105 protein-coding genes, 1 other RNA gene and 1 pseudogene (2 of these 107 only partly in view) are annotated in these 112,094 nt (G+C 61.3%); 39 read left to right on the forward strand and 68 right to left on the reverse strand.

What is annotated here, in order from left to right:
* A protein-coding gene (locus tag AC3WP7_RS10650; RefSeq protein WP_092241910.1) for an RNA polymerase sigma factor crosses the window boundary here: on the reverse strand, window positions 1-328 show its 5' portion. It extends 206 nt beyond the left edge of the window; 328 of the gene's 534 nt are visible here — the first part of the coding sequence; the start codon lies at window positions 326-328; its stop codon lies beyond the left edge, outside the window.
* 214 nt (window positions 329-542) lie between these two features.
* The gene (locus tag AC3WP7_RS10655; RefSeq protein ID WP_092241908.1) at window positions 543-1,601 is read right to left on the reverse strand and encodes a phosphorylcholine phosphatase; all 1,059 of its coding nucleotides are present in this window, start codon (window positions 1,599-1,601) and stop codon (window positions 543-545) included.
* Between the two features lie 240 nt (window positions 1,602-1,841).
* On the opposite strand from AC3WP7_RS10655, the gene AC3WP7_RS10660 reads away from it, so the two are divergent.
* The gene (locus AC3WP7_RS10660; protein ID WP_071490396.1) at window positions 1,842-3,233 is read left to right on the forward strand and encodes an L-cystine transporter; all 1,392 of its coding nucleotides are present in this window, start codon (window positions 1,842-1,844) and stop codon (window positions 3,231-3,233) included.
* Between the two features lie 75 nt (window positions 3,234-3,308).
* Here the strand turns inward: AC3WP7_RS10660 and AC3WP7_RS10665 are convergent, their stop codons facing one another.
* Window positions 3,309-3,821 (reverse strand): dihydrofolate reductase, encoded by a 513-nt coding sequence (locus AC3WP7_RS10665; protein ID WP_093514107.1) that lies wholly within the window; start codon window positions 3,819-3,821, stop codon window positions 3,309-3,311.
* A gap of 69 nt (window positions 3,822-3,890) precedes the next feature.
* Between AC3WP7_RS10665 and AC3WP7_RS10670 the strand changes: the two genes are divergently transcribed.
* Window positions 3,891-5,261, forward strand: coding sequence for a DUF2868 domain-containing protein (locus AC3WP7_RS10670; RefSeq protein WP_102591817.1), 1,371 nt, complete (start codon window positions 3,891-3,893; stop codon window positions 5,259-5,261).
* Window positions 5,254-6,621, forward strand: coding sequence for a DUF3482 domain-containing protein (locus tag AC3WP7_RS10675; RefSeq protein ID WP_102591816.1), 1,368 nt, complete (start codon window positions 5,254-5,256; stop codon window positions 6,619-6,621). The genes AC3WP7_RS10670 and AC3WP7_RS10675 overlap by 8 nt, the downstream gene beginning before the upstream one ends.
* On the opposite strand, the gene AC3WP7_RS10680 is transcribed toward AC3WP7_RS10675, so the two are convergent.
* The 7 genes from AC3WP7_RS10680 to AC3WP7_RS10710 form a co-directional block, all read right to left on the reverse strand.
* Window positions 6,618-7,172: a phosphonate degradation HD-domain oxygenase gene (locus tag AC3WP7_RS10680; RefSeq protein ID WP_102591863.1), complete on the reverse strand. Its 555-nt coding sequence runs from the start codon at window positions 7,170-7,172 to the stop codon at window positions 6,618-6,620. The genes AC3WP7_RS10675 and AC3WP7_RS10680 overlap by 4 nt on opposite strands.
* Window positions 7,172-8,305 (reverse strand): TIGR03364 family FAD-dependent oxidoreductase, encoded by a 1,134-nt coding sequence (locus AC3WP7_RS10685; protein ID WP_092241893.1) that lies wholly within the window; start codon window positions 8,303-8,305, stop codon window positions 7,172-7,174. Before AC3WP7_RS10685 ends, AC3WP7_RS10680 begins: the two co-directional genes overlap by 1 nt.
* 112 nt (window positions 8,306-8,417) lie before the next feature.
* Window positions 8,418-9,443, reverse strand: a complete 1,026-nt coding sequence (locus AC3WP7_RS10690; RefSeq protein ID WP_093120574.1) for a putative 2-aminoethylphosphonate ABC transporter substrate-binding protein — start codon at window positions 9,441-9,443, stop codon at window positions 8,418-8,420.
* Between the two features lie 18 nt (window positions 9,444-9,461).
* A complete protein-coding gene (locus AC3WP7_RS10695; protein WP_102591815.1) occupies window positions 9,462-11,168 on the reverse strand; it encodes a putative 2-aminoethylphosphonate ABC transporter permease subunit in 1,707 nt (568 codons plus the stop codon).
* 1 nt (window position 11,169) lies between these two features.
* Entirely contained in the window at window positions 11,170-12,234 is a 1,065-nt protein-coding gene (locus AC3WP7_RS10700; protein ID WP_102591814.1) for a putative 2-aminoethylphosphonate ABC transporter ATP-binding protein, read from the reverse strand.
* Between the two features lie 237 nt (window positions 12,235-12,471).
* The gene (locus tag AC3WP7_RS10705; RefSeq protein WP_071490404.1) at window positions 12,472-13,335 is read right to left on the reverse strand and encodes a LysR family transcriptional regulator; all 864 of its coding nucleotides are present in this window, start codon (window positions 13,333-13,335) and stop codon (window positions 12,472-12,474) included.
* Window positions 13,336-13,351: 16 nt separating this feature from the next.
* Window positions 13,352-15,604, reverse strand: coding sequence for a heavy metal translocating P-type ATPase (locus AC3WP7_RS10710; protein WP_102591813.1), 2,253 nt, complete (start codon window positions 15,602-15,604; stop codon window positions 13,352-13,354).
* 85 nt (window positions 15,605-15,689) lie between these two features.
* Here AC3WP7_RS10710 and cadR point away from each other — a divergent pair, with 85 nt between their 5' ends.
* Entirely contained in the window at window positions 15,690-16,130 is a 441-nt protein-coding gene (gene cadR / locus AC3WP7_RS10715; protein WP_092241870.1) for a Cd(II)/Pb(II)-responsive transcriptional regulator, read from the forward strand.
* A gap of 138 nt (window positions 16,131-16,268) precedes the next feature.
* On the opposite strand, the gene AC3WP7_RS10720 is transcribed toward cadR, so the two are convergent.
* The 3 genes from AC3WP7_RS10720 to AC3WP7_RS10730 form a co-directional block, all read right to left on the reverse strand.
* Window positions 16,269-17,102, reverse strand: coding sequence for a thymidylate synthase (locus AC3WP7_RS10720; RefSeq protein WP_092241868.1), 834 nt, complete (start codon window positions 17,100-17,102; stop codon window positions 16,269-16,271).
* Window positions 17,103-17,156: 54 nt separating this feature from the next.
* The gene (gene lgt, locus AC3WP7_RS10725; RefSeq protein WP_071490408.1) at window positions 17,157-17,969 is read right to left on the reverse strand and encodes a prolipoprotein diacylglyceryl transferase; all 813 of its coding nucleotides are present in this window, start codon (window positions 17,967-17,969) and stop codon (window positions 17,157-17,159) included.
* A 78-nt stretch (window positions 17,970-18,047) separates the two neighbouring features.
* On the reverse strand, window positions 18,048-18,830 hold the full coding sequence (locus AC3WP7_RS10730) for a sulfite exporter TauE/SafE family protein (protein ID WP_071490409.1): 783 nt from the start codon (window positions 18,828-18,830) through the stop codon (window positions 18,048-18,050).
* A gap of 120 nt (window positions 18,831-18,950) precedes the next feature.
* Here AC3WP7_RS10730 and AC3WP7_RS10735 point away from each other — a divergent pair, with 120 nt between their 5' ends.
* Complete coding sequence (locus AC3WP7_RS10735) at window positions 18,951-19,697, forward strand: NRDE family protein (RefSeq protein WP_092241863.1); 747 nt, start codon at window positions 18,951-18,953, stop codon at window positions 19,695-19,697.
* A 125-nt stretch (window positions 19,698-19,822) separates the two neighbouring features.
* On the opposite strand, the gene ptsP is transcribed toward AC3WP7_RS10735, so the two are convergent.
* Both ptsP and AC3WP7_RS10745 read right to left on the reverse strand, forming a co-directional pair.
* A complete protein-coding gene (gene ptsP, locus AC3WP7_RS10740; RefSeq protein WP_092241860.1) occupies window positions 19,823-22,102 on the reverse strand; it encodes a phosphoenolpyruvate--protein phosphotransferase in 2,280 nt (759 codons plus the stop codon).
* 22 nt (window positions 22,103-22,124) lie between these two features.
* On the reverse strand, window positions 22,125-22,604 hold the full coding sequence (locus tag AC3WP7_RS10745) for an RNA pyrophosphohydrolase (protein WP_003176750.1): 480 nt from the start codon (window positions 22,602-22,604) through the stop codon (window positions 22,125-22,127).
* A gap of 143 nt (window positions 22,605-22,747) precedes the next feature.
* On the opposite strand from AC3WP7_RS10745, the gene AC3WP7_RS10750 reads away from it, so the two are divergent.
* Entirely contained in the window at window positions 22,748-23,404 is a 657-nt protein-coding gene (locus AC3WP7_RS10750) for a histidinol-phosphatase (RefSeq protein ID WP_092241857.1), read from the forward strand.
* Between the two features lie 102 nt (window positions 23,405-23,506).
* Here the strand turns inward: AC3WP7_RS10750 and AC3WP7_RS10755 are convergent, their stop codons facing one another.
* Together AC3WP7_RS10755 and ilvA are read right to left on the reverse strand one after the other, a co-directional pair.
* Window positions 23,507-23,920 (reverse strand): DUF2269 family protein, encoded by a 414-nt coding sequence (locus tag AC3WP7_RS10755; protein ID WP_093120559.1) that lies wholly within the window; start codon window positions 23,918-23,920, stop codon window positions 23,507-23,509.
* 40 nt (window positions 23,921-23,960) lie between these two features.
* Window positions 23,961-25,475, reverse strand: a complete 1,515-nt coding sequence (gene ilvA, locus AC3WP7_RS10760) for a threonine ammonia-lyase, biosynthetic (RefSeq protein ID WP_092241852.1) — start codon at window positions 25,473-25,475, stop codon at window positions 23,961-23,963.
* Between the two features lie 137 nt (window positions 25,476-25,612).
* Between ilvA and rpiA the strand changes: the two genes are divergently transcribed.
* The gene (gene rpiA, locus AC3WP7_RS10765; protein WP_016979019.1) at window positions 25,613-26,287 is read left to right on the forward strand and encodes a ribose-5-phosphate isomerase RpiA; all 675 of its coding nucleotides are present in this window, start codon (window positions 25,613-25,615) and stop codon (window positions 26,285-26,287) included.
* Here the strand turns inward: rpiA and AC3WP7_RS10770 are convergent.
* The 4 genes from AC3WP7_RS10770 to AC3WP7_RS10785 form a co-directional block, all read right to left on the reverse strand.
* On the reverse strand, window positions 26,274-27,182 hold the full coding sequence (locus tag AC3WP7_RS10770) for an SdiA-regulated domain-containing protein (protein ID WP_092241850.1): 909 nt from the start codon (window positions 27,180-27,182) through the stop codon (window positions 26,274-26,276). The genes rpiA and AC3WP7_RS10770 overlap by 14 nt on opposite strands.
* A 120-nt stretch (window positions 27,183-27,302) precedes the next feature.
* Window positions 27,303-28,229 (reverse strand): SdiA-regulated domain-containing protein, encoded by a 927-nt coding sequence (locus AC3WP7_RS10775; protein ID WP_093120554.1) that lies wholly within the window; start codon window positions 28,227-28,229, stop codon window positions 27,303-27,305.
* A 227-nt stretch (window positions 28,230-28,456) separates the two neighbouring features.
* Window positions 28,457-29,122, reverse strand: coding sequence for a fumarylacetoacetate hydrolase family protein (locus tag AC3WP7_RS10780; RefSeq protein ID WP_071490417.1), 666 nt, complete (start codon window positions 29,120-29,122; stop codon window positions 28,457-28,459).
* Window positions 29,123-29,143: 21 nt separating this feature from the next.
* A complete protein-coding gene (locus AC3WP7_RS10785; protein WP_102593223.1) occupies window positions 29,144-30,538 on the reverse strand; it encodes an FAD-binding oxidoreductase in 1,395 nt (464 codons plus the stop codon).
* A 205-nt stretch (window positions 30,539-30,743) separates the two neighbouring features.
* On the opposite strand from AC3WP7_RS10785, the gene serA reads away from it, so the two are divergent.
* Window positions 30,744-31,973: a phosphoglycerate dehydrogenase gene (gene serA, locus AC3WP7_RS10790; protein WP_071490418.1), complete on the forward strand. Its 1,230-nt coding sequence runs from the start codon at window positions 30,744-30,746 to the stop codon at window positions 31,971-31,973.
* Between the two features lie 64 nt (window positions 31,974-32,037).
* Here the strand turns inward: serA and AC3WP7_RS10795 are convergent, their stop codons facing one another.
* Window positions 32,038-32,478, reverse strand: a complete 441-nt coding sequence (locus AC3WP7_RS10795) for a DUF4399 domain-containing protein (RefSeq protein ID WP_058426501.1) — start codon at window positions 32,476-32,478, stop codon at window positions 32,038-32,040.
* A 134-nt stretch (window positions 32,479-32,612) separates the two neighbouring features.
* On the opposite strand from AC3WP7_RS10795, the gene AC3WP7_RS10800 reads away from it, so the two are divergent.
* A complete protein-coding gene (locus AC3WP7_RS10800; protein ID WP_093120548.1) occupies window positions 32,613-33,140 on the forward strand; it encodes a transporter substrate-binding domain-containing protein in 528 nt (175 codons plus the stop codon).
* Here AC3WP7_RS10800 and AC3WP7_RS10805 read toward each other — a convergent pair.
* A complete protein-coding gene (locus tag AC3WP7_RS10805; RefSeq protein ID WP_102593222.1) occupies window positions 33,091-33,573 on the reverse strand; it encodes a 2-thiouracil desulfurase family protein in 483 nt (160 codons plus the stop codon). The two genes, AC3WP7_RS10800 and AC3WP7_RS10805, sit on opposite strands and share 50 nt — an antisense overlap.
* Before the next feature lie 2 nt (window positions 33,574-33,575).
* The gene (locus AC3WP7_RS10810) at window positions 33,576-34,208 is read right to left on the reverse strand and encodes a 2OG-Fe(II) oxygenase (protein ID WP_071490421.1); all 633 of its coding nucleotides are present in this window, start codon (window positions 34,206-34,208) and stop codon (window positions 33,576-33,578) included.
* A 131-nt stretch (window positions 34,209-34,339) separates the two neighbouring features.
* Here AC3WP7_RS10810 and AC3WP7_RS10815 point away from each other — a divergent pair, with 131 nt between their 5' ends.
* The gene (locus AC3WP7_RS10815; RefSeq protein ID WP_071490422.1) at window positions 34,340-35,092 is read left to right on the forward strand and encodes a DUF2059 domain-containing protein; all 753 of its coding nucleotides are present in this window, start codon (window positions 34,340-34,342) and stop codon (window positions 35,090-35,092) included.
* 42 nt (window positions 35,093-35,134) lie between these two features.
* On the opposite strand, the gene bipL is transcribed toward AC3WP7_RS10815, so the two are convergent.
* On the reverse strand, window positions 35,135-36,058 hold the full coding sequence (gene bipL / locus AC3WP7_RS10820; protein ID WP_093514188.1) for a phospholipase BipL: 924 nt from the start codon (window positions 36,056-36,058) through the stop codon (window positions 35,135-35,137).
* A 99-nt stretch (window positions 36,059-36,157) separates the two neighbouring features.
* Between bipL and AC3WP7_RS10825 the strand changes: the two genes are divergently transcribed.
* Entirely contained in the window at window positions 36,158-36,733 is a 576-nt protein-coding gene (locus AC3WP7_RS10825; protein ID WP_102593221.1) for a DUF6436 domain-containing protein, read from the forward strand.
* A 28-nt stretch (window positions 36,734-36,761) separates the two neighbouring features.
* Window positions 36,762-39,125, forward strand: coding sequence for a penicillin acylase family protein (locus AC3WP7_RS10830; RefSeq protein ID WP_102593220.1), 2,364 nt, complete (start codon window positions 36,762-36,764; stop codon window positions 39,123-39,125).
* A 7-nt stretch (window positions 39,126-39,132) separates the two neighbouring features.
* Here AC3WP7_RS10830 and AC3WP7_RS10835 read toward each other — a convergent pair whose 3' ends face one another.
* Window positions 39,133-40,098 carry a GlxA family transcriptional regulator gene (locus tag AC3WP7_RS10835; protein WP_093514097.1) on the reverse strand — a complete coding sequence of 322 codons (966 nt, stop codon included), beginning with the start codon at window positions 40,096-40,098 and terminating at the stop codon, window positions 39,133-39,135.
* Window positions 40,099-40,374: 276 nt separating this feature from the next.
* Between AC3WP7_RS10835 and AC3WP7_RS10840 the strand changes: the two genes are divergently transcribed.
* Entirely contained in the window at window positions 40,375-41,013 is a 639-nt protein-coding gene (locus AC3WP7_RS10840) for an HD domain-containing protein (protein WP_071490426.1), read from the forward strand.
* A gap of 102 nt (window positions 41,014-41,115) precedes the next feature.
* Here AC3WP7_RS10840 and AC3WP7_RS10845 read toward each other — a convergent pair whose 3' ends face one another.
* The 7 genes from AC3WP7_RS10845 to AC3WP7_RS10875 form a co-directional block, all read right to left on the reverse strand.
* Complete coding sequence (locus tag AC3WP7_RS10845; protein ID WP_058426490.1) at window positions 41,116-42,000, reverse strand: ABC transporter permease subunit; 885 nt, start codon at window positions 41,998-42,000, stop codon at window positions 41,116-41,118.
* Complete coding sequence (locus AC3WP7_RS10850; protein ID WP_092241816.1) at window positions 41,997-42,917, reverse strand: ABC transporter permease subunit; 921 nt, start codon at window positions 42,915-42,917, stop codon at window positions 41,997-41,999. The genes AC3WP7_RS10845 and AC3WP7_RS10850 overlap by 4 nt, the downstream gene beginning before the upstream one ends.
* Window positions 42,914-44,056 carry an ABC transporter ATP-binding protein gene (locus AC3WP7_RS10855; RefSeq protein WP_010207336.1) on the reverse strand — a complete coding sequence of 381 codons (1,143 nt, stop codon included), beginning with the start codon at window positions 44,054-44,056 and terminating at the stop codon, window positions 42,914-42,916. The genes AC3WP7_RS10850 and AC3WP7_RS10855 overlap by 4 nt, the downstream gene beginning before the upstream one ends.
* A 64-nt stretch (window positions 44,057-44,120) precedes the next feature.
* Window positions 44,121-45,215, reverse strand: coding sequence for a polyamine ABC transporter substrate-binding protein (locus tag AC3WP7_RS10860; protein WP_071490428.1), 1,095 nt, complete (start codon window positions 45,213-45,215; stop codon window positions 44,121-44,123).
* 151 nt (window positions 45,216-45,366) lie between these two features.
* Entirely contained in the window at window positions 45,367-46,461 is a 1,095-nt protein-coding gene (locus tag AC3WP7_RS10865; protein ID WP_102592415.1) for a polyamine ABC transporter substrate-binding protein, read from the reverse strand.
* Between the two features lie 196 nt (window positions 46,462-46,657).
* A complete protein-coding gene (locus AC3WP7_RS10870) occupies window positions 46,658-48,022 on the reverse strand; it encodes an aspartate aminotransferase family protein (protein WP_092241813.1) in 1,365 nt (454 codons plus the stop codon).
* 58 nt (window positions 48,023-48,080) lie between these two features.
* Complete coding sequence (locus tag AC3WP7_RS10875) at window positions 48,081-49,439, reverse strand: glutamine synthetase family protein (protein ID WP_003176780.1); 1,359 nt, start codon at window positions 49,437-49,439, stop codon at window positions 48,081-48,083.
* Between the two features lie 597 nt (window positions 49,440-50,036).
* Here AC3WP7_RS10875 and AC3WP7_RS10880 point away from each other — a divergent pair.
* Window positions 50,037-51,413 carry a glutamine synthetase family protein gene (locus AC3WP7_RS10880; protein WP_003213894.1) on the forward strand — a complete coding sequence of 459 codons (1,377 nt, stop codon included), beginning with the start codon at window positions 50,037-50,039 and terminating at the stop codon, window positions 51,411-51,413.
* 165 nt (window positions 51,414-51,578) lie between these two features.
* The gene (locus AC3WP7_RS10885; protein ID WP_102592412.1) at window positions 51,579-52,208 is read left to right on the forward strand and encodes a TetR/AcrR family transcriptional regulator; all 630 of its coding nucleotides are present in this window, start codon (window positions 51,579-51,581) and stop codon (window positions 52,206-52,208) included.
* Window positions 52,209-52,249: 41 nt separating this feature from the next.
* On the opposite strand, the gene AC3WP7_RS10890 is transcribed toward AC3WP7_RS10885, so the two are convergent.
* From AC3WP7_RS10890 to AC3WP7_RS10925, 8 genes are all read right to left on the reverse strand, one after another.
* Complete coding sequence (locus AC3WP7_RS10890; protein ID WP_003213899.1) at window positions 52,250-52,465, reverse strand: TOBE domain-containing protein; 216 nt, start codon at window positions 52,463-52,465, stop codon at window positions 52,250-52,252.
* A 28-nt stretch (window positions 52,466-52,493) separates the two neighbouring features.
* A complete protein-coding gene (gene ssuB, locus AC3WP7_RS10895) occupies window positions 52,494-53,300 on the reverse strand; it encodes an aliphatic sulfonates ABC transporter ATP-binding protein (protein WP_092241799.1) in 807 nt (268 codons plus the stop codon).
* A complete protein-coding gene (gene ssuC / locus AC3WP7_RS10900) occupies window positions 53,297-54,085 on the reverse strand; it encodes an aliphatic sulfonate ABC transporter permease SsuC (protein WP_071490432.1) in 789 nt (262 codons plus the stop codon). Before ssuC ends, ssuB begins: the two co-directional genes overlap by 4 nt.
* 9 nt (window positions 54,086-54,094) lie before the next feature.
* A complete protein-coding gene (gene ssuD / locus AC3WP7_RS10905) occupies window positions 54,095-55,243 on the reverse strand; it encodes an FMNH2-dependent alkanesulfonate monooxygenase (RefSeq protein WP_102592411.1) in 1,149 nt (382 codons plus the stop codon).
* 25 nt (window positions 55,244-55,268) lie between these two features.
* A complete protein-coding gene (locus tag AC3WP7_RS10910; RefSeq protein ID WP_071490434.1) occupies window positions 55,269-56,237 on the reverse strand; it encodes a sulfonate ABC transporter substrate-binding protein in 969 nt (322 codons plus the stop codon).
* Window positions 56,238-56,332: 95 nt separating this feature from the next.
* Window positions 56,333-56,926 (reverse strand): NADPH-dependent FMN reductase, encoded by a 594-nt coding sequence (ssuE, locus tag AC3WP7_RS10915; protein WP_058426479.1) that lies wholly within the window; start codon window positions 56,924-56,926, stop codon window positions 56,333-56,335.
* 196 nt (window positions 56,927-57,122) lie between these two features.
* Window positions 57,123-57,761 (reverse strand): peroxiredoxin, encoded by a 639-nt coding sequence (locus AC3WP7_RS10920; protein ID WP_071490435.1) that lies wholly within the window; start codon window positions 57,759-57,761, stop codon window positions 57,123-57,125.
* A 271-nt stretch (window positions 57,762-58,032) separates the two neighbouring features.
* Complete coding sequence (locus tag AC3WP7_RS10925; protein ID WP_102592410.1) at window positions 58,033-59,406, reverse strand: OprD family porin; 1,374 nt, start codon at window positions 59,404-59,406, stop codon at window positions 58,033-58,035.
* 370 nt (window positions 59,407-59,776) lie between these two features.
* On the opposite strand from AC3WP7_RS10925, the pseudogene AC3WP7_RS10930 reads away from it, so the two are divergent.
* Window positions 59,777-60,380: pseudogene (locus tag AC3WP7_RS10930) on the forward strand (ABC transporter substrate-binding protein).
* A gap of 32 nt (window positions 60,381-60,412) precedes the next feature.
* Here the strand turns inward: AC3WP7_RS10930 and argA are convergent.
* A complete protein-coding gene (gene argA, locus AC3WP7_RS10935) occupies window positions 60,413-61,714 on the reverse strand; it encodes an amino-acid N-acetyltransferase (protein ID WP_071490437.1) in 1,302 nt (433 codons plus the stop codon).
* Window positions 61,715-61,849: 135 nt separating this feature from the next.
* Window positions 61,850-62,998 carry an acetylornithine deacetylase gene (gene argE / locus AC3WP7_RS10940; protein WP_071490438.1) on the reverse strand — a complete coding sequence of 383 codons (1,149 nt, stop codon included), beginning with the start codon at window positions 62,996-62,998 and terminating at the stop codon, window positions 61,850-61,852.
* A 158-nt stretch (window positions 62,999-63,156) separates the two neighbouring features.
* On the opposite strand from argE, the gene AC3WP7_RS10945 reads away from it, so the two are divergent.
* Complete coding sequence (locus AC3WP7_RS10945; RefSeq protein WP_092241790.1) at window positions 63,157-64,524, forward strand: CYTH domain-containing protein; 1,368 nt, start codon at window positions 63,157-63,159, stop codon at window positions 64,522-64,524.
* 110 nt (window positions 64,525-64,634) lie between these two features.
* Here the strand turns inward: AC3WP7_RS10945 and AC3WP7_RS10950 are convergent, their stop codons facing one another.
* Window positions 64,635-65,105, reverse strand: coding sequence for an Lrp/AsnC family transcriptional regulator (locus AC3WP7_RS10950; RefSeq protein WP_010207358.1), 471 nt, complete (start codon window positions 65,103-65,105; stop codon window positions 64,635-64,637).
* Between the two features lie 127 nt (window positions 65,106-65,232).
* Between AC3WP7_RS10950 and AC3WP7_RS10955 the strand changes: the two genes are divergently transcribed.
* From AC3WP7_RS10955 to AC3WP7_RS10980, 6 genes are all read left to right on the forward strand, one after another.
* Window positions 65,233-65,571, forward strand: coding sequence for an ACT-like domain-containing protein (locus AC3WP7_RS10955; RefSeq protein ID WP_092241787.1), 339 nt, complete (start codon window positions 65,233-65,235; stop codon window positions 65,569-65,571).
* A gap of 83 nt (window positions 65,572-65,654) precedes the next feature.
* Entirely contained in the window at window positions 65,655-67,334 is a 1,680-nt protein-coding gene (locus tag AC3WP7_RS10960) for a GspE/PulE family protein (protein ID WP_092241784.1), read from the forward strand.
* A gap of 76 nt (window positions 67,335-67,410) precedes the next feature.
* Window positions 67,411-68,331: an SPFH domain-containing protein gene (locus tag AC3WP7_RS10965; RefSeq protein WP_010207363.1), complete on the forward strand. Its 921-nt coding sequence runs from the start codon at window positions 67,411-67,413 to the stop codon at window positions 68,329-68,331.
* A gap of 10 nt (window positions 68,332-68,341) precedes the next feature.
* The gene (locus AC3WP7_RS10970; protein WP_071490443.1) at window positions 68,342-68,788 is read left to right on the forward strand and encodes an NfeD family protein; all 447 of its coding nucleotides are present in this window, start codon (window positions 68,342-68,344) and stop codon (window positions 68,786-68,788) included.
* Window positions 68,789-68,857: 69 nt separating this feature from the next.
* Window positions 68,858-69,172, forward strand: coding sequence for a DUF2388 domain-containing protein (locus tag AC3WP7_RS10975; protein WP_003176799.1), 315 nt, complete (start codon window positions 68,858-68,860; stop codon window positions 69,170-69,172).
* A gap of 174 nt (window positions 69,173-69,346) precedes the next feature.
* Window positions 69,347-70,486, forward strand: coding sequence for a DegT/DnrJ/EryC1/StrS family aminotransferase (locus AC3WP7_RS10980; protein ID WP_092241782.1), 1,140 nt, complete (start codon window positions 69,347-69,349; stop codon window positions 70,484-70,486).
* 42 nt (window positions 70,487-70,528) lie between these two features.
* Here the strand turns inward: AC3WP7_RS10980 and gcvH are convergent, their stop codons facing one another.
* From gcvH to AC3WP7_RS11025, 9 genes are all read right to left on the reverse strand, one after another.
* Window positions 70,529-70,912 (reverse strand): glycine cleavage system protein GcvH, encoded by a 384-nt coding sequence (gene gcvH / locus AC3WP7_RS10985; RefSeq protein WP_092241779.1) that lies wholly within the window; start codon window positions 70,910-70,912, stop codon window positions 70,529-70,531.
* A gap of 53 nt (window positions 70,913-70,965) precedes the next feature.
* Complete coding sequence (gcvT, locus tag AC3WP7_RS10990; RefSeq protein WP_071490446.1) at window positions 70,966-72,048, reverse strand: glycine cleavage system aminomethyltransferase GcvT; 1,083 nt, start codon at window positions 72,046-72,048, stop codon at window positions 70,966-70,968.
* Window positions 72,049-72,204: 156 nt separating this feature from the next.
* Window positions 72,205-73,821 carry an ABC transporter permease gene (locus tag AC3WP7_RS10995; protein WP_102592409.1) on the reverse strand — a complete coding sequence of 539 codons (1,617 nt, stop codon included), beginning with the start codon at window positions 73,819-73,821 and terminating at the stop codon, window positions 72,205-72,207.
* Window positions 73,822-73,970: 149 nt separating this feature from the next.
* Entirely contained in the window at window positions 73,971-74,975 is a 1,005-nt protein-coding gene (locus AC3WP7_RS11000; RefSeq protein ID WP_092241775.1) for an extracellular solute-binding protein, read from the reverse strand.
* Window positions 74,976-75,135: 160 nt separating this feature from the next.
* A complete protein-coding gene (locus AC3WP7_RS11005) occupies window positions 75,136-76,353 on the reverse strand; it encodes a 2-octaprenyl-3-methyl-6-methoxy-1,4-benzoquinol hydroxylase (RefSeq protein WP_172963342.1) in 1,218 nt (405 codons plus the stop codon).
* 9 nt (window positions 76,354-76,362) lie between these two features.
* A complete protein-coding gene (locus AC3WP7_RS11010; protein WP_092241773.1) occupies window positions 76,363-76,848 on the reverse strand; it encodes a DUF4442 domain-containing protein in 486 nt (161 codons plus the stop codon).
* Window positions 76,841-78,028, reverse strand: coding sequence for a 2-octaprenyl-6-methoxyphenyl hydroxylase (gene ubiH / locus AC3WP7_RS11015; protein WP_093120501.1), 1,188 nt, complete (start codon window positions 78,026-78,028; stop codon window positions 76,841-76,843). The genes AC3WP7_RS11010 and ubiH overlap by 8 nt, the downstream gene beginning before the upstream one ends.
* A complete protein-coding gene (gene pepP, locus AC3WP7_RS11020) occupies window positions 78,025-79,347 on the reverse strand; it encodes a Xaa-Pro aminopeptidase (RefSeq protein ID WP_071490452.1) in 1,323 nt (440 codons plus the stop codon). The genes ubiH and pepP overlap by 4 nt, the downstream gene beginning before the upstream one ends.
* Window positions 79,348-79,367: 20 nt before the next feature.
* Window positions 79,368-79,925: a YecA/YgfB family protein gene (locus AC3WP7_RS11025; RefSeq protein ID WP_058426458.1), complete on the reverse strand. Its 558-nt coding sequence runs from the start codon at window positions 79,923-79,925 to the stop codon at window positions 79,368-79,370.
* A 138-nt stretch (window positions 79,926-80,063) separates the two neighbouring features.
* Here AC3WP7_RS11025 and AC3WP7_RS11030 point away from each other — a divergent pair, with 138 nt between their 5' ends.
* The 4 genes from AC3WP7_RS11030 to AC3WP7_RS11045 all read left to right on the forward strand — a co-directional run bounded on the left by AC3WP7_RS11030 (window position 80,064) and on the right by AC3WP7_RS11045 (window position 81,482).
* On the forward strand, window positions 80,064-80,273 hold the full coding sequence (locus AC3WP7_RS11030; RefSeq protein WP_007982902.1) for a TIGR02449 family protein: 210 nt from the start codon (window positions 80,064-80,066) through the stop codon (window positions 80,271-80,273).
* Window positions 80,270-80,587, forward strand: a complete 318-nt coding sequence (locus tag AC3WP7_RS11035) for a cell division protein ZapA (protein ID WP_058426457.1) — start codon at window positions 80,270-80,272, stop codon at window positions 80,585-80,587. The genes AC3WP7_RS11030 and AC3WP7_RS11035 overlap by 4 nt, the downstream gene beginning before the upstream one ends.
* 30 nt (window positions 80,588-80,617) lie before the next feature.
* Window positions 80,618-80,796, forward strand: a non-coding RNA gene (ssrS, locus tag AC3WP7_RS11040) — 6S RNA.
* 56 nt (window positions 80,797-80,852) lie between these two features.
* Window positions 80,853-81,482: a 5-formyltetrahydrofolate cyclo-ligase gene (locus AC3WP7_RS11045; RefSeq protein WP_093527200.1), complete on the forward strand. Its 630-nt coding sequence runs from the start codon at window positions 80,853-80,855 to the stop codon at window positions 81,480-81,482.
* A gap of 7 nt (window positions 81,483-81,489) precedes the next feature.
* On the opposite strand, the gene AC3WP7_RS11050 is transcribed toward AC3WP7_RS11045, so the two are convergent.
* Window positions 81,490-81,639: a hypothetical protein gene (locus AC3WP7_RS11050; protein ID WP_010207387.1), complete on the reverse strand. Its 150-nt coding sequence runs from the start codon at window positions 81,637-81,639 to the stop codon at window positions 81,490-81,492.
* 195 nt (window positions 81,640-81,834) lie between these two features.
* Between AC3WP7_RS11050 and AC3WP7_RS11055 the strand changes: the two genes are divergently transcribed.
* The 4 genes from AC3WP7_RS11055 to AC3WP7_RS11070 all read left to right on the forward strand — a co-directional run bounded on the left by AC3WP7_RS11055 (window position 81,835) and on the right by AC3WP7_RS11070 (window position 87,151).
* Window positions 81,835-82,284, forward strand: a complete 450-nt coding sequence (locus AC3WP7_RS11055) for an EVE domain-containing protein (RefSeq protein ID WP_102592407.1) — start codon at window positions 81,835-81,837, stop codon at window positions 82,282-82,284.
* A gap of 69 nt (window positions 82,285-82,353) precedes the next feature.
* The gene (locus AC3WP7_RS11060; protein WP_093120494.1) at window positions 82,354-83,319 is read left to right on the forward strand and encodes an HlyD family secretion protein; all 966 of its coding nucleotides are present in this window, start codon (window positions 82,354-82,356) and stop codon (window positions 83,317-83,319) included.
* Window positions 83,316-86,033, forward strand: a complete 2,718-nt coding sequence (rbbA, locus tag AC3WP7_RS11065; protein ID WP_102592406.1) for a ribosome-associated ATPase/putative transporter RbbA — start codon at window positions 83,316-83,318, stop codon at window positions 86,031-86,033. Before AC3WP7_RS11060 ends, rbbA begins: the two co-directional genes overlap by 4 nt.
* The gene (locus AC3WP7_RS11070) at window positions 86,033-87,151 is read left to right on the forward strand and encodes an ABC transporter permease (protein WP_092241763.1); all 1,119 of its coding nucleotides are present in this window, start codon (window positions 86,033-86,035) and stop codon (window positions 87,149-87,151) included. The genes rbbA and AC3WP7_RS11070 overlap by 1 nt, the downstream gene beginning before the upstream one ends.
* A 97-nt stretch (window positions 87,152-87,248) precedes the next feature.
* Here AC3WP7_RS11070 and AC3WP7_RS11075 read toward each other — a convergent pair whose 3' ends face one another.
* Window positions 87,249-87,656: a flagellar basal body-associated protein FliL gene (locus tag AC3WP7_RS11075; protein ID WP_093120488.1), complete on the reverse strand. Its 408-nt coding sequence runs from the start codon at window positions 87,654-87,656 to the stop codon at window positions 87,249-87,251.
* Window positions 87,657-87,806: 150 nt separating this feature from the next.
* On the opposite strand from AC3WP7_RS11075, the gene AC3WP7_RS11080 reads away from it, so the two are divergent.
* Window positions 87,807-88,784, forward strand: a complete 978-nt coding sequence (locus AC3WP7_RS11080) for an NADPH:quinone oxidoreductase family protein (protein WP_071490458.1) — start codon at window positions 87,807-87,809, stop codon at window positions 88,782-88,784.
* Between the two features lie 187 nt (window positions 88,785-88,971).
* Entirely contained in the window at window positions 88,972-90,309 is a 1,338-nt protein-coding gene (glpT, locus tag AC3WP7_RS11085; RefSeq protein WP_025857408.1) for a glycerol-3-phosphate transporter, read from the forward strand.
* Here glpT and AC3WP7_RS11090 read toward each other — a convergent pair.
* Window positions 90,306-90,959 carry a gamma-glutamylcyclotransferase gene (locus AC3WP7_RS11090; protein ID WP_093514087.1) on the reverse strand — a complete coding sequence of 218 codons (654 nt, stop codon included), beginning with the start codon at window positions 90,957-90,959 and terminating at the stop codon, window positions 90,306-90,308. The genes glpT and AC3WP7_RS11090 overlap by 4 nt on opposite strands.
* 26 nt (window positions 90,960-90,985) lie before the next feature.
* The gene (locus AC3WP7_RS11095) at window positions 90,986-93,373 is read right to left on the reverse strand and encodes a TonB-dependent receptor plug domain-containing protein (RefSeq protein WP_102592405.1); all 2,388 of its coding nucleotides are present in this window, start codon (window positions 93,371-93,373) and stop codon (window positions 90,986-90,988) included.
* A gap of 329 nt (window positions 93,374-93,702) precedes the next feature.
* Here AC3WP7_RS11095 and AC3WP7_RS11100 point away from each other — a divergent pair, with 329 nt between their 5' ends.
* Window positions 93,703-94,185: a sn-glycerol-3-phosphate transporter gene (locus tag AC3WP7_RS11100; protein ID WP_102592404.1), complete on the forward strand. Its 483-nt coding sequence runs from the start codon at window positions 93,703-93,705 to the stop codon at window positions 94,183-94,185.
* On the opposite strand, the gene AC3WP7_RS11105 is transcribed toward AC3WP7_RS11100, so the two are convergent.
* The 6 genes from AC3WP7_RS11105 to AC3WP7_RS11130 form a co-directional block, all read right to left on the reverse strand.
* On the reverse strand, window positions 94,182-95,150 hold the full coding sequence (locus AC3WP7_RS11105; protein WP_092241756.1) for a CDP-6-deoxy-delta-3,4-glucoseen reductase: 969 nt from the start codon (window positions 95,148-95,150) through the stop codon (window positions 94,182-94,184). The genes AC3WP7_RS11100 and AC3WP7_RS11105 overlap by 4 nt on opposite strands.
* A complete protein-coding gene (gene ubiD, locus AC3WP7_RS11110) occupies window positions 95,150-96,616 on the reverse strand; it encodes a 4-hydroxy-3-polyprenylbenzoate decarboxylase (RefSeq protein ID WP_092241754.1) in 1,467 nt (488 codons plus the stop codon). The genes AC3WP7_RS11105 and ubiD overlap by 1 nt, the downstream gene beginning before the upstream one ends.
* Before the next feature lie 59 nt (window positions 96,617-96,675).
* The gene (locus tag AC3WP7_RS11115; RefSeq protein WP_093120476.1) at window positions 96,676-98,658 is read right to left on the reverse strand and encodes an acyltransferase family protein; all 1,983 of its coding nucleotides are present in this window, start codon (window positions 98,656-98,658) and stop codon (window positions 96,676-96,678) included.
* Window positions 98,659-98,811: 153 nt separating this feature from the next.
* On the reverse strand, window positions 98,812-100,071 hold the full coding sequence (rho, locus tag AC3WP7_RS11120; RefSeq protein WP_016973082.1) for a transcription termination factor Rho: 1,260 nt from the start codon (window positions 100,069-100,071) through the stop codon (window positions 98,812-98,814).
* A gap of 235 nt (window positions 100,072-100,306) precedes the next feature.
* Window positions 100,307-100,636, reverse strand: coding sequence for a thioredoxin TrxA (trxA, locus tag AC3WP7_RS11125; RefSeq protein ID WP_003213989.1), 330 nt, complete (start codon window positions 100,634-100,636; stop codon window positions 100,307-100,309).
* A 121-nt stretch (window positions 100,637-100,757) separates the two neighbouring features.
* On the reverse strand, window positions 100,758-101,453 hold the full coding sequence (locus AC3WP7_RS11130) for a FadR/GntR family transcriptional regulator (RefSeq protein WP_102592403.1): 696 nt from the start codon (window positions 101,451-101,453) through the stop codon (window positions 100,758-100,760).
* 255 nt (window positions 101,454-101,708) lie between these two features.
* On the opposite strand from AC3WP7_RS11130, the gene AC3WP7_RS11135 reads away from it, so the two are divergent.
* From AC3WP7_RS11135 to AC3WP7_RS11150, 4 genes are read left to right on the forward strand one after another with little or no spacing between them, the layout of a single operon-like run.
* Window positions 101,709-102,494 carry a transporter substrate-binding domain-containing protein gene (locus tag AC3WP7_RS11135; protein WP_071490465.1) on the forward strand — a complete coding sequence of 262 codons (786 nt, stop codon included), beginning with the start codon at window positions 101,709-101,711 and terminating at the stop codon, window positions 102,492-102,494.
* A 15-nt stretch (window positions 102,495-102,509) separates the two neighbouring features.
* A complete protein-coding gene (locus tag AC3WP7_RS11140; protein ID WP_017736949.1) occupies window positions 102,510-103,178 on the forward strand; it encodes an amino acid ABC transporter permease in 669 nt (222 codons plus the stop codon).
* Window positions 103,175-103,825 (forward strand): amino acid ABC transporter permease, encoded by a 651-nt coding sequence (locus AC3WP7_RS11145; RefSeq protein ID WP_092241748.1) that lies wholly within the window; start codon window positions 103,175-103,177, stop codon window positions 103,823-103,825. Before AC3WP7_RS11140 ends, AC3WP7_RS11145 begins: the two co-directional genes overlap by 4 nt.
* The gene (locus AC3WP7_RS11150; RefSeq protein ID WP_092241746.1) at window positions 103,812-104,549 is read left to right on the forward strand and encodes an amino acid ABC transporter ATP-binding protein; all 738 of its coding nucleotides are present in this window, start codon (window positions 103,812-103,814) and stop codon (window positions 104,547-104,549) included. Before AC3WP7_RS11145 ends, AC3WP7_RS11150 begins: the two co-directional genes overlap by 14 nt.
* Here the strand turns inward: AC3WP7_RS11150 and AC3WP7_RS11155 are convergent.
* The 4 genes from AC3WP7_RS11155 to AC3WP7_RS11170 all read right to left on the reverse strand — a co-directional run bounded on the left by AC3WP7_RS11155 (window position 104,530) and on the right by AC3WP7_RS11170 (window position 109,061).
* The gene (locus tag AC3WP7_RS11155; protein WP_170856041.1) at window positions 104,530-105,060 is read right to left on the reverse strand and encodes a DUF1120 domain-containing protein; all 531 of its coding nucleotides are present in this window, start codon (window positions 105,058-105,060) and stop codon (window positions 104,530-104,532) included. The two genes, AC3WP7_RS11150 and AC3WP7_RS11155, sit on opposite strands and share 20 nt — an antisense overlap.
* Window positions 105,050-107,566 carry a fimbria/pilus outer membrane usher protein gene (locus AC3WP7_RS11160; protein WP_256579906.1) on the reverse strand — a complete coding sequence of 839 codons (2,517 nt, stop codon included), beginning with the start codon at window positions 107,564-107,566 and terminating at the stop codon, window positions 105,050-105,052. The genes AC3WP7_RS11155 and AC3WP7_RS11160 overlap by 11 nt, the downstream gene beginning before the upstream one ends.
* 7 nt (window positions 107,567-107,573) lie before the next feature.
* Complete coding sequence (locus AC3WP7_RS11165) at window positions 107,574-108,221, reverse strand: fimbria/pilus chaperone family protein (protein WP_093514186.1); 648 nt, start codon at window positions 108,219-108,221, stop codon at window positions 107,574-107,576.
* Window positions 108,222-108,407: 186 nt separating this feature from the next.
* The gene (locus AC3WP7_RS11170) at window positions 108,408-109,061 is read right to left on the reverse strand and encodes a DUF1120 domain-containing protein (protein ID WP_092242381.1); all 654 of its coding nucleotides are present in this window, start codon (window positions 109,059-109,061) and stop codon (window positions 108,408-108,410) included.
* A gap of 443 nt (window positions 109,062-109,504) precedes the next feature.
* Here AC3WP7_RS11170 and ppx point away from each other — a divergent pair, with 443 nt between their 5' ends.
* Entirely contained in the window at window positions 109,505-111,007 is a 1,503-nt protein-coding gene (ppx, locus tag AC3WP7_RS11175) for an exopolyphosphatase (RefSeq protein WP_092241744.1), read from the forward strand.
* Between the two features lie 134 nt (window positions 111,008-111,141).
* Here ppx and ppk1 read toward each other — a convergent pair whose 3' ends face one another.
* Window positions 111,142-112,094: the end of a polyphosphate kinase 1 gene (ppk1, locus tag AC3WP7_RS11180; RefSeq protein ID WP_058426437.1), read on the reverse strand. The gene runs 1,270 nt beyond the window's last position; 953 of the gene's 2,223 nt are visible here — the last part of the coding sequence; the start codon falls outside the window, past its right edge; its stop codon occupies window positions 111,142-111,144.

The following is a 112,094-nucleotide window of genomic DNA, read 5'->3' on the forward strand; positions in this document are numbered from 1 at the left end:
TCAGTTGCTCCTGCTGGTAGGCGGCCAGTTGTTCGTCGGCACCGGGGTTGCCGCACGGCAGTTCTTCGCTGGGCTCGCCGGCATCCAGGCGCTCACGGCGGATGGCCTGGCGCTGGTGATCGCGCACCAGGTTGCTGGCGATGGTGAAGAGGAAGGCTGGCAGGTTGTCGATCTTCTCGCCGGAGTCCAGACGTGCCAGGCGCAGGAACGATTCCTGGGTCAGGTCGGCGGCCACCTGGGCGCTGCCGGTGCGGCGGGTGACGAAGGCTTCGAGGGCTTTCTTCTGCTCCGCGAACAGGCGCGCGATCTGCGAATTCCAGGAGGACACAGCACTACCTTGAGAAGAACGGAGGGTTCAGGAAGTGCGCACGCTAGCAGATGATGAGATTGGTTCGCAATTGATATCTATTTTTGCTGTAGCTTTTGGCCTGTCAATCAGATAGCTATCGGGGGCAAGCCCCCTCCCACACTGACTGCATTCTCATGTTGGAACTCGGTCAACTGTGGGAGGGAGCTTGCCCCCGATTAAAGCCACCTCGGACTTACTGGATTTCATCAGGCTTGACGATCACCCAGTTCTTGTCCGCCGTCACCGGCAACCCTTCCTTGGCCTGCGCCGCCGCGTGCTTGGCGATCATGCCGTTCAACTGGGTCATGTATTTGTCCTTGCGGTTGATCCACAGGTGGATACCACCCTTGGCCACGTCCACGTCGTGAAACAGCATGTAGCCATCGCTGGTCGGGGTGTCGCCACCCACCAGTACCGGCTTTTTCCATTCGTCGATGTAGGTGAGGATCGCCGCGTGCTTGCCGGCCATCCAGGTCGCCGGGGTCCACAGGTAGGGCGTGAGTTCCAGGCCCAGGTTGGCCTTTTCGTCATACTTGCCGGCGGTGATCTGTTTGCGCGCGGTGGTCAGCTCGCCGGTCTTGCGGTCCTTGAGCAAGGTGGTCACGCCGATGACGTTCTCGGGCTTGACGTTGTAGCCGTACTTCGGATCGGCGGCGACCATGCGCACCAGCTCTTCGGAAGCGGCGGTCATCACATACACCTCGATGCCGTTTTCCATCAGTTTGTTGTATAGCTCGGCCTGGCCGGTGAAGACTTTCGGCGGTTGCACCTCGGACTTCTTAACGGCGTCGCCTTCGAAATAAGTGACGGGCACGGGCTTGCCGGAGGCCATCAGCTCATCGACCTGCACTTTGAGCTCCTTGAGGGTGAACCCCGAGAACACCTGGGCAACCCACGGGTAACAGACCATGTCGTCCACTTCGCAGAGGCGATAGTAGTAGCTGAACAGACTTTCCTTATGGTCGGCAGTGTCTTTGAACGGCATAAGCTTGAGCGACGGATCAAGGCTGTCGCGGGTAATCAGGCCCTTGTTTTCCATGTAGGGCAGCAGGGACTCTTCGAGGTCGTAGCGGTAGCTGGTGTTGTCCATGTCGAACACCGCGAAATTGCCCTTGTTGGCGTTGGCGGCGATCATTTTGTTCAGTTGCTCGGCGGCCGGGGCCGGCCAGTGTTTCAACTCGGTAGCGGCCATGGTTGGCCCGGCAAGGCCCAAGCACAGTGCGGCGGCAAACAATCTCGAAGCGAGCTTCATATGCGTTTCTCCCTGAGTGAAAAACATCGACGCTAACAAATCCCTGTGACAGTTATCGCCCGAGCACGACCGCTTGCGTCGTGAACGCGCCAAGGACATGTGCCTGAGCGTCAAGGGCTTATTCCAAAAACGACAGTCACCATTCCATATCGGTATTAAATCAATATATTTCAAGCTGTTAGGCTTTCCGGTTCGCAATCGCAGGCTCGCGCGATTGGCTGCCTTCTCAACGGAGCTTCAATGAATCTGCCCCTGATTCTCAACTTACTGGTGTTCGTGGCCCTGCTGCTGGGCCTGGCACAAACCCGTCGCACAAACTGGAGCCTCGCCAAGAAGGTGCTGTTTGCCCTTGTACTCGGCGTGGTGTTCGGCACCGTGCTGCACACGGTCTACGGTGACGGCAACCCGGTACTCAAGGCCTCCATCGGCTGGTTCGACCTAGTCGGCAACGGTTATGTGCAACTGCTGCAAATGATCGTGATCCCGCTGGTATTCGCGTCGATCCTCAGCGCCGTGGCACGCCTGCACAACGCCTCGTCCCTGGGCAAGATCAGCTTCCTGACCATCGGCACACTGCTGTTCACCACCGCGATTGCGGCGCTGATCGGCATCGCCCTGACCAACCTGTTCGGCCTCACCGCCGAAGGCCTGGTGGCCGGCACCCAGGAAATGGCGCGCCTGCAAGTGATCCAGAGCGATTACGCGGGCAAGGTCGCCGACCTGAATATCCCGCAACTGCTGCTGTCGTTCGTGCCGGCCAACCCGTTCGCCGACCTGGCCCGGGCCAAGCCGACCTCGATCATCAGCGTGGTGATTTTCGCCGCATTCCTGGGGGTTGCCGCACTGCAACTGCTCAAGGATGACGTGGAAAAGGGCCAGAAAGTCCTCAACGCCATCGACACCCTGCAAGCCTGGGTGATGCGCCTGGTGCGCCTGGTGATGAAGCTGACGCCGTATGGCGTATTGGCGCTGATGACCAAAGTGGTCGCCGGCTCCAACCTGCAAGACATCATCAAGCTCGGCAGTTTCGTGGTGGTGTCGTACCTGGCCCTGGGCCTGATGTTCGTGGTGCACGGCCTGCTGCTGTCCCTGGCCGGGATCAACCCGCTGCGCTTCTTCCGCAAGGTGTGGCCGGTGCTGACCTTTGCCTTCACCAGCCGCTCCAGCGCGGCGGCGATCCCGCTGAGCATTGAAGCGCAGACCCGTCGCCTGGGCATCCCGCAATCCATCGCTGGGTTTGCCGCCTCGTTCGGCGCGACCATCGGCCAGAACGGTTGCGCCGGCCTCTACCCGGCGATGTTGGCGGTGATGGTCGCGCCGACCGTGGGCATCAACCCGCTGGACCCGCTGTGGATCGCGACCCTGGTGGCGATTGTGACCTTGAGCTCGGCCGGTGTGGCCGGCGTGGGCGGCGGCGCGACCTTCGCCGCCCTGATCGTGCTGCCGGCCATGGGCTTGCCGGTGTCACTGGTGGCGCTGCTGATTTCCGTAGAGCCACTGATCGACATGGGCCGTACGGCGCTGAACGTAAATGGCTCGATGACGGCCGGTGCGATCACCAGCCAGGTCATGGGGCAGACGGATAAGGCGCTGTTGAATGCCGATGAGCATGCGGAATTAGCGCAAGCCTGATAGATAGCAATCGGGGGCAAGCCCCCTCCCACACTTGAAGGTCAAGATGTGGGAGGGGGCTTGCCCCCGATGCTTTTAGGCTTTTTCCCAGACTTCAAAGTTGTAAGCAGGCTTATCACCTTCAGCTGGATTCTCCAGATTGGAAACCAACTTCCACTGGCCCCGATCAAACTCCGGAAACCAGGCATCCCCCTCCGGGCTCAACGCCACCCGCGTCAAATACAGGCGATCCGCCTGCTCCAGCCCCTGCGCATACAACTGCGCGCCGCCGATCAGCATCAGCTCGTCAACGCCTTGCGCCGTTGCCCATTCCTCAGCGCGCTCCACCGCGGCCTCCAGAGACGGAAAAACTTCCGCACCTTCCAGCGCCAGATCGGTCTGACGGCTGACCACGATGTTCAAGCGCCCCGGCAACGGTCGGCCCAGGGAGTCCCAGGTCTTGCGCCCCATGATGATCGGCTTGCCGAGCGTGGTGGCCTTGAAATATTTGAAATCCCCCGGCAAATGCCAGGGCATGCTGTTGTCGACGCCGATCACACGGTTTTCACCGAGGGCTGCGATCAGGCTTAAAGGGAGAGTTTTTTTCATGGCGACGAGAATACCAGAGCCCCGAGCCAGGGGTTATGCTCCAGGCTCACAAACACGACAGGACAACGCGTGACTCCTTTGCACACACTCTGGCTGACAGAAACCGTGCGCCTGCGCGAAGAACACGCCGGCCCTCTGGAAGACCTGGAAGCCAGCCGCCTGGCCCGCACCGCCGGTGGCGACCTGCCGACGCGCATCCAGCACCGCGCCCTGCACCTGGCCGAGCGCGATGGGCTCACGACCGCCCTCACCCGCTGGGTGCAAGGCGCACGTCTGGCGCTGGTGCTGCTGGCGGTCGTCGCGGTGATCAGCGGTGCGGGCCTGGCCTTTGCCGCGCTGGGCAACGGTCTGGTCCCGGTGAATGTGTTCTGGGCCTTGGGCAGCTTGCTCGGCTTGAACCTGATCCTGCTGATCAGTTGGGCCTTGGGCCTGCTGTTTGCCGGTGAACACAGCGCCAGCCTGGGGCGACTGTGGTTATGGCTCAGCGAAAAACTCGCCCGTGACGCGAAGGCTGCGCAGCTGGCGCCCGCACTGCTGCTATTGCTGCAACGCCAGAAACTCAATCGCTGGGCCGTAGGTGTGCTGGTCAATAGCCTGTGGTTGCTGGCGTTGCTCAGCGCCCTGGTGATTCTGCTGACACTACTCGCCACCCGCCGCTACGGCTTCGTGTGGGAAACCACCATTCTCGGCGCCGACACCTTCGTCGCCGTCACCCAGGCCCTCGGCGCCCTGCCCGCCCTGCTGGGCTTCAATGTGCCGACCGTCGAGATGATCCGCGCCAGCGGCGATTCCGCGCTGAATATCGAAAGCGCCCGCCAGGCCTGGGCCGCATGGCTGGTGGGCGTGCTGCTGGTCTATGGCCTGTTGCCCCGCTTGATCCTTGCCCTGCTCTGCCTGTGGCGCTGGAAACGTGGGCGCGCCGCGCTGCGCCTGGACCTCAACCTGCCCGGCTACAGCCAATTGCGCGAACGTCTGATGCCGAGCAGCGAGCGCCTCGGGGTCAACGATGCCGCCCCCGAACAACTGCATCACGTCAGCGGCGGCGTCAGCGAACTGCAAAGCGACGGCGCGCTGCTGGTGGCCATCGAACTGGACGACCAGCGCCCCTGGCCGCCCAAACTGCCGCACAACGTGAAGAACGCCGGGATCCTCGATAGCCGCGAATCGCGCAACAAACTGCTGGAACAACTCACGCGCTTCCCGCCCGCACGCCTGGCCATCGCCTGCGACCCGCGCCGCTCGCCGGATCGCGGCAGCCTGGCGCTGATCGCCGAACTCGCCCGCAGCGCCACCGCCACCCGCGTGTGGCTGCTGCAAGCGCCGCCCGGCCAGGCCCTCGATGCCGAGCGCCTGGGCGACTGGCACACCGCGCTGCAACAGCTTGAATTGCCCTTTGCCGACTGCGCACCGCTGAACTGGCTGGAGACCGGTCATGACTAAGCCCCTGAAACTCGCCGTGGTTGGCCACACCAATGTCGGCAAGACGTCGCTGCTGCGCACCCTTACGCGAGATGTGGGCTTCGGCGAAGTGTCCCATCGTCCCAGTACCACACGGCATGTGGAAGGCGCACGCTTGTCGGTGGACGGCGAAGCCCTGCTGGAGCTGTACGACACCCCCGGCCTGGAAGACGCCATCGCCCTGCTCGATTACCTGGAGCGCCTGGATCGCCCCGGCGAACGCCTCGACGGCCCGGCCCGCCTGGCGCGGTTCCTGGAAGGCAGCGAAGCGCGCCAGCGTTTCGAACAGGAAGCCAAGGTGCTGCGCCAACTGCTGGCCTCCGACGCCGGCCTGTATGTGATCGACGCCCGCGAGCCGGTACTGGCCAAATACCGCGACGAGCTGCAAGTGCTGGCCAGTTGCGGCAAGCCGTTGCTGCCGGTGCTCAACTTTGTCAGCAGCAGCGACCACCGCGAGCCGGACTGGCGCGAAGCCCTGGCTCGGCTTGGCCTGCACGCGCTGGTGCGCTTCGACAGCGTGGCACCGCCGGAAGACGGCGAGCGGCGCCTGTATGAAAGCCTCGCCCTGCTGCTGGAAAACGCACGGCCGCAATTGGAACGGCTGATCCTGGATCAAGGGGCGCAGCGCCAGGCCCGCCAGCAAAGCGCCGCCCGGCTGATCGCCGAACTGCTGATCGACTGCGCCGCCTGCCGCCGTAGCGTGGTCAGCGAAGATGAACAACACGCCATCGGCGACCTGCGCAAAGCCGTGCGCCAACGCGAACAAAAGTGTGTGGAAGCGCTGCTCAAGCTGTTCGGCTTCCGCCCGCAGGATGCCGCCGCCAGTGACTTGCCGCTGCTGGACGGGCGCTGGGGCGACGACCTGTTCAACCCGGAAACTCTAAAGCAACTCGGCGTGCGCGTCGGTGGCGGGATCGCCGCAGGCGCAGCGGCGGGTGCCGGTGTGGATCTGTTGGTCGGCGGCCTGACCTTGGGCGCCGCCGCCCTGGCCGGCGCCATTGCCGGTGGCGCGCTGCAAACCGCACGCAGCTATGGCAGCCGGCTGCTGGGCAAGATCAAAGGCCAGCGCGAGCTGACCGTGGACGACAGCGTATTGCGCCTGCTCGCTCTGCGCCAACGCCAGTTGCTCAAGGCCCTGGACCTGCGCGGCCATGCGGCGATGCACAGCATCAAGGTCGACACGCCCCAGGACAAGACCTGGCGCGAGGGCAAGTTGCCGGATGCATTGCACAAAGCCCGCGCCCACCCGCAGTGGTCGTCGCTCAACCCTCACCCCAGGCTCAGCCAGGCCGAGCGCCAGGAACAGATCGAAGCACTGGCCCGGCGCCTCGACGAAACCTAAGCCGCCAGCACCTGCCGCGCCTTGGCCTTGAGCACCTCGAGGTCGAGCACCGGCACTTGCATTGCCTTGGCCTGCTCGTCCCAATGACGCATGCGCAGGCTGATCTCGCAGAGCGGGTCTTGTTCAAACGCCTGCGCCTCTTCCTGAGTCATTACACCGCCCTGGTACCCGAGCGTACGGCGGCTGGCTTCGCTCAGGCGGGCGTAATAACCCGGCTGGCTGAAGGTCAGGTAGCGCTTGGCTTGCACGTGATACTCCACCAGTTTGGCCATGCGCTCGCTGAAGCCTGCACGACGCAAGTAATCGGCGCCGAGCTGCTCATGACTGACCACGCCATAGCCGCCCATGTTTTCGCCGCCCTCGCCGCACAAGTGCCCGATATCGTGGAAAAACGCCGCCAGCACCACTTCATCATCGAAGCCTTCGGCCATGGCCAACTGTGCGGCCTGGGACATGTGCTCGATCTGCGACACCGGCTCGCCGATGTAATCCGCCGTGCCGTGCTGTTCGTACAAGCCGAAGACTTCGGCGATGGTCTGTTCCGGGTTGATCACGCCGCCCCCCACAAGGTTGTGATATTTCGCTCAGCCATTGCCGGCCCCACGCTCATGCCCACACCGGTGTGCATCAACGCCGCGCTCACACCCGGCGCCGCCCGCAGGAACGAAAACGGCGCCGGCCCGCGTGAGCCGTACACGCCCTGCCAGCGCTCCACGACCTGGATCTTGCAGCCCAGGGTCTGCTCGGCCAGCGCGATCATCCAGTCATCGACCTGCTCGGCATTGAACGGCGATGCATCGCTGCCGTAGTCATGGGAGTCACCGATGATCAGTTCGCCATGGGGCGTCGGGCTGATCAGCAAATGGATACCGTGCTCATGCAGGTGCGGTGCCTCCCGCAGGATTTGCGCCTGCACCGGCGCGGCTTCCGGCAGGTCGGCAAAGGCACCGTAATGCACGCAGCTCAAGCCGGTGAGCAACGCGTGTTGCAGGTTCAGGTTCACCGCTGGCCGCGCGCGCAGCATTTGCAGGCGGCAGATGCTCGGGTTGAGTTCGGCCATCGCTTCGGCCAGCAGGGTCTGGTAGTCGTGGCCGGAGCACACGATGATCTGTTCAGCGCGAAAGCTGCCTGCCGTGCTGTGCAACTGGCCCGGTTCGACGTCGCGCACCAGCGTAGAGAAGTAAAACTGCACCTTCAGCTCTTGCGCCAGGTAGTTGATCAGCGCCGGGATCGCTTCGCGCGAATAGAGTTGCTGATCGTCCTTGCCATGCAACGCAGCGCGGTGATGGCGGAACTGGCCGCCGTACAGGTCCTTCATCGCTGCGCCTTGCAGCAGGTCGACGTTGTAGCCGTGTTCCTGCGCACGGCCAGCGCAGAACGCTTCCAACAGATGCTCTTCGGCTTCGGTGCGGGCGAACAGGTAGGCGCCGTTGCGCTTGAGTTGCAGCCCGGCGACCTGCGCCCAATGGCCCCAGATCTCACGGCTTTCGCGTGCCAGGTCGAGCATCGGCCCCGGTGGTTGGCCGGTCACCAGCGCCTGGCCGAAGTTGCGCACCGAAGCGCCCAAGGGCGTGGCGCTGCGTTCGAACACCTTGACCTTGAGGCCGCGTTTGGCGGCGGCGTAGGCGTGGGACAGGCCGAGGATGCCGGCACCGATGATCAGCAGGTCGCTGTGGTGTGTCATATCGTAATGTCCTGTTTTGCAGACCGCCATCGGGGGCAAGCCCCCTCCCACAGTTCGATTAGTGTGGGAGGGGGCTTGCCCCCGATGAGGCCAGTAGCCCCAACGAAAAACCTTACTGCCCTGCCACTTTCTCCGACTTGCCGTCATAGCGCTTGCGCCACTCGGTCAAGATGCTGTCGCGGTTCTTCGACGCCCAGGCAAAGTCGTTCTTGATCAAACGCTGCTCGTAGTCGGCCGGCAATTCGGTCTGCGGCTTGGCGATACCCGGCTGGGCGAGCACGGCAAAGTTGTCCTTGTACAGCTCCATGGCCGCCGGGCTGGCGGAGAAGTCGGCGAGCTTCTGCGCGGCGTCCTTGTGCGCGGTGCCTTTGATCACCGCGGTGGCTTCGATATCCCAGCCCAGGCCTTCCTTCGGCAGGATGATGTCCAACGGCGCGCCCTGGCGTTTCAGCTGTACCGCCGGGTATTCAAACGAAATGCCGATCGGGAATTCACCGGAAGCCGCCAGCTTGCACGGCTTGGACCCGGAGTGAACGTACTGACCGATGTTCTGGTGCAGGTCGTCCATGTACTGCCAGCCTTGCTTTTCGCCGAAGGTCTGCAGCCAGGCGCTGACGTCAAGGAAACCGGTGCCGGACGAGGCCGGGTTGGGCATGACGATCTTGCCCTTGTACTCAGGCCTGGTCAGGTCCTGCCAGCTCACCGGCTTGGTCAGGCCCTGTTTCTCGGCTTCAACGGTGTTGAAGCAGATGGTCGCCGCCCACACGTCCATGCCGACCCACGCCGGTGGGTTGGCGGCATCGCGATAGTTCTTGCCGATCTTGTCCAGGTCCTTGGGCGCGTAGTTGTCCAGCATGCCTTGCTGGTCGAGGATCGCCAGGCTGGAGGCGGCCAGGCCCCACACTGCGTCGGCTTGCGGGCGGTCTTTCTCGGCCAGCAGCTTGGCGGTGATGATGCCGGTGGAATCACGCACCCATTTGATTTCGACGTCGGGGTTAGCCTGTTCGAAGGCCTTTTTGTAGGTCTTCAATTGCTCGGCTTCGAGGGCCGTGTACACGGTCAACTCGGTTTTTGCGGCAAAGGCATTCACGCTGAATGCCGTGAGTACCGCCGCGACCAGCGCCAGGGGCTTGAACATGGAACACCTCCTTCAGGATTATTGCCCGGGCGCGGTCTGGCGCCAGGCTTGGGAGCGGCGCAACGCGCCACGTGAAGCCCACGCCAGCAGCAGCGAAACGCCGGCCGAAGTGAACAGGATCAGGGTCGACATGGCCGCCGCACCGCCCACGTTGCCGGCGTCGTCCATGTTCAGCACGGCAACAGCGGCGAGGATGGTGTCGGGGCTGTAGAGGAAGATCGCGGCGGACACGGTGGTCATCGCCGACACAAACAGATAGCGCACGATGTCCAGCAGCGCCGGCAGGCAGATCGGCACCGTCACCTTCAAGTAATGCCGGTACAGCGGCGCCTTGAGGGACAGCGCGGCGGCTTCGAACTCGGCGTCGAGCTGGCGCAGTGCGGTGGTCGCGGTCATCTGTGCAGTGGTCAAATAATGCGCAATGGTGCACACCACCAGCAGGGTCATGGTTCCGTAGAACACATGCAGCGGATTGCCGTTGAGGTTGAAAAAGAACACGTAGCCCAGGCCCAGCACCAGGCCCGGCACGGCCATCGGCACGAAGCTGAGCATGCGCAGGGCCAGGTTGAGGCCCTTCTGGCCCTTGGTTTTTTCCATCAGGTAGGCGCCGGTGAAGATCAGCACGCTGCCGATCAACGCGGTGCACAGGGCCAGGGTCAGGCTGTTGCGGTAAGCCAGCCAACCGCCGCCGGCTGTGTCCTCGAACTGGTAATGGTTGAGGGACAGCGACAGGTTGTACGGCCAGAATTTCACCAGCGAGGAATACACCGCCATGCCAAACACCAACAGCAATACCGCGCACATCAGCAGCACGATGGCCAGGTAGCAGGCGTCTCGCAAGGCCGATGGCACCGGTTGAAATACTTGCGCACGGCCGCTCATGGAGTCGCCGTGACGGCGGCGCAGCCAGGCATCCACCCCAAAGCTGAACAACGCCGGCAACAGCAACACCATGCCGATCAGCGCACCGCGCCCGAACTGCTGCTGGCCGACCACCGCCTTGTAGGCCTCCAGGGCCAGCACCTGATAATCGCCACCCACCACCACGGGCACACCGAAGTCGGTGATGGTCAGGGTGAACACCAGGCAAAACGCGGCGAACCCCGCCTGGCGCGTGGCCGGCCAGGTGATGCTGCGAAACGCCCGGGCCGGGCTGGCGCCCATGCTGGAGGCGGCATCGAACAGGCGTGCATCCGCCAGGGACAGCGCCGACAGCAGAATCATCAAGGCATGTGGGAAGGTGTAGATCACCTCCCCCAGCACAATGCCCCAGAAACCGTAGATGTTCTCCGAAAGCAGCCCGCGCAGCATGCCCTGGTTGCCAAACAGATAGACCAGCGCAATGCCCGGCAGCATCGACGGCGCCATCAGCGGCAGCAGTGACATACCGCGCCAGATCGCCTTGCCGGGAATCAAGGTGCGTTGCAGGGCGTAGGCAAACAGGTAGGCCAGCGGTACGACGATGGCCGCCACGCTCAGGGACACTTTCAGGCTATTGCCCAGCAGCCAATGGAAGTTGGCGCTGGTCACCAGCTCCCGCGCCGCCACCAGGCCACCGCCCTGCCCGGCCTCGCTGCTGAAACCGCGCCAGAAGATCGCCAGCAACGGCATCAATACAGCGATACCCAACAGCAACAGCCACAGCAGTTTGCCGCCGACGACGAAAATTCTGTCGCCGGTTTCGGCACGGGAAACCTGGCGTGGCAGTGTCATCACAGCAGCCATCTCAGGCAAACACCTGCAGGCTGCGCGGCGGCAAGGCCACCCAAATGTGCTGTGCCCCCAGGCGCGGCATGGCTTCCGGGGCCAGTTCGGCGAGCAGCGGGTGGCCGGGCAATTGCTCCAGCTCAAAGCTCATGCGGCAGCGGTTGCCAAGGAAGGTGATCTCGCGCACCTTGGCCGGGAACAGGTTTTCTTCATGCACCGACGGGTTGACGCTGATCGCCTCCGGGCGACAGAACAGGCGCCCGGACTTGGCCATGCCGGCATCGTCGGCCAGGCGCATGTTCATCCCGCCGACCTGGGCGTGACTGGCACTGTTGCGGCTGAACGGCAGCCAATTGCCCTGGCCGACAAACTCCGCCACGAACGGCGTGGCCGGACGGTCGTAGATCTCCTGGGGCGTGGCGTATTGCTCGACCTTGCCGTTGTTCATCACGGCGATACGGTCGGCCATCAGCATCGCTTCATCCTGGTTGTGGGTGACCATCAACGTAGTGATGCCCAGGCGCCGTTGCAGTTGGCGCAGCTCGGTGCACAGATGCTCACGCACGCGGGCGTCGAGGGCCGACATCGGTTCATCCAGCAACAACAACGAAGGCGCGGGCGCCAAGGCACGGGCCAAAGCGACGCGTTGCTGCTGCCCGCCGGACAGCTGACCGGGGTATTTCTTTTCGCTACCGACCAGGCCGACCAGTTCGAGCATCTGGCCGACGCGCTGGCGCACTTCATCGCGACCACTGCCGGTGAGGCCGTAGCCGATGTTCGCTTCAACGGTGAGGTTGGGAAACAACGCGTAGGACTGGAACAGGATGCCGTAGTCCCGCGCCTGGGGCGGCAGCAGGGAAACATCGCGGTTGCCCAGGTAAAGCTCGCCGCTGTCCTGGCGTTCCAGGCCGGCGATACAGCGCAGCAAGGTGGTCTTGCCGCAACCGGACGGGCCCAGCAGGCACACCAGCTCGCCAGCGGCGACGTCCAGGGACACGTTGTCCAGCGCGGTAAAGGCGCCGAAGCGTTTCTGGATACCCCGCACCTTCATGGGCGCGCCGGGTTGGGTCAGGGCTGTGTTCATGCAAGGCACCTCATCGAACGGATGAAGGCCATGCTAGGGGGGCAATGCGTCCCTGGTGTGGCAGAAAGGCAAAACCCGATGATAGTGGTATTCGTGGATTTGGGTAGGGCTCTCAGCGGTGAGTTGCCTGGTCTATCGCTATCGGGGGCAAGCCCCCTCCCACATTCCGAGCGTGTGAACCCGAAACGTGTGGGAGGGGGCTTGCCCCCGATTGGCCCTCAAGGCGATCACCACGCTTCAGAGCGGCGACATTTCCTGCGCCAACCCCAGAAAAGCCGCCGGCAGGCGAGCACTTTTCCGTTCTTTGAGGCAGTACAGATACTCCGGAATCTGCGGCGCGTTCTCGATGGTCAGCACGCGCAATTGCGGGTCATGGGGCACTTCCTGGCGGGCAATGATGCTGATGCCGATGTTGCGCAGCACCGCTTCACGAATCGACTCGCGGCTGCCGATTTCCAGCAGCGGTCCGAAGCTCACACCTGCGCTCTGCAACAGTTCTTCGGTCAAACGTCGCGTGGTAGAGCCCGCTTCACGCATCAACAGCGTGTGCCCGGCCAACGCGTTGAGCGGCACATGGTCGAGCTTGGCCAACGGATGGTTGCGGTGCACCGCCAGCACCAGGGGATCGGTGCCCAGAACACGGCGAATCAGGCGTGGGTCTTCCAGCAGTTGCGAGGAGGCCGCAACGTCGACACGGTAATCGTCCAAGGCTTCTAGCACTTGTTGGGAGTTGCCGATTTCCACCGACACTTCCACCTGCGGCAGGCGTTCGCGAAAGGCTTTGACCAGGTCGAGGATGTAGTACGGCGCCGTCGCGGCAATCCTCAGTGCGCCTTGGACCTGGCCGTTGTTGCGCAGGAAAAACTCGATATCCGCTTCCTGCTGCAACAGCGCCTTGACCATCGGCAGCAGCCGCGCGCCCTCGTCGCTGACGGTGAGGCGACGCCCGCCACGGTAGAACAATTCAATGCCGTATTGGCTTTCCAGATTGCGGATCTGGGTGGTGACCGTGGGTTGGCTCAGGCCGAGTTTTTTCGCCGCCTGGGTAATGCTGCCCAGGCGGGCGACCATATAAAACGCCTTCAACTCGGCACTCAGCACACCACCCTCTCATCGTCTATTTGCGCAACAGGCGCAGGCCATTGAACACCACCAGCAAGCTCACGCCCATGTCGGCGAACACCGCCATCCACATCGTGGCCATGCCCAGGAAGGTGACCGCGAGGAAGATCGCCTTGATCACCAGCGCCAGGGCGATGTTCTGCTTGAGGATACTCGACGTTTGCCGCGACAGACGAATGAAAGCCGGAATCTTGCGCAGGTCATCGTCCATCAAGGCCACATCAGCAGTCTCGATAGCCGTGTCGGTACCCGCTGCAGCCATGGCAAAGCCGATCTCGGCGCGGGCCAGGGCCGGGGCGTCGTTGATGCCGTCGCCGACCATGCCCACGCGGTGGCCTTGGCCGTAGAGGGTTTCGATGGCTTGCAGCTTGTCGGTCGGCAACAGGTCGCCCTGGGCCTGGTCGATGCCAACCTGCGCGGCAATCGCCTGGGCGGTGTGGGTGTTGTCACCGGTAAGCATCAAAGTCTTGATGCCCAGTTCGTGCAACTGCTGGATGGCTTCGCGGCTGCTGTCCTTGACCGTGTCGGCCACGGCGAACAGCGCCAGTGGGCCGGACTTGTCGAGCAGCAGCACCACGGACTTACCTTGTTTCTCCAGGGCGAAGAGTTTTTCTTCCAGCGCCGGCGAGCACAGGCCCAGGTCTTCCACCAGGCGGTGGTTGCCCAAATGGTAGGTTTCGCCGTTGATCTCGCCGCGCACGCCGCGACCGGCCAGGGCGGCAAAGTTATCCACAACGTGGGTAGGCAGATTTTTATCCACAGCCGCATTGGCGATCGCCAGCGACACCGGGTGATCGGAACGCCCAGCCAGGCTGGCGGCCAATGCCGGTGCGCTGTCTTCGACGTTGGGGAATAGCGCCAGGTAATCGGTTTGCACCGGTTTACCGTGGGTAATGGTGCCGGTCTTGTCGAGAGCCAGGTAATCGAGCTTGTAACCGCCCTCCAGGTACACGCCGCCCTTGATCAGGATGCCTTTGCGCGCTGCCGCCGCGAGGCCGCTGACGATAGTCACCGGGGTGGAAATCACCAGTGCACACGGGCAGGCGACCACCAGCAGCACCAGGGCGCGGTAGATCCAGTCGAACCAGGCGCCGGCCATGAACAACGGCGGGATCACCGCCACGCCCAGGGCAAACAGGAACACCGCCGGGGTGTAGATTTTCGAGAAGCTGTCGACGAAGCGCTGGGTCGGTGCCCGTGCGCCCTGGGCCTGCTCCACCGCGTGAATGATGCGCGCCAGGGTAGAGTTGTTGGCGGCGGCAGTGACTTTATATTCCAGGGAGCCAGCCTGGTTGATGGTGCCGGCGAAGACTTTGTCGCCCACGGTCTTTTCAATCGGCAGGCTTTCACCGGTGATCGGCGCCTGGTCGATGGTGGATTGGCCAGCGGTGACTTCGCCATCCAGGCCGATGCGCTCGCCAGGCTTTACCCGCACGATGGCGCCAAGATCGATACTCTTGACCTCTTGTTCAGCCCAAGACCCATCAGCCTGCTGCACAGTGGCCTGCTCGGGCGTCATCTGCATCAAGCCGCTGATGGCATTGCGCGCACGGTCCAGGGATTTGGCTTCGATCAACTCGGCCACGGTGAACAGGAACATCACCATCGCCGCTTCCGGCCACTGGCCGATCAGGATCGCACCGGTTACCGCGATGCTCATCAGGGCATTGATGTTCAGGTTGAGGTTTTTCAGGGCAATCCAGCCCTTCTTATAGGTGGTGAGCCCGCCACTGAGGATCGACACCAGCGCGACGATGGCAATCACCCAGGTCGGCGCGGCGCTGGTGAAGTGCAGCACTTCGGCGCCCAACGCGCCGATGCCGGACAACGCCAGCGGCCACCAGTGTTTCTTGGCGGGCGGTTCGGCGGCGGGTGTGCCTTCTTCGATGGGATCGGCCTGCATGCCCAGGGACTTGATGGCGTCAATGATCGGCGCCGTCGTCGGCAGGTCGTGGGTGACACCGAGGATGCGGTTGATCAGGTTGAATTCCAGTTGCTGCACACCCGCAAGCTTGCCCAGTTTGTTCTGGATCAGCGTCTGCTCGGTGGGGCAGTCCATGGCTTCGATGCGAAAGGTGCTCAGCCGCGAGCCGGCGGTGGGCGCTTCGCTCAATTGCACCAACGCCGGGGCCGGGGTGCCGGAACAGCAGGAGCCACCGTGGCCATGGTCATGCACGGGCGTGAGTTTTTTCGGGCCATGATCGTGATCATGCTCGTGTTTATGCGGGGTGTGGATGGAATCGCTCATTCTGTCGCGTCCGTAAAGGTGCCTGTTGCCAAGTAAAGACCCTGTAGCCACTATAGGGTCAAGCACCCATTTGGAGATTGTTGCGATGAAGATCGGCGAACTGGCCAAACTGACCGACTGTCCGGTGGAAACCATCCGTTACTACGAGAAGGAAGGCCTGCTGCCGCCGCCGGCGCGCACCGATGCCAACTACCGCGTATACACCCAGGCACACACCGAGCGGTTAGTGTTTATCCGCAATTGCCGCAGCCTGGACATGACCCTGGAAGAAATCCGCAGCCTGCTGGGGCTACGGGACAGCCCCCAGGACCAGTGCGAAAGCGTGAATGCGCTGATCGACGAGCATATCCACCACGTGAAAGCGCGGATCGATGGGCTGTTGGCGTTGCAGGAGCAATTGCTGGACCTGCGCCAGCGCTGTGGTGGCGGGGATCACTGTGGGATTTTGCAGCAACTGGAGGTCAGCGGAGGTGTTGCCGCCAGCGAGGCCGAGCCCTCACATGTGGGCAGAAGCCACGGCCATTAACTCAAGGCAACACGGTTCCAATGTGGGAGGGGGCTTGCCCCGATGGGGAGTTTCAGCCACCCAATACTTGGCTGATCCACCGCTATCGGGGGCAAGCCCCCTCCCACGCAAGCCCACACTTTAACACCAGGACAGTCGCTAGATGGCGACGTCAGCCTTGATGCTTGGGTCGGCGTCGTAGCCCACGATCTCGAAGTCTTCGAACTTATAGTCGTAGATCGACGCAGGTTTGCGCTTGATCACCAGTTCCGGCAGCTTCTTCGGCGTGCGCGCCAGCTGGGTGCGGATCTGGTCCATGTGGTTGCTGTAGGCGTGGGTGTCGCCGGTGGTGACGATGATCTCATGGGGGATCAGGTCGCACTGCTGGGCCAGCATATGGGTGAGCAAGGCCAGCGCGGCGGTGTTGTACGGCAGGCCGAGGAAGACGTCGGAGCTGCGGATATACAACTGCATCGACAGGTGACCGTCATGCACGAACGCCTGGTACAGCAGGTGGCACGGTGGCAGGGCTTGTTTGCCGTTGCGGGCGTTTTCCTGGGGGCTCTTGGTTTCGTCCGGCAGGTACTCGACGTTCCAGCCGTGGAACAGGATGCGGCGGCTGTTGGGGTTGGTCTTGAGGGTGTGGACCATGTAGTCGATCTGGTTGATCGTGCCGCCGTCCTTGGTTGGCCAGGCGGTCCACTGTTCGCCGTACACCGGGCCCAGATCGCCGTCTTCGGTGGCCCATTCGTCCCAGATGCGCACGCCGTTTTCGTTCAGCCACTTGATGTTGGTGTTGCCGCTCAACATCCAGATCAGTTCATTGGCAATGCTTTTGAAGTGAAGCTTCTTGGTGGTCAGCAGCGGGAAGCCGTCGGCCAGGTTATGCCGATACTGACGGGCAAACACGGCTTTGGTGCCGGTACCGGTGCGATCGCCCTTGGTCAATCCATTGGTCACGACGTCGTTCAGTAGCTCGAGATATTGCTTCATGTTGGTACCCGTATCGTTGAAGCCCAGGCCAGATAAAGACCTGGGCATTCGAATTTAAAGCGCGGTGTTCTTCAGAGGTTGCGGGCGGTTGTACGCCCACCACAGCAGGCCCAGGCCACCGATGATCATCGGCAGGCTGAGGATCTGGCCCATGGTCACCCAACCGAACGCCAGGTAGCCCAGTTGCGCATCCGGCACACGCACGAACTCGACGATAAAGCGGAAGATCCCATAGAACAGCGCGAACATGCCGGAAACCGCCATGGTCGGGCGCGGTTTGCGCGAAAAGATGTACAGGATAAGGAACAGCGCCACGCCTTCCAACGCAAACTGGTAGAGCTGCGACGGGTGGCGCGGCAGTTGCGCCGGATCGCTGAACGGCGGGAACACCATGGCCCACGGCACGTCGGTCGGCTTGCCCCACAACTCGGCGTTGATGAAGTTGCCGATACGCCCGGCGCCCAGGCCGATCGGCACCATCGGCGCGACGAAGTCCATCAGTTGGAAGAACGACTTGCCGTTGCGGCGACCGAACCACCAGGCAGCGATCATCACACCGATAAAGCCGCCGTGGAACGCCATGCCGCCTTTCCATACTTCGAAGATCAATGTCGGGTTGGCGATGTACGCGGACAGATCATAGAACAGCACGTAGCCGAGTCGCCCGCCGACAATCACCCCCATCGACAGCCAGAAGACCATGTCGGAGAGTTTCTCCTTGGTCCAGGTCGGGTCGAACCGGTTCAGGCGTCGGGAGGCCAGAAACCAGGCACCGCCGATGCCGATCAGGTACATCAACCCGTACCAGTGGATTTTCAGCGGACCGATGGCCAGGGCCACCGGGTCGATCTGCGGGTAAGGCAGCATTGCGACTCCTCGTTAAATCATTCGTTAGGCGTGCGGACCATGCCGGGCCGCGATTAAGCCTGCATTACTCAAGTTTTTTCAAAGCAAAAAGTTCAAACCGACACAGAACAGCAACCCGGCGAACAACCGCTTGAGCAAACGCGGCGACAAGCGATGCGCCAGGCGTGCGCCGAAACGGGCGAACACCATGCTGGTCAGGGCAATGCCCAACAGCGCTGGCAAATACACGAACCCTAGACTATGAGCGGGCAACAGCGGGTCATGCCAGCCCAGAATCATGAAACTTAATGCACTGGCCACCGCAATCGGCAAGCCACAGGCCGATGAAGTGGCCACCGCCTGCTGCATCGGCACGCTGCGCCAGGTCAGGAACGGCACGGTCAGCGAACCGCCGCCAATTCCGAAAATCGCCGAGGCCCAGCCGATAAACGTCCCCGCCACGGTCAGGCCAACCTTGCCCGGCACCGTACGGCTGGCCTTGGGCTTGACCTCCAGGGCCAGCTGCACGGCCACCAGCAAGGCAAACACGCCAATGATCTTTTGCAGGTGCGGGCCGGAAATCGCCTCGGCAGTCAGCGCGCCAAAGCCGGCGCCAATCAGGATGCCCACGGTCATCCACACAAAGATCGGCCAACGCACCGCGCCCCGCCGGTGGTGTTCACGCACGGCATTCACCGAGGTAAAGATGATCGTCGCCAGGGAAGTACCCACCGCCAGGTGGGTCAGCACCTGCGGGTCAAACCCCTGCAAGGTGAAGCTGAACACCAGCACCGGCACGATGATGATCCCGCCGCCCACGCCGAACAGCCCGGCGAGCACGCCCGCACAGGCGCCGAGCAGCAAATACAGCAGAAATTCCATGGGAGCCCCCGAACCAAGTCCGGCATGTTAACGGATGGAAGGCATGCGACCCAACTGGATACGATGGAACGCCTCTGCTTGAGTGGGTAGAGTGGTTGAAAACACAAAAGGGATCGCCTGATGTGCCTGATTGTTTTTGCCTGGCGGCCGGGCCACGCCCAGCCGCTGATCGTCGCGGCCAACCGCGATGAGTTCTACGCCCGCCCCAGCCTGCCGCTGGCCCAGTGGCCGGATGCGCCACAGGTGTACGCCGGCCGTGACCAGGAAGCCGGTGGCACTTGGCTGGGCGTGAACGCCGACGGGCGCTTCGCTGCCCTGACCAATATCCGTGATCCTCATCAACCGCCGGCCCGTAAGTCACGGGGGGAATTAGTGGCGCGGTTTCTCAACGGTTCGCTGCCGATTGACGAATATTTAGCCGATGTTAACGGCCGTTCGATTGAATATGCCGGATTCAATCTGCTGGTGGGCACGCGGGATGAGCTGTGGCATTACAACGCCAACCATACCGAGCCCACGCGCCTGAAGGCCGGGGTGTATGGGCTATCCAACGCGGGGCTGGATACGCCGTGGCCCAAGTTGCTCAAGGCCAGGGCGGCGTTGAGCGCGCTGTTGGATGATCCGCAGCCGGAGGCACTGTTGGGGATTTTGAGTGATCCGCAGACAGCGCCGTTTGCCGATCTGCCAGATACAGGGGTGGGGTTGGCGACGGAAAGTTTATTGTCGAGCGTGTTTATCGCCAGCCCAAGTTATGGGACCAGGGCGAGTACGGCGTTGATCGTGAATGCGGATGGGTCGCGGCGGATGGTGGAGCGCAGTTTTGGGCCGCATGGTGGGCGGCTTGGCGAGGTTGAACTCAATATCTAGCCACACCACAAAACCAAATGTGGGAGGGGGCTTGCCCCCGATAGCGGTGTGTCAGCAACACATTTGCTGCTGACACTCCCTCATCGGGGGCAAGCCCCCTCCCACATTTTGATTTGTGTCAGGCCTTACAAGGTTTTGGCCGAGGCCGGGTTGATCATCCGCGTCAGTCCCAGGTTTTTCAAGGCTAACTGCAACGAGCTGTGGATAACCTGCGGGTTGTCGATAGTCATCAACTTCGCCAGCAGCTCCTTGGCCATGCTCAGCTCCACCTGGCGCAGCATCCACTTCACCTTAGGCAAGTTGGTGGCGTTCATCGACAGGCTGTCAAAGCCCATCGCCATCAACAGCACCGCCGCCGCCGGGTCACCAGCCATTTCGCCGCAGATGCTCACCGGCTTGCCTTCGGCATGGGCGTCGCGCACCACATGTTGCAGGGCTTGCAGCACCGCCGGGTGCAGGTAGTCGTAGAGGTCGGCCACCCGTGGGTTGTTACGGTCCACAGCCAGCAGGTATTGAGTCAGGTCGTTGGACCCCACTGACAGGAAGTCCACCTGCCGCGCCAGTTCCTTGGCCTGGTACACCGCCGCCGGGATCTCGATCATCACGCCAATCGGCGGCATCGGTACGTCGGCGCCTTCATCGCGTACTTCGCCCCAGGCGCGGTGGATCAGGTGCAGCGCCTCTTCCAGCTCATGGGTGCCGGAGATCATCGGCAGCAGGATGCGCAGGTTGTTCAGGCCTTCGCTGGCCTTGAGCATGGCGCGGGTCTGAACCAGGAAGATTTCCGGGTGGTCGAGGGTGACGCGAATGCCGCGCCAGCCGAGGAACGGGTTGTCCTCTTTGATCGGGAAATACGACAGTGACTTGTCGCCGCCGATGTCCAGGCTGCGCATGGTCACTGGCAACGGGTGGAAGGCCTGCAGTTGCTCGCGATAGATCGCCAGCTGCTCCTTCTCGCTCGGGAAACGCTGGTTGATCATGAACGGCACTTCGGTGCGGTACAGCCCCACCCCTTCGGCGCCACGCTGTTGCGCACGGGCCACGTCGGCGAGCAGGCCGGTATTCACCAGCAGCGGCACACGGTGACCATCGGTGGTCACGCATGGCAACTCGCGCAATGAATCGAGGCCCAGCGCCAGTTGCTTCTCTTCCTCGACCACTTCGGCGTATTGCTTGCGCAGCACTTCGCTGGGGTTGGTGAAGACTTCGCCGCGATGGCCATCGACAATCATGTCGATACCATCCACCTTGGAATACGGCAGGTCTACCAGGCCCATCACCGTCGGGATGCCCATGGCCCGGGCCAGGATCGCGACGTGGGAGTTACCCGAGCCGAGTACCGACACCAGGCCGACCAGTTTGCCTTCCGGCACTTCGCCAAGCATCGTCGCGGTCAGCTCTTCGCTGATCAGGATGGTGTTGTCGGGGTAGACCAGGTTGGTGGTGCGATCTTCCTGCAGGTACGCCAGCAGACGGCGACCGAGGTCGCGCACATCCGAGGCCCGTTCGCGCAGGTAGGCGTCGTCCATCAGTTCGAAACGGTTGACGTGATCGGTGACCACCTGGCGCAGCGCACCCTGGGCCCACTGGCCGGTCTTGATCACGGTCTTGACTTCATTACCCAGCGACGCGTCGTCGAGCATCATCTGGTACACGTCGAACAGCGCGCGCTCTTCGGGGCGCAGTTGGGTGGCCAGCTTGGTCGACAGGTTGCGCATGTCGGCGCGCACGCCTTCCAGGGCGGTCTTGAACAGTTTGATTTCAGCGTCGATGTCGGTGACGGTCTTGTCCGGCACCACGTCCAGATCCGCCGGCGGCAGCATGACCACCGCCGTACCGACCGCAGCGCCTGGCGAACCGGGTACACCAACGAACTTGGCTTCCTGGATACCCTTGCCTTCGCGCCCCAGGCCGCGAATCGAGCCAGTGGCCTCGGCGTGGGCGATAACCCCGGCGAGCTGCGCGCTCATGGTCACGAGGAAGGCTTCTTCACCTTCGTCGAACTGACGGCGCTCTTTCTGCTGGATGACCAACACGCCGACGACGCGGCGGTGGTGAATGATCGGTGCCCCAAGGAACGAGGCGTAACGCTCTTCACCGGTTTCGGCAAAGTAGCGATAACGCGGGTGATCGGCCGCGTTTTCAAGGTTCAGGGGTTCTTCACGCGTCCCCACCAGGCCCACCAGACCTTCATTGGGCGCCATGCTGACCTTGCCGATGGAGCGCTTGTTCAAGCCCTCCGTGGCCATCAGCACAAAACGGTTGGTCTCGGGGTCCAGCAGGTAAACCGAGCAGACCTGGCTGCCCATGGCTTCCTTGACGCGCAACACAATAATCCCCAACGCCGCCTTGAGATCCTTGGCGGAGTTAACTTCCTGGACGATCTTGCGCAGCGTATTGAGCATGGCTCGGGGTCGAACTCCGTCGTCAGTCGCGCGCTAAAAGGCGCGGGGCAAGCTCTTTGAGCGCGCGACGATAAACCTCGCGCTTGAATGTCACCACCTGGCCCAACGGATACCAATAGCTGACCCAGCGCCAGCCATCGAACTCCGGTTTACCGGTCAAATCCATCCGCACCCGCTGCTCATTGGAGATCAGGCGCAGGAGAAACCATTTCTGCTTCTGGCCGATACACAGCGGTTGGCTGTGGGTACGCACCAGGCGTTGCGGCAAACGATAGCGCAACCAGCCACGGGTACAGGCCAGAATCTGCACATCTTCGCGCTCAAGGCCGACTTCTTCGTTCAACTCGCGGTACAAGGCGTCTTCAGGGGTCTCGTCGGGGTTGATTCCACCTTGAGGAAACTGCCAGGCATCTTGGTTGATTCGGCGAGCCCATAGCACCTGTCCGGCATCATTCGTAAGAATAATCCCGACATTAGGACGGAAACCATCGGGGTCGATCACGGCAACAACCTCGCAAACGCATGTCGCCGCATTGTTCCACAAAGGTTGATGAAGCGGCAACGAGGCTTCGTACCTTATGTGCACTCTTGTGAAAAGACCGTATTCTGGACGCCTTTTTACAGACTTTTCAGCGAGTAACTGCAATGCGCCTGGCTTTATTCGACTTGGACAACACCCTTCTCGGCGGTGACAGCGATCACGCCTGGGGCGATTACCTCTGTGAACGCGGGATTCTCGACCCGGTGGCCTACAAGGCCCGCAACGACGAGTTCTACCAGGATTACCTGGCCGGCAAGCTGGACAACGCCGCCTACCTGAACTTCTGCCTGGAGATCCTCGGCCGCACCGAGATCACCCAGTTGAACGAGTGGCACAACGACTATATGCGCGACTGCATCGAGCCGATCATGCTGCCGCTGGCCATTGAGCTGCTGGCCAAACACCGCGCCGCCGGTGACAAGTTGGTCATCATCACCGCCACCAACCGTTTCGTCACCGCGCCGATTGCCGCACGCCTGGGCGTTGAAACCTTGATCGCCACCGAGTGCGAGATGGAAAACGGCCGCTACACCGGGCGCAGCACCGATGTGCCGTGCTTCCGTGAAGGAAAGGTGACCCGCTTGAACCGCTGGCTGGAAGAAACCGGGTACAGCCTGCAAGACAGCTATTTCTATAGCGACTCGATGAACGACTTGCCGCTGCTGGAGCAAGTGACTCACCCGGTGGCGGTGGATCCGGACCCGAATCTGCGGGCCGAGGCCGAGAAACGCGGCTGGCCGGTGATCACGCTGCGCAGCTGATGAAGCTATCGGGGGCAAGCCCCCTCCCACACTTGATCGGGTTCACACGGTCAAAATGTGGGAGGGGGCTTGCCCCCGATGCAGACGACTCGGTCCAAAGCCTTAAACCGGCTTGGCGCCCATCAGACCGGCAATCGCCACAAACCCCGCCAGACTGACCACCGCCAGCACCAGCGTGAAGTTCAGGCTACCACCCTCGCCTTTGCGCAGGCGATTGAGCCGCGCCACCAGCCAGAACCAGGCCAGCGCCGCCACGGTATAGAGGATGCTGGAACCCAGGATCCAGGTCTGGCCCAGCGGCCAGCCAACCAGGTGCACCAGCCACCAGCCGGTAAACGGCATGCTGACCACGCACACGCCCATCAGCAACCAGACGAACGCCCACGGGCGCTGCACGGTCACCGCCGGGCCGGCGCTGCGTTTGCGCCAGGCCAGCAGCGCCAGGCCAAGGCCACTGAGCAGCAACACCACGGTGGCTGCCATGTGGATAACTTTCAGGGTGGTCAGGGTTTCCATGTGTCGTTTTCCTTGAAGGCCGCCCCTTCAGCGTAGTCGCTCAACCGAGGAACAGTTTGTAGGCCGGGTTATCGCTTTCATCCCAGTACGGGTAGCCGATGGCTTCCAGGGCGGCCGGTACCAGGTGACGTTCATCCGCCGGCACTTGCAGGCCGGCGACTACACGGCCGTCTGCTGCGCCGTGGTTGCGATAGTGGAACATCGAGATGTTCCAGCGCCCGCCCAATTTGTTAAGAAAGTTGAACAACGCCCCCGGACGCTCCGGAAACTCGAAGCGCAACACCACTTCATCGCTGACCTTGGCCGCGTGCCCGCCCACCATGTGACGAATGTGCAACTTGGCCAGTTCGTTCTCGGTCAGGTCCAGCACCGGGAACCCCTGGCGGGTCAGACTGGCGATCAGGGCACTGCGCGGATCGTTTTCCGGATGGGTCTGTACGCCGACAAAGATGTGCGCCTCGCTGCCGGAGTGGTAGCGGTAGTTGAATTCGGTGATCTGGCGTTTACCCACGGCCTCGCAGAACGCCTTGAAGCTGCCGGGCTTCTCGGGGATGGTCACGGCGATGATGGCTTCGCGGCCTTCACCCAGCTCGGCGCGTTCGGCCACGTGGCGCAGGCGGTCGAAGTTGACGTTGGCGCCAGAGTCGATGGCGACCAGGGTCTGTCCGGTGACGCCACGGGTCTCGACGTACTTCTTGATCCCGGCCACGCCCAAAGCCCCTGCCGGCTCGGTGATGGAACGGGTATCGTCGTAGATGTCCTTGATCGCCGCACAGATCTCGTCGGTGTTCACGGTGATCACTTCATCCACATAGTCCTTGCAGATGTCGAAGGTGTGCTGGCCGATCTGCGCCACCGCCACGCCATCGGCAAAGATGCCCACGGTCGGCAGCACAACGCGCTCGCCAGCAGCCATGGCGGCTTGCAGGCAGTTGGAGTCGTCCGGCTCGACGCCGATGATCTTGATCTCGGGGCGCAGGTATTTCACGTACGCCGCAATACCGGCGATCAGCCCGCCGCCGCCCACCGGTACGAAAATCGCGTCCAGCGGCCCTGGATGCTGACGCAGGATCTCCATCGCCACGGTGCCCTGCCCGGCAATGGTGTGCGGATCATCGTAGGGGTGGATATACACGTAGCCTTTTTCGTCGACCAGTTTGAGCGAGTAGGCCAGGGCTTCCGGGAACGAATCGCCATGCAGCACCACTTTGCCGCCACGGGAGCGCACGCCTTCGACCTTGATTTCAGGCGTGGTCTTGGGCATCACGATGGTGGCCTTGACCCCCAGCACCTTCGCCGCCAGGGCCAGGCCCTGGGCATGGTTGCCGGCCGACGCGGTGACCACGCCGCGCGCTCGTTCTTCGGCGCTCAGTTGGGTCAGCTTGTTATAGGCGCCGCGAATCTTGAACGAGAACACCGGCTGCAAGTCTTCACGCTTGAGCCAGACCTGGTTGCCCAGCCGCTCGGAGAGCTGACGGGCGGTCTGCAACGGTGTTTCTACGGCAACGTCGTAAACGCGCGAGGTGAGGATCTTTTTGACGTACTGTTCAAGCATCGGCGGATATCACTGGGCGGGTTGGGCAGGGCCAAGGAGTCTAACCCAGCGTTTGGGCGGGCGACCACACGAATCCAGAGGTTTTGTTGGGTTATACTCGCGCCCCTCGATAACTCCCCGCCCGTTCCGGAGCCCGCATGACCCAGGATCAACTCAAACAGGCAGTGGCCCAGGCCGCCGTCGATTTAATCCTTCCTAAACTCGACGACAAGAGCATCGTCGGTGTCGGCACCGGCTCCACCGCCAACTGCTTTATCGATGCACTGGCCCAGCACAAGGGCGCATTCGATGGCGCCGTGGCCAGCTCCGAAGCCACCGCCGCACGCCTCAAGGGCCACGGCATTCCGGTGTACGAGCTCAACACCGTGAGCGACCTGGAGTTCTACATCGACGGAGCCGATGAAAGCGACGAACACCTGAACCTGATCAAGGGCGGCGGCGCAGCCCTGACACGCGAGAAGATCGTCGCGGCTGTGGCCAAGACCTTCATCTGCATCGCCGACGCCAGCAAGCTGGTGCCGGTGCTCGGTGCCTTCCCGTTACCAGTGGAAGTGATCCCGATGGCCCGCAGTCACGTGGCCCGCGAGCTGGTGAAGCTGGGCGGCGACCCGGTGTACCGTGAAGGTGTGCTGACCGACAACGGCAACATTATCCTCGATGTGTTCAACATGCAGATCACCAATCCGGTGGAGCTTGAAACGCAGATCAACGCGATTGTCGGCGTGGTCACCAACGGCCTGTTCGCGGCGCGTCCGGCCGATGTGCTGCTGCTGGGCACCGCCGAAGGCGTCAAAACCCTCAAGGCTTCTTGAAGACGTAGAACAGGTTCGGCTCGCTGACGAGGTACAGCGCGCCCTCGTCATCCATGGCGATGCCTTCGGCCTGCGGCACTCGCTTCGTCAGGCCATGGCGTCCGTTGAGCAGTGACAGACTGCTCAACGGGCGACCGTCGATATCCAGTTCCAACACCAGAAACGACTCATCCGACAGCGCCAGCAGATGGCCGCTGCGCTCATCGTATTGCAGGCTCGACAGGTCACGCACAAACAACCCGGCGTCGCGCTTGGGGTTATTGATCACGTGTACCGAGTAGGTTTTTTCCGGTTTGAAATGCGGGAAGCCATGCACCTCATAGATCAGCATCGGGTCGCGCTCCTTGGCCACGAACAGGCGCTTGCCCACCGAGTCGTAGGCCAGGCCTTCAAAGCCCTTGTTGCCACCGACATGCAAACCCAGGGTCATCTGCTCTGCATCGGCGGCGTCGAGGAATTGGGTGTCATCGTCCACATGCACCTTGATCAGCCGCTGCTGGCGCTCATCGCTGATGACATAGATGTTGTCGCTGATGAACTCCACGGCTTCGGCATCGCCGAACCCGATCAAGGGGATGCGCCGCAGGATCTTGCCCTCCAGGGACAATTCGATCAGCTCGGCGTTTTTATTGGTGACGGTGAACAGGCTTTTGCGCACCGGGTCGTAGGTCAGGGCCGAGACATCGTCGTCGAGCCCCTCAATGGCCTGGGCCTCCAGCGTGACGCGGTAGTCCGCCAGCCCGATGGAGCGTTCGTCCGCTGGCTGGCGCCATACCTGCCAATTGAACCAGGCACGTTCGAACAGGCGAAAATGCTGCGCAACGGCCCCGGCGCTGACTAGGGCGATCAGCGCAAGCATGATGAACAGGGGTTTGGGGCGGGCTAGTCGTTGCATCGGGCGGGCTCAAATTCAAAAGTGGCGAATGAATATCACGCCCATCTGAATTTAAACTTAAACACGCCCGGATGTCTGGCAGATGCCGCTCACAGAGACATATCTGACGTAATCGGTGTGCTATTTCTGCTTTTCGAACCGATAGAACAGGTTTGGCTCACTGACGATGTACAGCGTGCCCTCCTCGTCCATGGTCACCCCTTCGGCACGGGGAATGGTGTGCTTGAGGCCATTGAAACCGCCGAGCAGGGTCATGAAGCTGACTTGCTGGCCCTTCTCGTCCAGCTCCAGCAACAGATGGGAGTCGGCCGACAGCACCAGCAAATGCCCGGTACGCGGGTCGACGGACAGGGCCGAGAGGTTGCGCATGTCCAGTTCTTTGCTCGCCAGCGTTTGTTTATCGCCCGCCAGGGTCGGGCCGCCGTCGCTTTTCCAGGTAAACAGCGCGGGCGGGCGCTCTTCGCCAAGGATCAACTGCTGGTTACGCTTGTCCCACGTGATGGCTTCGAAGGCCTTGTTCTGGTCCTTGGACGGGCCTAGGTCATAGCTGGTGAAGTCGGCCTTGTTCAGTTGGGTGGTGCTCGCATCGACCTTGACGATGGTCAGGGTGTGCTGGCGCTCGTCGACCACCGCCAACAGGCCATTCTCCATCACGGTCACGCCTTCCGGGTTGTCCCAGCCGTTGAGCGGCATCTTGCGCAATACATCGCCTTGCAGGCTCAACTCGGCCAGGAACGGGTTTTTGCCCATCACGGAAAACAGGGTTTTGGTCTGTGGGTTGTAGGCAACGTCTGACGCTTCGTCCTTCTCCATCCCGGGCAAGAGCTTGCCATCGATGACCGCATGGTAGTCCGGCAGCCATACGCTCTGCTGGCGTTCAGCCGGCGTCTCAAAGCGCTCCAGCACCCACAACACACCGCGATCATCCCAGTGCAGGGCCCAGGCCACGCCATACAGGATCACCCCTGTCAGCAACAGCCAGGAATACCAGCGCATGGCAAAACGGGAACGCGGCTTGGGTGAAGCGGAGGGCAGGGACACGGCCATTGGGCGCTTTTTCCGGAAAGTCAGCGTTAGGTGATAGCACAGGAACAACGGGCCTGCGCGAACGAGGCTGAGGATTATCCGGATGGCGTGTGAAAAAAATGCAAAAGCCTGGGATGTGGGAGGGGGCTTGCCCCCGATTGCTGAGTGTCTGGCAACAGATGTTTGACTGATAAACCGCCATCGGGGGCAAGCCCCCTCCCACAATGTTGACCGCGTTTTGTCAGTGCTTAACGAACAACACTTTCAAAACGATGCTGGCCCGCCAGTTCCAGCACCAACTCATCCCCCACATTCAGCGGGCCTACACCGGCCGGGGTGCCGGTGAGGATCACGTCGCCCGCCTGCAGCGAGAAGCAGCCGGCCATGTGCTGGATCATCGGGATGATCGGGTTGAGCATCTGCGCGCTGTTGCCGTCCTGGCGCACCTCGCCATTGATGGTCAGGCGGATGCCGATGTCGGTCACGTCCGCAAAGGTACTGCCCACCACGAACGGCGCAATCACCGCCGCACCGTCGAAGGACTTGGCGATTTCCCACGGCAGGCCCTTGGCTTTCAACTCGGCCTGCTTGTCGCGCAGGGTCAGGTCCAGGGCCGGGGCGAAGCCGGAGATGGCATCCAGCACTTCTTCACGGCTGGGCTTGTTCGACAATGGCTTGCCGATCAACACCGCGATCTCCGCTTCGTAATGCACCGAACCGCGCTCGGTGGGGATAGTGAAACTGTCGCCCAACGGCACCACACAGCTGCCCGGTTTGATGAACAGCAACGGTTCGGTCGGTACCGGGTTGTCCAGTTCCTTGGCATGTTCGGCGTAGTTACGCCCGATACACACCACTTTCCCCACCGGAAAGTGGATGTTGGTGCCGTCGACATACTTGTGCTGGTAGCTCATGGAACGACTCCTTCAGGGCGATTAAACAGCGAAGATCTTGCCAGGGTTCATGATCCCGTTCGGGTCGAACACTGCTTTGACAGCCTTCATGTATTCGATTTCAACCGGCGAGCGACTGTAGGTCAGGTAATCGCGCTTGGTCATGCCAACGCCGTGTTCAGCGGAGATCGAGCCGTTGTATTTCTCGACGGTTTCGAACACCCACTTGTTCACAGTGGCGCATTTGGCAAAGAACTCGTCCTTGCTCAGGTTTTCCGGCTTGAGGATGTTCAGGTGCAGGTTGCCGTCGCCGATGTGGCCGAACCAGACGATTTCGAAGTCCGGATAGTGCTCGCCGACGATCGCGTCAATTTCCTTCAAGAACGCCGGTACTTTGGAGACAGTCACCGAAATATCGTTCTTGTATGGGGTCCAGTGGGAAATGGTCTCGGAGATGTACTCGCGCAGTTTCCACAGGTTGTGCAGCTGGGTTTCACTCTGGCTCATCACACCGTCCAGCACCCAGCCTTGTTCCACGCAGTGCTCGAAGGTTTCCAGTGCGTGGTTGGCGACTTCTTCGGTGGTGGCTTCGAATTCCAGCAGCGCATAGAACGGGCACTCGGTTTCGAACGGCGCCGGCACGTCGCCACGGCCCATGACCTTGGTCAGGGCCTTGTCGGAGAAGAACTCGAAGGCGGTCAGGTCCAGCTTGCTCTGGAACGCGTGCAATACCGGCATGATCGAATCAAAGTCAGTAGTGCCGAGCACCATGGCGGTGAGGTTTTTCGGCGCACGGTCCAGGCGCATGGTGGCTTCGACCACAAAGCCCAGGGTGCCTTCGGCGCCGATGAACAGTTGGCGCATGTCGTAGCCGGTGGCGTTCTTGATCAGGTCGCGGTTCAGCTCCAGTACATCGCCCTTGCCGGTGACGACCTTCATGCCGGCCACCCAGTTGCGGGTCATGCCGTAGCGAATGACCTTGATTCCGCCGGCATTGGTGCCGATGTTGCCGCCAATCTGGCTGGAACCCGACGACGCGAAGTCCACCGGGTAGTACAGGCCTTTTTCTTCGGCAACGTTCTGCAATTGCTTGGTGACCACGCCCGGCTGGCACACGGCGGTGCGGTCGGTGAGGTTCACGTCGAGGATCTGGTTCATGTAGTCGAACGACACCACCACTTCGCCATTGGCCGCCACGGCAGCGGCCGACAGGCCAGTACGCCCACCGGATGGCACCAGCGCCACCTTGTGGGTATTGGCCCAACGCACGATGGCCTGGACCTGCTCGGTGGTCTTGGGGAAGACGATGGCGGTCGGGGCGGGTGCGAAGTGCTTGGTCCAATCCTTGCCGTAAGCCTCCAGGGAGTCTGCATCGGTCAGCACTTTGCCGGGCTCAACCAGGGTCTTTAGCTCATCAATCAGGGCAGGATGGGTCATCGACAGAACTCTCGAACAATTCATGGTCATCCTGAGAACGCTTCACGTCGCAGGAATGAGTGTTTAGCGGGGCGCGTATGCTAGCATACCGCCCCCGCAGGACAGAGCCCAAGGGCGTTTCTGCGGTGACGGCTTTCCTGCCGTCCGGGTCAGCTTAAGCGATCCGATTCCCTGCCATTTTTCTCCGGGATACAGGTTTACGCAGATGAGCAAGACTTCTCTCGATAAGAGCAAGATCAAGTTCCTTCTTCTGGAAGGCGTCCACCCATCGGCCGTCGAAGTACTGAAGGCCGCCGGGTACTCCAGCATTGAGTACATCACCAGTTCTCTGCCGGAAGCCCAGCTCAAGGAAAAGATCGCCGACGCGCACTTTATCGGCATTCGCTCCCGCACTCAGCTGACCGAAGAAATCTTCGATCACGCCAAGAAACTCGTGGCGGTCGGCTGTTTCTGCATCGGCACCAACCAGGTCGACCTCTCTGCTGCGCGCGAGCGCGGCATCGCGGTGTTCAACGCACCGTACTCCAACACCCGTTCCGTGGCGGAGCTGGTGCTGGCCGAGGCCATCCTGTTGTTGCGCGGCATTCCCGAGAAGAACGCTTCCTGCCACCGTGGCGGCTGGATCAAGAGCGCGGCCAACTCCTTCGAGATCCGCGGCAAGAAGCTGGGCATCGTCGGTTACGGCTCGATCGGCACTCAGTTGTCGGTCCTGGCTGAAGGCCTCGGTATGCAGGTGTTCTTCTACGACACCCTGACCAAGCTGCCATTGGGCAACGCCACCCAAGTGGCCAGCCTGACCGAGCTGCTGGGCATGTCCGACATCGTGACCCTGCACGTTCCGGAAACTGCCGAGACCCAGTGGATGATCGGCGAGAAGGAAATCCGCGCCATCAAGAAGGGCGGCATCCTGATCAACGCCGCACGCGGCACCGTGGTCGAGCTGGACGCCCTGGCCGATGCGATCAAGGACAAGCACCTGATCGGCGCCGCCATCGACGTGTTCCCGGTTGAGCCTCGCTCCAACGACGACATCTTCGAAAGCCCGCTGCGTGGCCTGGACAACGTGATCCTGACCCCGCACATCGGCGGTTCCACCGCTGAAGCCCAAGCCAACATTGGCCTGGAAGTGGCCGAGAAGCTGGTCAAGTACAGCGACAACGGTACCTCGGTATCGTCCGTGAACTTCCCGGAAGTGGCCCTGCCGGCTCACCCTGGCAAACACCGTCTGCTGCACATCCACCAGAACATCCCTGGCGTGATGATGGAGATCAACAAGGTCTTCGCGGAAAACGGCATCAACATCTCCGGTCAGTTCCTGCAGACCAACGAGAAGGTCGGCTACGTGGTGATCGACGTCGACGCCGAGTACTCGGACCTGGCGCAAGAGAAGCTGCAGCACATCAACGGCACTATCCGTAGCCGCGTGTTGTTCTAAGGTTTCGACCGCACCACGAAAAAGGGAGCCCCTCGGGGCTCCCTTTTTTGCATCTGAACAAATCTTACTTGACGTTAACCGTGATCACTTTCGAGGCTACAGTGGGCTCGAACTGGCGGTGCACGTTATCGCCCGCCACCAGTTGCAAGGTGTGCTTGCCTGGGGCCAGTGTCAGTTCGGTTTCGGTTTGCGCCTTGCCGAAATGGATAGAGGTGGCGGTGGCCGGGATCGCCTCGTCTGCTTTGAGCGACGTCACGTCCTGGTCGACCAGCAGGTGATGGTGACCGGCACCGGGCACCTGCTTGTCGATCGGTTCCAGGTCCAGCCCCTTCACGCCAAACTTGACGGTGAAGGTCTTGTCGACGGTGGCGCCATCTTTGGGCGAGACGATAAACACCTCGGCGCCCTTGGGTGCGGGGGTGCGGGGAACATCAGCAGCGTTTGCCAACATCGAAGCACCCAGCATCAGGGAGGCCAGGGTGGCACGGGACAAAAGGGCTTTCATTCGCTTCTCCAGTTTTTCTGTGAAATCTGTAGGGTTAAGACAACTTCGCGACAAATTGCTGTCCAAGGCACTCAACACCATAGCAAAGCGATGCTGACCGGCGCCTCGCACATAAAAATTCTCTAGGAGTGACCATGCGCTTTTCGCCTGGCCTGTTACTGCTGCTTCCCCTTGTGAGCCCCCTGGCTCACGCCGAGCTGGTCGATGATGTGTTCGATCGTGGCGAACTGCGCATCGCCCTTGAAGCCAATACACCTCCGTTCAACTTCAAGGAAGGCGACAAACTCACCGGTTTCGAAGTGGAACTGGGTGAACTGCTGGCAAAGGAAATGGATGTGCGCTCCTCGTTCATCACCACCGATGACGTCGACTTGCTGCCCGGCGTGGCAACCGGCAAGTACGACGTGGCCATCAACCATATCGCTAAGACTGCCGACCTTGAGGATCAGTTCGATTTCAGCGAGGTTTATCGCGAGAAGCCTGATTTGGTGATCCCGTTCCAGAAGGGTAACCCGGCGTTCAAGACGAGCCTGGATGGCGCGCTGAAGCGGGTGAAGGAGGATGGCCGGTTAAAGGCGCTGTCGCAGAAGTGGTTTGAAGGAGAAACCCCGACTACAGCCGCGCCAGTGCCCGCGCAGCCTCAGGCAGCTCCAGCTCACTGAACACCTGCACGCCGTGGCGCTTGAGCAGTGCTGCGGTTACGCCCTCGCCACTCACTTTCACGCCGGTAAAAGTGCCGTCATAGGTGAGCAGGTTGCCACAGGACGGGCTATTGGCCTTGAGCACGGCGATGCGGATAGCGTGGCGTTGAACCAGAGCCAGTGCCTGGCGGGCACCATCAAGGAACGCTGCGCTGAAATTTTCGCCCTCGGCCGTCAGCACCTGGGCACGCCCCTCCCACACATCCACACCCTGCCCGCCTGGGATCTCGGCAGCAGGTCGTGGCGTTGGCAAACCACCCGACACTTCCGGGCAGATCGCAACCACACGCCCCTCGGCCTGCCACGCGGCCAACTGGTCGAACGGCCCGCTGGCGCCACCGTCGTAACGCACCTTGTGCCCGAGCAGGCAGCGGCTGATCAGAATCTTTTGCATGCTCAGAACGGCTCGTTGCCCCGCCGGCGAAACCAGCCGGTGAGGGACAGGCGTTCGCGTGTGGCGGGCATCACTTCGTGGGGCACCTCGCCCGACAGGAACACCACCAGGCTACCGCCGGTGGGCACCACGTCGTATTCGACGCCGTTTTTGAGGTACATGCGCAACTGGCCGCCATGTTCGGGCAGCCAGGCATCGTTCAAGTAGATCACCGCCGAGACCATGCGCCGGTCATCGTCGCGGAAACGGTCCAGGTGCTTGAGGTAAAACGCCCCCGGCGGGTACATCGCGAAATGGCTTTCGAAGTCTTCCAGGCCCAGGAACAGGCCACGGTTCATGGCCAGGCGCAGGCTGTCCATCACCGCCATATAGGTGTCGCAAACCGCCGCATCGCCCTCTTCCAGCCACTGGATGTGGTCACCGCGAATGCCTTCACGGATCTCCTGGCTCGGGCCGCGCCCTACCGCTGCCGGGGCCAGCTCACCTTCGGCCTTGCGTTTACGGCACTCAGCCGCCAGTTCCAGGGTCAGAGCCTGGGGCAGGAAGCCGTCCTGTCGGGACCAGCCCTTTTCGGCCAGGTCGTCGACAATACGTTGCAGCAAGGGGTGATCGAAGGGCATTTGCATGGCGCGCATAGTATCCATACGCCTCTGAATCCGACAGAGCCGCCGAGCGTCTGAATACACTTTAGTCAGGTGACTGATAGGACTTCTCGACAAATCCTACGCCCGACACGGACAATAGTGGCCGACTGACAGGAGTCCCTATGCGTCGTTTGTTTTTTTCCTTGCTGATGTTCTGCGTTTTGCCCGCCTGGGCAGACGGCCATGACCAGTTGTACAAGGTCGCCGGCTGGGCCGAACAACGTGCGCATTTCAATGACGCCCTCAGTGCCGCCCAGCAACGCTATCGCAATAGCCTGCCGCCGGCGGTGTACCAGGCGCTGGTGGACAACAGCAATAAACGCTTTGCCGCCCAGGCCATGGACCAGCGTGCCGAAGCGCAATTGCGCAAACACCTGGCGGACCCTGCGCCTGCCTTGGCGTTTTTCCAATCGCCCCTGGGCCGCAAGATTGTCGCCGCCGAATTGCTCGCCACCCGCCGTGACCAACTGGCGAAAAACGCCCAGGGTTTGCCGAAAATCGAAGCCGGCGCCACACGCAGCCTGATCATCGGCCACCTGGCCCAGGCCCTGCCGGCCCGTGAAGCCGGCGCGGAAGTCAGCCTGGCGATTGCCGGCGTGGCGGCCGACAGCCTGAGCCAGATGATCCCCGGCCTGCTGGGCGGCGGCCAGGCCCAAGGCATGTTGAACGGTCAACGTGAACGGTTGATGCAGCAGATCGACAAGGATCTGAACAACACGCTGCTGTACGTCTATCGGGATCTGTCCGACCCGGAGTTGGAAGAATTCGCGACGTTTGCGGAGTCGCCGGAAGGTAAGGCGTATTACCAGGCAGCCCTTGCCGCTATTCGCGCGGGCCTGGCGGTCGGCCAAAGCACCTCAAGCCTTGCGCAGTAAAAAATGTGGGAGGGGCAAGCACCCTCCCACATTTGGATCGTCTTAGTTCAGGTGCTGGGTGAGATACCTGAAGTACTGCTCGCGAATCTCCGGAATCTCATTGGCCAAGTGATGCCTGCCACGCGGCAGCATCAACACCTCCGGCTGGTCGAACTTGCTCCGCAACACCTGCAGGTTGTGCTGCCAGTCCACCGTCATGTCTTCTTCACCCTGCACGATCACCGGCCGCCGAGGGCTGCGCGGTGCGGCTTCGATGTGTTTGATCCAGCGCGCCAAGGCGCCCACCCAGGCGGTCGGCAACTGGCGCGGCTGCAGCGGGTCGGCTTCAAGGAACGGTTTGAACGCGGGGTCGTTGGTGTTTTCGCTGAACCGCCGCGCAATGCCTTTGACGAAGGGGCGCAGCAGGTAATAGCTGACCTGCGACCAGCCCCACGCACGCGGCCGCACCAGGGGGGACAGCAGGAAGGTCTTGCCCTGGGCGGGGCTGTCGGCGCCGTGGTGGAGCAGGTGGTCCACCACCACCGCGCCGCCGGTGCTTTGCCCGAACAGGTGCCAGGGTTGTGGTAATTGCAGGGTTTCGGCCTGGCTAAACAGGGCCTGCACCACGTGCTGGTACACCGCAAAATCGTCGATGCTGGCACGTGCGCCGCTGGACAGCCCATGCCCGGGCAGATCGCAGGCGATCAACACGAAGCCCTGGTCCAGCGCCCACTTCACCACATGACGGTACAGCCCCATGTGGTCGTAGAAGCCGTGGAACATGAACATCGTGGCCACCGGTGTGGGCGGCCACCACACTTGCGCGACCACCTCGAATCCATCCACCTCGAAGCGCCCCAGGCGACTCACCGCCTGGTCCAGCCCATAGAAACGCTGGTAGACCCGTGCCTCGGCTGAAAGCGGTTGCGCATCCACCAGGGGCTGCAAGCTTTCGCGCAGATGATCGGGGTCAAAGGTGACAGGCATAAAGGCTTCCAGACTGGCGGCGAAGATGAATATCGAGCTGCGATATTCATCTGTCAGGACAAGCATGGCAAGCTACGCGACCTCCGAGGATACATCTGAATGCGACAGCCCTACCGCACCGCTCTATTCGCCAGCCTGATCCTGGTTATCTGCGCCGGCGTGCTGTGGGCGGCGTATGACTGGTTCCAGGGCCGCTACCTGCGCGCCTTCAGCGAACACACGGCGGTGTTTTCCGGTGATCTATTGAAGCTGCCTGCCGACCTCGCCGGCCCCGGCCCGATCCGCCTGGTGCACTTCTGGGACCCAGCCTGCCCGTGCAACGTCGGCAACCAGCAGCACCTGGGCGAGTTGATCGAGCAGTACGCGCCCCAACGCGTCGAGTTCTACGCCCTGCAAAAGCCCGGCAGCCACGGCCAACTGCCCGACAACCTGCGCACGATGAAAACCCTCACCGCCCTGCCCGGCGCCGACCAGGTGCCGGCCAGCCCGGCCGTGGGGATCTGGGATCGCACAGGCAAGCTCGCGTATTTCGGGCCCTACAGCGAGGGCCTTACGTGCAATTCCAGCAACAGCTTTATTGAGCCGATCCTGAAGGCCCTTGAAGCGGGGCGCGAGATAAATGCTACTCACACCCTGGCGGTGGGCTGCTATTGTTCGTGGCCAAAAGGCTCGTAACCCGCCTCTCTCTTGGTAAGGAATGTTCATGAAGCGCGTCTTGCAGGTGTTCGCGGTTCTGGTCGTGCTGGCTGCCCTTGGCGCAGGCGCATACGTCTATAGCAAGCAGCCCACCCGCCAGGGCACGGTGACGCTGGCCAACCTGCAAGGCTCGGTCACGGTGCGCTACGACGACCGTGGCGTGCCGCATATCCGCGCCGAGAACGAAACCGACCTGTATCGCGCCCTGGGCTATGTGCATGCCCAGGACCGTCTATTCCAGATGGAAATCATGCGGCGCCTGGCGCGTGGCGAACTGGCCGAAGTGCTCGGGCCGAAGGTGTTGGAGACCGACAAACTGTTCCGCAGCCTGCGCATTCGCGACCGCGCCGCGACCTATGTGGCGCAACTGGATCATGAGTCGGCGCACTGGAAGGCCCTGCAAGCCTATCTGGACGGGATCAACCAGTATCAGGACAGCCACGCCCGTCCGATGGAGTTCGACGTGCTGGGCATCCCCAAGCGGCCGTTCACCGCCGAAGACACCATCAGCGTCGCCGGGTATATGGCCTACAGCTTTGCCGCCGCGTTTCGCACCGAGCCTTTGCTGACTTACGTACGCGACCAGTTGGGCAGCGACTACCTGAAAATCTTTGACCTCGACTGGCAGCCCAAGGGCGCCCTCAACCTCGCCGCCAGCGACTGGCAGACCCTCGGCGCCCTCGCGTCACTGAGCGAACAGGCCCTGGCCGACAACGGCCTGCCGCAGTTCGAAGGCAGTAACGCCTGGGCCATCAGCGGCAACCGTACCAAGAGCGGCAAGCCGTTGCTGGCGGGTGACCCGCATATTCGTTTCTCGGTGCCGTCGGTGTGGTACGAAGCGCAGCTGTCGGCGCCGGGTTTCGAGCTGTATGGCTATCACAACGCACTGGTGCCGATGGCGTTCCTGGGACACAACCTGGATTTCGGCTGGAGCCTGACCATGTTCCAGAACGACGACCTCGACCTGATCGCCGAGAAGGTCAACCCGGACAATGCCAACCAGGTCTGGTACCACGGCCAGTGGGTCGACATGACCCGCACCGAGCAACAGATCGCGGTGAAGGGCCAGGCGCCGGTGACGTTGACCCTGCGCCAATCGCCCCACGGCCCGATCATCAATGACGTGCTCGGCGAGAACGCCGGCAACACCCCGATTGCCATGTGGTGGGCGTTCCTCGACACCCAGAATCCGATCCTCGAAGGCTTCTACCAGCTCAACCGCGCCGACACCCTGGCCAAGGCGCGAGCTGCTGCAGCCAAGGTCTCCGCGCCGGGCCTGAATATCGTGTGGGCCAACGCCAAGGGCGATATCGGCTGGTGGGCGGCGGCGCAACTGCCGATTCGCCCGGCCGGAATCAACCCCGGTTTCATCCTCGATGGCAGTACCGAACAGGCCGATAAACCGGGCTTCTACCCCTTCAGCGCCAACCCGCAGGAAGAGAACCCGGCACGCGGCTATGTGGTGTCGGCCAATGCTCAGCCCGCGTCGCCCACCGGCATGGAGATCCCCGGCTATTACAACCTGGCCGACCGCGGCCAGCAGTTGAATGCGCAGTTGAGCGACAAGAGCGTGAAATGGGATGTGAACAACAGTCAGGCCTTGCAACTGGGCACCACCACGGCTTTCGGCCCGCGCCTGCTGGCGCCGCTGCTGCCGGTACTGCGTGAGGTGGTCAAGGACCCGGCGCAGCTGAAACTGGTGGAGCAGCTTGCCAGCTGGAAGGGTGACTACCCGCTGGACTCCACCAGCGCCACGCTGTTCAACCAGTTCCTGTTCAACCTGGCCGACGCGGCCTTCCACCCGAAGCTCGGCGACGGTATGTTCAAGACCCTGCTCACCACCCGCGTGATCGACGCCGCGCTGCCACGCCTGGCCGCCACGCCGGATTCGCCGTGGTGGGACGGCAAGCGCGCTGACACCGTCAAGCTCGCCTGGGACAACAGCCTCGCGCACCTCAAGGCCACCCTCGGCGATGACCCGAGCCAATGGCAGTGGGGCACCGCGCATACCCTGACCCACGGCCATCCATTGGGCATGCAGAAGCCTTTGGACAAGCTATTCAACGTCGGCCCGTTCCCTGCGCCGGGCACCCATGAAGTGCCGAACAACCAGTCGGCCATGATCGGCCCGGCGCCGTGGCCGGTCACCTACGGCCCCTCGACCCGCCGCTTGATCGACTTCGCCGATGCGGCTCACGCACTGACCATCAACCCGGTCGGGCAAAGTGGCGTGCCGTTTGACCGACACTACAGCGACCAGGCCGAAACCTACATTGAAGGTGGCTACGAACAGGCGCATTTCACCGATGAGGAAGTGACGGCCAATACGCGCGGGACACTGAAGCTGTTGCCCGCGCGCGCGCCGCAGTAACCGGCGCCTATACCGGCGCCGCAAAGTTAAGCCGGAACTGTTGCGGCGTCACGCCCAGGCGGCGGTTGAACACACTGCGCATGTGCTGGGCGTCGCGAAAGCCGCATTGGTAGGCCACGGTCTTGAGCGGTGCGGGGCTGCTTTCCAGCATGACCCGCGCCGCATCCACCCGCGCCCGCTCGACAAACTCCGCCGGCGTGATCCGCGCCTCACGGGCAAACACCCGGGAGAAGTTGCGTGCGCTCATGTTCGCGGCCTTGGCCAGATCGGCAATGGTCAGGTCCCCGGTCAGGTTCGCCAACACATACAACTGCACCAGCGCTACCGCCGAGGTGGTTTCGGCGTGGGGCGTCAGAAACGGGCTGAACTGCGACTGCCCGCCCGACCGCTGGGTGAACACCACCAGGCGCTTGGCCACGCTCAGCGCGACTTCCGGGCCATGATCCTGGGCCAACAGATACAACGACAGATCGATGCCCGCCGTGACCCCGGCCGAGGTGTAGAGACTGCCGTCCTGCACGTAGAGACGGTCGGCTTCGACCTGAGCCGTGGGGCACAAGCGCGCCAGATCCGCCGCATCGTTCCAGTGGGTGGTCACGGTTTTCCCGTCCAGCAGCCCGGCGCGGGCCAGCAGGAAAGCGCCGTTGCAGATCGAGCCGAAGCGCTGCGCACGCGCCGTGGCGCCACGCAACCAAGCATCGAACTCGGCGCCGAAGTCTTCGAAGGGCAACTGCGGACCACCCGCCACCAGCAGCAGGTCATACGCTTGCAACGCTTCGCTGTAGTGCCGGTGGGCCTGCAATGACAGGCCGTTGGAAGCAACCATGTTGCCGTGACCGAAGCCGATGACGTCCAACCGGTAATGATCCTGCGGCGGCAGAAAACGGTTGGCTTCGCAGAACACGTCCATGGGACCGCTCACGTCCAGTGACTGGACGCCGGGGAAGATCAGGATGGCGACGGTTTTTTGCATGGGTAGACCTTTATGTCCGGGCGAACGCAAAACCCTGCGGGAGCTGGCTTGCCTGCGATGCAAGCGACTCGGTCCATCAGGTATACCGAGGTGATGATATCGCAGCGGTGCGGCGATCCGACAAGCCAGCGCCCACATTTGCCCGAGTACACCCTTGGCGTGATATGCCAGCACATTGGCCGGGATCGCTCCCCCGCCGCGATGGCCCCTTGGCGGGCACGCGAACAGACTGGACTCATCGGCGCCACCCCCGGCGCTTTGTTGAGGAGAACCACCATGACCACCACCATCGCCGGCATCCCGATTCCGGACAGCGCCCTGGCCAAGGCCACCACCGAATACATCCGCGACGTCGAATCCGACCTGCTCTACCACCACTCGCGCCGGGTATTCCTGTTCGGCGCCTTGAGCGGTGAACGCAAGCAACTGGCCTACAACCCGGAGCTGCTTTACGTCGGCGCGATGTTCCATGACTTGGGCCTGGTGGAGGGGCATCGCAGTGACAACGAGCGCTTCGAAGTGGATGGCGCCAACGCCGCAGCCGCGTTCCTCAAGCCGTACGGGCTGAGCGATGACGATATCGAACAGGTGTGGCTGTCCATCGCCCTGCACACCACGCCGGGCGTGCCGCAGCATTTGCGCCCGACTGTGGCACTGGTGACGGCCGGCGTCGAAATGGACGTGCTGGGCATGGACTACGCCGCGTTTTCCAGCTTGCAGCGCGAAGCCGTGGTGCATGCGCACCCACGCGGCGAGGGGTTCAAGGAGTGCATCATCTGCGCGTTTGCCGACGGCTTGCGCCATCGTCCTCAGACCACGTTCGGCAACGTGAAGACGGATGTGCTGGTGGATCAGGAGCCAGGGTTCAAACCGATGAATTTTGTGGAGGTGATCCGCAAGTCGCCCTGGACTTGAAATGCAGTCAAACGTGGGAGGGGGCTTGCCCCCGATAGCGGAGCATCAGCCACATATCCATTGGCTGACACACTGTCATCGGGGGCAAGCCCCCTCCCACATTTAGACCGGTGCAGCTGCCCGGCGCTTGTCCGGCTGCTGCCAGCCATCGGCAGCGGCTTCTTCAATCGCTTGCTGAATGGCCTTCTTGCGCATCTCTTCGGCACGCCGGCTGAAGAACCACACCAGGAAGGTCACCAGCGACACCGCCAGCAGGATCAGGCTGGCCACGGCGTTGATTTCGGGTTTGACCCCAAGGCGCACCGCCGAGAACACTTCCATCGGCAGGGTCGTCGAGCCCGGGCCCGATACGAAACTGGCAAGCACAAGGTCATCCAGGGACAACGCGAACGACATCATGCCGCCCGCCGCCAGCGACGGCGCAATCATCGGGATGGTGATCAGGAAGAACACCTTCCACGGCCGCGCACCCAGGTCCATCGCCGCTTCTTCGATCGACAGGTCCAGCTCACGCAAGCGCGCCGACACCACCACCGCCACATACGCCGCGCAGAACGTGGTGTGGGCGATCCAGATGGTGACGATGCCACGCTCCTGGGGCCAGCCGATCATCTGCGCCATGGCCACGAACAGCAGCAACAGCGACAGACCGGTGATCACCTCGGGCATCACCAATGGCGCGGTCACCAGGCCGCCAAACAGCGTGCGGCCCTTGAACTGGCTGATGCGCGTCAGCACGAAGGCCGCCAGGGTGCCCAGCGCTACCGCGGCCACTGCCGTGTAGCAGGCGATTTCCAGGGAACGCGCCACAGAGCCCATCAACTGGGTGTTGTCCAGAAGGCCCACGTACCACTTGATCGACCAACCGCCCCACACTGTCACCAGCTTGGATTCGTTGAACGAGTAGATCACCAGGATCAGCATCGGCAGGTAGATGAACAGCAACCCCGCCACCAGCATGAAACTCGAGAAACTGAAGCGCTTCATACCTTGCCCTCCATCTCTTTGGCTTGGCTGCGGTTGAACAGGATGATCGGCACGATCAGGATCGCCAGCATCACCACCGCCAGGGCAGAGGCCACCGGCCAGTCACGGTTGTTGAAGAACTCTTGCCACAACACTTTACCGATCATCAGGGTTTCCGGGCCGCCCAGCAGTTCCGGGATCACGAACTCGCCCACGACGGGGATGAACACCAGCATGCAACCGGCGATGATGCCGTTCTTGGACAGCGGCACGGTGATCTTCCAGAAGCTGTTGAAGGTGCTCGAACCCAGGTCCGAAGCGGCTTCCAGCAGGCTCTGGTCGTGTTTCACCAGGTTGGCGTACAGCGGCAGGATCATGAATGGCAGGTACGAATAGACCACGCCGATATACACCGCGATGTTGGTGTTGAGGATCTGCAGCGGCTCGTTGATCAACCCGATGGACAGCAGGAAGCCATTGAGCAAACCGTTGTTGCTGAGGATGCCCATCCACGCATACACGCGGATCAGGATCGCGGTCCAGGTCGGCATCATGATCAGCAGCACCAGCACGGTCTGCATCTCTTTGCGCGCACTGGCGATGGCATAGGCCATCGGGTAGCCGATCAACAGGCACAGCAGCGTGCTGAAGAACGCCATTTTCAGCGAGCCCAGGTACGCAGCGATGTACAACTCGTCGTCGCCGAGCATCGCGTAGTTGCCCAGGTTGAGCACCAACTGCAGTTTCTGCTCAACGAAGGTGTAGATCTCGGTATACGGCGGGATCGCCACGTCGGCTTCGGCAAAACTGATCTTCAGGACGATGAAGAACGGCAGCATGAAGAACAGGAACAGCCACAGGAAGGGAATGCCAATGACCGCATGACGGCCACTGGGCGTTATTCGTTGCAGGCGGCGCTTGAGCTTCTTCATGTTCATGAGCGCAGTACCACGCCGCTGTCGTCTTCCCACCATACGTAGACCTGGTCACCCCAGGTTGGCCGCTGGCCACGGCGCTCGGCGTTGGCCACAAAGGACTGCACCAGCTTGCCGCTCGGCAACTCCACGTAGAACACCGAATGGCCGCCCAGGTAGGCAATATCGTGCACCTTGCCGCTGGACCAGTTGTGCTCGCAGGTCGGCATTTCGGTGGTGACCAACAGTTTTTCCGGGCGGATGGCGTAGGTTACCGACTTGTCTTCCACCGAGGTGGCGATGCCGTAGCCCACATAGATGTCGCGGTCCAGGTCCGGGCACTTGAGCACCGCGTGGCCTTCGGCGTCATCGACCACTTGGGTGTCGAAGATGTTGACGTTGCCGATGAACTCGCACACCAGGCGGCTGGTAGGCGTTTCGTAAATGTCGATCGGGCTGCCGATCTGGGCGATCCAGCCCAGGTGCATGATCGCGATGCGCTCGGCCATGGTCATGGCCTCTTCCTGGTCGTGGGTCACCATCACGCAGGTCACGCCCACGCGCTCGATGATCTCCACCAACTCCAGTTGCATCTGCGAACGCAGCTTCTTGTCGAGAGCGCCCATGGGCTCATCGAGCAACAGCAGTTTCGGACGCTTGGCCAGGGAACGGGCCAGGGCCACACGCTGGCGCTGGCCACCGGACAACTGGTGCGGCTTGCGCTTGGCGTACTGGCTCATCTGCACCAGTTTGAGCATCTCGGCCACGCGGGCGTCGATCTCGGCCTTGGGGATCTTGTCCTGTTGCAGGCCGAAGGCGATGTTCTGCGCCACGGTCATGTGCGGGAACAGGGCGTAGGACTGGAACATCATGTTGATCGGCCGCTCGTAGGGCGGCATGTCGGTGATGTCCTCGCCGTCGAGGTAGATGCGGCCCTCGGTCGGGCGCTCGAAACCTGCGAGCATGCGCAGCAAGGTGGACTTGCCCGAACCCGAACCGCCGAGCAGGGCGAAGATCTCGCCCTTCTTGATTTCCAGGGACACGTCGTCCACGGCAATCGTCTCGTCGAACTTCTTCGTGACCCGGTCGATTTTGACCAGCACCTTCTTCGGTGTCTGGTCCCCTTCGAGGGCTTTCTTATAGGCGCCGGAGGCAACTGCCATTTACGAAACTCCCAACAAAAATTTCTGTGCGCCCGAGGCGGGCGAACCTTGGATAGTTTGAGCCTTACTTGCCCGTCTTGACCTTGGTCCAGCTACGGGTCATCAAACGTTGCACTTTCGGGGGTAGCTCGAAGTTGACGAAGGTCCTGTCGAGTACCGCCTGCGGTGGGTAAACCGCTTCGTCCGTGCGTATCGATTGCTTCATCAGTTTGTCCGCCCCTGGGTTAGGGTTGGCGTAACCGACGTAATCACTGACCTGGGCGATCACCTCAGGTTGCAGCAAATAGTTGATGAAGGCGTGGGCCTCTTTGACGTTGGTGGCATCCTTGGGGATGGCCAGCACGTCGAACCACAGGTTGCCGCCTTCCTTCGGAATCGCGTAGGCGATGTTCACGCCCTTGCCCGCTTCGCTTGCGCGAGCCTTGGCCTGGAACACATCGCCGGAGAACCCGGCCGCCACGCAGATGTTGCCGTTGGCCAGGTCCGAGATGTATTTGGAAGAATGGAAGTAGGTCACGTAGGGCCGCACTTTGAGCAGCTTGGCTTCGGCCTTCTTGTAGTCTTCAGGGTTCTCGCTGTTGGGGTTCAGGCCCATGTAGTTGAGCACTGCCGGCAGCATTTCGTCCGCCGAGTCCATGAACGACACGCCGCACGTCGCCAGTTTCTTCATGTTTTCCGGCTCGAACAGCACGGCCCAGGAATCGATATGGTCGACGCCCAGCACTTCCTTCACTTTATCGACGTTGTAGCCGATGCCATTGGTGCCCCACAGGTACGGTACGGCGTACTGGTTGCCCGGGTCGTTCTTTTCCAGGCGCTTGAGCAGCGCCGGGTCAAGGTTGGCGTAATTTGTCAGCAACGACTTGTCGAGCTTCTGGAATGCCCCGGCCTTGATCTGCTTGCCCAGGAAGTGGTTGGACGGCACCACCACGTCGTAGCCGGTACGCCCGGCCAGCAGCTTGCCTTCCAGGGTTTCGTTGGAGTCAAACACGTCATACACGGGCTTGATGCCGCTGGCCTTTTCGAAGTTGGCCAGGGTGTCGTCGCCGATGTAATCCGACCAGTTATAAATATGCACGGTCGGTGCGGCCTGTACGCTCAACGTCAGCGTGATACCTGCACCCACCAGCATGGCTTTGCGAAATAAAGAAATTGGCAAGTGGAGGTCCTCTTAAATAGTTGGGCCCAAAGTTGTTGCCCGGCAACAAAACCGGCGCGCAACTTACCCTCGATAAACCGATCCGGCAAAACTTTCTGTTATTTAATTTGTGAGAGGGGCAGTCAAACTGCCCCTCCACCGGTTTCAGCGCTTACTTACCGGACTTGATCTTGGTCCAGCTGCGTGTCATTTCACGCTGGGTCGCAGCCGGCAGGTCGGCAATGGCGTAGAGCTTGGCCTGCACATCCGCTGGCGGGTAGATGCCCGGGTCGCTGGTGATATCTTTTTCGACCAGTGCGGTGGCCTTCTCGTTACCGTTCGGGAAACGCACGCTGTTGGTGATCGACGCCATGACTTCCGGCTTGAGCAGGTAGTTCATGAACTTGTAGGCCGCGTCGACGTTCTCGGCATCTTTAGGGATGGCGACCATGTCGAAGAAGCTGCCAGCGCCTTCTTTCGGAATGTCATAGGCCACCTTGACCTTGCCACCGGCTTCGGCCGCGCGGGACTTGGCCTGCTGGATGTCACCCGAGTAACCCACGGCAACGCAGATGTTGCCGTTGGCCAGGTCGGAAATGTACTTGGACGAGTGGAAGTAGCCGATCGAAGGACGGATCTCCAGGAACAGCGCTTCGGCCTGCTTGAGGTCGTCTTTCTTCTGGCTGTCGGTCGGCAGGCCCAGGTAGTGCAGCGCGATCGGCAGCATTTCGGTTGGCGAATCGAGGAAGCTCACGCCGCAGCTTTTGAGCTTGGCGATGTTTTCAGGCTTGAGCAGCACGTCCCACGAGTCGATCTTGTCCACGCCCAGCGCGGCCTTGACCTTCTCCGGGTTGTAGCCGATACCGATCGAGCCCCACATGTACGGGAAGGCGTGCTTGTTGTCCGGGTCGCTGACCGACACGGCCTTGAGCAGGGATTTGTTCAGGTTGTCGTAGTTGGACAGCTTGGACTTGTCCAACTCCTGGTAGACACCGGCCTTGATCTGCTTGGCGAGGAAGTTGTTCGACGGCACGACAATGTCGTAACCGGACTTGCCTGCCAGCAACTTGGCTTCCAGGGTTTCGTTGCTGTCAAAAACGTCGTACACCACCTTGATGCCCGACTCTTTTTCAAACTTGGCGATGGTGTCCGGTGCAATGTAGTCGGACCAGTTGTAGACGTGCAGCACTTTATCGTCTGCCTGGGCCGCGCCCGCCATTGCGCCCATCAGGGACAAGGCGAGGAGGGTCTTGCCAGCGTTCTTCAAACCTAATGCCTTCATTTGGTGATGCTCCGATTTTTTCTTTTTTGGGCCACAAGCTTTCAATGTTGAGTAGCCCAGCCAAAGGGCAACAAAACAGGGCGACAGTCTGGCAAGTTCCGAGGCCGGCTTTCAACCAAAGCCTCATTTATAACTGCCCTGAACGCAGCACCCGAAAGCCGCTGCGTTCTGAGCCTAGCACTTAGCCCTGCAATGCCGCCAAAGTCAGGTCCAGGCACTGCCGAGCCTTGGTCACCAGCTCGTCGATTTCTGCCTTGCTGATCACCAGCGGCGGCGAAATGATCATGGTGTCACCCACGGCGCGCATGATCAGGCCATTTTCGAAGCAGAACGTGCGGCAGATCATGCCGACACCCTTGCCTTCGTAGCGCTTGCGGGTGGCCTTGTCCTGCACCAGTTCAATGGCACCGAGCATGCCCACGCCGCGCACTTCGCCCACCAGCGGATGATCCGCCAACTCCCTCAGGCGTTTCTGCAAATACGGTGCCGTTTCATCATGCACACGGTTAACGATTTTTTCATCGCGCATGATGCGGATGTTTTCCAGCGCCACTGCAGCGGCCACCGGGTGACCGGAGTAGGTGAAGCCGTGGTTGAAATCACCACCTTCGTTGAGCACCGCCACCACGTCATCGCGCACGATCAGGCCGCCCATGGGGATGTAGCCCGAGGTCAGGCCCTTGGCGATGGTCATCATGTGGGGCTTGAGGTCGTAGAAGTCGCTACCGAACCACTCACCGGTGCGGCCGAAACCGCAGATGACTTCGTCGGCGATAAACAGAATGTCGTACTTGGCGAGGATTTCCTTGATGCGCGGCCAGTAGGTGGCCGGCGGCACGATCACGCCACCGGCACCCTGGATCGGCTCGGCAATAAAGGCGCCGACGTTGTCCACGCCCAGTTCTAGGATCTTTTCTTCCAACTGGTTGGCGGCCCACACGCCGAATTCTTCCGGGCTCATGTCGCCGCCTTCGCCAAACCAGTACGGCTGGGCGATGTGGGTGATGCCCGGGATCGGCAAGTCGCCCTGCTCGTGCATATAGGTCATGCCGCCCAGGCTGGCGCCGGCCACGGTGGAACCGTGGTAGCCATTCTTGCGGCTGATGATGGTTTTCTTGTTCGGCTGGCCCTTGATCGCCCAGTAGTGGCGGACCATGCGCAACATGGTGTCGTTGCCTTCGGAGCCGGAACCGGTGAAGAACACGTGGTTCATGCCGGCTGGTGCGATGTCAGAAATGGCCTTGGCCAGTTCCAGCACTGGCGGGTGAGCGGTCTGGAAGAACAGGTTGTAGTACGGCAGTTCTTTCATTTGCCTGGCGGCGGCGTCAGCCAGTTCATCGCGGCCATAACCGATCGCCACGCACCACAGGCCGGCCATGCCGTCGAGGATCTTGTTGCCTTCGCTGTCCCACAGGTAAACGCCGTGGGCTTTGGTGATGATCCGTGGGCCTTTCTCTTTCAATTGCTTGAAGTCGCTGAACGGCGCCAAGTGGTGATCGCTGCTCAAGGCTTGCCATTCACGGGTTTGCGGGTTGTTGCTGGACATACCAATCTCCTAGACTTTTCAGTAAAGGGCGCGCCGTTCAAAGGGCGCGCCCGGCGTATCAGACGGCAAAGAGCAGGAATTCCCGCTCCCACGAACTGATCACGCGCTTGAAGTTTTCATGCTCGGCCCGCTTGACCGCGACGTAGCCTGTGATGAATTTCTGACCCAGGTATTTCTCGATGGTCTTGCTGTTTTCCATGCGCTCCAGGGCGTCTTCGATGGTCAACGGCAGGCGCAGGTTGCGCCGCTCGTAACCACGGCCCACCACCGGCGCGCTCGGGTTATGGCCTTCGACCATGCCGATGTAGCCGCACAACAGGCTGGCGGCAATCGCCAGGTACGGGTTGGCGTCGGCGCCCGGCAGGCGGTTTTCCACACGGCGGTTCTGCGGACCGGCATCCGGTACGCGCAGGCCGACGGTGCGGTTTTCTTCGCCCCACTCGACGTTCACCGGCGCCGAGGTGTCGGGCAGGAAGCGGCGGAACGAGTTCACGTTGGGGGCAAACAGCGGCAGCAGTTCAGGGATGAATTTCTGCAGGCCGCCAATGTGGTTGAGGAACAGCTGGCTCATGGTCCCGTCTTCATTGGAGAAGACGTTCTTGCCGGTGGCGATGTCGATGATGCTCTGGTGCAGGTGCATCGCGCTGCCAGGCTCGCCGGTCATCGGCTTGGCCATGAAGGTGGCGGCCACGTCGTGCTTGAGCGCGGCTTCGCGCATGGTGCGCTTGAACACGAGGATCTGGTCGGCCAAGGACAGGGCATCGCCGTGACGGAAGTTGATCTCCATCTGCGCCGTGCCGTCTTCGTGGATCAGGGTATCGAGGTCCAGCTCCTGCAGTTCGCACCAGTCGTAGACGTCTTCGAACAGCGGGTCGAATTCGTTGGCGGCTTCTATAGAGAAAGACTGGCGACCGGTTTCCGGGCGGCCGGAACGGCCGATCGGCGGTTGCAGCGGGAAGTCAGGGTCTTCGCAGCGCTTGGTCAGGTAGAACTCCATCTCCGGCGCCACGATGGGCTGCCAGCCTTTGTCGGCGTAGAGCTTGAGGACCTTCTTGAGCACGTTGCGCGGCGACAGCTCGATCGGGTTGCCTTGCTTGTCGTAGGTGTCGTGGATCACCTGGGCGGTCGGCTCGATGGCCCAAGGCACCAGGAACACGGCGTTCTGGTCGGGGCGGCAGATCATGTCGATATCGGCCGGGTCGAGCAATTCGTAATAGATGTCGTCTTCGACATAGTCGCCGGTCACGGTCTGCAGCAGAACGCTTTCGGGCAGGCGCATGCCCTTTTCGGCAATGAACTTGTTGGTCGGCGAGATCTTGCCCCGGGTGATACCGGTGAGGTCGCCAATCATGCATTCGACTTCTGTGATCTTGTGGTCTTTCAACCAATCGGTGAGCTGGTCGAGGTTGTTACTCATAAATGCCTCTGGGCTGGGTTTCCTGGCATCCATTAAAGGCCAGGCGTTGTTTGACGCAGCATCCGCGTCGTTTTTTCGTTCAGGGTAGGAGCTTACCTGCCATTTGCTGCTGCGTTGCATTCCTCACGCCAAAGTTGTGCGCAATCTTGAGCAGCACGCAGGGCGCACGCCGCTCTCTGACAAATGAGGAAGCAAAAAAGAGGGTAGACCGGGCGTCAAGAATATTGGCCGGGGGGCGCGCTATCACGCGGGAGGAAAATACGGATGACACAGCCTGGCTGAAGCAGGCCAAGACGCCGTTGGGCGGCAGGTGAAACATGAAGCACCCCGGTATTATTGCTGTTATGGGTTTGAATCGAGCTTAGCCTTGTTCATTTTTTTACACAACACCCCCGTAAAAAATACAACACGGCCCGCTCAAGCCTGCGAGTCCCAAGCCTCTCAAACCCAAAAAACCGCCCCAAAAAGCCCCAAAAAAGCCTTCACGGCGCTTTTTTAGGGCAAAAAAGGCCTCGCTTGACTTCGGCATGCCGTTCGGGTTGACTGAAACCAGAAAAGATCAATGATTGATATTTTTAACAACAAAGGTGTTGCATCATGTCGGTACCCCCGCGTGCCGTTCAGCTTAACGAAGCGAACGCGTTCCTTAAGGATCATCCTGAGGTTCTGTACGTAGACCTTCTAATTGCGGATATGAATGGTGTGGTGCGCGGCAAGCGCATCGAACGCACCAGCCTCCACAAGGTTTACGAGAAGGGCATTAACCTGCCTGCCTCTTTATTTGCCCTGGATATCAACGGCTCTACGGTGGAAAGCACCGGCCTGGGCCTGGACATCGGTGATGCTGACCGAATCTGTTATCCGATCCCCGACACCCTGTGCAATGAACCCTGGCAAAAGCGCCCCACCGCGCAACTGCTGATGACCATGCACGAACTGGAAGGTGAACCTTTCTTCGCCGATCCGCGCGAAGTGCTCCGCCAAGTTGTAAGCAAATTCGACGACCTCGGTCTGACCATCTGCGCCGCCTTCGAGCTTGAGTTCTACCTGATCGACCAGGAGAACGTGAACGGCCGCCCACAACCGCCCCGCTCGCCGATCTCCGGCAAACGCCCGCACTCGACACAGGTCTACCTGATCGACGACCTCGACGAATATGTCGACTGCCTCCAGGACATCCTGGAAGGTGCGAAAGAACAAGGCATCCCGGCCGACGCCATCGTCAAGGAAAGTGCCCCGGCGCAGTTCGAAGTGAACCTGCACCACGTGGCCGACCCGATCAAGGCCTGCGACTACGCGGTACTGCTCAAGCGCCTGATCAAGAACATCGCCTACGACCATGAGATGGACACCACCTTCATGGCCAAGCCGTATCCGGGCCAGGCAGGCAACGGTTTGCACGTACACATCTCGATCCTGGACAAAGACGGCAAGAACATTTTTGCCAGCGAGGATCCCGAGCAGAACGCCGCATTGCGTCACGCGATCGGCGGTGTGCTCGAGACCCTGCCCGCCCAGATGGCGTTCCTGTGCCCCAACGTCAACTCCTACCGTCGTTTCGGCGCACAGTTCTACGTGCCGAACTCGCCGTGCTGGGGCCTGGACAACCGTACCGTGGCGATTCGCGTACCGACCGGCTCGTCCGATGCCGTACGTATCGAACACCGCGTGGCCGGCGCCGACGCCAACCCTTACCTGCTGATGGCTTCGGTCCTGGCAGGCGTGCACCACGGCCTGACCAACAAGATTGAGCCTGGCGCACCGGTGGAAGGCAACAGCTACGAGCAAAACGAGCAAAGCCTGCCGAACAACCTGCGCGATGCATTGCGCGAGTTGGACGACAGCGAGGTGATGGCGAAGTACATCGATCCTAAATACATCGATATCTTCGTAGCCTGTAAGGAAAGTGAGCTGGAAGAGTTCGAACACTCCATCTCCGACCTTGAGTACAACTGGTACCTGCATACCGTGTAAGCGGTTGCGACTGTAAATGTGGCGAGCAGGCTTGTTGTGGCAAGCCCGCTCGCCACAACAAGCCTGCTCGCCACAACAAACTCGCTCACCACAAAAGCCCTCGCCCCAGGTATGGATCATCTTCAGGCTCTGCGTACAATGCCCGCTGCCTTGTAGGAGACTTCCATGACCACCCGCCCCGCCGCCCTTCGCAAACCCCGCGCCCGCAGTCAGGCCCGGATCGACGCGATCCTCGACGCCGCCCGCACCTTGCTGGCTGCCGAAGGCGTGGCGGGTTTGTCGATCTACGGCGTGGCCGAGCGGGCGCAGATTCCGCCGTCGTCGGTGTATCACTTCTTCGCCAGTGTGCCGGCGCTGTTGGAAGCTCTGACCGCCGATGTGCATGCCGCTTTCCGGGCGGCGATTCAGGCGCCCATCGACCACGACTCACTCAAGCATTGGCGCGACCTGTCCTGCATCGTCGAACAGCGCATGCTCAGCATCTACGAGCACGACGCCGCCGCACGCCAGTTGATCCTGGCCCAGCATGGGCTGACCGAAGTGACCCAGGCGGATCGTCAGCATGATCTGGAGCTGGGAGATTTGATGCTCGCGGTGTTCAACCGGCACTTCGAAGTGCCGACCTTGCCGAAAGACGTGGATGTGTTCGCGCTGGCGCTGGAATTGAGCGACCGCGTGTATGCACGCTCGGTGCATCAGCATGGGTTGATCACGCCGCGCATGGCGGAGGAAGGGATTCGGGTGTTTGATGCCTATGTAGGGCTGTACCTGCCGCCCTATCTGCCCAAGCGTTAATTTTGTAGGGGCTGGGCCGGCCTCATCGGGGGCAAGCGCGATCACAACTTGGCGATCGACACCTCGGTGGATTTCACAAAGGCAATCACTTCGCTGCCAATCACCAGCTCCAGCTCTTTGACCGAGCGGGTGGTGATCACGGAAGTGACGATGCCGGACGCGGTCTGCACGTCGATTTCCGACAGCACGTCGCCTTCGACGATTTCCTTGATGGTGCCTTTGAACTGGTTACGCACGTTGATGGCTTTAATAGTCATGGTGTTCTTCCTTCAGGGGACGAGTGAGTTATTGAGCCCAACGCAATTGCGTAGGCAGCGGTGAAACAGGTTCGGGTTCCGGTGGCGAGCCGGGCAACGACAGCACACGGTTGAGCACTTCAGCTTCCAACGCGGCCAGGCGATGTGAGCCCCGTGCACGCGGGCGTGGCAGGTCGACGATCAGGTCGAGGCCGATTTCGCCGTCTTCGATCAGGATGACGCGGTCGGCAATTGCCACGGCTTCGCTGACATCGTGGGTTACCAGCAACACGGTGAAGCCATGCTTCTGCCACAGGTTTTCGATCAGTTGCTGCATCTCGATGCGGGTCAGGGCATCCAGCGCCCCCAGCGGCTCATCCAGCAACAGCAGGCGCGGTTGGTGGATCAGCGCACGGGCCAGGGCCACGCGTTGCTTCTGCCCACCGGACAGCGCCGCCGGCCACTCGTTGGCACGTTCAGCCAGGCCGACCGCCTCCAGGGCTTCCAACGCTTTGGGGCGCCAATCGCCTTTAAGGCCAAGGCCGACGTTGTCGATGATCTTTTTCCATGGCAACAGGCGCGCTTCCTGGAACATCAACCGCGTGTCTTCAAGCGCTTCGCTCAGCGGTGCGGAACCGGCCAGCAGCTCGCCGCCGCTGGCTTTGTCCAGCCCGGCCAGCAGGCGCAGCAAGGTACTTTTGCCGCAGCCACTGCGGCCGACCACCGCCACGAATTGGCCGGCAGGTATGTGCAGGTCAATCTCCTTGAGCACTTCCCGTGCGCCAAAGGCCTTGCGCAACTTGCGTACCGCCAGGGGGATGCCCTTGAGCAGGCGCGGAGGTTGTTGAGCTGTCATGCCGCACCTCCTTTATTCACTTGATAGGCCGGGTGCCAGCGCAGCCACACACGCTCCAGGCCACGAGCAGCCAGATCGGCGAGTTTGCCGAGGATGGCGTACATCACGATAGCCAACACCACCACGTCGGTTTGCAGGAATTCACGGGCGTTCATCGCCAGGTAGCCGATGCCGGAGCTGGCCGATATGGTTTCCGCCACGATCAGCGTCAGCCACATGAAGCCCAGGGCAAAGCGCACGCCCACCAGGATCGACGGCAGCGCACCCGGCAGGATCACCTGGCGGAACAGGCTGAACCCGGACAAGCCGTAGCTGCGCGACATCTCCACCAACGCCGGGTCGACATTGCGGATGCCGTGGTAGGTATTCAGGTAGATCGGGAACAGCGTGCCGAGGGCAACCAGGAAAATCTTCGCCGTCTCATCAATGCCGAACCACAGGATCACCAGCGGAATCAGCGCCAGGTGCGGCACGTTGCGGATCATCTGCACCGAACTGTCCAGCAGGCGTTCGCCCCACTTCGACAAGCCAGTGATAAAGCCCAGGACCAGGCCGATGCTGCCGCCGATCACAAATCCCAGGCCGGCACGCCAGCCACTGATCGCCAGGTGCGTCCAGATCTCACCGCTGGCGACCAGATGCACGCCGGCAGCAATCACGGCACTGGGCGCCGGCAGGATACGGGTCGACAACCACCCCGCCGACACCGACAACTGCCACACCGCGAGCAATAGCACCGGCAGTACCCAGGGCGCCACGCGATGGCTTAGTTTTTCATAGCTCATGGGGCGGCCTCAGCTCTGTGACGCAGCTTTAGGAAGGATATCGTTGGCGACCATCTCGCCGAACGGGCTGACGTAGCCGGCGCTTTTCGGCAGCTCGGGTCGCTCGATATCCAAGTGAGGGAACAGCAATTCGGCAACGCGATACGACTCTTCCAGGTGTGGATAACCGGAGAAAATAAACGTGTCGATACCCAGCGCGGCGTACTCCTTGACGCGTGCCGCCACGGTCGGGCCATCGCCCACCAGCGCCGTCCCCGCACCCCCACGCACCAGGCCGACGCCGGCCCACAGATTGGGGCTGACTTCGAGGTTGTCGCGGTTGCCGCCATGCAACGCCGCCATGCGTTGCTGGCCGACAGAATCAAAGCGTGCCAAAGAGGCCTGGGCACGGGCGATGGTGTCGTCATCCAGGTGGGAGATCAGTTTGTCGGCGGCCTTCCATGCTTCTTCGTTGGTTTCACGCACGATCACATGCAGGCGGATACCAAAGCGTACGGTACGCCCGAGCTTGGCGGCCTTGGCGCGTACCTGTTCGATTTTTTCCGCGACAGCGGCCGGTGGCTCACCCCAGGTCAACACCATTTCCACCTGCTCGGCTGCCAGGTCCTGGGCCGCTTCGGAGGAGCCGCCGAAGTACAGTGGCGGACGCGGTTGCTGGATCGGCGGGTAAAGCAGCTTGGCGCCTTTGACGCTGATGTGTTCGCCGTCGTAATCCACGGTCTCGCCTTCCAGCACACGGCGCCAGATGCGGGTGAATTCCACCGAGGCCTGGTAGCGCTCTTCATGGCTGAGGAACAAGCCGTCGCCGGCCAATTCTTCCGGATCGCCGCCGGTCACCAGGTTGAACAACGCACGGCCACCGGACAGACGATCCAGGGTCGCGGCCTGACGCGCAGCCACCGTCGGGGAAATGATCCCGGGGCGCAGCGCGACAAGGAATTTCAAGCGCTGGGCCACCGGGATCAGCGAAGCGGCCACCAGCCACGAGTCTTCGCAGGAGCGCCCGGTCGGGATCAGCACCCCACCGAATCCCAGGCGATCGGCGGCCTGGGCCACTTGCTGCAGATAACCGTGGTCAACGGCGCGAGCGCCTTCGGCGGTGCCAAGGTAATGGCCGTCGCCGTGGGTAGGCAGGAACCAGAAAATATTGAGGCTCATGGAGTTGTCTCCTGAAGAAGTCGGATTACGGCGCGTTGGCAACGGCGGCGGGTGGCGTCCAGATCACGTCCTTGATGCTCAAGGGTTTGGGGATCAATTTGAGTTGGTAGAAGCTGTCGGCGATTTTCTGCTGGGCGGCGACCACTTCCGGGGTCAGGAACAGCGCGCCGTAGCCCTGGCGTTTTACCGAGGTCAGGGTGATGTCAGCCGGCAGACCGAGCAGCGGTGCGACTTGTTCGGTGACTTCCTGGGGGTTGGCCTTGGACCATTCGCCCACGGCGCGCACTTCTTCCACCAGCGCCTTGATCACTTGCGGGTGTTGTTCGGCATACGGTTTGGTCGCCAGGTAGAACTGATGGTTGTCGGCGATGCCGGTGCCGTCACGCAGGGTGCGGGCCTGCAGTTGTTTCTCGGCGGCGGCCTGGTACGGGTCCCAGATCACCCAGGCGTCCACACTGCCACGCTCGAAAGCGGCACGGGCATCGGCGGGCGGCAGGAATACGGTTTGCACATCGGTGTATTTCAGGCCGGCATCTTCCAGGGCCCGCACCAGCAGGTAGTGCACGTTGGAGCCTTTGTTGAGCACGATTTTCTTGCCCTTGAGCTCGGCCACGGATTTGATCGGTGAGTCTTTCGGCACCAGGATCGCTTCGCTGGTCGGCGCCGGTGGTTCGTAGGCCACGTAGAGCAGGTCGGCACCGGCAGCCTGGGCGAACACCGGCGGGGTTTCGCCGGTCACGCCAAAGTCGATGGAGCCGACATTCAGGCCTTCAAGCAGCTGGGGGCCGCCAGGGAACTCGGTCCACTGGACATTCACGCCCTGGGCCGCCAGGCGTTTTTCCAGGGTGCCCTTGGCCTTAAGCAGCACCAACGTGCCGTATTTCTGATAGCCGATCCGCAGGGTCTCGGCGGCTTGAGCTTGAACAATGGCGCCGAAGGACACAGCCGCAGCAAACAGTGCGACCAGACCACGACGCAAGATGACAGTGCGCATGGCGCTCTCTCCAAAAATGCGATTAGGGGTTTTGGCTGCACCTGCTTGGCCGTTGGCGGCTGAGTAAGGTGAGTGTTTCGGTATATCAGTGAGGCTCAGATGCTCCAGCGAGCACTCAACAAACGTTCGTTCAACACGTGGGGGTCCAGCGGTTTCGGGCGACGGGCCATTGCGCCGTACAGTGTTTCCAGGGCTTCGTGCAAACGCTGTTCGAGCACTGGCACCAACTGCGCCTGGGCACTGCCTTCGCCATACGCGATCTGGCTGTCTTCGGCAAAGATGCCGTGGAGCAATTCCTGGGCCTTCAGCGCCGACAGCACCGGCTTCAAGGCATAGTCCACCGCCAGCATGTGGGCGATGCTGCCGCCGGTGGCCATCGGCAACACGATCTTGTGGGCCAGGGCGCGTTCGGGCAGCAGGTCCAGCACGGTCTTCAGCGCGCCGGAGAACGAGGCCTTGTATACCGGCGTAGCGATCACCAGGCCGTCAGCGTTAGCCACTTGTTGCAACAGGTCGATGACCTTGGGGCTGTCGAAGCGCGCATGCAGCAGGTCCTCAGCCGGGAAGTCCCGTATCTGATAACTCACCACTTCTACGCCTTTGTCTTGCAACCACTGACGGGTTTTATCCAGCAATACCCCGGAGCGGGAGCGCTGGCTGGGGCTGCCTCCAAGTGTTACGACCAACATGCAGGAATTCCTTGAGCAGGTGTCGGCGGTTCGCTGTGTGGCGATGGCGCCAAGATGGAACAGACCTTATCAGCAGATTCATATATCTATAAATCTTATTTTTTCATTTGTTTATTCTTTAAATGCATATGCGACATATTAAATCGCAGCCGAAAAAAAAGGCCGTCGAAACGGCCTCAAAACCCCTGCTATGTGATCAGCGATTCGGTTGTGGTGTCAGGCGCAGGTACGGCTTCACCGCGCGATAGCCCTTCGGAAAGCGTCTCTTGATCTCTTCCTCATCCTTGAGCGAAGGCACGATCACCACCTCATCACCGTCCTGCCAGTTGGCGGGCGTGGCGACCTTGTGGCTGTCGGTGAGCTGCAACGAGTCGATGACCCGCAGGATCTCGTGGAAGTTGCGCCCGGTGCTGGCCGGGTAGGTAATGGTCAGGCGGATCTTCTTGTTCGGGTCGATCACGAACAAGGAACGCACGGTGAGTGTGTCACTGGCGTTGGGGTGGATCAGGTCGTAGAGGTCGGACACTTTGCGATCGGCGTCGGCCAGGATCGGGAAGTTGACAACAGTGTTCTGGGTTTCGTTGATGTCTTCGATCCACTTGTGGTGCGAATCCACCGGGTCGACCGACAGGGCGATGGCCTTGACGCCGCGCTTGGCGAATTCGTCCTTGAGCTTGGCGGTGAAACCCAGCTCGGTGGTGCACACCGGGGTGAAATCCGCCGGGTGGGAAAACAGCACACCCCAGCTATCGCCCAGCCATTCGTGGAAACGAATCGTGCCGGCGCTGGAATCCTGTTCGAAGTCGGGGGCGATATCGCCCAGTCTTAGGCTCATGGTGTGGCTCCTGGTGAGTGCTTATGGAGCCCACTGTGCATGGATTGTGGATTATTTAAAAAGAATAAATATCAATTTATCTAGATGATAAAGGAATATTAAAAATCTGTTCATTGGACGCGGGGGCAGACGAGGAGCAACATCGTTTTCAAGGTTCGAGAAGGCCTTGAGACGCTGTACAAAGAGGGGTCAGGAAGGGCCTGCGGGGGTTTGGCCCGACTTGAAAGCAAGACATCCTGCCCGGTGTTGCACCGGGCAGGGTTTTACGCAGTTACTTGAACGCGTAGGTGTAGCTGACGATTACACGGTTTTCGTCTTGATCACGCGCGGCCGCAACATCGTTGCGCCACATAGCGTTTTTCCAGGCGACACCGACGTTTTTGAAAAGGCCTTCTGGCACTACGTAGGCAACAGTGATATCACGCTCCCACTCGGACTGGCCGGTGAATTCTGCGCGAGTGCTGTTGACGGTATCGATGTCGGTACCTTTGAGGTAAACAACACCGGCGGTCAGGCCAGGCACGCCAACCTTGGCGAAGTCATAGGAGTAGCGAGCTTGCCAGGTACGTTCGCCGGCACGGGCGAACTTGGCGATCTGCATGTCAGTGGTCAGGTAAGCCGACGAACCGTCGCCTTGGTTCAGCCAAGGGAAGTCGCTGCTGCCGTTGCTCACTTGGTAACCACCACCGAAGGTGTGACCTGCAACGGTGTAGAGGAACAGACCGCTGTACAGGTTGTTATCAACCTTGCCGCGACCGGAGTTCACACCGCTGTAGTTACCCGAGGAGAAGTAGGCGGATTCGTGACCGTTTTTACCGTCATCGGAGCTGTTGAAATAACGCAGGTCAGACTTCAGTACGCCCGGGCCGATAGCCCAGTTGTGGGTCAGACCCAAGAAGTGCTGTTTGTAGAAGTCTTCCAGGTTGCCGTAGTAGTACTGGGCAGTCAGATCCTTGGTGATCTTGTAGTCGCCACCGGCGTAGTAGAACTTGTTGCTGTCACGCCAGTTGACGCCACGGGAGTTGGCACCCGCGATCGACAGGTTGTCGACGTTGCTGGAGTTACGACCCTTGGCTTTTTCGATCTGACCCGCAACCAGCGTCAGGTCCTTGTTGAGATCGTTTGTGGTGATCTGGCCACCCTGGAAGGTTTGCGGCAGCAGACGACCGTCGTTCGACACGATGACGGGCAGCTTGGGCATCAGCGTACCCAGCTTCAGTTCGGTCTGAGAGATCTTGGCCTTGGCAGTCAGGCCCAGGCTCGAGTAGTTATCAACGGCTTCGCCATTGGATTTGCTCGGGAACACAGTGCCGCCATAAGACGAGGCAGTTGCGCCATTCGTGCCACCGCCGGAGTCCAGGCGAACACCCAGCAGGCCGATAGCATCAAGACCGAAACCCACGGTGCCTTGGGTGTAACCGGAGATGAAGCGCAGATCGAAGCCTTGGCCCCATTCTTCGTTCTTGCTCTGAACACCGGCACGCTTGTTGGCGGGTGTGCCAGCAGCCGAGTCACGGTTGTCAGTGTTGATGTAAAAGTTACGCAGACCCAGTGTTACTTTGCTGTCATCGATGAAACCGGCAGCGCCTGCTTGCTGAGCGATTGCGCCCAGGGCTACAGCCAGTGCCAAGGTGGACTTCTTCATGTACCGCTCCTCTCATTTCTAATTTTTGTATTTCTTTGGTCTCGGGTCTGACGCCCTCGATCCACAGATGCGCGATTAGCGCCAGATAGTGACCACCAAGTCAATCGTAACCTTGTGTGTCTACTACCTTCGTCTAATCGCAGTTGATTTGGTCCCTGCAGGGTAATGAGTTTTTCATACACCCAAAAAGAATTATTTCATTCTTTTTCATACGATTCGGGAATAAGCCTTTGCATGACGCGAACCCGTCAGCGTAGACGAACCGCTTCACAAGCTAATTCCTAAAGGGTATTTGTTAGCACTTTTTTAGATCGATTAGTGTGGCCGTAAGGTTGCATACGTCACCCACGATCAAAAAGGCGACGCCATCATGGCCAAACGCATATCCTCCCGTCAATTTGTTACAGTTTTTGTGTCACTAATAGTTTCTTTTGGTGTCAAAGCGGCCGATTTGCCCATCGGCTAGAAAATTGCCTGGCGCCATTCAACAGTGGGCCGGAAGTCGTAACCGCCATCGCCTCGGGCGACGTGCAAATCGGCAACCTCGGTTCCAGCGCCGCTGCCGCAGCGGCATCACGGAATCTATCCATCGTCGCGTTCATCGTATCGGCCCAGATCAATACTTCTGAAGCATCGGTGGTGCGTAAGGACAGCCACATTGACGCACCCAAGGATTTGTTCGGTAAAACCATCGCCACGCCGTTTGTCTCAACCTCTCATTAGTAGATTCGAAACCGCTGCAGAAAATCGCGAAAATGACAGGCACCGACGCCGCAGACATTCATGAGCTGCTAGCCGGCACGACATTCCCGGATGCCCAGGCACAACAAACCGATGCGCTGCCAAAAGGCGGCACGGCGAAGGCGATCGGGGAGACGGCGCAGCTCTTGGAGTAACAGGGAAAGGTCGAGGTAGTGCTGCCGGATGACTCGGCCTTCGTGACCGACAAATTCGTCAAGCCCTGCACCCTGTAGGAGCCGGGTTACCGGCGCCTACAGGGTGTGGGTTACAGGGCCTTCTCGAAGATCTTCGAATTACGCTGATAGTTGTACAGCGACGCCCGCGCCGACGGCAGGCGGTCGACACTGCTCGGCACAAACCCCCGCTCACGGAACCAGTGCGCGGTGCGGGTGGTGAGGACAAACAAGGTCTTCAACCCCTGCGCCCGGGCACGGGCCTGGATGCGCTCCAGCAACACATCGCCACGAGCGCCATGGCGATATTCCGGGTTCACTGCCAGGCAAGCCAGCTCTCCCGCGTCCGAATCGGCGATCTGATACAGCGCTGCACAGGCGATGATCATGCCTTCGCGCTCCACCACGCTGAACTGCTCGATCTCACGTTCCAGCACTTCCCGCGAACGGCGTACCAGGATGCCCTGCTCTTCCAGCGGGCTGATCAGGTCGAGCAAACCGCCGACATCCTCAATCGCCGCTTCGCGCACCTGCTCGAATTGCTCCTGGGCCACCAGCGTACCGCCGCCGTCCCGGGTAAACAGCTCGGTGAGCAAGGCACCGTCTTCGGCGTAGCTGACAATATGGCTGCGCCCTACTCCACCCCGGCACGCTTCGGCGGCGGCATCGAGCAATTCGGCCTGATAGTTGGTTTTACCCAGGCGCTGCAGGTGAGCCGGCACCTGTTGCGGGCGCAGCTCGCGTACCAGGCGGCCGTTCTCATCGATCAAGCCCATATCGGCGCCAAACAGCAGCAGTTTGTCGGCGCCCAGGTCGATGGCGGCGCGGGTCGCGACGTCTTCGCAGGCCAGGTTGAAGATCTCACCGGTGGGCGAATACCCCAGCGGCGACAGCAACACGATGGAGCGCTCATCCAGCAAGCGATTGATACCCTTGCGGTCGACGCGGCGCACTTCGCCAGTGTGATGGTAGTCCACGCCTTCGAGTACACCGATCGGACGTGCCGTCACCAGGTTGCCGCTGGCAACGCGCAGGCGCGAGCCCTGCATCGGCGACGAGGCCATGTCCATCGACAGGCGCGCTTCGATGGCGATACGCAGATGGCCGACCGCGTCGATCACGCACTCCAGGGTTGCGGCATCGGTGATGCGCAAGCCTTCGTGGTAAGCCGGGGTCAGGCCCCGCGCTTCAAGGCGCGCTTCGATCTGTGGGCGCGAACCGTGGACCAGCACCAATCGCACACCCAGGCTGTGCAGCAGCACCAGGTCGTGGACGATATTGCCGAAGTTGGGATGTTCCACACCATCGCCAGGCAGCATGACCACAAAGGTACAGTCGCGGTGGGCATTGATGTAGGGGGACGCATGGCGAAGCCAGTTAACGTAGTCGGGCATAGAACCTGGGCCTGTAATAAAAAGCAGCCGAAAAAGGATGAATCGTGAAAGCGCACGGCGGGCTGATGGTTATCGTCGGAACAGGCTTGGCGACACGCTCACTCTCCTTCTATGTACGAACAGGCAGGGGTTAATTTATGCAGGTTTCAGGCAGTAATGTTCGATCAGTTCCCGCAATAGACGCACTGTAGGCGTCAAGCGTGACATTTCGAGGTATTCGCCCGGCTGGTGTGCGCAGGCGATGTCGCCGGGGCCGAGCACCAGGGTTTCACAACCAAGGCGCTGAAGATAAGGCGCTTCGGTGCCGAACGCTACTGCTTCGGCACGATGGCCGGTCAATCGTTCCGCCACCCGTACCAGTTCGGCATCTTCCGGTTGCTCGAACGGCGGTACTTCGGGGAACAGGGGCGCATAGTCAATCTTGACCTGATGGCGCTCGGCCACCGGCTGGAGCTTCTGGCGGATCGCATCGCGCAGCACCTGGGGGTCCATGCCCGGCAGTGGGCGCAGGTCGAACTCCAGGGAACACTGGCCGCAGATGCGGTTGGGGTTGTCGCCGCCGTGGATGCAACCGAAGTTCATGGTCGGTTGCGGCACGCTGAACTGAGGGTTGCGGTACTCGCGCTGCCAGGCCAGGCGCAGGCCGCGCAGTTCGCCGATGGCGTCGTGCATGGCTTCAAGCGCGCTGTGGCCCAGGCTCGGGTCCGACGAGTGGCCGCTTTGGCCAAGAATATCGATGCGTTCCATCATCACGCCTTTGTGCAGGCGGATCGGCTTGAGGCCGGTCGGCTCGCCGATCACCGCTGCGCGACCCAGCGGGCGGCCCGCTTCGGCCAGTGCGCGAGCACCGGACATGGAGCTTTCTTCATCACAGGTGGCGAGAATCAGCAGCGGCTGTTTGAACGGCTGATCCAGCAGCGGCAACACCGCTTCGATGGCCAGCGCGAAAAAGCCCTTCATGTCGCAGCTGCCCAATCCTACCCAACGGCCGTCAACTTCCGTCAGCTTGAGCGGGTCGGTCTTCCACAGCGCTGCGTCATAAGGGACGGTATCGCTATGACCCGCCAGCACCAGGCCTCCGGGCCCACTGCCGTAACTGGCCAACAGGTTGAACTTGCCGGGGCTGACTGGCTGGATGTCGATGGCGAAACCCAGATCCCCCAGCCAAGCGGCGAGCAAGTCGATCACCGGGCGGTTGGTCTGGTCGAGAGACGCCTGGGTGCAGCTCACGGATGGCGCGGCAATCAACGCGGCAAACTGCTCTTTCATGGACGGTAACGGCATGCTCGGCCTCTCGACTTCCCGGATGAGCCTCACTATAGAGCCATCTGCACGACACAATAAACCGTTGCGGCGCGTTGCCGGGCTCAGTCCTGTACACTGCACGACCTTGGCAGCCACTCATTTCCCCGGCTGCGCTCCCGATCCTGGATGTTCCGGCCATGCAAAAAGAAACTGAAATCAAGCTCCGCGTCAGCCGCGAGACCCTCGCCGCGCTGCGTGAGCACCCGCTCCTGAAAAAACGCAACAAAAGTGGCTGGGAACGCCGTGAGTTGATGAACCAGTACTTCGACACCCCCGAGCGCGACCTGGCCCAGGCCAAAGTCGCCCTGCGCCTGCGCAAGGACGGTGACGACATCATCCAGACCCTCAAGACCCGCGGCCAGAGCGTCGCCGGCTTGTCGGAACGTAACGAATACAACTGGGAACTGCCTAAAGCCAAGCTCGACGTGAAGAAGCTCGACGGCGAATGCTGGCCCGAGCAACTGGCCGAGCTGGACAAAAAGACCCTCAAGCCGATCTTCACCACCGACTTCGTGCGTGAGCGCGCCGAAATCGCCTGGGGTCGCGGCAAGGCCAAGGTGGTGATCGAAGCCGCCCTGGATCTGGGCCACGTGGTGGTCGGCAAGCAGAAAGAAGAAATCTGCGAGCTGGAACTGGAACTGCGCGAAGGCGAACCGGCCGCCCTGCTGGAGTTGGCCGCCGAGCTGGCCGCGACCCTGGCGTTGATGCCGTGCGATATCAGCAAGGCCGAGCGCGGCTACCGCTTGTACGACGCCAGCAGCTACTCCCTGAGCCTGCCGGCGCCGCAGATCCACGCTGAAATGCCGCTGGACGATGCCTTCGCTGCGATCATGTGGCACCTGCTGGGCAGCAGCCAACGCCTGGCCGAGCAATACCGTTTCAATGGCCACTGGCGCCTGCTGCAAGACTGGGTCGACAACCTCGGCGAACTGCGGGCCCTGGTCGGCAGCCTTGGCCAGGCGGCACCGCGTCAGTCCACCAGCGAACTGCGCAGCGCGCTCGATGCCCTGCTGGAAGACTGGCGTCCACTGGTACAGGCCGGTGATGACGACGAGGACATCCGCAAAGCCGCACCGGAACAGTTCGCCGAAGAACTGGACGACGTGCGCTGGGGCCTGTTCTCACTGAACGCTTCACGCTGGCTGCTCGCCCGCAGCTGGACCGCCGACCGCACCGTGCGTGGCAACCGCCAGGGCGCCGCGCAAATCACCAACTGGCTGCCGCGCCTGCTGGCCGACGACGCTGTCGCCCTGCAACTGCCGCGCTACCAGCAACAGCCGGAAGACCTGGCCGAGCAACTGCCGCGTATCGAACGCATCCAGGCCTGGCTGCACCATGCGCGCCAGGTGGTCGACATTCCGGAACTGGACCGTCTGTACGGCGAGCTGAACAAGCTGGTGCAACTGGCCAACCAGCCGATTACCGATGAGTCGCTGGATGCGCGGATGCATCAGGCGATTGCGGTGTATCAGAACCGGGCGTGGAAGACTCTGCTGCGTCTGTAAGGACGCTTTCGCGGGCAAGCCCGCTCCCACACTGACTGGGTTCACACATAGAAATCTGTGAACCCAATCCAATGTGGGAGCCGGGCTTGCCCGCGATGAGGCCATCCCTGTCAGCGCAGTACTGGCAGGCTGGTGGTGGACTTGATCTCGGATAAAGCCACAATCGAATTAACCTCCTGAATCCCCGGCACCATCGACAGTTTCTCGAAGAAAAACCGCTCATACGCCTCGATGTCCGAGGTGACGATACGCAGCAGAAAGTCCACCGCCCCCATCAGCACATAACACTCCAGCACTTCCGGGAACCCGCGAATCGCATCGGTGAACTCGGTGAAGTTGGAGCGGCCGTGGGCGTTGAGTTTCACCTCGGCGAATATCTGCGTGTTGAGGCCGATCTTCTTGCGATCCAGCAAGGTCACCTGGCCACGAATCACGCCCTCTTCCTTGAGCCGTTGGATACGTCGCCAGCAAGGCGACTGGGACAGGCCGACCTGTTCGGCGATCTGCGCGCTGGAGAGAGAAGCGTCTTCTTGCAACAGGGCCAGGATACGGCGGTCGTAGGCGTCCAACTCGCTGTGCATATAAATACCCTCCATCGCACTTATTCTGAATTGATTGATTCGATTTTCGACAAATAAGGCCCATCTTAGATAAGAAATCTCCCGTCGCGAATGTAAAAATTTCTCCAGTCGAATCCGGAGCTTTCCCATGCATGCCGTCGAAACCAACCACCCCGCCACCCGCGTCGATGCGTGGGCCGTCAACAGCGCCCATTGCCAGGCCCATTACCACATCGTCGCCGAGGCGGAGCCCGACGTTGTGTGCCGGGTACTCAACTATTTCGCTCTGCAATTCCTCACGCCACAGCAGGTTACAGTCAACCGCGAAGAAGACCTGTTGAACATCGCCATCGTGATGGACGGCCTGAGCTGGCACCGCGCCCAGGTGATCGGTGAAAAGATTCGAAACCTGATCAGCGTGTGCACACTGGACGTGTGGTCGGCTGATTCCGTGGCGCCTCAGGCAGTGATGGCGGTTGCTCAGTAAGACCCTGCAATACACGCCGGGAGGAAGATATTCAGGGGCTGGCTAGCCTGGGATTTACGCACACTGCCCTCAGGAAAATCTCCATGCCGGTTGATCAACGATTGGAACTGCGTCAGCTGCTGCCGGCTTTGCTCGAAGGGCGAGTGATCACCCCGGAAGTTGCACAGCAGTTGTCGGCGCTGCCGGCCAGCAACACCTTGCATCCCCTGGAAAGCATCGCAGCCCTTGGCCCCAGTCTGGAAACCCTGACCGAATGGCTGGCCCAACATGCCGGGCAACCGTACCTGCGCATCGATCCGTTGAAGATCGATGTGGCGACGGTCGTGCCGCTGATGTCCCATGCGTTCGCCCAACGCCACGCCATCCTTGCAGTGGCGGTGGACGCGCAGACGGTCACCGTCGCCAGCGCCCAGCCCCACGTCACCAGTTGGGAAGCCGGGCTGGCGCAGGTGCTCAAGCGCTCGATCAAGCGTGTGGTTGCCAACCCCCATGACATAACGCGCTGTATCGGCGAGTTCTACCGGCTGGCGAAGTCCGTCAGCGGCGCCGATCAAAAAGTTGCGGCACCGGGCAACAACGAACTGCTCAACCTCGGCGCCAGCGACCAGGAGCCGGATGCCAACGACGCGCATATCGTCAACATCGTCGACTGGCTGTTGCAGTACGCTTTCGGCCAGCGTGCCAGCGATATCCACATTGAACCGTGCCGTGAACAGGGCCGTGTGCGCTTTCGCATCGACGGGTTGTTGCACGACGTCTATCAGTTCCCGCCCCAGGTCACGATGGCAGTCGTCAGCCGCCTCAAAAGCCTGGGCCGCATGAACGTGGCGGAAAAGCGCAGGCCCCAGGACGGCAGGGTCAAGACCAAAAGCCCGACCGGAGCAGAAGTGGAGCTGCGCCTGTCCACCTTGCCCACGGCATTTGGCGAAAAGCTGGTGATGCGGATCTTCGACCCACAGGTGCTGCTCAAGGGCTTTGACCAGCTTGGTTTATCGGTTGAGGACCAGCAACGCTGGCAAGCCATGACGAGCCAGACCAACGGCATCATCCTGGTCACCGGCCCTACCGGCTCAGGCAAGACCAGCACCCTCTACACCACGCTCAAGCAATTGGCCACGCGGGAAGTCAACCTGTGCACGGTGGAAGACCCGATCGAGATGGTCGAGCCGGCGTTCAACCAGATGCAGGTTCAGCACAATATCGACCTGACCTTCGCCAGCGGCATCCGCGCCCTGCTCCGCCAGGACCCGGACATCATCATGATCGGCGAGATCCGCGACCAGGAGACCGCCGAAATGGCGATCCAGGCTGCATTGACCGGGCACCTGGTGCTGTCGACCCTGCATACCAACGATGCGCCCAGCGCCATCAGCCGCCTGCAGGAGCTGGGCATTGCGCATTATTTGATCAAAGCCACCTTGCTCGGCGTAATGGCGCAGCGTTTGGTGCGGGTTCTGTGCCCCCACTGCAAGCGTGCGTTGGGTGACGCCCATGAAGCGGTCGGTTGCGTTGAATGTCGACACAGCGGTTATCAGGGGCGGGCCGGCGTTTACGAAATCATGGTTTTGAACGAAGCGCTCAGGACTTTGATCACGCCTGGGGCCGATGTGCAGGCCCTGCGCCAGGCAGCAGTGACTCACGGCATGCGCAGCTTGCGTATGGCCGGCATGCGGAAGGTCGCGGCGGGGCTCACCACGATGGCGGAAGTCTTGCGGGTGACTCCCGGGGATTCGGTAACAAATCCTTTGTTTGTTAAGCAGTGAAACCGTTCTTATCGGTGACAACACCGTTACAATCGCCCAACGTCGTTTCACTGACACCATCAGATAGGGAATCGCTATGCAGATCGGAACCGTACTGCTTCTTTTCGTGGGGCTGGCCATCGCCATCCTGTTCATGGGCTTCAAGGTGGTCCCCCAGGGCTACCAATGGACGGTCGAGCGTTTCGGCCGTTACACCAATACCCTCAAGCCTGGCTTGAACATCATCATCCCGGTCATGGACCGCATCGGTCGCAAGATCAACGTGATGGAAAGCGTACTGGATATCCCGCCCCAGGAAGTCATCACCGCCGACAACGCCACCGTGCAGATCGACGCCGTGTGCTTTTTCCAGGTGGTCAACACCGCCCAGGCCGCCTACGAGGTGAACAACCTCGAACACGCCATCCGCAACCTGCTGCAAACCAACATCCGTACCGTGCTCGGCTCCATGGAACTGGATGCCATGCTCAGCCAGCGTGACGGCATCAACGAAAAACTGCTGAAGACCGTGGACGAAGCCACCGCGCCATGGGGGATCAAGATCACCCGTATCGAGATCAAGGACATCAGCCCGCCCGCCGACCTGATGGCCGCGATGTCGGGCCAGATGAAAGCCGAACGGATCAAGCGTGCGCAGATCCTCGAAGCCGAGGGCCTGCGCGCCTCGGCGATCCTGACGGCCGAAGGCAAGAAGCAGGCACAGATTCTCGAGGCCGAAGGTAGCCGCCAGGCGGCGTTCCTTGAATCCGAAGCCCGTGAGCGTCAGGCCGAAGCCGAAGCCCGCGCCACACAGGTGGTATCGGAAGCAATCGCGTCGGGCAACGTGCAGGCGGTCAATTACTTCGTCGCACAGAAATACATCGACGCCCTGGGCAAGCTGGCTTCGGCCAACAACAGCAAGGTCATCCTGATGCCGCTGGAAGCCAGCCAGGTGATCGGCGCAGTTGGCGGTATCGGCGAGATCGTCAAGGCAACGTTCGACAACAAGAAAGGCTGAGGCCAGCGCCATGTGGGATTTCCTGCAGCATCTGTCGTTCTGGGATTGGCTGGCACTGGGCACGGTACTGCTGATTCTTGAGGTATTCGGCGCTGGCGGTTACCTGTTGTGGATGGGTATCGCCGCGGCGGCCGTGGGCGTGATCAAGTTCCTGGTGCCACCCCTGGGGCTGGAATGGCAACTCCTGCTGTTTGCCGTGTTGTCGATAATGACGGCGGTGTACTGGTGGAAACGTCAGCGCAGCAGCGCCAAGGCCAGCGACCAGCCGGGGCTCAACGAACGCGGCTCCGAGCTGATCGGCCGCACCTTCGTGGTGCACCAGGCGATTGTGGATGGCCGGGGCAAGGTGAAAGTCGGTGATGGCGTGTGGATGGTGACCGGCCCGGACAGCCCCGTAGGCGCTCAAGTACGGGTGGTTGGCCAGGAAGGCGTGGTGTTAAGGGTTGAAACTGTTTAGTCAGTGATGGAACTCGATTGGGCTAACTACAATCATAAAGTACAGATAACCCACCCGGAGTCACCCATCATGCGTCTCAAATATGCTGTCGCAACCCTTGCTGTGCTTTCCCTCCCTGTCGGATCAGCCATGGCCGACAGTTTCTGGCGCAATGTCATCTCGTCCGGCGCCACTACCGGCTCGACGTACCTGACCTTCAAGGACCACAAGCTGGTGGTCGCTGCACAAGACGACGCAGGCAGCTTCGTTGCCAGCGACGGCGGCATCCGTGGTCCATACCTGGAAGCAGCAATGCAGAAAGTTCGCGCTGACAACCCTGGTCTGCAGGCCACGGACATGGAGTTGGCCAACGCCATCCTTGCGAAAAATGCTGTCACCGAGTGATTCCATCGCTCTGAAAAATGCCGCTGTTGAAGCGGCATTTTTTTGTCCACGTTTTTCCCCGCGCATGACAATTCATTCACGGGCGACAGGCTATATTCAGTCAACCCGTGCAACCATGCCGGTACTGATACCTCGCTTACTCATCGCCAACCTGAAACGGATGCCTTCGTCGTCATGAGCCAACTGCCCTTCCTGCCGTTTTCCAAACCCACCATTGATGAAGCCACCATTGCAGCGGTCGGCGATGTACTGCGCTCGGGCTGGATCACCAGCGGGCCGAAGGTCCAGGCCTTCGAGGCGCAGTTGTCGGAGTACCTTGGCGGTCGGCCGGTGCGCACCTTCAACTCGGGCACCTGCACCATGGAGATTGCCTTGCGCATTGCCGGCATCGGTCCGGGCGATGAGGTCATCACCACGCCAATCTCTTGGGTGGCCACGGCCAACGTGATCCTGGAAGTGGGCGCTACGCCGGTGTTTGCCGATATTGACCCGGTGACCCGCAATATCGACCTGTCCCAGGTGGAAGCGGCGATTACCCCGCGCACCAAGGCGATCATCCCGGTCTACCTGGCCGGCCTGCCCCTGGATATGCCGATGCTGTATGCACTGGCGAACAAGTACAACCTGCGCATTATCGAAGATGCGGCGCAGGCGCTGGGTTCCAGCTGGGATGGCGAGCGTATTGGCGCCACCGGGGATTTTGTGTCGTTCAGTTTCCAGGCCAACAAGAACATCACCTCTTCCGAGGGCGGCTGCCTGGTGTTGAACAACGCCGAAGAGGCACGGCTGGCGGAAAAATACCGCCTGCAGGGCGTTACCCGCACCGGCTTCGACGGCCTCGACGTGGATGTATTGGGCGGCAAGTTCAACATGACCGACATCGCCGCCGCCATTGGCCTGGGGCAATTTGCCCATATCGAGCAGATCACTGCTCACCGCCAGAACCTGGCGCGGCACTACTTCAAATGCTTTGGCAGTGACTTTGAAGAGCAGTACGGCGCACAACTGCCGCCGGCAGACTTCGAGAACAGCAACTGGCACCTGTTTCAACTGGTGCTGCCGGAACGTCAAGACGGTCTGCCAGCCCGCGCCACCTTCATGGAGCAGATGCAGGCTCATGGCGTCGGCATTGGCTATCACTACCCGCCGATCCACCTGCTGAGCCTTTATCGGGCACAGGGGTTCAAGGAAGGCATGTTCCCGGTGGCGGAGAGAGTGGGGCGTTTGATCGTGTCGTTGCCGATGTTTACGGCGATGACAGAGGCGGATGTGGAGCGGTCGGTGGCAGCCGTGAAGGCGGTTCTACAGCCCTGAAAACACATTGCGGGAGCCGTTTGACCGGCTCCCGCAACAGGATCACTCGCCGATGGCGGCTTTGTAGCCGGCAGCATCCAGCAATTTTTCCAGGTCAGCCGGGTTGCTTGGCTTGAGCTTGAAGATCCAAGCGCCGTAGGGATCAGAGTTCAGCAGCTCCGGGCTACCACTCAGTTCTTCGTTGACGGCAATCACTTCGCCTGCAACCGGGGCGTAGATATCCGAGGCGGCCTTGACCGACTCAACCACACCCGCCTGGCCAGTCGCGTCAAACTGGGCGCCCACTTCGGCCAACTCAACAAACACCACATCACCCAACGCTTCCTGGGCATGGTCGGAAATACCGACGGTGACGGTGCCGTCAGCTTCCAAGCGTGCCCATTCGTGGCTTTCGGCAAAACGCAGGTCGGCAGGGATATCGCTCATAGTCTGTGTCCTCAAGAAGTAATGTCAGCGGCCTTCGGCCTGCCGGAAATAGGTTAGATCAAGGTTTTGCCATGGCGCACGAAGGTCGGTTTGACCACTCGAACCGGGTACCACTTGCCGCGGATTTCCACTTCGGCCCGATCAGCGGTTGCCGTCGGTACACGCGCCAGCGCAATGGATTTGCTCAGCGTAGGAGAGAAACTACCACTGGTGATCTCCCCTTCGCCAATATTGGCGATACGAACCACCTGGTGAGCACGCAAAACCCCGCGTTCTTCCAGCACCAGCCCGACCAGTTTGAACTGCACACCAGCTGCTTTTTCCGCTTCCAGTGCGGTGCGGCCAATGAAATTACGCTCGGCCGGTTCCCAGGCGATGCTCCAGGCCATATTCGACGCCAGGGGCGAAACCTCCTGGTGGATGTCCTGGCCGTACAGGTTCATGCCCGCTTCCAGGCGCAAGGTATCGCGGGCGCCGAGGCCGATGGGTGAAATACCAGCGCCCACCAGGTCATTGAAAAAGCCCGGTGCCTGATCGGCAGGCAGGACAATTTCCAGGCCGTCTTCGCCGGTGTACCCGGTACGTGCGATAAACCAGTCACCATCGGCGCGGCCTTCGAAGGGCTTGAGCTGGTGAATCAGGGTGCTGCGCGATTGAGTGACCAGCTCAGCGATCTTCTGCCGGGCGTGGGGGCCTTGGATGGCCAGCATCGCCAACTCGGCGCGCTCATGCAGTTGCACCTGATAGTCGCCCAGTTGCGCGTGCATCCAGGCCATATCCTGGTCGCGGGTGGCGGCGTTGACCACCAGCCGATAGGCGGCCTCGGTGCGGTAGACAATCATGTCGTCCACCACGCCGCCCTGCTCGTTGAGCATGGCGCTGTACAACGCACGACCGCAGTCGTGCAGGCGTTCGACATCATTGGCCAGCAGGTGCTGCAGCCACTCCTTGGCCTGGGGGCCGCTGACATCGATCACGGTCATATGAGATACATCGAACACCCCGCAGTCGCGTCGCACCTGATGGTGCTCCTCAACTTGCGAGCCGTAGTGCAGAGGCATATCCCAACCGCCAAAATCGACCATTTTCGCGCCGAGGGCGAGATGCAGGTCATACAGAGGCGTACGCTGTCCCATGGGTTTCTCCTTCCGGGCTTGGCGAAGGTGCGCGGAGCTACTGTCCGCGCTGAACACCTTGATTCACAAGGCCTGCAGCCACGTCCAGCGACCCGCTCCAAAAGACGAAGCGCACCGAATGCCGCGCATTGTAGCCGCAAGCCGTAGGACTGGCACCTAACCGATTTGCCGTGCAGAGCGTCGGATGAGCCCGATCACGGGCAACAGGCCCACCAGCACCAGGGTCAACGCCGGCAAAGAGGCCCGTGCCCACTCGCCTTCGCTGGTCATTTCAAAGATCCGCACCGCCAGCGTGTCCCAGCCGAACGGGCGCATCAGCAAGGTGGCAGGCATTTCCTTGAGCACATCGACAAACACCAGGAGTGCTGCGCTCAACGTCCCCGGCAACAGCAACGGGAGATACACTTTGCAAAACAGTCGTGGACCACTGACGCCAAGGCTGCGTGCAGCTTCCGGCAGGGACGGACGGATACGCGCCAGGCTGTTTTCCAACGGCCCATAGGCCACCGCCAGGAAACGCACCAGATACGCCAGCACCAACGCCGACAGGCTGCCCAGCAACAACGGCTTGCCCGCCCCGCCGAGCCAGCCGGACAGCGGCACCACCAGTTCACGGTCCAGATAGCTGAACGCCAACATGATCGATACCGCCAGCACCGAGCCCGGCAAGGCATAGCCGACGTTGGCCAGGCTGATACCGGAACGGATCGCCCGTGTCGGCGCCAGGCGGTTGGCGAACGCCAGTACCAGCGCCACGCTGACCGTGATCAAGGCCGCGATGCCGCCCAGGTAAAGCGTATGGAGGATCAGGCCCGAATAGCGCTCATCCAGATCGAAGCGGCCGCGCTGCCAGAACCAGGCCACCAGTTGCAGCATCGGGATGACAAACGCGCAGGCGAACACCAACCCGCACCAACTGCTGGCTGCGGCCGCCTTGACCCCGCGCAGGTGGTACAACGCCTTGCCCCGTGGCCGCTCATTGCCCGGCCGGCTGGCGCCGCGGGCGCGCCGCTCGCCGTACAGCACCAGCATCACCACCAGCAGCAACAGGCTGGCCAGTTGGGCGGCGCTGGAAAGACTGAAGAAGCCGTACCACGTCTTGTAGATGGCGGTGGTGAACGTATCGAAGTTGAACACCGAGACCGCGCCGAAATCCGCCAGGGTTTCCATCAACGCCAAGGCGACTCCAGCCCCAATCGCCGGGCGCGCCATGGGCAGAGCCACGTGCCAGAACGCTCGCCATGGCGATTGCCCGAGCACCCGCGCGGCCTCCATCAGGCCTTTGCCCTGGGCCAGGAATGCGGTGCGCGCCAATAGATAAACATAGGGATAGAACACCAGGACCAGAACGATGATCACACCGCCGGTGGAGCGCACCCGTGGCAGGCGCAGCCCGGTGCCGAACCATTCACGCAACAGGGTTTGCACGGGGCCGGAGAAGTCCAGCAGGCCGACAAATACAAAGGCCAGCACATAGGCAGGAATGGCGAACGGCAACATCAGTGCCCAATCGAGCCAGCGTCGTCCGGGGAATTCGCAGAGGCTGGTCAGCCAGGCCAGGCTGATGCCCAATAGGGTCACGCCAATGCCGACGCCCAGCACCAGGATGAGCGTGTTGCCCAGCAGGCGCGGCATCTGGGTTTCCCATAGGTGCGACCAGACCTGTGCATCGATACTTTGCCAGGACAGCAACAGCACGCTCAGCGGCAGCAGCACCAGGGCGGCGACGGTAAAGACCGGCAGGTACCAGCGGCGTTGGGCGGGGTGGGCCAAAGTCAGCTCTCAATGAATGTCTTAAATTCAACTCAATTCAATGTGGGAGGGGGCCTGCCCCCGATGGCGGTGGATCTGTCCATGATGAGTGAACTGATATATCCCGCTATCGGGGGCAAGCCCCCTCCCACATTTTGACCCGTAGTGTGTCAGTTCCAGCCGGCGCGATCCATCAACCGGATCGCCTCAGCCTGGCGCTTGCCCGCGACTTCCACCGGCAAGGTATCCGCGACGAACTTGCCCCACGTCGCCACTTCGGCTGACGGCGGCACCGCCGGGTTGGCCGGGAACTCCTGGTTCACGTCGGCAAAGATCTTCTGCGCCTCAGGCGTGGTCATCCACTCCACCAGCGCCTTGGCGGCTTCCGGATGCGGCGCGTGCTGGGTCAGGCCGATACCCGACAGGTTCACGTGCACGCCACGGTCGCCCTGGTTCGGCCAGAACAGCTTCACGGCCAGGTCCGGCTTCTGCTTGTGCAGGCGGCCGTAGTAGTAGGTGTTGACGATACCCACGTCGCACTGCCCGGCGTTGATGGCTTCGAGCACGGCGATGTCATCGGAGAACACGTCGGTGGACAGGTTGTTGACCCAACCCTTGATGATTTCTTCGGTCTTGGCCGCGCCGTGGGTTTCGATCAGGGTGGCGGTCAGCGACTGGTTGTAGACCTTTTTCGCCGTACGCAGGCACAGGCGGCCTTCCCATTGTTTGTCGGCCAGGGCTTCGTAGGTGGTGAGGTCACCCGGTTTTACCCGGTCGGTGGAATAGGCGATGGTGCGTGCGCGCAGGCTCAAGCCGGTCCAGGTGTGTTTTGACGAGCGATATTGCAGGGGAATGTTCTTGTCGATCACCGGGGAGGTGAACGGTTGCAGGATACCCATCTGCTCGGCCTGCCAGAGGTTGCCGGCATCAACGGTGAGCAACAGATCGGCGGTTGCGTTTGCGCCCTCGGCCTTGATGCGCTGCATCAGCGGCGCTTCCTTGTCGGTGATGAACTTGACCTGCACGCCGGTTTTTTGGGTGTAGGCGTCGAAGACCGGCTTGATCAGCTCATCGATACGCGAGGAGTAGACCACCACTTCGTCGGCGGCCTGCACGGTGGTGCTGCCGATCAGGGTGAGTGCCAGGGCAGTCAGGAGGCGCTTGGGTGCCAACATGGGTGCGGTCTCTCATTTGCAAAAAGAGGGCAAATGATAAGGACTCACATTTGGTAGCGCTCGGTGGAGGCGTTACCAGATGTTGCATGACGGATATTGCTTGTAGGCTGATGGCCTCATCGGGGGCGAGCCCCCTCCCACAAGGGGTCGCATTTCAATATCAGGGTTTGGCAAGGTCCGGGAGATCGCCAGTCAGGCCGAGAGCCTGGCGTACGAACACGGCCTTGGCCTCGGGCATCTGGTCGACCATCTTCAGCCCGGCGTTGCGCAGCCAGCGCAGCGGTAGTTGATCGGCCTGGAACAACCGCTCAAAGCCCTCCATCGCCGCCATCAGCGCCAGGTTATGCGGCATGCGTCGACGCTCGTATCGGCTCAGCACCTTCACGTCCGCCAGGCGCTCGCCGCGCTCGGTCGCCGCCAACAAGACTTCAGCCAATGTCGCCGCATCAAGGAAGCCCAGGTTCACGCCCTGCCCCGCCAATGGGTGGATGACGTGGGCCGCGTCGCCGATCAATGCCAGGCCTTCGGCCACGTAGCGTTTTGCGTGGCGCTGACGCAACGGGACGCACACGCGCGGGTCGGCGCTCAGCACCGTACCAAGGCGCCCTTCAAAGGCGCGCTCCAGTTCACGGCAGAAACGCTCATCATCCAGCGCCATCAAGCGCTCGGACTCGGCCGGCGTGGTCGACCAGACGATCGAACACCAATCCTCATGCCCATCCCGCACCAGCGGCAAAAACGCCAGCGGGCCGGTATCGGTAAAGCGTTGCCACGCCGTACGCTGATGCGGCTGGCTGCTGCGCACGCTGGTAACGATGGCGTTATGCAGATAATCCCATTCGCGGGTGGCAGTGCCGGTCAGGCGGCGTACGGCGGAGTTGCCACCATCGGCGGCCACCACCAGCGGCGCGCGCAATTTGCGCCCGTCGGCCAGGGTCAGCAGCCAGTCATCGCCGGAGCGGCGCATCTGTTCCAGGCGCGCATTGGCCAGCAGGCCCAGGTCGCAGTCGTGCAGACGCTCGAGCAAGGCATCCTGCACCACGCGGTTCTCGACGATATGCCCAAGCACCTCGGCATGTACGCTGGCCGCCGAGAAGTGGATCTGCCCGGTGCCGCTGCCGTCCCACACCTGCATCTCGCCATAAGGGCTGGCGCGGCGCGACAGGATGCCGTCCCACACGCCCAGGCGTTCGAGGATGCGTTGGCTGGCAGCCGACAAGGCGCTCACGCGGGGTTCAAACGCCGCGTCACGGTCGAACGGCTTGACGCTCAGCGGGCTGCCGTCGAGCAGCAGCACCTGCAGGCCGCTGCCCTGCAACGCCAGCGCCAGGGCGCTTCCGACCATTCCGGCCCCGACAATCAGCACATCTGCGCGCATATCCATGCTTTAAGCCTGTCTCACTGGCGGCTTGCGCCGCACGTAAAGGGTTTTGTCGACCCGCGCCACCAGGGTGCCGGAGCCGTCATGAATCTGCACCTCGAGGTGGGGCAGGTACTTCTCGCCACCTTCGGTGTGTCGACGGATCTCGTCCAGCAAGGTCTCGTCGATGGAGAATTCGGCATACACCGGACCTTTGCCAGGCGAAATGAAATCGATACTCGCAGCCTTGTCCCACACGATGTAGTCGCGGCCCAGGTTCTCCATCAGCATCAACATGTAGAACGGGTCAACCATCGAGTACAGGCTGCCGCCGAATTGCGTGCCGACATAGTTGCGGTTGTACCAGCCCAGGCCCATGCGCACTTTGACGTGACGAAAATCGGCGCTCATGTGCTGCACGCTGACCCCCGCGCCCAGATACGGCGGGTACAGGGTCATGATCCAACGCAACAACCGCGCCTTGCCCAGACGCGCGATCAACCACTTACGCATCGGGGCGCGTGCCCAGGCCCATGGCCTGCCGGGCGAACCAGCGCTTGGCCGGCGGCAACAGGTCCAGGCCCAGCAAACCCAGGTTGCGCCCCACCGCGACCAACGGTTGGGCGCTGGCAAACAGGCGGGTGACCTGGTCGGAGAAGCCCACGGTCAGGCTCTGGTCCAGGCGCTGGCGCTCGCGATAGCCCTGCAAGGTGGCTAAATCACCCGGCACCTGCGGCCCGGCCAGCAAGGCCTCGGCCAGGGCATTCGCGTCACGCAGGGACAGGTTGAAGCCTTGCCCGGCAATCGGGTGCAGGCTGTGGGCGGCATTGCCAAGGATCGCCAGGTGCGAACGCACCTGCTCCTCGGCTTCCACCAGCGTCAGCGGATACAGGTGGCGGGCACCGACCTGCTTGAGGGTGCCCAGGCGATAGCCGAACACACCCTGCAATTCACTCAGGAAACTGCGCTCATCGAGACTGGCCAGGCGCTGCGCATCCATGCCGATGCGGGTCCAGACCAGCGCGCAGCGGTTGTCTGGCAGCGGCAGCAAGGCCATCGGGCCTTCATCGGTGAAGCGCTCGAACGCCTCGCCGTTGTGGGCTTCGCTGGGGGTGATGTTGGCGATCAGCGCGCTCTGATTGTACGGGCGGGTTTTCACGCCAATGCCCAATTGCTCGCGCAGGCCGGAGCGGCCGCCGTCGGCCAGTACGGCAAGATCACACTCCAGCACGGTTTCATCATTGAGGGTCAGGCGGTAGCCATCGGGCAGCGGCTCCATGCGTGTGACCTCGGCCGGGCAACGCCAGCTGACCACGTCTTTGTCCAGGCCTTGCCACAGGCATTGGCCCAGCCAGGCGTTTTCCACCACGTAGCCGAGGGCCGGCACGCCCTCCTCCATCGCGGACAGACGTGCAGTGGAGAAACGCCCACGGTCGGACACATGGATCTGCTTGATCGGCTCGGCGCGGCGGGAAATGTCCTGCCACAGGCCCAGGCGCTGATAGATCTGCCGGGCGCCGAAGGACAGCGCCGACGAACGTGCATCGTAGCTCGGCTGGTAGCTGTCGCCCGGCGCGAAGGGTTCGATCAGCACGATCTTCCAGCCACGGGCCCTGGCCCCGGCCTGCAACGCCAGTGCCAGGCTGGCACCCACCAGGCCGCCGCCGATGATCGCCAGGTTGACCCGGCTCATCGGGCAGCCGCCATCAGCGCTTCGATGTCGGCGACGGTCTTGGGCACACCGCCGGTCAGGATTTCACAGCCTTGCTTGGTCACTACCACGTCGTCCTCGATGCGTACGCCAATGCCACGCCATTTCTTTGCCACGTTCTGGTTGTCCGGCGAAATGTAGATCCCCGGCTCAACGGTCAACGCCATGCCGACTTCCAGCACACGCCATTCACCGCCCACTTTGTATTCGCCCACATCATGTACATCCATGCCCAGCCAATGGCCGGCGCGGTGCATGTAAAACGCCTTATAGGCTTCGCTGGCGATCAGTTCGTCGACGTCACCCTGCAACAATCCCAGCTTGACCAACCCGGCGGTGATGACGTGCACGGTCGCCTCATGGGCCTGGTTCCAATGCTTGTCCGGGGCGATCTCGGCGAAGGCCGCTTCCTGGGAGGCCAGCACAATCTCGTAGATCGCCTTTTGTTCCGGCGAGAACTTGCCATTGACCGGCCAGGTGCGGGTGATGTCGCTGGCATAGCAGTCGATCTCGCAACCGGCGTCGATCAGCACCAGGTCGCCGTCCTTGAGCACCGCATCATTCTGCTGGTAATGCAGGATGCAGCTGTTGCGCCCGGCAGCGACGATGGAGCCATAGGCCGGCATTTTTGCGCCGCCCTTGCGAAACTCGTAATCAAGCTCGGCTTCCAGGCTGAACTCATACAGCCCGGCCCGGCTGGCCTGCATCGCCTTCACGTGGGCCGCGCAGGAGATTCGCGCCGCCTCGCGCATCACTTTCACTTCCGCCGCCGATTTATACAGGCGCATGTCGTGCAACAGATGATCCAGGGCAACGAATTCGTTCGGTGGCTGGGCGCCCAGGTGGGCTTTGGAGCGGATCACGTTGATCCATTCCATCAGGTGCCGGTCGAACTCCGCATTGCTGCCCATGGCCGAGTACACCCGGTCGCGGCCTTCGATGAGGCCGGGCAGGATGTCGTCGATATCGGTGATGGGGAAGGCATCGTCGGCGCCAAAGTCACGGATCGCGCCTTCGGTGCCAGCGCGCAGGCCGTCCCACAGTTCGCGTTCGGCGTTGCGTTCGCGGCAGAACAGCACGTACTCGCCGTGCTGGCGACCGGGCATCAGCACGATCACCGCTTCCGGTTCGGGGAAGCCGCTCAGGTACTGGAAGTCGCTGTCCTGGCGGTAGACGTGCTCGACATCACGGTTGCGGATCGCCACGGCGGCGGCCGGCAGGATCGCGATGCTGTTGGGTTCCATCTGCGCCATGAGCGCCTTGCGGCGCCGGGTGTATTCCGCTTTCGGGATATGGATCATGGGCAGATGGGTTTCCTTTCTTAGTGCAGCGACGGCTTGGGTGCAGCCGGCTCAGCCGATTTTTTGGTCTCGGTGAACAGCAGCAGCGGCGCGACGCGCAGGTATTCCATCACTTCCATGTAGTCGCCCTCACCGTCTTCGGACTCTTCCAGGGCGTCTTGCACCTGGGAGATGGCTGCCAGGTCCTGCAGCACTTCCTTGGCGTCGGTGCTCAGTTCCAGGCCGCCGGCGTTCACGCCGAAGCCGTGGAGGAAGCCCTGGCACCATTGGCCCAGTGCGGCGGCACGCTCGGTAAGCGGCGCGTCGTCGGTCGGCAGCAGCAGGACCACGGTGACGTCATCACCGGTCAGCTCGCCCTTGACCATCTCTTGCAGGCCGATCAGCGCGTTGCGCACGTTGTCGGTCGGTTCGGTTTCCAGCAGCTCGGCCACGTCGGCCAGCCAGTTGTCGGCATCAAAGCCGACGCCGGTGCAGCTACGGCCCAGCAACACGCCGTGCAGTTCGGCTGGCGAGCAGGGGTGGCCGCTGGCGCTCAGCAGTTTGGAGAAAGCATCGTACGGGGAGTTCTGAATAGGCATGGTGAGCTAGGCGCCAGACGGCGCAATGTCTAGAATGGAGCGCTGTATCCTAGCACCGGCAGACGTACCAAGACTATCAAGGGCGTCAGATCGTTTATCCTGCAGTTGCCATTCATCAGACAAATCCAGTGGAACCCAATGGAAGACACCGACCTGCAAGCGCTGATGGCCAGACTCGAATTGCTAATTACTCGGGTCGAGCAACTTAAGAGTCAAAACGGACTCCTATTAGCTCAGGAAAAGACCTGGCGCGAGGAACGCGCTCACCTCATTGAAAAAAACGAAATCGCCCGGCGTAAGGTCGAATCGATGATTTCGCGCCTGAAGGCCCTGGAGCAAGACTCATGAGTTCAAGCAATAGCGTCACCGTGCAGATCCTCGACAAAGAATATTCGATCATCTGCCCCCAGGAAGAGCGCAACAACCTGGTGAGCGCCGCCCGCTACCTGGATGGCAAGATGCGTGAAATCCGCAGCAGCGGCAAAGTCATCGGCGCTGACCGCATCGCCGTGATGGCCGCCCTGAACATTACCCACGATCTGCTGCATAAGCAGGAACGCCCTGACGTGCAGGCCAGCGGCTCGACGCGTGAGCAGGTGCGTGACTTGCTGGAACGTGTCGATCTGGTGCTTTCCAGCGACCCGGAAGCACCCAAGGGCTGATTGCCGCGACGGTTTAAGGTATACTCGCCCCACTCCCTGGCGTGTTTGCCAGTCGGCGATGTCCCTGAGCCGATTCGCACTACCCTGGAAGTTGCACGTTGGGCTGGTGTGCATGTCCGCTAGACGGAAAGCCTTAAAGCCTACTGCATCTTCCACCTTGAACTTTCGGGTTCAAGGGCTAAGTCGACAGCGGCTCTGTCGGGGAGCCTGAATTCCCAAACTCAATGCCAGTCTCCGGACTGGCATTGTTTTATGAGCCGAAACCATGACCGAACCTGCGCCGCTTTCCCGTCCGCAACTTCGACGCATGTTGCGCAAAGCCCGCCGCGCCCTCACGCCGAGCGAGCAGCGCAAGGCCGCCCAGGGCCTGTATCGGCAACTGGCACAGCACCCGCTGTTTCGCCGGGCCAAGCATATTTCTTTGTATCTACCGACGGACGGTGAAATCGATCCGCGCTTGCTGCTGCGTGCAGCACAGCGCCGGGGCAAAGCCACCTACCTGCCGGTGCTCAGCGCGTGGCCTCGGACCAAGATGGTGTTCCAGCGCGTAAGGCCTGGGGAAAAGCTGCTGCCCAATCGCTTTCGCATCCTGGAACCACGGGGGAATATCAGCCGCCAACGCAACATCTGGGCGCTGGACCTGGTGCTGCTGCCGTTGGTGGGGTTCGATGATGTCGGCGGACGCCTGGGCATGGGTGGCGGGTTCTACGACCGCAGCCTGGCTTATCTGGCGCGCCGCCGGAGCTGGCGCAAGCCAACGCTGCTGGGCCTGGCCCATGAATGTCAGAAGGTCGGTCGATTGGCACAGGCAAGCTGGGATGTGCCGTTGGCGGGCACCGTCACCGATAAGCATTGGTATATTGCGAAGACGCCACTGGAGTCAGCGGCGCCTTGAAGAAGGGTCAGCGCTTGAACGGTTGCGGCTGCTGCTGAGCCAGTTCAACGGGCGCATCGGTCTTGTTCGACCACAAGCTTTGGGCATACCCGGTGGTCACGACGCCCAGACCAAACAAAATCACCAAAATCCATAGTAAATCCGGTTTACGTTGCATCGATTGCCCCCCTTTAGGCATCTCGTACACGATGACAACAACGTTCCAAAGTAGTCCGTTGCAGCTGCGTCAAGCTTTAAAAGCCGGCATTCTGCGGTAACGTGAACCAACACGCAAACCTTGGCGCCAACCGACTGTCGGTTTGTCATTAAATTGCAGGACAACTTGCCCACTGCTTATTTCAGGAGCCCAAAAATGGCCTATTGGCTGATGAAATCCGAGCCCGACGAGCTCTCCATCAAAGGCCTGGAAAAACTCGGCGAAGCCCGCTGGGACGGGGTGCGCAATTACCAGGCGCGTAACTTCCTGCGGGCCATGGCGGTGGATGACGAGTTTTTCTTCTATCACTCCAGTTGCCCGGAGCCGGGTATTGCCGGCATCGGCAAAATCATCGAGGCGGCCTATCCGGACCCCACCGCGCTGGAGCCCGAAAGCCACTACTTCGACGCCAAGGCCAGCCCGGAAAAAAATCCGTGGAGCGCGATCAACGTCGCCCATGTCCAGACCTTTCCCAAGGTGCTCGGCCTGGGCTATCTCAAACAGCAAACGGCCCTTGCCGAATTGCCTCTGGTGCAAAAAGGCAGCCGGCTTTCGGTGATGCCCGTCACGCCCGAGCAATGGGCCGCCGTCATCAAGTTGATTTGACTGACCGGCGTCAACGCCGCACCGGGGCAAACCGCTCACACTAGGACGCTAACGCCGCAGGAAGCAGCCATGTCGACGAACCACCACACCTCCCGCCTATTCGCCGTTGCCCTCATCGCCCTGTTGCTGGGTGCCGGCGGCTTCGGTTATTGGCGCTCCACCCAGGACCGCCTGCCCGAAGGCCTGAGCATGGGCAATGGGCGCCTGGAATCCACCGAAGTGCAGATCGCTGCCAAGATCCCCGGGCGCCTGGCCGAAGTGCGGGTGGACGAAGGCGATAAGGTGCTTAAAGGCCAACTGCTCGCGCGCATGGACACCCGCACCCTCGAAGCCCAACGCGCCCAGGCCGAGGCCGAAGTGCTGCGCGCCAAGGAAAACTTCGCCGCTGCCGAGGCCAACGTACAACTGCGCCAGAGCGAACAATTGCTGGCCAACCAGGAACTCAAGCGCACCCAGGAGCTGTACAAGCGCGGCTTCGCCAGCAGCCAGTTGATCGACCAGCAGCAAGCCCGGCAGAACACCGGCAACGCCGCGGTGACTGCCGCCCAGGCCCAGGTCAATTCGGTGAAAGCCGCGATTGGCGCCGCCCAGGCCCAGGTCGCCCAGCTCACCAGCGAGATCGACGACAGCAGCCTGCGCGCGCCCATCGACGGAATCATCCAGCTGCGCCTGGCCGAGCCCGGCGAAGTGCTCGGCGCGGGTGGCCGCGTGCTGCTACTGATCGATCCTAATGATCAGTACATGAACCTCTACCTGCCCGCTTCCGTGACCGGCCGCCTCACCGTCGGCAGCGACGCACGCATCCTGCTCGACGCCCTGCCCGACCAGCCGCTGCCGGCCAGGATCAGCTTCGTCGCCGCCAAATCCCAGTTCACCCCCAAGGAAGTGGAAACCCGCGACGAACGCCAGAAACTGGTGTTCCGCGTCAAACTGCGCCTGACCCAACCCAGCGCCGTGCCCCAGGCCAAACCGGGCATGCCCGGCGCCGGTTATGTGCGCACGGCTGACATTGACTGGCCGGCCAACCTGCAATGACCGCCCTGGCGCTGCAGGCCACGGGGATCAATCATCGCTACGGCAAGCAACAGGCCCTGGTTGATATCGCTTTCAGCCTGCCGGCTGGTACGCGCTGCGGGTTGATCGGCCCGGATGGCGCAGGCAAGTCGAGCCTCCTGGGCTTGATCGCCGGGGTTAAAAAGCTCCAGGACGGCCAGTTGCAGGTGCTCGGCGGCGCCATCGAAGATCGCCGCCACCGCAACAGCCTGTACCCGCGCATTGCCTTTATGCCCCAGGGTTTGGGCGGCAACCTGTACCCCGAGCTGTCCATCAGCGAAAACATCCGCTTTTTTGCCACGCTGTTCGGCCTGTCCCAAGCCGATTGCGACCAGCGCATGCACAACCTGCTGCTGGCCACCGACCTCGCGCGTTTCGCCGAACGCCCGGCGGGCAAGCTCTCCGGCGGCATGAAGCAGAAGCTCGGTTTGTGCTGCGCGCTGATCCACGACCCGGACCTGCTGATCCTCGACGAACCCACCACCGGCGTCGATCCGCTGTCACGTCGGCGCTTCTGGGAACTGGTCGACAGCGTACGCAGCGAACGCCCGCAACTGACGCTGCTGGTGGCCACGGCCTACATGGAAGAGGCCGAGCAGTTCGAACACTGCCTGATGCTCGATCGCGGCAAGCTGATCGCCGATGGCCTGAGCAGCGACTTGGCCGCCGCGACACCCAGCGGCAAGCTGGACGAAGCCTTCACCCACTTCCAGGGTGACAGCGCTCACGACAACCAGCCGCTGGTGATCCCGCCGAGGCAAAGCGACAACACCGATATCGCCATCGAGGCCCATGACCTGACCCTGCGTTTTGGCGATTTCACCGCAGTGAACAAGGTCAGCTTCGCCATTGGTCGCGGCGAGATCTTCGGCTTCCTCGGCTCCAACGGCTGCGGCAAGACCACCACCATGAAAGTCCTCACCGGGCTGATGCCGGCCACCGAGGGCAGCGCGACGCTGCTGGGCAACCCGGTGAACGCCAAGGACCTGGCCACCCGCAAGCGCGTGGGATTCATGTCGCAAAGCTTCTCGCTGTACGGCGAACTCAGCGTGCGCCAGAACCTGGTGCTGCATGCGCAACTGTTCGACCTGCCCAAGGCGGACAGCGGCCCGCGCATCGATGAGCTGATCCAGCGTTTCGACCTCGGTGACGTCGCCGAGCAACCGTCCGGCGAGCTGCCCTTGGGCCTGCGCCAGCGCTTGTCATTGGCGGTGGCGGTGCTGCATCGTCCGGAAGTGCTGATTCTCGACGAGCCCACCTCGGGCGTCGACCCGGCCGCCAGGGATGACTTCTGGCGATTGCTGATCGAGCTGTCCCGCGAGCAAGGCGTGACCATCTTCCTGTCCACCCACTTCATGAACGAAGCCCAGCGCTGCGACCGCATCTCCCTGATGCACGCGGGCAAGGTGCTGGCCTGCGATACGCCGGATGCGCTGCAACAGCAATTCCACGGCGATACGTTGGAAGCGGCGTTCGTCACCTGCCTGGAGCACGCCCAGGGCGAAGCCGAGCCTACCGTGCCCGCCAAGACTGTCAGCGAAACCAGCACACCGCCCATGAGTAAACGTGGGTTCAGCCTGGCCCGCCTGGTGGCCGTGGCCAGCCGCGAAGGCAAGGAACTGCTGCGCGACAGAGTGCGCATGGCCTTCGCCCTGCTGGGGGCGATGTTCATGATGGTGATCTTCGGCTATGGCATTTCCCTGGATGTGGAAAACCTCGCCTTCGCCGTCTACGACCAGGACCAGACGCCGCAAAGCCGCGCCTACCTGGAGGCGTTTCGCAGTTCGCGCTATTTCGCCGAGCAAGCGCCGATCCAGGACTCGACTGAACTGCACCGACGCCTGCAACGTTCAGAAATCAAACTGGCCCTGGAGATCCCGCCGGGTTTTGGTCGCGATCTCTATGCCGGCCGCCAGCCTACGGTGGCCGCGTGGCTGGACGGCGGCATGCCGTTTCGCGCGGAAACCAGCCGTAACTATGTCGAGGCCGTGCATCAGGAGAACCTGCAGCAACTGGCCGAACTGAGCAGCCTGCCGCGCAACACCCCGGCCGCCGCCAGGCTGGAAACGCGCTTTCGCTATAACCAGGACGTGGTCAGCGTGAATGCCATCGGCCCCGGCGTGATGGCGCTGATCCTGGCATTTATCCCGGCCATGCTCACCGCGCTCGGCATCGTGCGCGAAAAGGAGTTGGGCTCGATCACCAACTTCTACGCCACGCCGCTGACCCGACTGGAGTTCCTGCTCGGCAAACAGGCACCGTACCTGGCCGTGAGCCTGGTCAACCTGGCGGTATTGGTGGCGATGAACCGCTGGCTGTTCGGCGTACCCTTCAAGGGCAGCGCCCTCACCCTGGCGTTCGGCGGCCTGCTCTACGTGCTGGCGACCACCAGCATGGGCCTGCTGATTTCGGCCTTCACCCGTACGCAGATCGCGGCGATCCTCGGCACCATGATCATCACCAGCTTGCCGACGATCCAGTTCTCCGGGCTGATCGTGCCGCGCTCGTCCCTGGAGGGCGCGGCGGCCTTGATGGGTATGCTGTTTCCGGCGGGGCACTTCCTGGATATTGCCGTGGGCACCTTCACCAAGGCCCTGGACCTGCGCCAGTTGTGGCCCCAGTGCCTGGCGCTGTTCGGGTTCTTCGTCGGGTTTACCGGGCTGAGCCTGGTCATGCTCAAGAAGCAGGAGGCCTGATGCATAAGTTCGCGCACATTCTGCGGCTGGGAATCAAGGAACTGACCAGCCTGCGCCACGACAGCGTATTGCTGCTGTTTCTGTTCTACGCCTTCACCGTCGCCATCTATATGCCCGCCGCCGGTTCGGTGATCGGTGTGCACAATGCCAGCGTAGCGTTTGTCGATGAAGACCACAGCGCCCTCTCACGGCAGATGGCCGAAGCGCTGCAACCGCCCGAATTCCAGGCGCCTGCACCGTTGGCCTATGACCAATTGGACAGGGTCATGGACAGCGGCAAGTACACCTTCGTAATCAATGTGCCGGCGAACTTCCAGGCTGACCTGTTGGCGGGGCGCCAGCCGGGGGTGCAGGTGAATGTGGATGCCACGGCGATGAGCCAGGCGTTCATGGGGGCGGGCTACATCGGGCGGATTTTCCAGCGGGAACTGCTGACCTACAGCGGACAAGCCGATGCCGCCAGCCGGGCACCCGCGCAGCTCACTACCCGGGCGCTGTTCAACACCAATCTGGAGGGCGGCTGGTTCCTGGCGGTGATCCAGATCGTCAACAACATCACCATCCTCGCCATTATCCTCACCGGCACTGCCCTGCTGCGTGAGCGTGAACACGGCACCCTCGACCACCTGCTGGTGCTGCCGCTGACGGCGCTGGAAATCATGCTGGCAAAAATCTGGAGCAACATGCTGGTGGTGGTGCTGTGCACCTGGCTGTCGCTGGAGGTGGTGGTCAGAGGCTTGCTCGGTGTACCACTGGCCGGATCGCTGGGGTTATTCCTGTTCGTGACAGCGCTGTACCTGTTTGCCAGCACGGCGCTGGGGATTTTCCTCGCCACGCTCGCCCGTTCGACGCCGCAATTCGGCCTGCTGGCAATTCCGGTGATTATCCCGATGCTGTTGCTCTCAGGCGGCAGTACGCCGCTGGACAGCATGCCCGAGTGGTTGCAGTGGGTGATGCAGGGGTCGCCGTCGACGCATTTTGTGAGTTTGAGTGCGGCGATTCTGTTTCGTGATGCGGGGGTGAGCGTGGTGTGGCCGGACTTGCTGGCGCTGGCGGGGATTGGGTTGGTGTTTTTTGTGGTGGCGTTGGCGCGGTTCAGGAAAAGCCTGGCGTCCTGAGGCGCCTGTACCGCCGTCATCGGGGGCAAGCCCCCTCCCACATTTGATCGCATTCCAACTGTGGGAGGGGGCTTGCCCCCGATAGTCGCGTAGCGACTTATTGGATGATCAGGTTATTGAACAACAGGTCTTCCACCACCGGCTTGCCGGTCTCATCGCTCATCACTTGCTGGGTTTGCTTCAACGCTTCCTGGCGCAGTTTTTCCTTGCCTTCGACGGTGCTCATCGCCTCATTGGTCTGCTGGGTGAACAGCGCCACCAACTGGTTACGGATCAACGCATCGTTGGCTTTGACGGCGGCGGCCGCTTCGGTGCCGGTCACGCGCAGGGCGATGTCGGCCTTGAACACCTTGAGTTTCGCCGTGCCATCCAGGCCGTAGTTGCCCACGAACGGCGGGCTCAGGCTGATATAGCTGACCTTCGGCGCCTCGCCTTCTTTGGCTTCTTCGGCCTGGGCCGCCATCGGCAAGGTCAGGGCCAGCATCAACAGGATCCACGCTTTCACAGTTCATTCCTCACATTCGGTTGCCGGGTAGCATAACGCTAGCAAGGCAGAGCACAAGCTTATGGCGGCTTATCAGGCCTGGGCATGCTCGTTGACCCACGGGCGTACCCTCCTACACTTATCGGCCACGACGCCAAAAGGAATAGTCCGATGAAAGCTGTGCTGTGCAAAGCCTTCGGCCCTGCCGAAACCCTGGTGCTGGAAGATGTCGCAAGCCCTGCGATCAAGAAGAACGAAATCCTGCTGGACGTGCACGCGGCCGGGGTCAACTTCCCGGATACGCTGATCATCGAGGGCAAGTACCAGTTCAAGCCGCCCTTTCCGTTCTCGCCGGGTGGCGAGGCGGCAGGCGTGGTCAGTGAAGTGGGCGAAAAAGTCGGCCACTTGAAAGTCGGTGACCGGGTCATGGCGCTGACCGGCTGGGGCAGCTTTGCCGAACAGGTCGCGGTGCCGGGCTATAACGTACTGCCGATCCCGCCGAGCATGGATTTCAACACCGCCGCCGCGTTCAGCATGACCTACGGCACGTCGATGCACGCACTCAAGCAACGGGCCAACCTGCAAGCCGGCGAAACCCTGCTGGTACTCGGCGCTTCCGGTGGCGTGGGCCTGGCCGCCGTAGAAATCGGCAAAGCCATGGGCGCCCGTGTGATCGCCGCCGCCAGCAGCGCCGACAAACTCGCGGTGGCCAAGGCCGCCGGCGCCGATGAGTTGATCAACTACAGCGAAGCCAGCCTGAAAGACGAGATCAAGCGCCTCACGGACGGCAATGGCGCCGATGTGATCTACGACCCGGTGGGGGGCGACCTGTTTGACCAGGCCATCCGCGCCATCGCCTGGAACGGCCGCTTGCTGGTGGTGGGGTTTGCCAGCGGGCGCATTCCGGAGTTGCCGGTGAACCTGGCGCTGCTCAAGGGCGCGGCGGTGGTAGGGGTGTTCTGGGGTTCGTTCGCTCAGCGCCAGCCGCAGGATAATGCGGCGAACTTCCAGCAGTTGTTCACCTGGTACGGCGAGGGCAAGTTGAAGCCGTTGGTGTCGCAGGTGTATCCGCTGGAACAGGCCGCCCAGGCAATCAATGACCTGGGGCAGCGCAAGGCGGTTGGTAAAGTGGTCGTCCAGACTCGATAAAAAATTTGAAATAGGGTCAATGTGGGAGGGGCAAGCCCCCCTCACACATTTTGATCTCCGGTGTTCGTAAGGGAACATTCATTAGGGTTCATTTCTTGTTGTTTACAGATAAGAGGCGATGCTATTTTCGGTAACGAAACTGTAACATTCGCATCCGCAGTCAAAACAAGAAATCTGGAGCTCTTGAATGTTTGCTTTCTTTCGTCCTGCCGCACATCAGGCGCCCCTGCCTGAAGAAAAAATAGACAGTACCTACCGACGCCTGCGCTGGCAGATCTTCGCCGGTATTTTCTTCGGTTACGCCGGGTACTACCTGCTGCGCAAGAACTTCTCCCTGGCCATGCCTTACCTGATCGACGAGGGCTATACCCGCGGCGAACTGGGCCTGGCGATGTCGGCCATCGCGATTGCCTACGGCCTGTCCAAGTTCCTCATGGGCCTGGTGTCCGACCGCTCCAACCCGCGCTACTTCCTGCCCTTCGGCCTGCTGGTTTCCGCCGGGGTGATGTTCATTTTCGGTTTCGCACCTTGGGCGACGTCCAGCGTGACCATGATGTTCATTTTGCTGTTCATCAACGGTTGGGCCCAGGGCATGGGCTGGCCGCCAAGTGGACGGACCATGGTGCACTGGTGGTCGCAGAAAGAACGCGGCGGCGTGGTGTCAGTGTGGAACGTGGCGCACAACGTCGGCGGCGGCCTGATCGGCCCGCTGTTCCTGCTGGGCATGGCCTGGTTCAACGACTGGCACGCGGCGTTCTACGTACCGGCCACCGTGGCGTTGCTGGTCGCGGCCTTTGCCTTCATCACCATGCGCGACACCCCGCAATCGGTAGGCCTGCCGCCAATCGAGCAATACAAGAACGATTACCCGGAAGGCTACGACGCCAGCCACGAAGACGAATTCAGCGCCAAGGAAATCTTCGTCAAGTACGTGCTGCGCAACAAAATGCTGTGGTACATCGCCTTCGCCAACGTGTTTGTCTACCTGCTGCGCTATGGGGTACTGGACTGGGCACCGACCTACCTGAAAGAAGCCAAGCACTTCACGGTGGATAAATCGTCGTGGGCGTACTTCTTCTATGAGTGGGCCGGTATCCCGGGCACGCTGTTGTGCGGCTGGATGTCGGACAAGATCTTCCGTGGCAACCGTGGCCTGACCGGCATCGTGTTCATGGCGTTGGTGACCGTGGCGACCCTGGTGTACTGGCTCAACCCGCCGGGCAACCCGATGATCGACATGATCGCGCTGTTCTCCATCGGCTTCCTGATCTACGGCCCGGTGATGCTGATCGGCCTGCAGGCGCTGGAACTGGCACCGAAGAAAGCCGCCGGCACCGCTGCGGGCTTCACCGGCCTGTTCGGTTACCTGGGCGGCTCGGTGGCAGCCAGTGCGGCCATGGGTTACACCGTGGACCATTTCGGCTGGGACGGTGGTTTCGTGCTGCTGATCGGCGCGTGCCTGCTGGCAATCGCCTTCCTGATCCCAACCCTGTGGCACACCAACAGCGTCAGCTCGGCGCGTTAACCGCCTGGGCAATCCTTTGCACAGCGCTTGAGCCGCGCCTCCAGGTTCTTATCTGGCATGGCGTGGCTACGCAGGGCGTTGACGGTCTGCTCGACATAATCGCGAGTGGTGCCGTAACGCCCGCAAGCGCTTTGCAGCACATGGTTCAGCACGATATCGGGCAAGTTACCGGCGTAGCTGGGCAAGTGCCGTTCCAACACAAACCCCAGCGCCTGTACGGTACTGCCATCTTCCAGACGGCAACTGAGCCAGTGTGGCCGGTAGGACGGGTAAGGCATCTCGCGCTGCCACAGGGCGTACAGCGAAGCCTCCAACTGATCGTCCGGCAAACGGTAGGCAAACCCGCTGCAAGAGCCGCCGCGATCCAGACCAAAGACCAACCCCGGCAACTCCGGTGTCCCCCGATGCTCGTGAGACCACAGGTACAGGCCCCGGTGATAACCGTGGACCCGTGCCCGCACCCGCTCGGTCGAGGAGCATTCAGGGCGCCAGATCAGCGAACCATAAGCGAATAACCAGACCGGCCCACCCTTATGCCGCGCCATAGTGGCCTGCATCGAGCTCATCAACTGTTCGTGAGTGAGTTGCGGCCCAAGATCGAGCCGCGGAGGGTAAGCCAATTGCAAAAGATCGGATTCAATAACGGTCATGGCAAATCGCTTAGGTCTCCTGTGCTTTACCAGTTGTAGGCAACTTTACCGTAATAGAACGCACCGCTGTAACCGTATGGCGAAAAAGTGCTATAGGCCAAATTCCCACCGCTGCTGGCAAACGCGTTGACCTTCTCCGGATATTTATCGGTGACGTTGTCGCCGCCCAGGGTGAAGGTCCAGTTCTTCAACTTGTAGTCCGCCGACAAATCCAGGACCCAGGCCGCCTTGAAGGTCTGGTCGTTGACCTTGTCGGCCTGGTAGCTGGTGAATTCACCATAGCGCACCAGGTTACTGTGCAGCGCCCAATTGCCGAATGTGAAGTCGTTACCCAGGCTCAGCTTGTGCTCAGGCGTGGTATCGCCCAGCAAACCGCTCTTTTCGCGACGGTCTACCCGCACCAGGTTGGCACCCAGGCTGTCGAGGATGGCCGGGTTGGGCTTTACGTCCGTCACCCGAGTGTGGTTGTAGTTGTAGCCCACGGTGCTGTTCCAGCGGATGCCGTTATCGAACTGATAGCGATAGTTGGCCACCAGGTCGACGCCGTCGGTGCTGGTGTCGGTGGCGTTGGTGAAGTAGCGGGCAGTGGTGTAGTTGATATTGCCGACACCATTGGCGCGCAGATAGGCCTGGGTGGCCGGGTCCAGGTTAAGGTTGGACGACAGACTGATACGGTCGCGGATATCGATGCGGTACACGTCCACCGTTACCGTCAGGTCGTCGGCAGGCTCCAGTACCAGGCCGAGGCTGTAGTTGCGCGACTTCTCGGCCTTGAGGTCCTCCGCGCCCAGCAGGCGGGCCACCTGGCTCGATGCCGGGAAGGTGCCGGCCTCGCGGATATCACTGCCGATCAATTGCGACGAGGTAAACGCAAAGTTCTGCTGCGCCAGGGACGGTGCGCGGAAACCGTTGGAGATACTGCCGCGCAAGGCCACCTGCGGGGTGAAGTCGTAACGGGCCGACAGCGAGCCGCTGACATTGGAACCGAAGTCACTGTAATCCTCATGCCGCACGGCGGCCGATGCGCTGAGTTTTTCGGTGAAGTTGGTTTCCAGGTCCAGGTACTGGGCCCAGTTGTGGCGCGAACTGCTGCCGGCGTCGGCATCACGGAAGCCACCGAGGCCCGAGCTGCCGGTCTGGTAGCAGGACGCCGGTTCACCCGCTTCAATCTCGTAACCCTGGCGCAGGTATTCACCGCCAAAGGCCACGGAGACCGGGTATGGCAGCAAGCCCACGTCGAACTCACGGGACAGGTCGAGGCTGACTTGCTTCTGGTCGTTGCTCAGGGTGCCGTTGTCGAACTTGCGCGGCGTGGCCAGGCCCAGGGAGGTGTTGATGGTTTCCGTGCCCAGCTCGTATTGGTTCTTGCCGTAGTTGGCCGACAGGTCGTAATGCCAGTCGTAGGCCAACAGCCCACGCAGGCCCACCACCAGCGAGGTGTCTTCCAGGTTGCCCTTGATCAGCGGCAGATAACCGTTGGGGTTGAGCGCCGGGATGTTATTGGAAGCGTTGCTCGCCCGGTAGAACGCCGCCGTCTCACCGCGCCGCTTACTGTAGCCGCCGAAGGTGTAGAACTCGGCGGCATCGTTGAACGAATATTCCGAGTTGAACTGGAACTTGCCCTCATTGGTGGCCGGCTCGCCCTGGCGGAACACGCGCTGGCCGTAGGTGGTGGAGCCGACACTGCCTGGGCGGTAATCATCTCCCGCACGGTTGGTGTAATCGTTATCGGCACCTTCGGCCGAGAGGTTGATAAAGCCGTTATCGCCCAGCGCCAGGCCAGTATTGCCGCTGACATTACGCTGGATACCGTCGCCCTTCTTGTATTCGCCGAACTTGGTAGAGATCGAGCCACCATGGTCGGCGTGCTTGAGGATCACGTTGATCACCCCGGCAATGGCGTCCGAGCCGTAGCGCGCGGAAGCGCCATCGCGCAGCACCTCGATATGGTCTACCGCCGACAGCGGGATCGCATTCAAGTCCGCCGGCGCCGAGCCGCGACCCACCGCACCGCCCAGGTTGACGAACGCGCTGGTATGGCGACGCTTGCCATTGACCAGCACCAGCACCTGATCTGGCGACAAGCCACGCAACTGCGCAGGACGCACCAGCTCAGCACCGTCCACCAGGCTCGGGCGCGGGAAGTTGATCGACGGAATCAGCCGCGCCAGCACGGCGCCCAGCTCATCGGAGCCGGTGCTGCGCAGGGTATCGCCGGAAATCACATCGATGGGTGACAGCGAAGCACTGGCCGTGCGCTCCTGGGCCCGGGTGCCGGTGACGATCACGGTGTCGAGCTTGGGTGCATCGGTAGCCGAGGTTTCGGCCGCGAAGACAGGATTGAAACCCACGGCGGTCAGCAAATTGGCTGACAAAATCGCCGTGTACAGCGCGTGTTGCTTGTAGCTCCCCATACCGCTCCCCTTTGAATCAAAAAACCAGAACATCGCGTTCTGAGTTCATACGATCGGTCCGGCTGGCGGGCGGTGGCGGTCAGTGATTGGTGGTTGTGAATGAATCGGTGGTCCGTTGCGATATAGCTTAATGATATTCATGTAACAAATTAAATACCTTTAAAGCATAAGCGATTGCATATGCAAACTCGCCCATTCGTCAGGATTGCGCGTGCCAATCCCGGTAGTTTCAGTCCCGGTTCAGCCTGGGAACGCGCCAAGCCGTCAAAATAGCGCACACGTCACGACCCACCTAGCCGCCTGTCAAACAGACTATCGAGGTCGCACCCATGAAAAAATTCCGACTGCCTGGCCTGCTGTTCCTGGCCCAGGCCACCACCGCTCTGGCGGGCGAAGCACCAGCCACCGAGGACGACAAAGGTTTCTGGTACGCCCAGACCAGCGTCTACACCCGGCACTTTGCGCCGGACCCGGACCACAACAACAACCAGGACCTGATCGGCCTGGAGCGCAATGAAGCCTCAGGTTTTGTGTATGGCGGGGCGACGTTTCGCAACTCGTTCAGCCAGCGCTCGTTCTACGCGTACGCGGGTAAACGCTACGACCTGACGGACTATCCGGTGTACCTGAAGCTGACCGGTGGGGCGATCCAGGGATATCGCGGCAAGTACCGCGACAAGATCCCGTTGAACCGTTTCGGCGTGGCGCCAGTGATCATTCCGTCGGTGGGCGCCCATTACGGGCCGGTAGCGGCGGAATTGGTGTTGCTGGGGTTCAATGCAGCGATGGTGACGACCGGCGTACGATTTTAAGCACGCGGCGCATAGGCAAACACATCAGCTCGCATCTGGTGCGCATCCATGCCGGCTTCGACCAACGCATCCAAGGTGCCATAGACCATGGCCGGTGAGCCGCTGGCGTAGACGTGCACCGACTTGAGGTCGGCAATATCTTCGCACACCGCTTCATGCAACAACCCGCAGCGCCCTTCCCAACCGCACAGATCGCTGACGACTTTGTGCAGGAACAGGTTGGGCAGTTGCAGCCACTGATCCCAGTGTTCGATCTCGTAGAAATCTTCCGGTCGACGCACGCCCCAGTACAGGTGCACCGGGTGCTTGAAGCCGGAGGCGCGGCAATGTTCGATCAGGCTGTGCATCTGCGCCATGCCGGTGCCGGCGGCGATCAACACCAACGGCCCATCGGGCAGCTCGGCCAGGTGGGTGTCGCCAAACGGCAGCTCGACGCGGGCCATCTGGTTGCGCTGCAGTTGCGCAAGCAAAGTGCGCGCGCTGTCCTCGCGAGCCAGTACATGTAACTCCAGCTCACGCCCGGCATGAGGCGCCGACGCCAGGGAGAAGGCGGATTTCTCGCCATTCTCCCGCTCGATCATCAGGTACTGCCCGGCGTGGTAACGCACCGCCTTGCCAGCCGGCGCACGCAGGCGCACCCGCCACACATCGCCACCGACCTCTACGCATTCACTCAATTGGCACGACAGCTTGCGCAACGGCAACTCTCCCGGCGCCAGCACGCCATCCCACAACACAATGCAATCTTCCAGCGGCTCGGCAATGCAGGTGTAGAACTCACCGTGATCACGCACTTCACCGGCCTGCTGCACGCGGCCCTCCACCAACAGCGCGGCGCACACATGGCACACACCGTTGCGACAGGCCTGTGGGCACTCGTAGCCCAGGCGGCGTGCGCCTTCGAGGATTCGCTCGCCAGGGACCAGCTCCAGCACGGCGCCGGAAGGTTGCAGGGTTACACGCATCAATCTATTCCCAATTCTTTCCAGATCGCATCGACACGGGCAGTGACGGCTTCATCCTTGACGATCACCCGGCCCCACTCGCGGGTGGTTTCACCCGGCCATTTGTGGGTGGCATCCAGGCCCATCTTCGAACCCAGGCCCGACACCGGCGAAGCGAAGTCGAGGTAGTCGATTGGCGTGTTGTCGATCATCACCGTGTCGCGCTTGGGGTCCATGCGCGTGGTGATGGCCCAGATCACGTCGTTCCAGTCGCGGGCGTTGATGTCGTCGTCGGTGACAATAACGAACTTGGTGTACATGAACTGTCGCAAAAACGACCACACACCGAGCATTACCCGCTTGGCATGACCTGGGTACGACTTTTTCATGGTCACGATGGCCATGCGGTACGAGCAGCCTTCCGGCGGCAGGTAGAAGTCAGTGATCTCCGGGAATTGCTTCTGCAGGATCGGCACGAACACTTCGTTGAGTGCCACGCCGAGAATCGCCGGCTCGTCCGGCGGCCGGCCGGTGTAGGTGCTGTGGTAGATCGGTTTGATCCGATGGGTGATACGCTCGACGGTGAACACCGGGAAGCTGTCGACTTCGTTGTAGTAGCCGGTGTGGTCGCCGTAAGGGCCTTCATCGGCCATTTCACCCGGGTGGATCACGCCTTCGAGGATAATTTCGGCAGTGGCCGGTACTTGCAGGTCGTTGCCGCGGCATTTCACCAGCTCGGTGCGGTTACCGCGCAGCAGACCGGCGAAGGCGTATTCGGACAGGCTGTCGGGCACTGGGGTCACGGCACCGAGGATGGTGGCGGGGTCGGCACCCAGGGCCACGGAGACCGGGAAGGGTTTGCCGGGATGCTTATCGCACCACTCACGGTAGTCCAACGCGCCGCCACGGTGGCTCAGCCAGCGCATGATGACCTTGTTGCGGCCGATCACTTGCTGGCGGTAGATGCCGAGGTTCTGGCGGTCCTTGTTCGGGCCTTTGGTGACGGTCAGGCCCCAGGTGATCAGCGGGCCGACGTCGCCGGGCCAGCAGGTCTGCACCGGCAGCATGGCGAGATCGACGTCATCGCCTTCGATGACCACCTCTTGACACACCGCGTCCTTGACCACTTTGGGGGCCATGGCAATGATCTTGCGGAAGATCGGCAGCTTCGACCAGGCATCCTTGAGGCCCTTGGGCGGCTCGGGCTCCTTGAGGAAGGCCAGCAGCTTGCCGATCTCGCGCAATTCGCTGACCGACTCGGCGCCCATGCCAAAGGCCACGCGCTCCGGCGTACCGAACAGGTTGCCGAGCACCGGGATATCAAAGCCGGTCGGGTTCTCGAACAGCAGCGCCGGGCCCTTGTTACGCAGGGTACGGTCGCAAATCTCAGTCATTTCCAGCACCGGGGAAATCGGCATCTGAATACGTTTCAACTCTCCGCGCTGCTCAAGTTGCTGCACGAAATCCCGAAGATCCTTGAATTTCATTAACCATGCCACCCGTAAAATAGGCGTACATCCTACCTGCTCTGAGGGCGGCTGGCAGCTTAATTGGCCGTTAGCCCTCGTGATTGCAGCGAACGAAACAACGGCTCCAGGAAGGCCTCGACGTGCCGCGCACCGACATCAGAGAGGTGATTGTCATCGGTGTACAGCGCTCGGCCGTTGAACTCAACCCGGCACAAGCCATCGGCGCCGCACAGCAAGGGCGCGGGGTCGAGCACCGTGACACCGCTGTCGGCCGCTGCCAACTCGTCAAACAGCTGGGAGATAAAGGCTTGGCGCTTGAGGTGCTCGGCCACGGGCAGGCCTTCTCGGTCCACCGGCCGGTGCATCATCGCCAGGCGACTGAGACGGTAAGGCACGATGATTTCCTGCAACGGCACCTCCTTGATCAGCCAGACTCTATGGCCTGCGGCGCGCAAATCCTTGATGCGCTCGCGCAGCCCCTCAGCGAAGCGTTGCTCAGCGATGGCACGCACGTATTGACCTGTCGCGGGGTCCTTGAGCGCGTGCTCTTTGTCACCTGACATCTGCCCATAGAGGTACAAGCTCCAGCGCGCCGCCAGCACCACATCGCTGAAGGATCGCTCGGCCAGCGCTTTTTCCACGCGATGATTGAAATGGGCGCAGCGGGCAATGTTTTCCAGGCCATCCAAAGGCACGCAACCCGCAAAACTGGCCTCTACCAGGCTGATGTCGTGCCGCTTGGCCGCCATCTCAAGTGCTGGAATCAAGGCCGTGGCGTGACTGTCACCCCATACCAGTGCGGAAACCGCGCTGTCTTTAGAACCGAAATAACAGAACAGCCGCTCGTCGGGCGTGTCTTTGTCGGCCATGCACGCCATCAACTCCGGGCTCCACTTTTTTGCCTGGGCATAACGCAGGGCCTGCTCGGATAAGCGCGATGGCACACCGTCGGCCTTGCGCAACGCCACACCTGTGATGCCGAGGCACAGGATCCCGACGCACGCCGCCGCCAGAATCGCCTTACGCCCGGGCAGCAGGCGCTTCTCCCGAAACGGAGTTTCCACAAAACGCCAGGACAGGTAGCCCAACACCAGGCTCAGCAGCATCAGACCGCCCAGTTCCAGCGGGCTCAGGCCATCAACCGCGGCATAGCTGGCATACACGAACACCGGCCAGTGCCACAGGTACCAGGAGTAGGAAATCAACCCCACGCCCACCATCACCCGTGAACTCAGCAGGCGCCCGACCCAGGTGGGTTGCTGGCCGTTGGCCCAGATCAGCCCGACCACACCCAGCACCGGCAACAACGCGGCCGCGCCGGGAAACGGTGTGGCTGAATCAAATACTAAAACGGCGATCAGTATCAGTGTCATCGACAACAGGCTGATCCCTTGGGCCAGAGCGGGCGACGCTCGCCATTCACGCAGGGGCATCACCGCCAGCATGGCGCCGGCCAGCAACTCCCAGGCACGCAGATGCAACAGGTAGAACGCCTTTTGCGGCGCATGAACCACCGCCCACAGGCTCATGCCGAACGACACCAGCAAAATCCCGAATAGCGCCAGGCGCCAATGCTTCAGGCGACTGGCCAGCAAGGTCAACAGCAGCGGGAAGATGATGTAGAACTGCTCTTCGACCGCCAGCGACCAAGTGTGCAACAACGGCTTGATGTCGGAGGCCGCCTCAAAGTAACCGTGCTGGCGAGAAAACAGCAGGTTGGAGGTGAAGATCGCCTGGTAGTGCACCGACCGCCCAAGCTCCTCGTAGTCCTTGGGCGCCAACAGGAACCAGCCCACCGCCAGGGTGGCCGCCATCATGACAAACAGCGCCGGCAGGATGCGCCGGGCACGCCGCGCCCAGAAATCCACAAAGCTGAAGCGCCCGGCCTGGCGTTCCCGACAGATGATCGAGGTGATCAGGAACCCTGAAATCACGAAAAATACATCTACACCGACGAAGCCGCCTGTTACACCGGGCACCCCAAAATGGAACAGCACCACAGCCAGCACTGCAACGGCGCGTAGCCCATCGATGTCTCTTCGGTAAGCAAGAACAGTCATAAAACGTAGTCAACCTGATACGAATGGGAGTGAGCGTAGCCTCACTCCCCTTTTTTGTTTCTTAACTGACACTTATGCCGCACAAACCTCCCTTTTTTGGCGCAAAAAAATGGCGCCCCTTGGTGCGCCATTTTTTCGACCTGAAACGTCGTACTATTTACGCTTCATCGACAGGAAGAACTCGTCGTTGGTCTTGGTGGTTTTCAGCTTGTCGACCAGGAACTCGATGGCGGCTACTTCGTCCATCGGGTGCAGCAGCTTGCGCAGGATCCACATGCGCTGCAGTTCGTCGTCAGCGGTCAGCAACTCTTCGCGGCGGGTGCCGGAACGGTTGATATTGATCGCCGGGAACACGCGTTTTTCCGCGATGCGACGATCCAGTGGCAGTTCCATGTTGCCGGTACCCTTGAACTCTTCGTAGATCACTTCGTCCATCTTCGAACCGGTTTCAACCAGTGCGGTGGCGATAATGGTCAGCGAGCCGCCTTCTTCGATGTTCCGCGCGGCACCGAAGAAACGTTTCGGTTTCTCCAGGGCGTGGGCATCGACACCACCGGTCAATACCTTGCCGGAGCTCGGGATCACGGTGTTGTAGGCACGGGCCAGACGGGTGATGGAGTCGAGCAGGATCACCACGTCCTTCTTGTGTTCGACCAGGCGCTTGGCCTTCTCGATCACCATTTCGGCAACCTGCACGTGGCGGGTTGGCGGCTCGTCGAACGTGGAGGCAACCACTTCGCCGCGCACGGTGCGCTGCATTTCGGTTACTTCTTCCGGACGCTCATCGATCAGCAGCACGATCAGGTGAACTTCAGGATTGTTACGCGCGATGTTCGCGGCAATGTTCTGCAGCATGATGGTCTTACCGGCTTTCGGCGGGGCGACGATCAGGCCACGCTGGCCTTTGCCGATCGGGGCGCACAGGTCGATCACACGACCGGTGAGGTCTTCGGTGGAACCGTTACCGGCTTCCATCTTCATGCGCACGGTCGGGAACAGCGGGGTCAGGTTCTCGAAGAGAATCTTGTTTTTCGCGTTCTCGGGACGATCGAAGTTGATCGTGTCGACCTTGAGCAGGGCGAAATAACGCTCGCCTTCCTTCGGTGGGCGGATCTTGCCAACGATGGTGTCACCGGTGCGCAAGTTGAAGCGACGGATCTGGCTTGGCGAGACGTAGATATCGTCTGGGCCGGCGAGATAGGACGCGTCAGCAGAGCGGAGGAAGCCGAAGCCGTCCTGGAGAATCTCCAGCACGCCATCACCGGAGATTTCCTCGCCGCTTTTCGCGTGCTTCTTGAGCAGGGAGAAAATCACGTCCTGCTTGCGCGAACGGGCCATATTTTCTATGCCCATTTCTTCGGCCAATTGGAGCAGGTCGGTAATCGGCTTTTGCTTGAGTTCAGTCAGATTCATATAGGAATGACGTAATCATTTATGGAGGGGGGAAATTAAGCTTTTGGCTTAATGAGGCCGCGCCGCAGAGAAGGCGACAGGATCGCGTACTAATCGAAAAGGAATGCGTCGGCGACGGCTTGCAGGGGGCAGTGGAGAAACCAGTGCGGGGCCGAATGTACCACCTGTGTTTCGGAGCGTCTAGCCCTGTTTCACGAAAAAGCCCCGCTATTTTGCGGGGCTTTTTTGACGACGCTTAGATGTTCGCGTCCAGGAAAGCTTGGAGCTGAGACTTCGACAGCGCGCCTACCTTGGTCGCTTCGACGTTGCCGTTCTTGAACAGCATCAGGGTCGGGATGCCACGCACGCCGTGCTTGGCCGGGGTTTCCTGGTTGTCGTCGATGTTCAACTTGGCAATGGTCAGCTTGCCTTCGTAGGTGGTCGCAATGTCGTCCAGGACTGGAGCGATCATTTTGCAAGGGCCGCACCATTCAGCCCAGTAGTCAACCAGCACCGGGCCTTGAGCCTTGAGTACTTCGGCCTCAAAGGTCGCGTCGGTGACGTGCTTGATAAGATCGTTGCTCATGGATGTCTCCGGATTGTAAGCAAAAAAAACGTGGCCCATCATAGCCGCCCTTCCCCCGTTCAGGAAGCCGCCTCTGATTGAGTCTTCCTATGATGGCCCATGAGTCTGGGTATAGCCCAACTCAGGGCGTTATGGGAGTCACGAAGGCTATGCCGGTGCGCGACGCCGCATTGCGTACATGCTCCTGCATGGTTTTTTGCGCCGCCGCGCTGGCGCGCCGGGCCAGCGCGCGCACTATCCGGCGATGCTCCTGCCAGGTTTCCATGGCACGCTCCGGTCGGATGAACGGTAGCTTCTGACTCTCCAGAAAAACTTCGGCACTCGCGCTCAGAATGCTCACCATCGCCTGGTTGCCGCTGGAGAGCAGGATGCGCTGGTGAAATTCGAAGTCGAGCCTGGCGGCGGCTTCGAAGTCGCCGGCCTTGAGCACCTTGCGCATGGCCTCGACATTGTCTTCCAGGCTGTCCAGCTCATCGAGGGTCAGCGTCACCGCCGCCAACCCCGCCGCGAAACCTTCCAGGGCATAGCGCAACTGGAAGATATCCAGTGGCGTAGCCTGCGCCGCGAAGGGCCAGGCGAACCCCGGTGACTCCTCGACCGCCTGCACGAACACGCCCTTGCCCGGCTGCACACTGACCACACCCAACGCACTGAGGGACGACAATGCCTCACGCAACGACGCTCGGCTCACCCCCAACTGCACTGCCAGATCACGTTGGGACGGCAGTGCATCGCCCGGCCCGAAGCCTTGCTCCTTGATCAGTTTGCGGATGGCCTGCAGGGCCGCTTCCGGTACGGCTTGGGCAATGGAATTCATAAAAAACTCAAGGTTCCAGTCAGCTGAATGGTTAGTTGTAAAGCTATTCGTGGCGGGCGGCAAGCCACGCCCCAAAGGGGCTCGCGAGGTTTTGCCGACGCTCGAAAACAGTGCGCAAAGCCCCGACACTGTTCAGACCAGTCCGACCAGCAAAACTCAACAAATACTGGCCCTGCAGACGATTCCGAGGGTGATGGCATGGGCTGTGCACTGGGCAAACCCAGAAAATCCCTTCGCCCTTCTCGGAGAGTTGCCATGACCAAACGCTACAGCGCCCTGCTTACTGCCCTGTTTGCCAGCCTGATGCTGAGCCAGGCACCCGCCCAGGCCAATGGTCTGGACGACATCGTCGCCCGTGGCACCCTCAAGGTCGCCGTACCCCAGGACTTCCCGCCCTTCGGCTCGGTCGGCCCTGACATGAAGCCACGTGGCCTGGACATCGACACCGCCAAGCTGCTGGCCGACCAGCTCAAGGTCAAGCTGGAACTGACCCCGGTCAACAGCACCAATCGTATTCCGTTCCTCACCACCGGCAAGGTCGATCTGGTGATCTCCAGCCTGGGCAAGAACCCTGAGCGGGAAAAGGTCATCGACTTCTCCAAGGCCTACGCGCCGTTCTACCTGGCCGTGTTCGGCCCGCCTGAAGCCGCCATCAGTAGCACCGACGACCTCAAGGGCAAAACCATCAGCGTGACCCGTGGCGCCATCGAAGATATCGAACTGACCGCCGTCGCCCCCAAGGAAGCCACGATCAAGCGCTTCGAAGACAACAACTCGACCATCGCCGCCTACCTGGCCGGCCAGGTCGACCTGATTGCCAGCGGCAACGTGGTAATGGTGGCGATCAGCGAACGCAACCCAAAACGCGTACCCGCGCTGAAGGTAAAGCTCAAGGACTCGCCGGTGTACGTGGGCGTGAACAAGAACGAGCCGGCATTGCTGGATAAGGTCAACCAGATCCTGGTCGCGGCCAAGGCCGATGGCAGCCTGGAAAAGAACGCTATGCAATGGCTGAAAGAGCCACTGCCCGCCGATCTCTGAAAGCGGAGCTGACTCATGGCGTATCAATTTGACTTTGTGCCGGTGCTGGCCAACACCGACCTGCTGCTGCGCGGCGCGCTGTTCACCCTCGAACTCACGGCCATCGGCGCCATCCTCGGCGTGGCCCTGGGCACCGTTGGCGCTGTGGTGCGGGCGTGGAAGATCCAGCCGTTCGCCTGGTTCTTCGGCGTTTATGTCGAGTTGATCCGCAACACACCGTTCCTGGTGCAGTTGTTCTTCATCTTCTTCGGCCTGCCGTCGCTGGGGCTGAAGATCACCGAGTGGCAAGCCGCCGTGCTGGCGATGGTGATCAACCTGGGGGCCTACTCCACGGAAATCATCCGCGCCGGTATCCAGGCCATTCCTCGCGGGCAGCTGGAAGCCGCTGCGGCGCTGGCGATGACGCGCTTCGAAGCCTTCCGCCACGTGGTACTGCTGCCGGCGCTGGGCAAGGTGTGGCCGGCCCTGAGCAGCCAGATCATCATCGTAATGCTCGGCTCGGCGGTGTGCTCGCAGATCGCCACTGAGGAACTGAGCTTTGCCGCCAACTTTATCCAGTCGCGCAACTTCCGTGCGTTCGAAACCTACGCCCTGACCACCCTGGTGTACCTGTGCATGGCGCTGATGATTCGCCAGTTGCTCAACTGGATCGGTCGCCGCTTCGTGATGAGGAACAGTCGATGAGTGATTTCTCGTTCTGGGACATCGTGCGCAACCTGGCCACCGGCCTGCAATGGACGCTGCTGCTGTCACTGGTGGCGTTTGTCGGGGGCGGCGTGATCGGCTTGCTGGTGATGACGATGCGCATCAGCCGCAACGCCTTCCCACGCAATGTGGCGCGCACCTATATCGAACTGTTTCAGGGCACGCCGCTATTGATGCAGCTGTTCCTGGTGTTTTTCGGCATAGCCCTGCTGGGTGTGGATATCTCGCCCTGGCTGGCGGCGGCGATTGCCCTGACTCTGTTTACCAGCGCTTACCTCGCCGAGATCTGGCGCGGCTGCGTCGACTCCATCGCCCCCGGGCAATGGGAAGCGTCGGCCAGCCTGGCGCTCAACCCGCTGGAGCAACTGCGCTATGTGATCCTGCCCCAGGCACTGCGCATTGCCGTAGCGCCGACGGTGGGCTTCTCGGTACAGGTGGTCAAGGGCACCGCCGTGACCTCGATCATCGGCTTCACCGAACTGACCAAGACCGGCGGCATGCTCGCCAACGCCACCTTCGAACCCTTCATGGTCTACGGCCTGGTGGCCCTTGGTTACTTTTTACTCTGCTACCCCCTGTCCCTCAGTGCCCGCTACCTGGAAAGGAGACTGCATGCCTCTGCTTAGAATTTCCGCCCTGCATAAGTATTACGGCGATCACCATGTGCTCAAGGGCATCGACCTGACCGTGGATGAAGGCCAGGTGGTGGCGATCATTGGCCGCAGTGGCTCGGGCAAATCCACATTGCTGCGCACGCTCAACGGCCTGGAGTCCATCAACGACGGCGTGATCGAGGTCGATGGCGAGTACCTCGACGCCGCCCGCGCCGATCTGCGCAGCCTGCGGCAGAAAGTCGGCATGGTGTTCCAGCAGTTCAACCTGTTCCCGCACCTGACGGTAGGCGAGAACGTCATGCTCGCGCCGCAAGTGGTGCAGAAAGTATCGAAGGCCAAAGCGGCGCAATTGGCCAGGCAAATGCTGGAGCGCGTCGGGCTGGGTGAAAAATTCGACGCTTACCCCGATCGCTTGTCCGGCGGCCAGCAACAACGCGTGGCGATTGCGCGCGCCTTGGCCATGTCGCCCAAGGTGCTGTTATGCGATGAAATCACCTCGGCCCTCGACCCGGAACTGGTCAATGAAGTGCTCAGCGTGGTGCGCCAATTGGCCAAGGACGGCATGACCCTGATCATGGTGACCCACGAGATGCGCTTCGCCCGTGAAGTCGGCGACAAGCTGGTGTTCATGCACCAGGGCAAAGTGCATGAGGTGGGCGATCCCAAAGTGCTATTCGCCCACCCGCAAACCGCCGAGCTGGCGAGCTTCATTGGCTCTACGGAACAGCCGGGCTGACCAGTTCGAATTGGCCATGGCCCTCCAGCAGCGTCTCCCGAGGCACCGCGAGGGCATTGGCCGGCAGTTGAACCGTGACCTCTACTTGGGCTGTCAGCCGACGGCCCATCACCGGCGTACCGCTTGCGCTTGCATACAACGTACGACCCGGTAGCAGCTGTCCGCTGGAGGTGTCATCGGACTGCCACGATACCGGCCTGCCATCGACCTGAGCCTGCCTCAGGTTCAAGGTGAAACGCCCTTGTCGCCCGAACTGAAAGCCCTGTGCATCGGCGGCGACACTGCTGAAACGCAGCGCCATTGCCGAAGGATCCGCGCAAAGCACGCTCAAGTGCAGCGTACGCGGCGTGTCCAGCGTCATTAGCGCCCTGCCGGAGGAGGCTTGCGCAGGGCGAATCACGCCATAGTCGACACGGGGCTCACTCAGGGTCATCCGGCAGTTTTCAGCCTGCGCCTGGGTCGTCACCAGGGCTACCCACAACAGCCACAGGTTCCTGTGCTTAGCGAACATGGCAGACCACCGGTGCGGTTTCATAGAGTTTGTCATCGTCAGGCTCTTGCTCCGGGTTGACTTGCAGCACGCAGGATTGCGAATCCGGCAGTGAAACCTTCAAGGTTTGCGGACCATCGATATTGCTGAGGAAAATCATGCCGTCACCCACCACACTGGTCACAAAGGTGTTGTCCTGACCGAACACTGCAGCGCCTTGAGGCAGTGGCCGACCCCGTTCATCCTGGGCTTCAAGCAACAGACGACGGACTTTCACCACATCAAAGTTGAGAATATTGACTGACCCCCGACCGGCAGCGAGTACCTTGGTGCCGTTCTTCAAGTCGACGCGCTTGGGCAGCGACTGGGTCTGCACCTGCAGGTGGTTGTTGCTGTAGGCCTGCAGCCCGGGGATCACCGCCTGGCCACTGAAATCGGTCCATACCGGCCCTTGGGGCGTGGAGACCTTGGCCGCTCCGATATCTCCCACCGACACAATGCCAAAGGTGTCCTGCACGGTATACGGCGAGAAGGTCACCCCGTGCTCATGGGCCACGATGCCGCCTTGCAGTTGGCCGGAATAGTTGGTGTTCGACGGGTCACGGCTGACGCCCAGGGTCACGCGGGTATACCGCGGCAAGACACCCACACGAGCGCGCACGCTTTGTTCTCGTTCTTTCACGTCCCGATCGACACCGACCTCATAGTTCACATAGTCGTTGACCCGCTCGCTGAGGGCGGTGCCAGCTTCCAGCCGGTCACCTCGACGACTGACGTAAGTGGTCATGCGCCGATCAGTGCCGAGGGGCACCGTGACCTGCAGCCTGACCGACGTGCCCTCGTCCAGCCGCTCGTCGCGGCGGCCACCTCGAACCGGGTCATGGCGCCGAGGGGCGGTCGCACCGACCTGGGCGTCGGCAATCAGTGCGACCCCTACGCCTTTGAAGGTGTCGTTCCACGAGGCAAAGAGGTGATCGCTGGATTGCCCGTCAAACTGAGAGCTACGGGTGAAACCGAGGGAGAATCCACCCAGGTATGGGGCCGTCCAGCTCAAACCTGCCGTGTACTGGCGCTTGAAACGGGCATCGAGGCTGTACCCCCGCGAAGCCTGACCGGCGTCCAGTACCTCCCGGTAACCGCGACTCTGTACCGAAGCGCTCAGGTTGATATCAAGATTGGCGAATAAAGGAGCCCCCAATGACAGCGTGCTACGCGTGCCACCCACCTCATCTTGAGCATCACGGGAAAGGTTATGGCGCACGCCCACGGTCATCTGATGGAAAAACACACTGCTGAGGGTTCCACCTGCCGATTGGTACTCATCGGTACTCAGCAGACCGAAACCCAACGACGAGCGCTGGCCCAGCCCCCAGGTGCCGCTGCCCATGGCAACCACGGGCGAATCCTGGTTGTCGATGGACGTTTCACGCACCTTGCCGAGGGAAAAGTAATATCCCGGCTTGATCGGAGCCCCACCCCGAAAGGACGCAGCGGGCACCACGAAACTGCGCGTTGCCCCACGCACGTCAATCACGCTCACATCAAGGTCACTGGTGCTGTTCAGCAACGGTAAACCGGTCAGCCTGAACGGACCTTCCGGCACCAGGGTGGAATGGATCAATGCGCCTGATTGACGAACTTCCACCCGCGACTGGCTTTGAGCCAGCCCTTCAACCACGACATTGCTGTCGCCCGCACCGCTGCGCTGCTGGCCGTCTGGAGAGAACTGCACGCCGGTCAGTTGCACACCGCCAAAAATCGGGTTGTTGCTGGAAATCTGCCCCACCTGGAAGGTCGACTGCAACGCCGCGATATCACGCTGGGCATAGGCGCTTACCTGTTCGGTACGCGTCTTGCCATTGTCGGAGATATAGAACTGGCGGCTGCGAACGATCCAGTTACCCAGGTTGAATCCCGCCTCCGTATAGGCCGATACGACGCGACTTGGCCTACCGCGAGAGTGGGTATCAAAACCCCATACGTCGTAGTTGAAGATGGCGGCCGCGCCACCCTCGGAAAAATCCCCGCCCTCCCACTCCGGCGCACGCAGGGACTGGGTCGGCACCACCAGGGCGACCTCATCGCTGCTAGGGCGCAGACGCACCATGGTCGCCGGGTATTCTCCAACAAAATCATGGCAGGCCTGGTCAGGGGTGATGCCCTCGCGCAGAAGCCTGGACGGGGTAACCAGACCGGCTTTTGCCAGCAACGCAGGAGTGAAGCACAACTGGCCCTGATAATCGAAACGCGCGTCAACCAACCCCAGCGGCGTGCCATTGACTCGCAGCCCGACGACATGGACACCTTCGCGAAAGCGCGCTGCGCTGCGAAAGTATTCAGAAACCTGTGGATCTATTCCAAGGGAGGTCAACGCGGCCAAGTCAAACCCCTGCCCCAGCCCAACCGCTGCGCTGGTGCCGGGCAGACTCCAGAGCGTCGCGAGCCCCAGCAGAATCCTGGAGCGAGCCTGGGAAACACTGCTCGGCACGCTATTGGCAGAGCGACGGGTAGGCCTGATCTTTTTCATAGGCCCGTCAATCCGCACCAGCCGTAACGGGTGCGCGGTAACTGTCCACCGTAAACCCGTAGACCGTGGCCGGGTGAATCTCCACCGCCACCACTCCCGCCACAGAGCCTGCCGACGCGAGCGTCAGCACTTCGCCCGGCAGGATGTAGGTTCTCGGCAACGTTGCCACGCTTGCCTGCGGATGCAGCTGCACTTCCATCCCTAGGCGGACGACATAAGCGCTGTTGTTGTGGACCCTCAACTGATCTCCTTTACGCTCCCATGTCAGCAACTGCCAGGGCGCGTCATGCCTGGGCAAGCCTTTGGGATGCAGGATCAATGGCAGGCTCTGGCGCAGGGTGATACCAATGGTCGCACCGCCGGGTGCACGTGCCTCAGGGATACCTTCAAAGGAAACGCGTTTCAGGCGCTGGGTCTTGAGGGGTTGCTTTGTAGTACTGATAAAGCGAACAAGTTGGGTGTCGCCCGCTTCGACCCGCGTAATCGGGGGCGTCACGATCAACAAGTGTTCGGGGTCTTCGGGTATGTTTTGTATGACGGAATGAAGCAATGCAGGGCCAGGGTCCGTATTTTTAACATTAAGCGTTGCCTCGCCCTCTTCCTCATTCAGAATGACAACGGTTGTTTCGGGCTGCATTCCGTCTGCCATGGCCATACCGCACAAAAAAAGAGACAAACCTATATATCGCAGCAACGAAATAACGGTTATTGATAAACCATTCACCGATTTTCCCCACAACCAAAAGAAGTCGAACACCAACAAATGCACACATTACAACTACCGACATTTAACAGAGACAGGTAAGTATCTCTGGCTAAATGTCGGCCGTTAATGATGTTTTTAGATGTAATCCACTAACAGACTGGTGCGACCGTCCAGCGTTACATCGCGCGCCAGGTCCAAATCGTTCGCGCGGTTGATAACGGCCTTCACTTCAAGCGTGCCTGTAAGCGTGGTAACGAATGCAGGTACCGCAGTGGCACCGCTACGCCATGAATACTGGGCTGGCGATTGCGCGACTTTACCGTCACTGATCTGCCAGGACGCGCCCTGACTGCTCCGCATGATGGGGCTCAGGCTCCCAGTGGACGATCTCAGGTCCTTGAGCGTGACGGAGTACCCACCAGTGCGCTTGCCATTGGCAAGGCCCAGGCTGTAGTTCTGCGCCTCGGTGAACCCGGCACCGAGGATACCTACCACCTTGCTTTGGGCAGGTTGCAGGTCTGTGAGCGCCACTCGGAACTGCGCTGGGCTCTGGCCGCAACTGATGCTCAAGCTGACCGTTTTAGCTGCAAGAGGATTGAACTGCGTCGGGGACAGGTTTGCGGCTGGAATTGTCTGATAATCGACGATGCCGCCTCCAGCGAGGCTGAGGTTGCAAGCCACTGGCTTGATAGTCCCCCGTACAATCAGTTCGGCAACATTCGTAGCATGAGCCCCAATACTTGCGGCCAAGCAAAGAGCACCCACTGTCACACCAAGCATTTTTTTCATGATCAACCTGTCATCTGTAATGAGTAGGTGCATTTACGACAGCCGAAAACTCCGACCATAAATAAATAACACCACGGCGAAATTGCCGGGTGACAGTCTGTCGTTTTGGCTCGTGATTAAAGAATCAGATGGGGCGCCAGTTGTTGTGGGAACCGTAAAGACAAGCAGTGAGCCATGTCAAAATACCGAGTAGGCACAAATGCAAAATCAATAAATTATTAACCGCTCCCTTGTAGGCAAAATCATAAACAGCATGATGACAATAAAAAGTTAAATACTCCTACAAAGCTAAAACCGCTTTCGTTGATAGCCCTGAAAACCACCCTACATTTCCCACAAGAATTCCTCACAGACACCCGCAGGAAAATTACCGGCGCACTACGCGTTGGCGCCAGCGGTCGATCGTGGCACGATGGTCAGGTTATCGACCGAGACCCCAAACCATGCCGCAATCCCAAGCCAAGAATCTGTCCCTGATCGCCGCCATCGACCTGGGCTCCAACAGCTTTCACATGGTCGTGGCCAAGGCCCAGAACGGTGAAATCCGCATCCTTGAGCGGCTCGGAGAGAAAGTGCAACTGGCTGCCGGGATCGACGACGAGCGCCAGCTCAACGAAGAATCCATGCAACGCGGGCTCGATTGCCTGAAGCGGTTTGCGCAACTGATCAACGGCATGCCCCTGGGCGCCGTTCGAATCGTCGGCACCAACGCGTTGCGTGAAGCGCGTAACCGTGGTGAATTCATCCGCCGCGCCGAGGAGATCCTCGGGCACCCGGTAGAAGTCATCTCCGGCCGTGAAGAAGCCCGTCTTATCTACCTGGGCGTGTCCCACACCCTGGCCGATACACCAGGCAAACGCCTGGTCGCCGACATTGGCGGCGGCAGTACCGAATTCATCATTGGGCAAAGGTTCGAGCCATTGCTGCGCGAAAGCCTGCAGATGGGCTGCGTCAGCTTCACCCAGCGTTACTTCAAAGACGGCAAGATCACCCCGGCACGCTACGCCCAGGCCTACACCGCGGCGCGGCTGGAGATCATGAGCATCGAACACGCCCTGCACCGCCTGACCTGGGATGAAGCCATCGGCTCGTCCGGCACCATCCGCGCCATCGGCCTGGCACTGAAAGCGGGCGGCCATGGCACCGGCGAGGTCAACGCCGAGGGCCTGGCGTGGCTCAAGCGCAAGCTGTTCAAGCTGGGGGATGCCGAGAAAATCGACTTCGACGGTATCAAGCCTGATCGTCGCGCGATCTTCCCGGCCGGTCTGGCGATTCTCGAAGCGATCTTCGATGCTCTTGAACTGCAACGCATGGACCACTGCGACGGCGCCCTGCGTGAAGGCGTGCTCTATGACCTGCTGGGTCGCCATCACCACGAAGACGTGCGTGAGCGCACGCTCACTTCGTTGATGGAGCGTTACCACGTCGACCTGGAACAAGCCGCCCGAGTGGAGCGCAAAGCCCTGCACGCCTTCGACCAGGTGGCCGAAGACTGGGACCTGGAAGACGGCGTCTGGCGCGAGTTGCTGGGCTGGGCCGCCAAGGTGCATGAAGTGGGCCTGGACATCGCCCACTACCATTACCACAAGCACGGCGCCTACCTGATCGAGCACTCGGACCTGGCCGGCTTCTCCCGTGAAGACCAGCAAATGCTCGCCCTGCTGGTGCGCGGCCATCGCCGTAACATCCCCAAGGACAAATTTGCTGAATTCGGCGACGAAGGCATCAAGCTGATCCGCCTGTGCGTGCTGCTGCGCTTTGCGATCCTGTTCCACCACATCCGTGGCACCCAGGCAATGCCCCAGGTGACCCTGCGCGCCGACGGCGACAGCCTGGATGTGGTATTCCCGAAAGGCTGGCTGGATGAGAACCAGCTGACCCAGGCGGATTTTGGCCTGGAAGCGGAGTGGCTGAAGCGGGTGGGGTTCAGCCTGAACCTGCGCTGATCTGAAGAACTCTGCAAAACAATTGTGGGAGGGGGCTTGCCCCCGATAGCTGTGGATCAGTCCAAGTATTTGGTGACTGACACACCGCCATCGGGGGCAAGCCCCCTCCCACATTTTTAGACCCCCGCAGGGTTTTAGTTCACCGTCAGAATCGGGCTACCCAACTTCTCCAGCAACGTCGCCTGCGCACTGCGCGGGTTCTGGTTGCCGGTCGGCGTGTTGCGCACGTAGCGACCGTCCGACTGCAGGCTCCAGCTGTGGGTGTTGTCGGTGAGGTAGCTTTCCAGCTCCTTCTTGACCCGCATGATCAGCTTCTTGCCTTCCACCGGGAAGCACGTCTCTACGCGCTTATCGAGATTGCGCTCCATCCAGTCGGCGCTGGAGAGGAACATCTGCTCTTCGCCGCCGTTGAGGAAGTAGAACACCCGTGTGTGCTCCAGGAAGCGGCCGATGATCGAGCGCACATGAATGTTGTGCGAAACCCCGACAATGCCAGGGCGCAGGCAGCACATGCCGCGCACCACCAGGTCAATGCGCACGCCGGACTGGCTGGCCTTGTACAGCGCGCGGATGATCTTCGGATCGGTCAGCGAGTTGAACTTGGCGATGATGTGCGCCGGCTTGCCGTCGAGGGCGAACTGGGTTTCGCGGGCAATCATGTCGAGCATGCCCTTCTTGAGCGTGAACGGCGCGTGCAGCAACTTCTTCATGCGCAAGGTCTTGCCCATGCCGATCAACTGGCTGAACAATTTGCCGACGTCTTCACACAAGGCGTCGTCGGAGGTCAGCAAGCTGTAGTCGGTGTAGAGCTTGGCGTTGCCGGCGTGGTAGTTGCCGGTGCCCAAGTGGGCGTAACGCACGATCTCGCCGGCTTCACGGCGCAGGATCAGCATCATCTTGGCGTGGGTCTTGAAGCCGACCACGCCATAGATCACCACCGCACCGGCTGCTTGCAGACGGCTGGCCAGTTGCAGGTTGGACTCTTCGTCGAACCGCGCACGCAACTCGATCACCGCGGTGACTTCCTTGCCGTTACGCGCGGCGTCGACCAGGGCATCGACGATTTCCGAGTTGGCGCCGGAACGGT

Source organism: Pseudomonas sp. FW305-3-2-15-C-LB1, assembly GCF_058787615.1.

What these genes read in the sequence shown, in the direction of transcription:
- AC3WP7_RS10655 (WP_092241908.1), bottom strand. Translation starts at nt 1,601, where the DNA reads ATGAAGCTCGCTTCGAGATTGTTTGCCGCCGCACTGTGCTTGGGCCTT.
- AC3WP7_RS10660 (WP_071490396.1), top strand. Translation starts at nt 1,842, where the DNA reads ATGAATCTGCCCCTGATTCTCAACTTACTGGTGTTCGTGGCCCTGCTG.
- AC3WP7_RS10665 (WP_093514107.1), bottom strand. Translation starts at nt 3,821, where the DNA reads ATGAAAAAAACTCTCCCTTTAAGCCTGATCGCAGCCCTCGGTGAAAAC.
- AC3WP7_RS10675 (WP_102591816.1), top strand. Translation starts at nt 5,254, where the DNA reads ATGACTAAGCCCCTGAAACTCGCCGTGGTTGGCCACACCAATGTCGGC.
- AC3WP7_RS10685 (WP_092241893.1), bottom strand. Translation starts at nt 8,305, where the DNA reads ATGACACACCACAGCGACCTGCTGATCATCGGTGCCGGCATCCTCGGC.
- AC3WP7_RS10690 (WP_093120574.1), bottom strand. Translation starts at nt 9,443, where the DNA reads ATGTTCAAGCCCCTGGCGCTGGTCGCGGCGGTACTCACGGCATTCAGC.
- AC3WP7_RS10695 (WP_102591815.1), bottom strand. Translation starts at nt 11,168, where the DNA reads ATGGCTGCTGTGATGACACTGCCACGCCAGGTTTCCCGTGCCGAAACC.
- AC3WP7_RS10700 (WP_102591814.1), bottom strand. Translation starts at nt 12,234, where the DNA reads ATGAACACAGCCCTGACCCAACCCGGCGCGCCCATGAAGGTGCGGGGT.
- AC3WP7_RS10710 (WP_102591813.1), bottom strand. Translation starts at nt 15,604, where the DNA reads ATGAGCGATTCCATCCACACCCCGCATAAACACGAGCATGATCACGAT.
- cadR (WP_092241870.1), top strand. Translation starts at nt 15,690, where the DNA reads ATGAAGATCGGCGAACTGGCCAAACTGACCGACTGTCCGGTGGAAACC.
- AC3WP7_RS10720 (WP_092241868.1), bottom strand. Translation starts at nt 17,102, where the DNA reads ATGAAGCAATATCTCGAGCTACTGAACGACGTCGTGACCAATGGATTG.
- lgt (WP_071490408.1), bottom strand. Translation starts at nt 17,969, where the DNA reads ATGCTGCCTTACCCGCAGATCGACCCGGTGGCCCTGGCCATCGGTCCG.
- AC3WP7_RS10730 (WP_071490409.1), bottom strand. Translation starts at nt 18,830, where the DNA reads ATGGAATTTCTGCTGTATTTGCTGCTCGGCGCCTGTGCGGGCGTGCTC.
- AC3WP7_RS10735 (WP_092241863.1), top strand. Translation starts at nt 18,951, where the DNA reads ATGTGCCTGATTGTTTTTGCCTGGCGGCCGGGCCACGCCCAGCCGCTG.
- ptsP (WP_092241860.1), bottom strand. Translation starts at nt 22,102, where the DNA reads ATGCTCAATACGCTGCGCAAGATCGTCCAGGAAGTTAACTCCGCCAAG.
- AC3WP7_RS10750 (WP_092241857.1), top strand. Translation starts at nt 22,748, where the DNA reads ATGCGCCTGGCTTTATTCGACTTGGACAACACCCTTCTCGGCGGTGAC.
- AC3WP7_RS10755 (WP_093120559.1), bottom strand. Translation starts at nt 23,920, where the DNA reads ATGGAAACCCTGACCACCCTGAAAGTTATCCACATGGCAGCCACCGTG.
- ilvA (WP_092241852.1), bottom strand. Translation starts at nt 25,475, where the DNA reads ATGCTTGAACAGTACGTCAAAAAGATCCTCACCTCGCGCGTTTACGAC.
- rpiA (WP_016979019.1), top strand. Translation starts at nt 25,613, where the DNA reads ATGACCCAGGATCAACTCAAACAGGCAGTGGCCCAGGCCGCCGTCGAT.
- AC3WP7_RS10770 (WP_092241850.1), bottom strand. Translation starts at nt 27,182, where the DNA reads ATGCAACGACTAGCCCGCCCCAAACCCCTGTTCATCATGCTTGCGCTG.
- AC3WP7_RS10775 (WP_093120554.1), bottom strand. Translation starts at nt 28,229, where the DNA reads ATGGCCGTGTCCCTGCCCTCCGCTTCACCCAAGCCGCGTTCCCGTTTT.
- AC3WP7_RS10780 (WP_071490417.1), bottom strand. Translation starts at nt 29,122, where the DNA reads ATGAGCTACCAGCACAAGTATGTCGACGGCACCAACATCCACTTTCCG.
- AC3WP7_RS10785 (WP_102593223.1), bottom strand. Translation starts at nt 30,538, where the DNA reads ATGACCCATCCTGCCCTGATTGATGAGCTAAAGACCCTGGTTGAGCCC.
- serA (WP_071490418.1), top strand. Translation starts at nt 30,744, where the DNA reads ATGAGCAAGACTTCTCTCGATAAGAGCAAGATCAAGTTCCTTCTTCTG.
- AC3WP7_RS10795 (WP_058426501.1), bottom strand. Translation starts at nt 32,478, where the DNA reads ATGAAAGCCCTTTTGTCCCGTGCCACCCTGGCCTCCCTGATGCTGGGT.
- AC3WP7_RS10800 (WP_093120548.1), top strand. Translation starts at nt 32,613, where the DNA reads ATGCGCTTTTCGCCTGGCCTGTTACTGCTGCTTCCCCTTGTGAGCCCC.
- AC3WP7_RS10805 (WP_102593222.1), bottom strand. Translation starts at nt 33,573, where the DNA reads ATGCAAAAGATTCTGATCAGCCGCTGCCTGCTCGGGCACAAGGTGCGT.
- AC3WP7_RS10810 (WP_071490421.1), bottom strand. Translation starts at nt 34,208, where the DNA reads ATGCGCGCCATGCAAATGCCCTTCGATCACCCCTTGCTGCAACGTATT.
- AC3WP7_RS10815 (WP_071490422.1), top strand. Translation starts at nt 34,340, where the DNA reads ATGCGTCGTTTGTTTTTTTCCTTGCTGATGTTCTGCGTTTTGCCCGCC.
- bipL (WP_093514188.1), bottom strand. Translation starts at nt 36,058, where the DNA reads ATGCCTGTCACCTTTGACCCCGATCATCTGCGCGAAAGCTTGCAGCCC.
- AC3WP7_RS10825 (WP_102593221.1), top strand. Translation starts at nt 36,158, where the DNA reads ATGCGACAGCCCTACCGCACCGCTCTATTCGCCAGCCTGATCCTGGTT.
- AC3WP7_RS10830 (WP_102593220.1), top strand. Translation starts at nt 36,762, where the DNA reads ATGAAGCGCGTCTTGCAGGTGTTCGCGGTTCTGGTCGTGCTGGCTGCC.
- AC3WP7_RS10835 (WP_093514097.1), bottom strand. Translation starts at nt 40,098, where the DNA reads ATGCAAAAAACCGTCGCCATCCTGATCTTCCCCGGCGTCCAGTCACTG.
- AC3WP7_RS10840 (WP_071490426.1), top strand. Translation starts at nt 40,375, where the DNA reads ATGACCACCACCATCGCCGGCATCCCGATTCCGGACAGCGCCCTGGCC.
- AC3WP7_RS10845 (WP_058426490.1), bottom strand. Translation starts at nt 42,000, where the DNA reads ATGAAGCGCTTCAGTTTCTCGAGTTTCATGCTGGTGGCGGGGTTGCTG.
- AC3WP7_RS10850 (WP_092241816.1), bottom strand. Translation starts at nt 42,917, where the DNA reads ATGAACATGAAGAAGCTCAAGCGCCGCCTGCAACGAATAACGCCCAGT.
- AC3WP7_RS10855 (WP_010207336.1), bottom strand. Translation starts at nt 44,056, where the DNA reads ATGGCAGTTGCCTCCGGCGCCTATAAGAAAGCCCTCGAAGGGGACCAG.
- AC3WP7_RS10870 (WP_092241813.1), bottom strand. Translation starts at nt 48,022, where the DNA reads ATGTCCAGCAACAACCCGCAAACCCGTGAATGGCAAGCCTTGAGCAGC.
- AC3WP7_RS10875 (WP_003176780.1), bottom strand. Translation starts at nt 49,439, where the DNA reads ATGAGTAACAACCTCGACCAGCTCACCGATTGGTTGAAAGACCACAAG.
- AC3WP7_RS10880 (WP_003213894.1), top strand. Translation starts at nt 50,037, where the DNA reads ATGTCGGTACCCCCGCGTGCCGTTCAGCTTAACGAAGCGAACGCGTTC.
- AC3WP7_RS10885 (WP_102592412.1), top strand. Translation starts at nt 51,579, where the DNA reads ATGACCACCCGCCCCGCCGCCCTTCGCAAACCCCGCGCCCGCAGTCAG.
- AC3WP7_RS10890 (WP_003213899.1), bottom strand. Translation starts at nt 52,465, where the DNA reads ATGACTATTAAAGCCATCAACGTGCGTAACCAGTTCAAAGGCACCATC.
- ssuB (WP_092241799.1), bottom strand. Translation starts at nt 53,300, where the DNA reads ATGACAGCTCAACAACCTCCGCGCCTGCTCAAGGGCATCCCCCTGGCG.
- ssuC (WP_071490432.1), bottom strand. Translation starts at nt 54,085, where the DNA reads ATGAGCTATGAAAAACTAAGCCATCGCGTGGCGCCCTGGGTACTGCCG.
- ssuD (WP_102592411.1), bottom strand. Translation starts at nt 55,243, where the DNA reads ATGAGCCTCAATATTTTCTGGTTCCTGCCTACCCACGGCGACGGCCAT.
- AC3WP7_RS10910 (WP_071490434.1), bottom strand. Translation starts at nt 56,237, where the DNA reads ATGCGCACTGTCATCTTGCGTCGTGGTCTGGTCGCACTGTTTGCTGCG.
- ssuE (WP_058426479.1), bottom strand. Translation starts at nt 56,926, where the DNA reads ATGTTGGTCGTAACACTTGGAGGCAGCCCCAGCCAGCGCTCCCGCTCC.
- AC3WP7_RS10920 (WP_071490435.1), bottom strand. Translation starts at nt 57,761, where the DNA reads ATGAGCCTAAGACTGGGCGATATCGCCCCCGACTTCGAACAGGATTCC.
- AC3WP7_RS10925 (WP_102592410.1), bottom strand. Translation starts at nt 59,406, where the DNA reads ATGAAGAAGTCCACCTTGGCACTGGCTGTAGCCCTGGGCGCAATCGCT.
- argA (WP_071490437.1), bottom strand. Translation starts at nt 61,714, where the DNA reads ATGCCCGACTACGTTAACTGGCTTCGCCATGCGTCCCCCTACATCAAT.
- argE (WP_071490438.1), bottom strand. Translation starts at nt 62,998, where the DNA reads ATGCCGTTACCGTCCATGAAAGAGCAGTTTGCCGCGTTGATTGCCGCG.
- AC3WP7_RS10945 (WP_092241790.1), top strand. Translation starts at nt 63,157, where the DNA reads ATGCAAAAAGAAACTGAAATCAAGCTCCGCGTCAGCCGCGAGACCCTC.
- AC3WP7_RS10950 (WP_010207358.1), bottom strand. Translation starts at nt 65,105, where the DNA reads ATGCACAGCGAGTTGGACGCCTACGACCGCCGTATCCTGGCCCTGTTG.
- AC3WP7_RS10955 (WP_092241787.1), top strand. Translation starts at nt 65,233, where the DNA reads ATGCATGCCGTCGAAACCAACCACCCCGCCACCCGCGTCGATGCGTGG.
- AC3WP7_RS10960 (WP_092241784.1), top strand. Translation starts at nt 65,655, where the DNA reads ATGCCGGTTGATCAACGATTGGAACTGCGTCAGCTGCTGCCGGCTTTG.
- AC3WP7_RS10965 (WP_010207363.1), top strand. Translation starts at nt 67,411, where the DNA reads ATGCAGATCGGAACCGTACTGCTTCTTTTCGTGGGGCTGGCCATCGCC.
- AC3WP7_RS10970 (WP_071490443.1), top strand. Translation starts at nt 68,342, where the DNA reads ATGTGGGATTTCCTGCAGCATCTGTCGTTCTGGGATTGGCTGGCACTG.
- AC3WP7_RS10975 (WP_003176799.1), top strand. Translation starts at nt 68,858, where the DNA reads ATGCGTCTCAAATATGCTGTCGCAACCCTTGCTGTGCTTTCCCTCCCT.
- AC3WP7_RS10980 (WP_092241782.1), top strand. Translation starts at nt 69,347, where the DNA reads ATGAGCCAACTGCCCTTCCTGCCGTTTTCCAAACCCACCATTGATGAA.
- gcvH (WP_092241779.1), bottom strand. Translation starts at nt 70,912, where the DNA reads ATGAGCGATATCCCTGCCGACCTGCGTTTTGCCGAAAGCCACGAATGG.
- gcvT (WP_071490446.1), bottom strand. Translation starts at nt 72,048, where the DNA reads ATGGGACAGCGTACGCCTCTGTATGACCTGCATCTCGCCCTCGGCGCG.
- AC3WP7_RS11000 (WP_092241775.1), bottom strand. Translation starts at nt 74,975, where the DNA reads ATGTTGGCACCCAAGCGCCTCCTGACTGCCCTGGCACTCACCCTGATC.
- AC3WP7_RS11005 (WP_172963342.1), bottom strand. Translation starts at nt 76,353, where the DNA reads ATGCGCGCAGATGTGCTGATTGTCGGGGCCGGAATGGTCGGAAGCGCC.
- AC3WP7_RS11010 (WP_092241773.1), bottom strand. Translation starts at nt 76,848, where the DNA reads ATGCGTAAGTGGTTGATCGCGCGTCTGGGCAAGGCGCGGTTGTTGCGT.
- ubiH (WP_093120501.1), bottom strand. Translation starts at nt 78,028, where the DNA reads ATGAGCCGGGTCAACCTGGCGATCATCGGCGGCGGCCTGGTGGGTGCC.
- pepP (WP_071490452.1), bottom strand. Translation starts at nt 79,347, where the DNA reads ATGATCCATATCCCGAAAGCGGAATACACCCGGCGCCGCAAGGCGCTC.
- AC3WP7_RS11025 (WP_058426458.1), bottom strand. Translation starts at nt 79,925, where the DNA reads ATGCCTATTCAGAACTCCCCGTACGATGCTTTCTCCAAACTGCTGAGC.
- AC3WP7_RS11030 (WP_007982902.1), top strand. Translation starts at nt 80,064, where the DNA reads ATGGAAGACACCGACCTGCAAGCGCTGATGGCCAGACTCGAATTGCTA.
- AC3WP7_RS11035 (WP_058426457.1), top strand. Translation starts at nt 80,270, where the DNA reads ATGAGTTCAAGCAATAGCGTCACCGTGCAGATCCTCGACAAAGAATAT.
- AC3WP7_RS11045 (WP_093527200.1), top strand. Translation starts at nt 80,853, where the DNA reads ATGACCGAACCTGCGCCGCTTTCCCGTCCGCAACTTCGACGCATGTTG.
- AC3WP7_RS11050 (WP_010207387.1), bottom strand. Translation starts at nt 81,639, where the DNA reads ATGCAACGTAAACCGGATTTACTATGGATTTTGGTGATTTTGTTTGGT.
- AC3WP7_RS11055 (WP_102592407.1), top strand. Translation starts at nt 81,835, where the DNA reads ATGGCCTATTGGCTGATGAAATCCGAGCCCGACGAGCTCTCCATCAAA.
- AC3WP7_RS11060 (WP_093120494.1), top strand. Translation starts at nt 82,354, where the DNA reads ATGTCGACGAACCACCACACCTCCCGCCTATTCGCCGTTGCCCTCATC.
- rbbA (WP_102592406.1), top strand. Translation starts at nt 83,316, where the DNA reads ATGACCGCCCTGGCGCTGCAGGCCACGGGGATCAATCATCGCTACGGC.
- AC3WP7_RS11070 (WP_092241763.1), top strand. Translation starts at nt 86,033, where the DNA reads ATGCATAAGTTCGCGCACATTCTGCGGCTGGGAATCAAGGAACTGACC.
- AC3WP7_RS11080 (WP_071490458.1), top strand. Translation starts at nt 87,807, where the DNA reads ATGAAAGCTGTGCTGTGCAAAGCCTTCGGCCCTGCCGAAACCCTGGTG.
- glpT (WP_025857408.1), top strand. Translation starts at nt 88,972, where the DNA reads ATGTTTGCTTTCTTTCGTCCTGCCGCACATCAGGCGCCCCTGCCTGAA.
- AC3WP7_RS11090 (WP_093514087.1), bottom strand. Translation starts at nt 90,959, where the DNA reads ATGACCGTTATTGAATCCGATCTTTTGCAATTGGCTTACCCTCCGCGG.
- AC3WP7_RS11095 (WP_102592405.1), bottom strand. Translation starts at nt 93,373, where the DNA reads ATGGGGAGCTACAAGCAACACGCGCTGTACACGGCGATTTTGTCAGCC.
- AC3WP7_RS11100 (WP_102592404.1), top strand. Translation starts at nt 93,703, where the DNA reads ATGAAAAAATTCCGACTGCCTGGCCTGCTGTTCCTGGCCCAGGCCACC.
- AC3WP7_RS11105 (WP_092241756.1), bottom strand. Translation starts at nt 95,150, where the DNA reads ATGCGTGTAACCCTGCAACCTTCCGGCGCCGTGCTGGAGCTGGTCCCT.
- ubiD (WP_092241754.1), bottom strand. Translation starts at nt 96,616, where the DNA reads ATGAAATTCAAGGATCTTCGGGATTTCGTGCAGCAACTTGAGCAGCGC.
- AC3WP7_RS11115 (WP_093120476.1), bottom strand. Translation starts at nt 98,658, where the DNA reads ATGACTGTTCTTGCTTACCGAAGAGACATCGATGGGCTACGCGCCGTT.
- rho (WP_016973082.1), bottom strand. Translation starts at nt 100,071, where the DNA reads ATGAATCTGACTGAACTCAAGCAAAAGCCGATTACCGACCTGCTCCAA.
- trxA (WP_003213989.1), bottom strand. Translation starts at nt 100,636, where the DNA reads ATGAGCAACGATCTTATCAAGCACGTCACCGACGCGACCTTTGAGGCC.
- AC3WP7_RS11130 (WP_102592403.1), bottom strand. Translation starts at nt 101,453, where the DNA reads ATGAATTCCATTGCCCAAGCCGTACCGGAAGCGGCCCTGCAGGCCATC.
- AC3WP7_RS11135 (WP_071490465.1), top strand. Translation starts at nt 101,709, where the DNA reads ATGACCAAACGCTACAGCGCCCTGCTTACTGCCCTGTTTGCCAGCCTG.
- AC3WP7_RS11140 (WP_017736949.1), top strand. Translation starts at nt 102,510, where the DNA reads ATGGCGTATCAATTTGACTTTGTGCCGGTGCTGGCCAACACCGACCTG.
- AC3WP7_RS11145 (WP_092241748.1), top strand. Translation starts at nt 103,175, where the DNA reads ATGAGTGATTTCTCGTTCTGGGACATCGTGCGCAACCTGGCCACCGGC.
- AC3WP7_RS11150 (WP_092241746.1), top strand. Translation starts at nt 103,812, where the DNA reads ATGCCTCTGCTTAGAATTTCCGCCCTGCATAAGTATTACGGCGATCAC.
- AC3WP7_RS11155 (WP_170856041.1), bottom strand. Translation starts at nt 105,060, where the DNA reads ATGTTCGCTAAGCACAGGAACCTGTGGCTGTTGTGGGTAGCCCTGGTG.
- AC3WP7_RS11160 (WP_256579906.1), bottom strand. Translation starts at nt 107,566, where the DNA reads ATGAAAAAGATCAGGCCTACCCGTCGCTCTGCCAATAGCGTGCCGAGC.
- AC3WP7_RS11165 (WP_093514186.1), bottom strand. Translation starts at nt 108,221, where the DNA reads ATGGCCATGGCAGACGGAATGCAGCCCGAAACAACCGTTGTCATTCTG.
- AC3WP7_RS11170 (WP_092242381.1), bottom strand. Translation starts at nt 109,061, where the DNA reads ATGAAAAAAATGCTTGGTGTGACAGTGGGTGCTCTTTGCTTGGCCGCA.
- ppx (WP_092241744.1), top strand. Translation starts at nt 109,505, where the DNA reads ATGCCGCAATCCCAAGCCAAGAATCTGTCCCTGATCGCCGCCATCGAC.